The sequence below is a fragment of the Streptomyces sp. NPDC006384 genome (assembly GCF_042870695.1).
Lineage (GTDB): Bacteria > Actinomycetota > Actinomycetes > Streptomycetales > Streptomycetaceae > Streptomyces.
The window spans coordinates 1-115343 of the sequence record NZ_JBIAHR010000005.1; the positions used below are offsets into that span (position 1 = coordinate 1).

Here is a 115343-nt window from a genome sequence, read left to right on the forward strand (position 1 = left end):
TGCGTCTCCGACTCTATCAGATCCTTTTCCGATCCGATTTCCTCGGTGCTTTCCAGGTTCCCGCTTCCGCGTTTCCCTTTCCGGCGGTTCCGACTCTATCAGATCCTTTCGGGCCCTGATTCCCCGTCAGAGGGGGTTGTCTTCCCGGCCCTTGGGCCGTTCCGACGAGTGAGACTCTAGCGGATTCCCGGCTCCCGAGCTAATCGGGGGCCGCGTCCTTTCGAACGTGGATTCCTCATTCCATAAATACGCACACCAAGGAAACGACGACGCCGGCAATGCGACTGTTCGTCGAAAGTGGTGGGTACTTGCGGAATCGCTGTCCGGGGACCGGCCGGGGCCGGGTCTCACGTCGGACAACTCGGAGAACAGTACGGATGAGGACGGGGTGTGTCAACTGTCGGGCGGAGTGACCCTCCGGGGCGTACGGTGGGCCCCGTGATGACGCGTACGTGCAACCAGTCCTGGTGGGCCGCCTGACGGCGGCCGCGCTCACGTACGTACTCGACGGCCGCCGCTTCGGCGGCCGTTCTCGTATCTCCCTCCGGGAGGGGCGGCCGACGGCGGCGGTCCCGACCAAGAGGTGGAGAGATGACGAGGGTCTTCAGTGGGATCAAGCCGACCGGGCACCTGACGCTGGGGAACTACCTGGGCGCCATGCGGCAGTGGGCCGCGGAGGATCAGCACCGGTCCGACGCGCTGTTCTGCGTGGTCGACCTGCACGCGCTGACCGTGGACCACGATCCGGCGCGGGTGCGCAGGCTGAGCCGGCAGTCGGCGACGCTGCTGCTGGCCGCCGGGCTGGACCCCGAGCTGTGCACCGTCTTCGTGCAGAGTCACGTGGACGAGCACGCCCGGCTGTCGTACGTACTGGAGTGTGTGGCGACCGACGGAGAGATGCGCCGGATGATCCAGTACAAGGAGAAGGCCGCGCGGGAGCGGGAGCGGGGCGGGAGTGTGCGGCTGTCGCTGCTGACGTATCCCGTGCTGATGGCGGCCGACATCCTGGCGTACGGGACGGACGAGGTGCCGGTCGGGCACGACCAGACGCAGCACGTGGAGCTGGCGCGGGATCTCGCGGTGCGGTTCAACCAGCGTTACGGGCACACCTTCGTGGTGCCGCGGGCCACGAACCCGGCGGTGGCGGCCCGGGTGATGAACCTGCAGGATCCGACGTCGAAGATGGGGAAGAGCGACGACGCCGGACCGGGGATCGTCTATCTGCTGGACGAGCCGGACGTGGTGCGGAAGAAGGTCATGCGGGCCGTGACCGACAGCGGACGCGAGGTCGTGTACGACCAGGAGGCGCGGCCGGGGCTCGCGAACCTGCTGGAGATCCTCGCCGCGTGCACAGGCGGGAAGCCGGCGGATCTGGCGGAGGCGTACGACTCGTACGGCGCGCTGAAGAAGGACACGGCGGAGGCCGTGGTGGAGGTGCTGCGGCCGTTGCGGAAGCGGCACCAGGAGCTGTGCGCGGATCCCGGGTACGTGGACGGCGTGCTGCGGGTCGGTGCGGAGAAGGCGCGGGCGATGGCCCGGCCGACCGTGGACGCCGCCTACCGGGCGATCGGGCTGCTGCCGCCCGTGGACGCGGCCCGGTAGACGCGGGAGCCGGTGGTGAGGCGCGATGCGGGGAGCGGGCGCGCCGTGTCCTCGCCGCCGGTGGCCCGCCTGCCCGGCGGGCGGTGACGGCGGCGGCGGTGTGAGCCCTCCCCCGGCGGCAGGGCTCACCGGGTCGTCAGTCCTTGGTGCCGGAGGCGAGTTCGCGGCTGCGGTCGCGGGCGGCTTCCAGGGCGGCGATGAGGGCGGCGCGGACGCCGTGGTTCTCCAGCTCCCGGATGGCGTTGATGGTGGTGCCGGCGGGGGAGGTGACGTTCTCGCGGAGCCTGACCGGGTGCTCGCCGCTGTCGCGGAGCATCTTCGCGGCGCCGATCGCGGACTGGACGATCAGGTCGTGGGCCTTGTCGCGGGGCAGGCCCAGGAGGATGCCGGCGTCGGTCATGGCTTCGACCAGGTAGAAGAAGTAGGCCGGGCCGGAGCCGGAGAGGGCGGTGCAGGCGTCCTGCTGGTTCTCGGGGACGCGGAGGGTCTTGCCGACGGCGCCGAAGATCTCCTCGGCGTGGGTGAGGTGGGACTCGGTGGCGTGGGTGCCGGCGGAGATGACGGACATGGCCTCGTCGACGAGGGCCGGGGTGTTCGTCATGACGCGGACGACCGGGGTGCCGGGGGCGAGACGGTCCTCGAAGAAGGAGGTCGGGATGCCCGCGGCGCCGCTGATGACCAGGCGGTCGGCGGGGATGTGCGGGGCGAGCTCGTCGAGGAGTGTGCCCATGTCCTGCGGCTTGACCGTGAGGATGAGGGTGTCGGCGGTCTTGGCGGCCTCGGCGTTGCCGACCGGGGTGACTCCGTGGCGGGTGCGGAGTTCCTCGGCCCGTTCCGGGCGGCGGGCGGTGACCAGGAGGTCGGCGGGTGACCAGCCGGCTCCGATCATTCCGCTGAGCAGGGCTTCGCCGATCTTTCCGGTGCCGAGGACTGCGACTTTCTGGGTCATGGGTTTCGGTGCCCTCCGTGCCCTGTCTGGGGTGCGTTGTCCGTCGTCGTCATCCTCGCACCCAGGAGGGCGGGTGCGGTGTCGCGTCCGGTCCGCGGGACGCCGGTGGGGGTCGCGTCGAGAGTTTTTCGCCCCCGCCGCCCCTTCCTCTCCTGTCCCTGGGGCTGCCGCTCCCTGGGGCTGCCGCCCTCAGACCCCCGCTCCGGCCTGGACGGCCTCGTCCTCACACGCCGGACGGGCTGTCATGCCGTGCGGCGTTTCAAGGTGGCCGCGCCCAGGGTCAGGACCAGGAGGGCGCAGGCCGCCACGATCAGGGTGTCCCGTACGAAGGCGGTCGTCATGTCGGGGTGGCGGAGGACCTCGTTCATGGCGTCGACCGCGTACGACATGGGCAGGGCGTCGGAGACGGCCTCCAGGGCCGGGTGCATGCGGTCGCGCGGGGTGAACAGGCCGCAGAGGAGGAGCTGGGGGAAGATCACTGCCGGCATGAACTGGACCGCCTGGAACTCCGAGGCCGCGAAGGCCGAGACGAAGAGGCCGAGCGCGGTGCCCAGAAGGGCGTCGAGGAGGGCGACCAGGAGGAGCAGCCAGGGACTGCCTGTCACGTCGAGACCGAGGAACCGGACCGCCAGGCCGGTCGCCAGGGCCGACTGGATGATCGCGAGGGCGCCGAAGGCGAGGGCGTAGCCGGCGATGAGGTCGCCCTTGCCCAGCGGCATGGCGAGGAGACGTTCCAGGGTGCCGGAGGTGCGCTCGCGCAGGGTCGCGATCGAGGTGACCAGGAACATCGTGATCAGCGGGAAGATCCCGAGGAGCGAGGCGCCGATGGTGTCGAAGGTACGCGGGCTGCCGTCGAAGACGTAGCGCAGCAGGAACAGCATCAGGCACGGGATCAGGAGCAGCAGCGCGATCGTGCGGGGGTCGTGGGCGAGCTGGCGCAGGACGCGGGCGGCGGTGGCGGCGGTGCGGTGGATGTTCAGAGGGTGCGTGGGGGCCGGGTTCCGGCGCGTGGGGGCGTGGGCGGTGGTCATCGGGTGGGCTCCTCCGTACGGGATGCCGCCACCGCCTCGTCCACCAGGCGCAGGAAGGCCTCCTCGACCGTCCCGGCGTCGGTGCGGGTGCGCAGGGCGTCGGGGGTGTCGTCGGTGAGGAGCGTGCCCTCGCGCATCAGGAGGAGGCGGTGGCAGCGCTCGGCCTCGTCCATGACGTGGGAGGAGACGAGGAGCGTGACGCCCCGGTCGGCGGCGAGGGAGTGGAAGAGGGCCCACAGGTCGCGGCGCAGTACGGGGTCGAGGCCGACCGTCGGTTCGTCGAGGACGAGGAGTTCGGGGGCGCCGAGGAGGGCGACGGCGAGGGAGACGCGGCTGCGCTGGCCGCCGGAGAGGTTGCCGGCCAGGGCGTCGGCGTGAGCGGTGAGGTCGACGTCGGCGAGGGCGCGGTCCACCTCGTGGCGGCGGTCGGGGGAGGCGCGGCCGGGGGCGAGGATCGCGGCGAAGTGGTCGAGGTTCTGGCGGACGGTGAGGTCGTCGAAGACGGACGGGGCCTGGGTGACGTAGCCGATGCGGGTGCGCAGGGCGGGGTGGCCGGCGGGGTGGCCGAGGACGTCGAGGGTGCCGGTGACCTTGGCCTGGGTGCCGGCGATCGCGCGCATGAGGGTGGACTTGCCGCAGCCGGAGGGGCCGAGGAGGCCGGTGATCCGGCCGCGCGGGACGGTGAAGCCGAGACCGTGCAGGACGGTGCGGGGGCCGCGGGTGACGGTGAGGTTCTCGGCGCGGACGGCGGGGGTGGTTCCGGAGGTGGTTCCCCGGCCGGCGGAGGCGGTTTCCCGGTCGTCAGGAGGGCGGGAGAAATAATTCATCATGTGATGAATAGTGCTCGCGCCCTCTCCCGTCGTCAAGCGGTCACGGGGGTGCGGGCGAGCGGCAGGAAGGGCGGTCGGTGAGCCGGCCTTCGGAGTCGTCGTACGGCCATGGTGGCCGCGCGGCCCGGGGACGCGCGGGGCGTTCGCCGGAGGGGCCGACGGGTGGTGCGGTGTCACGTGAGCGGGGGCGCCGCCGCGGGGTCGGTCAGGCGCGGCGGCGGCGTTTCTTCGACGGGTTGCCGGAGCGGCGGGTGGTGCGCTTCTCGTACTCCTCGCGGGCCCTGTCGTACTCGGCGCGGTGGAGTGTCTCGCCCGGGGCCTCGGTGAAGGTGCGGAAGAAGTAGGCGAGGAGCGTGCCGACGAAGCCGATGGCCAGCAGGCCGCGGAGGGAGGCCTGGCGGTCCGGGTCGGGGCGGCTGGTGAAGCCCGCCCAGGTGTGCCGGAAGGCCAGCGCGCTGCAGACCGCGAACATCACGACCATCAGCAGCGAGACGAAGTGCCCGGTGCCGGCGATCTGGAGGCCCTGGTAGGCGACGCGGAGGACGAGGCAGGCGGCGGCCGCCGCGGCGAGGGAGCCGACGGCGAGACCGGCCCGGCGTGCGGCGTAGCCCTGGTCGTGGTCCACCCAGGACGTGCCGAAGAAACGGAGGGGCTCGGGACGGGGGCCGGCCGGGGCCGTGGGGTCCGCGGGGGTGCCCGGGGTGCCGTTCGTGCCGTTCTCTGCGCTCACGCGTCGATTATGGCGCCGGACGTACCGCGGGCTCCGGGCGGGCATCGACTAGGCTCCGGAGCGTCGCGCGCGCGGAGGAACAGCACGGGGGTGGTCCCATGGCGCCACGGGGGTACGACGGGGCGGGCGCGGAAGCGGAACTTCCGGAATACGCCGGTCACTACCGCCTGGAGTCCTGCCTGGGATCGGGTGGCATGGGCGTCGTGCACGTGGCGCGGAGCACCTCCGGGATGAAGCTGGCGGTCAAGGTCGTCCACGCCCGGTACGCCGAGGACCCGGAGTTCCGGGGGCGGTTCCGGCAGGAGGTGGCCGCCGCGCGGCGGGTGAGCGGTGCCTTCACGGCGCCGGTCGTCGACGCCGATCCGGAGGCCGAACGGCCCTGGATGGCCACCCTGTTCATCCCCGGGCCGACCCTTTCCGAGCAGGTGAAGCGGAACGGGCCGATGGATCCGGCCCAGTTGCGGCGGCTGATGGCCGGACTCGCGGAGGGGCTGCGGGACATCCACCGGGTCGGGGTGGTGCACCGTGATCTGAAGCCGAGCAACGTGCTGCTCGCCGAGGACGGTCCGAAGGTCATCGACTTCGGCATCTCCCGGCCGAAGGACAGCGAACTGCACACCGAGACGGGCAAGTTGATAGGGACGCCGCCGTTCATGGCGCCCGAGCAGTTCCGGCGGCCGCGGGAGGTGGGCCCGGCGGCCGACGTCTTCGCGCTCGGGTCGCTGATGGTGCACGCGGCGACCGGGCGCGGGCCCTTCGACTCGGACAGCCCGTACATCGTGGCCTACCAGGTCGTGCACGACGAGCCCGATCTGACGGGCGTGCCGGAGACGCTCGCCCCGCTGGTGCGGCGGTGTCTGGCCAAGGAGCCGGAGGAACGGCCCACACCGGACGAGCTGATGCGGGAGCTGCGGTCGGTGGCGGCGTTGTACGACACGCAGTCGTTCGTGCCTGCGGCGCGGACGGTGACGGACGAACCGCCGCGGTCCCCGGCGGAGGCGGACCCGGCCGGCGCGGGACCGACGGAGACGGACCCGCCGGAGACGGGACCGGACGGCACGGGACCGGACGGCACGGGACCGACGGACACGGGACCGACGGACACGGGACCGACGGACACGGGACCGGACGCGGAGGCCCGCCCGGAGGGATCCCCGTCGCCCGGGCCCGCCGCGCGTACCGAGCGCCGGGTCGGGCGGCGTCCCGGGCGGCGGACGGTGCTGGTCGCCGGGGTGCTGTGTCTCGCCGTGCTCGGCGGGCTCGCCTCGCTCCGGTGGTCCGGCGACCCTGAACCGGCAGGGCGGACCGCCGTCGCGCGGAACGCCTCGGGCTTCACCGCGTGGGAGACGGAGGCGGCCCCGCACGGCGGGGTGCCGCAGTGCTCGTACGGCGCGGGCAAGCTGCTGTGCGGGCGGCCCGGACTGGTCTTCGCCCTCGACCCGGCCGACGGACGCACGCTGTGGCGCCGCGAGGTCACGGAGGCGGTGCGGAGCGAGCCGCCGGTCGTGGCGGGCGGCCTCGTACAGCCGTCCATCGGTCTGATCGGCGACCTGGAGGCGTACGACCCCGCCACCGGCGAGGTGAGGTGGCGCAAGGGGATGCCCGACTACAACGGGCTGCGGTGCGCGGGCGACATGCTCCTGCTCACCGCCGCCGACGGCCGGGTCACCGGCGTGGACGGCGCCACGGGCGAGGTCGCCTGGTCGCGCCGGATCCCCGGGCAGGCCGTGCCGTACTTCACCTCGTTCGCCGGGGAGCCGACGGCGTACGCGGCGGCCGTGTCGGACGACGGGTCCCGCACCCTGGTGACCGCGGTGGACCCGGCGACGGGCGAGGTGCGGTGGGACGCCGGACTGGAGGGGTCGCTGACACCGGCGGGCGCGGCGGACGGCTCCGTGTACTTCCTGGCCGACGACGCGGTCCACGGCGGCGCGACCGCCGTGGTGCGCTACACGCCCGGGACCCGGTCGGTGCGCCGGGTGGAGCTGGACATCCCCGTCGCCGGGGCGCAGGCCGGGGTGCACGGGGACACCGTGTACCTCATGGGCACGGGCGGCTCGCTGGTCGCCGTCGACACGGCCGCGGGCAGGCAGCGGTGGCGGCTGGAGACCGGGGTGAGCCAGGGCTCGGCACCCGCCTCCGACGGACGGCACGTGTACGTCACCGCCCCCGACGGGCGACTCCTCGGGGTCGACGCCGGCACGGGCAGGATCCTGGGGCAGACGCCGACGCGGTTCGGCGCCGACGCCGACCGGGTGCCCGCCACGCTGCACGTGCCGGTGCTCGTGGACGGGCGCGTCTACGCCGGTGCCCCGGACGGGACCGTGTTCGGCGTCGACGGACGGGACCCGGCCGCCTGGTAGCGGCCGGGTCCCGTGCCGGCGGGGTCCGCGCGGCCGGTCAGCCCAGCTTGGTCACGTCGCGGACGGCGCCCTTGTCGGCGCTGGTGGCCATCGCTGCGTACGCCTTGAGCGCCGCGGAGACCTTGCGCTCGCGGTTCTTCGGGGCGTACACGCCGTTCAGGGCCTGCTCGCGGCGGGCCAGCTCGGCGTCGTCGACCAGCAGCTCGATGGAGCGGTTCGGGATGTCGATGCGGATGCGGTCGCCGTCCTCGACGAGGGCGATGGTGCCGCCCGCGGCCGCCTCGGGCGAGGCGTGGCCGATGGACAGGCCCGAGGTGCCGCCGGAGAAGCGGCCGTCGGTGACCAGCGCGCAGGCCTTGCCGAGGCCCCGGCCCTTCAGGTACGAGGTCGGGTAGAGCATCTCCTGCATGCCGGGGCCGCCCTTGGGGCCCTCGTAGCGGATGACGACGACGTCGCCCTCCTTGACCTGCTGGGTGAGGATCTTCTGGACGGCCTCCTCCTGCGACTCGCAGACCACGGCCGGTCCCTCGAAGGTCCAGATCGACTCGTCGACGCCGGCCGTCTTCACGACGCAGCCGTCGACGGCGAGGTTGCCCTTGAGGACCGCGAGGCCGCCGTCCTCGGTGTACGCGTGCTCGGCGGAGCGGATGCAGCCGCCCTCGGCGTCGGTGTCCAGCGCCTCCCAGCGCTCGGACTGGGAGAAGGCCTCGGCGGAGCGGACACAGCCGGGCGCCGCGTGCCACAGCTCGACGGCCTCGGGGGACGGGGAGCCGCCGCGCACGTCCCAGGTCTTGAGCCAGTCGGCCAGGGACGGGCTGTGGACGGCGTGCACGTCCTCGTTGAGCAGGCCCGCGCGGTGCAGCTCGCCCAGCAGGGCGGGGATGCCGCCGGCGCGGTGCACGTCCTCCATGTAGTACGTGCGGTCCTTGGCGACGTTCGGCGCGACCTTCGCCAGGCACGGCACGCGGCGGGAGACGGCGTCGATCTGCTCCAGGCCGAAGGGGACACCGGCCTCCTGGGCGGCGGCCAGCAGGTGCAGGATCGTGTTGGTGGAGCCGCCCATCGCGATGTCGAGGGCCATGGCGTTCTCGAACGCCTGGAAGGTGACGACGGAGCGCGGCAGGACCGAGTCGTCGTCCTGCCCGTAGTAGCGGTGGACCAGGTCCATCACGGTGCGTGCGGCGTCGACGTAGAGCTGCCTGCGCGCGGTGTGGGTGGCGAGGACCGAGCCGTTGCCGGGCAGGGACAGGCCGATGGCCTCGGTGAGGCAGTTCATCGAGTTGGCGGTGAACATGCCGGAACAGGAGCCGCAGGTCGGACAGGCGTTCTCCTCGATGCGGAGCATGTCCTCGTCCGAGATCTTCTCGTTCACGGCGTCGGACATCGCGTCGACCAGGTCGAGCGTGCGGACCGTGCCGTCGACGAGGGTGGCGCGGCCGGACTCCATGGGGCCGCCGGAGACGAAGACCGTCGGGATGTTCAGCCGCAGGGCGGCGTTGAGCATGCCCGGGGTGATCTTGTCGCAGTTGGAGATGCAGATCAGGGCGTCGGCGCAGTGGGCCTCGACCATGTACTCCACGCTGTCCGCGATCAGGTCGCGGGAGGGCAGGGAGTAGAGCATGCCGCCGTGGCCCATGGCGATGCCGTCGTCGACGGCGATCGTGTTGAACTCGCGCGGGATGCCGCCGGCCGCCTTGACGGCCTCGCTGACGATCCGGCCGACCGGCGCGAGGTGCGTGTGGCCCGGCACGAACTCGGTGAAGCTGTTGGCGACCGCGATGATCGGCTTCCGGCCGATGTCCGCACCGGGTACACCGGAGGCGCGCATAAGGGCGCGGGCGCCCGCCATGTTGCGGCCGTGGGTGACTGTGCGGGACCTCAGCTCGGGCATCGTCGCTCGCTCCTTCGGAGAGTTCCGCCGGACGGTGCCGGCGGTGTTCTGACTGTCGACGAGCGTACGCCCGTCATCCAGGGACCGGGACGAGGTGTCCGGAATACGGGATGTCCGTCTCGTCGCCGGAGCACTTCGGATCGGTCAGGGTCGGTCGGTCAGGGGTCGGTCGGAATCCGGTCAGGGGCCGGTGAGATGCCCCTGTACGACCGGTGCCAGCCGCGCGACGATCCGTTCGGGGTCCGCCGACGCCAACGGCTCCACCTTGATCACGTACCGGAGCATCGCGCACCCCACCAGCTGCGCCGCCGCCAGCTCGGCGCGCAGCTCGGCGTCCGGCAGGTCCAGCCGGTCGGCGATGCGGCGCATCAGCTGGGCGGCGACCAGGCGGCGGAAGACGGCGGCGGCGGTGTCGTTGTCCACGGCGGAGCGGACGATGGCCAGCAGCGGCGCGCGGGTGCCGGGGGACTCCCACAGGCCCAGGAAGAAGCGGGTCAGGCGCTCCCCGACCGTGTCGAGCGGGCCGTCGCCGATCGCCTCGGGGGCCTTGAGGGCGGGCGCGAAGGCGACCTCGATCGCGGCCTCGAAGACTTGCTCCTTGGTGCCGAAGTAGTGGTGCACGAGCGCGGGGTCCACGCCCGCCGCCTTGGCGATGCCGCGGACGGAGGTCTTCTCGTAGCCCCGCTCGGAGAACTCCTCGCGGGCCGCGTCGAGGATGCGGTCGCGGGTCCCGGCGGCCTCGGCCCGCGAGGGGCGGCCACGGCGACGGGCGGGGGCGGCGGGCGGGACGGCCGGAGGCGGCACGGGGGCCGGGGAGACGTCGGAGGTGCCCGGGGTCCCGTGGGTGGCGTCGCTCACGGCCGGGAGGGCCTCGTCGCGGAGGAGGCCGAGGAGGCCGAGGCCAGGTGCAGGCGCGTGAAGGCCAGCGCCTCGGCGAGGTCGGCCTCCCGTTCGGCGCTGGACATGGCGCGACGGGTGTTGACCTCGATGACGACATGGCCGTCGAACCCGGTGTGCGCGAGACGCTCCAGCAGCTCGGCGCAGGGCTGGTCGCCGCGGCCGGGGACGAGGTGCTCGTCCTTGGCGGAGCCCTTGCCGTCGGCGAGGTGGACGTGGCCGAGCCGGTCGCCCATGCGGTCGATCATGCCGAGGGTGTCGGTGCGGGCCGTGGCGGTGTGACTGAGGTCGATCGTGAAGTGGCGGTAGTCCTCCTTCGTCACGTCCCAGTCGGGCGCGTAGGCGAGCATCTCGCGGTCCCGGTAGCGCCAGGGGTACATGTTCTCGACCGCGAACCGCACGTCCGTCTCGTCCGCCATCCGCCAGATGCCGCTGACGAAGTCCCGGGCGTACTGGCGCTGCCAGCGGAAGGGCGGGTGCACGACGACGGTGCTCGCGCCCAGCTTCTCGGCGGCGGCCTGCGCGCGCCGGAGCTTGGTCCAGGGGTCGGTGGACCAGACCCGCTGGGTGATGAGCAGGCAGGGCGCGTGGACGGCCAGGACCGGCATCCGGTGGTAGTCGCTGAGCCGGCGCAGGGCCTCGATGTCCTGGCTGACCGGATCGGTCCACACCATGACCTCGACGCCGTCGTAACCGAGGCGCGCGGCGATCTCGAAGGCCGTCGCCGTCGACTCCGGGTAGACGGAAGCCGTCGACAGGGCGACCTTCGCGTCCGGGATGCGGACTACGTCCCTTGGTTCTGCCACGGTGGCCAGGTTACGGGGTGGGGCCGGGCGGATGCGGGGTGCCCGTTCGCCGTTGTGGTGATTGCCATACGGGGCCGGGGCCGGCGCGCCGTCGTCGCCCGCCTCCGCGGCCTCCCGGAGGGCCGCGTCCCGGCGCCGGCCCCTCAGCCCTGCCCCATGTGGTCGAGGCGGCGCAGGATCACGCCCTCCCTGAGGGCCCAGGGGCCGATCTCCAGGCTCTCCACGCGGAAGAGGTCCATCGCGGCCTCGGCCACCAGCGCGCCGGCCACCAGCTGGCCGGCCCGGCCCTCCGAGACACCGGGCAGCTCGGCGCGCTCGGCGGTGGTCATGGCGCACAGGCGGGGCACCCAGGGCTCCAGGGACGCCCGCTTCAGCTCCCGCTGGACGTAGAGGCCCTCGGCGGACCGGGCGGCGCCCGTGAGGCGGGCGAGCTGCCTGAAGGTCTTCGAGGTGGCCACGACGTGGTCGGGAGGGCCGAAGCGGCTGAACTCGCCGACCGTGCGGGCGATCTCCGTCCGGACGTGCCGGCGCAGGGCCCGTACGTCCTCCGGGTCGGGCGGGTCGCCGGGCAGCCGGGCGGCGGTCAGCCGGCCCGCGCCGAGCGGCAGCGACACGGCGGCGTCCGGTTCCTCGTCGATGCCGTAGGCGATCTCCAGGGAGCCGCCGCCGATGTCGAGGACCAGCAGCTTGCCCGCGGACCAGCCGAACCAGCGCCGGACGGCGAGGAAGGTGAGCCGGGCCTCCTCCGCGCCGCTGAGCACGGTCAGCTCGACGCCGGTCGCCTCGCGTACGCGCGCGAGCACGTCGTCGGCGTTGCGGGCCTCGCGCACGGCGGAGGTGGCGAACGGCAGGAGTTCCTCGACGCCCATGTCCTCGGCGGCCCGGAGCGCCTCGTGGACGACCTCGATCAGCCGGTCCACGCCCTCGGGACCGATCGCGCCGTCCTCGTCGAGGAGTTGGGCCAGGCGCAGCTCCGCCTTGTGCGAGTGCGCGGGCAGCGGGCGCGCACCGGGGTGCGCGTCCACCACGAGCAGATGCACCGTGTTCGAACCCACGTCGAGGACACCGAGTCTCATACAGGGAACGCTACTGCCGTCGGGGGCGGCCGGCGGTGCCGTCGTACGTCCTCGGCGACTTACCCTGGAGCCGTGCCAAAGACGAAAAAGGCGAAGGACGACAAGTCGCCCAAGAGGGACAAGAAGAACAAGAAGGACGGCCTGCGCGGGGCGGCCGGGGTCCTCGCGACGGGTCTTCCGGCAGAGGACGAGAAGGGGCTCGACTTCGCGCGCGCGTGGGTGGAGTTCCCGGACCCGGCCGACGACGAGCAGGTCTTCCGTTGCGACCTGACGTGGCTGACCTCTCGCTGGAACTGCATCTTCGGCAGCGGCTGCCAGGGCATCCAGGCGGGCCGCGCGGACGACGGCTGCTGCTCGCTGGGCGCCCACTTCTCCGACGAGGAGGACGAGCAGCGGGTCGCCGGGCACGTGGCGAGGCTCACGCCGGACATCTGGCAGCACCACGCCGAGGGCACGCGGGACGGCTGGGTCTCCGAGGACGAGGAGGGCTCGCGGCAGACCCGCCCCTTCCAGGGCTCGTGCATCTTCCAGAACCGGCCCGGCTTCGCCGGCGGCGCGGGCTGCTCGCTGCACATCCTCGCCCTGAGGGAGGGCCGGGAGCCGCTGGAGACCAAGCCGGACGTGTGCTGGCAGCTTCCGGTGCGGCGGACGTACGAGTGGATCGACCGGCCCGACGACACCCGCGTGCTGCAGGTGTCGATCGGTGAGTACGACCGGCGTGGCTGGGGGCCGGGCGGGCACGACCTGCACTGGTGGTGCACCTCGGCGACCTCGGCGCACGGCGCGGGCGAGCCGGTGTACGTCTCCTACCGGCCGGAGCTGATCGAGCTGATGGGCAAGGCGGGTTACGACCGGCTGGTCGAGCTGTGCGAGGAGCGGCTGGCGTCGCGGCTGCCCCTGCTGGCGCCGCATCCGGCGGATCCCGCCCGCTGAGGCGGCCGCCGCGACGCGGCCGGGCCCCGGCGCCGGCTCCGGGGCCGTTACGACGTGGCCGGACTCGGGCTGTCGCTGTCGCCGGGCGGCGGGGACGAGCCGTCCGTGCCGCCGGTGGGGGACGGGACGTCGGTGGGTGACGGGTCCGGGCCGGGAGAGCCGGGAGACGTGGGTGCGGGCGTGGGGCCGGCGGTGGACGAGGGGTCGGGCGCCGAGGGCGAGGGCGTCGGAGCCGGGCCCGGAGACGTCGGGGGCGGTGAGCTGTCGGGCAGGGTGGGGCGCGGGCCCGGGCGGGAGGGGAGCGGCGCGGTCCCGTAGCCCCGGATGAAGACGACGGCGCCGGCGGGCGCCACGGCCACCGTGGCGCGCCAGTATCCGGACGGTTCGCGCAGGTGGTCGACGTACACCTTGATCGTGAGCGTCTCGCCGGGGCGCAGGGTGCCCGAGGACCGGCTCAGGTAGAGCCAGGGGGCGCCGGCCGACGCGGACCAGCGCACCGGGGCGTCGCCGGTCGCGGTGAGGGTGATCAGCGTGGTGTCGCCGTCGTTCCCCGCCGACACGGTGAGGTGGCCGGTCTCCTCGCCGCTCGTGCCGGAGACGCTGACGACCTCCACGGAGACGTCCGCCTCGCCGTCCTTGCCGAAGTGGGGTCCGGGCCCGGTGCTCGCGTTGCCGGTGTTCTCGTACCCCCGGCCGTCGGCCGCCCACGCGCCGTTCAGCCCGTCGGGGCCGTGCGCCTCGCTGGCGCTGGCCGAGCGGCCGTCCTCGCCCTCGCCGACGGGTGTCCCGCGGTAGGCCGCCCACAGGGCGAGCACCGGGGCCGCGACGACGGTGGCGACGACGGTCGTGGTGACGGCACGCGCGCGCAGACGGTCCCGGCGGGCCGCGCGGTCCTTGGGGTCCATCGGGAAGCCGCGCCGGTCGAAGCGGGGGGCGGCGCCCCGGGTGCGCGGGGCGTGCGCCATGGCGGCCCGGAGCGCCGCGCGGGGGGCCTCCAGGACGGGCAGCTCGGCAGGGGTCACGCTGGTGCCCGGCCAGCGGCCCGGGGTCGCGCGCTCGGCGGCGCGGCGGCAGCGCGGGCAGTCGTCGACGTGCCGGACCAGCTCGTGGCGGAGGGCGGCGCTGAGCACGAGCCGGTTCTCACCGGTGAGACGGGACACACCGGGGCAGGTGCCGGTCTCGACGACGGCGAGCGCGGCGCGGGTGCGTTCGACCTCGCAGGCGGCCGCGGCGAGCAGGTCCCGGGCGGCGGCCGGGTCCATGCCGAGCACGGCGGCGACCTCGTGGGCGGCGAGGTGGTGGCGCACGGCCAGTTCGAGGGCCTCGCGCTGCTCCGGGGTGGTGCCGGCCGCCTCCGGCCAGGCCAGCAGGGACAGTTCGCGACGGCGGCGGTCCTGCTCCTCGCCGGAGGGCTGCGGGGGCGCCGCCGGTGCCGGCCGCCGGGTGCGGCCGGGGCCGCCCGCGCGGACGGGCCGGTCCGAGCGGGCCGGGTGGTCCGGGCCGTCCGGACGGACCGGGTCGCCCGAGCTGTCCGGGTGGGCCGAGCGGACCGGGTCGCCCGAGCTGTCCGGGTGGGCCGAGCGGACCGGGTGGGCCGAGCGGACCGGGTCGCCCGAGCTGTCCGGGTGGGCCGAGCGGGCCGGAAGGCCCGGTGCGGGGCGGCCCGCCGCGTGGCTGCCCTGACGTTTCTGCCTGGCCTGCGCGAGCTTGCGCAGGCACGCCCAGCGGGCCAGCGCGTACAGCCAGGCCCGGCGGTCCGAGGGCTCGGGGACGCGGTGCCCCCGGCGCTCGGCGAGCGCGAGGACGTCACCCAGCGCGGCGGTCGCGGCGTCGTGATCGCACAGGACGGACAGGCAGTAGGTGAACAGGCCGTCCAGATACGCCTCGTGGGGCAGGGGCGGCCGCTGCGCGAGCGTGCGCGCCGCCGCGCGGTCACGCGCCTCCCGGTGCGCCCGGTGTGCGCCGGTCGTGCGGGTCGGGGACTGCGGACTGCTCCTCATCACCCGGCGACCGTAGGCGGCCATGGGTGGCGCGGACTGGCGCGCCGGACACATTTAATCCGTACGGGTGAAACGATCCCTCATAAGGGGACAGGAGCCTGTCGTTCCGTGGATGCGCGGGGTGCCGGCAGCGGTCCGCGCGGGTCCGGCGGGGCCCGGCGGAGGGGGTGCCCGCGGACGGCGGGCACCCGGCCCCGGGGCCGTCTGTCAGTGGTGGCGGTTACCGTTCACGCATGGCTGCCCGTACGAAGACCACCAAGGACCGTCCGTCCTACCGCTGCACCGAGTGCGGCTGGCAGACGGCCAAGTGGCTCGGCCGCTGCCCCGAGTGCCAGGCCTGGGGCACGGTCGAGGAGTACGGCGCGCCCGCCGTCCGTACGACGACACCGGGGCGCGTCACCACCTCCGCCGTGCCCATCGGCCAGGTCGACGGCCGTCAGGCCACCGCCCGCTCCACCGGCGTGCCCGAGCTGGACCGGGTGCTCGGCGGCGGTCTGGTGCCCGGCGCCGTGGTGCTCGTCGCGGGCGAGCCCGGCGTCGGCAAGTCCACGCTGCTGCTCGACGTCGCGGCCAAGTCGGCGAGCGAGGAGCACAAGACCCTCTACGTCACCGGTGAGGAGTCGGCGAGCCAGGTCCGGCTGCGCGCCGACCGCATCCACGCCATCGACGACCATCTCTACCTCGCCGCCGAGACCGACCTCTCGGCGGTGCTGGGGCACCTGGACGCCGTCAAGCCGTCGCTGCTGATCCTCGACTCCGTGCAGACGGTGGCCTCGCCCGAGATCGACGGCGCCCCCGGCGGCATGGCGCAGGTGCGGGAGGTGGCGGGGGCGCTGATCCGCGCCTCCAAGGAACGCGGGATGTCCACCCTGCTGGTCGGGCACGTCACCAAGGACGGCGCCATCGCGGGTCCCCGGCTGCTGGAGCACCTCGTGGACGTCGTGCTGCACTTCGAGGGCGACCGGCACGCGCGGCTGCGGCTGGTGCGCGGCGTCAAGAACCGGTACGGCACGACGGACGAGGTCGGCTGCTTCGAGCTGCACGACGAGGGCATCACGGGCCTGGCCGACCCCAGCGGGCTGTTCCTCACCCGGCGTACCGAGCCGGTGCCCGGCACCTGTCTGACCGTCACCCTGGAGGGCCGCCGGCCGCTGGTGGCCGAGGTGCAGGCGCTCACCGTCGACTCCCAGATCCCGTCCCCGCGGCGCACCACGTCCGGTCTGGAGACGTCCCGCGTGTCGATGATGCTCGCCGTGCTGGAACAGCGCGGCCGGATCAGCGCCCTGGGCAAGAGGGACATCTACACCGCCACGGTCGGCGGGGTGAAGCTCTCCGAGCCGGCCGCCGACCTCGCCGTCGCGCTCGCCCTGGCAAGTGCCGCGAGCGACACACCGCTGCCCAAGAACCTCGTCGCGATCGGCGAGGTCGGTCTCGCCGGCGAGGTGAGACGGGTCACGGGCGTGCAGCGCAGGCTCGCCGAGGCGCACCGCCTGGGGTTCACGCACGCCCTGGTGCCGACCGATCCGGGCAGGGTCCCCGACGGCATGAAGGTCCTGGAGGTCGCGGACATGGGGGACGCGCTGCGGGTCCTTCCGCGCTCGCGTCGGCGAGAGGCCCCACGGGAGGAGGAGGACCGCCGGTAGACTTTGCGCTGGTCCCGCCCGTCCGTACGCCCGAGTGTGCGACACGGGAGCGCCAGAAGAACCTGCGACCGGAGGAGTGCAGTGGCAGCCAACGACCGGGCAGCAGCTCCCGGAAAGTCCGGTGGGAGTGCCGGTGCCGATGGCCTGATGCGCGCCTCGCTGAGCGCGGTGGCGCCCGGCACGCCGCTGCGGGACGGCCTGGAGCGGGTCCTTCGCGGCAACACCGGCGGTCTCATCGTGCTGGGCTCCGACAAGACCGTCGAGTCGATGTGCACCGGCGGTTTCGTGCTGGACGTCGAGTTCACCGCGACCCGGCTGCGCGAGCTGTGCAAGCTCGACGGCGGCATCGTGCTCTCCTCTGACCTGTCGAAGATCCTGCGGGCGGGAGTGCAGCTGCTTCCCGACCCGACGATCCCCACGGAGGAGACCGGCACCCGGCACCGTACGGCGGACCGGGTCAGCAAGCAGGTCGGTTTCCCCGTCGTCTCCGTGTCGCAGTCGATGAGGCTGATCGCGCTGTACGTCGACGGGCAGCGCCGCGTCCTGGAGGACTCCGCGGCGATCCTGTCCCGGGCCAATCAGGCGCTGGCGACCCTGGAGCGGTACAAGCTGCGCCTCGACGAGGTCGCGGGCACGCTGTCGGCGCTGGAGATCGAGGACCTGGTCACCGTCCGCGACGTCTCGGCGGTCTCCCAGCGGCTGGAGATGGTGCGCCGCATCGCGACCGAGATCGCCGAGTACGTGGTGGAGCTGGGCACCGACGGGCGGCTGCTGGCGCTGCAGCTGGACGAGCTGATCGCCGGCGTGGAGCCCGAACGCGAGCTGGTCGTACGGGACTACGTGCCCGAGCCGACCGCGAAGCGGTCCCGCACGGTCGACGAGGCGCTGGCCGAGCTGGACAAGCTCAGCCACGCCGAGCTGCTCGAACTGTCCACGGTGGCCCGCGCGTTGGGATACACCGGCTCCCCCGAGACGCTGGACTCGGCGGTGTCGCCGCGCGGCTTCCGGCTGCTGGCGAAGGTGCCGCGGCTGCCCGGTGCGATCATCGACCGGCTGGTGGAACACTTCGGCGGACTGCAGAAGCTGCTCGCCGCGAGCGTGGACGACCTGCAGACGGTGGACGGCGTCGGCGAGGCGCGGGCGCGCAGTGTGCGGGAGGGCCTGTCCCGGCTGGCCGAGTCGTCGATCCTGGAACGCTACGTCTGACACCGGACGCGTCCGGCACCGGGCGCCTGCCGCCGGGTGCCGGAGCCGGACACCGGGTGCCGGTGCGGTCCGCCCCGGACGGCGCCCCGGACCCCGCCCCCCGAGCCGTCCGGCCCCCGGATCCCCCAGGCCCGCGCCGCCTCAGTCGTTCTTCAGCACGAAGGACGTCTGCACCTTGCCGAAGCCCGCGGCCTCGGCCTCCACCAGGTACGTGCCCGCCTTGGCCGACCCCGCCGGGGGCGTCGCGCACCGGGGGGAGCTCGGCTTGCGGTCCCACTTCACGGTGTAGGTGATGCCGCTGCGGGCGGCCACCCGGTACGAGAGGCTGCCCGAGCCCTTGACACAGTGGTCGGAGGACCAGTAGGCGTCGTCGCTGTCGGCCGGGGTGATGGTCAGCACCACGTGCTTGGGGCCGAGATCGACCTTGCAGTCGCTGCCGGAGGTGTTCCGCGCGGTCAGTTCGAAGGCGGGCGTCTGGCCGGGCGAGTAGGTGTTGCGGACGCTGCGCAGGCTCAGCTTGACCGCGCTGCCGGTGCAGTCGGGCAGGCCCGACCCCGCCGGCAGGGCGTCGCCCGCACCCACTCCGACCGCCTCGCCGCCGCCGAAGCCGCCCGGTCCGCCCGTTCCGTCGCCGCCCTCGCCGGAGCCGCCTGCTCCCGGCCCGTCGGACCCGGACCCGTCACCGGAGCCGCCCGCGCCGCCCGAACCCGCCCCGGCGCCCGAGCCGTTGGAGTCCCCGCCGCCCGACTCGTCCCGGCCGCCCGGCGCCTGACTGATCGCCGGCCCGGAACCCGAGGGGCCCGGTGTGATCGAAGGCACGGGGTTCTTGCCGTCGGCGCTGTCCTCGTGCCCCTTGCCGCCGCCCCCGCCGCCGGAGACCACGACCCACGTGATCAGCAGCGCCAACAGGGCGAACACGGACAGCAGTACGGCCCTCCGTCGCCAGTAGATGGAGGAGGGAAGCGGCCCGACCGGATTGCGCAGAGATCCCACGGCGCAAACTGTACGAGAGATCGGCGCGTTCCCTTGTCCCACCCGCCGTTCGGAGCAGCAACTTTTACGGATCATCATCCCGGAGACCGGCTCCCGCCCCTGCCGATCGTCGGGTGCGGTGCCTGACGATCGCAGGGTGTGAGCGGATCGGGCCGCCAACTACCGTCCGTGACCATGATTTTCGAGGACGACGAGCTCTACCGCGACATCACCGGCTTCGCCCACGACACCCCCACCTGGGTCCAGCACGCGGCGGAGGTGTGGACGGAGGCGGGAATCCTGTTGTTCGGCGCGCTGTTCGTCCTGGCCTGGTGGCGTTCACGGCACGGCAGCATCCAGGCGTTCGCGATCGCGGCCCTTGCACCTGTGGCCACGGCTGTGGCGTACGTCTGCAGCGAGCTGCTCAAGTCGGGCTTCACCGAGGAGCGTCCGTGCCGGGCGGTCGCCGGGGCGGTGCCCTCGCTGGCCGCGTGTCCGCCGGCCGGTGACTGGTCCTTCCCGAGCAATCACGCGACGATAGCGGGCGCCTTTGCCGTCGCGCTGGTCGCGGTGCGGCGGGCCGCCCTCTGGCTGACGGCCCCGCTCGCCCTGCTGATGGCGTTCTCCCGGGTCTTCGTCGGCGTCCACTACCCGCACGACGTCGCCGCGGGCCTGCTGCTCGGCGCCGTCGTCGCCGCCGCGGTCGTACGTCTGGGCAGGCGTCCGGCGACGCGGCTGGCCGGGGCGATGCGGGCGTCGTCGGCACCCGCGGTGCGGTGGCTGACCGGCCCGGGTCCGGCCGCCGCCACCGGCACCGCGTACGTCGCCTCGCACCGGCGGCGCTGAGAGCGCCTCAGGCGTCCGTCCCGACCAGCCCCGCCTCGTACGCCACGATCGCCGCCTGGACCCGGTTGCGTACCTGCAGCCGGTCCAGGACCGCGCTCACGTACGCCTTCACCGTGCCCTCGACGAGGTGGAGCCGGGCGGCGATCTCCGGGTTGGACAGGCCGGAGCCGACGAGGCCGAGGACCTCGCGCTCACGGGGGCTGAGGCGGGCGACGCGGACGCGTGCCTGTTCCTCGCGGGCGAGCCGGCCGCCGCCACCGGCCCGGCCGAGGTCCTCGACGACGTGCCGGGCGGCCTTCGGGGACAGGAAGGCGGCGCCCTCGGCCACGGCCCGCACACCGGCCATCAGTTCGTAGGGGTCGCCGGACTTGAGCAGGAAGCCGGTGGCACCGGCGGTCAGGGCGCGGGCCACGTAGGACTGCTCGGAGAAGGTGGTCAGCATGGCGACCGCGGTGCCGGGGACGGCCCGCACGATCTCCTCGGCCGCCGTGAGGCCGTCCAGGCGGGGCATGCGGATGTCGAGCAGAGCGACGTCGGGGCGGTGGGCGCGGGCCAGTTCGACCGCCTCGCGGCCGTCGCCCGCCTCGGCGACGACCTCGCTCTCGCCGCCGCTCGCCAGGATGGCGCGCACACCGGCCCGCACCATCGCCTCGTCGTCGGCCAGCAGGACGCGGATCACCGTACGGACTCCTCGTGTTCCTCGTGTTCGTCGTGTTCGTCGTGTCCGGCGTGTCCGGCGGCTGTGCCGTTCCCGTCGTGCTCCGCGCGCCGCTCGCCGGGGGTGCCGGCACCGGGGACGACGTCCTTGGTGAGCAGGCGCGCCTCCTCGTCGAAGCAGAGGCGGAAGTGGTCGACGGAGACCAGGAGTTCGCCGCTGGCCCGGTAGTAACGGCAGTCGGCGCCCGCCGGTTCGGGCGCGGGGGCCCGGTCGGTGGGCGGGTCGTGGACCTCGCGGGCCGGCAGCACGGACGCGACCTCGTCGTACGGCATGCCCGGACGCAGCGCCGCGTACGCGCTCGGCGTGAGCACCGCGTGCGTCTCGGTGTACGCGTACCAGCCGAAGGCCGCGCCGACCAGGGCGACGCCCGCGACGGCGGCGGCACCGAGCCCGAGGGCGACCCGGCGGCGGGCGTGGGCGTAGGGCGCCGCCGGGGTGGGAGGGGCGGCCGGGGCGAGCGTCGGCCGGGCCGGGACGTACGCCCGGACACGGAAGCCCTCCCCGTGCGGGCCGGCCCGGAAGTCGCCGCCGACCGAGGCGACGGCGTCGCGCAGACCGAGCAGGCCCGTGCCGCCCGAGGTCGAGGACGCCTCCTGGGTGGCCGGTCCGTTGGTGACGGTGACCGTGACGCCGTGGGCGTGACCGGTGACGGCGACGACGACGGGGGCGCCGGGCGCGTGCCGGGCCGCGTTGGTCAGCGCCTCGCGCACGATCCGGTGCAGCAGCCGCCCGGTGACGCCGTCGGGCTCGGGGACCGGGCCGGCGTTCTCGTCCCGCGATTCCCAGCGGACGGGGAGTCCCGACTCGGCGGCCCGGGCGACGAGGTCCTCGACGCTCTCCCCCGCCGGGGTCAGCGGGGCGGGCTCGTCGTGGACGGACACCTCGTGCAGGACGCCGATGATGCGGTGCAGGCGGTCGGTGGCGTCGGCGGCGGCGGCACGCAGGTCCGCCGCGGCGGCGCGGTGCTCCGCGGCGAGGCCGGGGGCGACCTGGAGGGCGCCGGCGCGCAGCGCGAGCAGGCTCAGTTCGTGACCGAGGGAGTCGTGCATGTCCTGGGCGATCCGGGCGCGTTCGCGCAGCCGGGCCCGTTCCTCGGCGTGCCGCTGCTCGTCCTCCAGCCGGGCCGCCCGGAGCCAGCCGGCCTCGGCGAGCGCCCGGCTCTGCCGCCAGTAGCGCCCGCAGAGCCAGGGAAAGACACAGCCGAAGAGCAGCGTGCCCGTCAGGACCAGCCACTCGGCGGGCGGATCAATCCCGGCCAGCGCGATCCGCGCCGTGCCGACGGCGCCCACACCGGCGAAGACGGCCGCCGCGGGGCGCGGCCGGCCGGCGCGCAGTCCGAGCAGCAGGGCGAGTACGCCGAGGGCGGGACCGTAGGAGACGCTGAACAGGGCCGGGGTCGCGGCCAGGCCCAGGGCCGCCGTCAGCGCGAAGGCGACGAGCGGCTGCCGCCGGGACAGCACGGCGGACAGGGCGAGCACGCCCAGCCCGGCCAGTTGCTGCCAGGCGGGGCGCGGCTCGTTCATCCCGAGCCGGTCCGCGGTGACGGCGGGGAGGGCCAGCCCGGCCCACAGGAGGACGCCCCGGCCGAGCGGAACGAGGCGGGCGGCCCCGCTCCTGCGGCCGGTGCTCCCGGTGCCGGTCCCGGCGTCGTCGGCCGGGCGGGTTCCGTTCATGGCGCCGACGCTACAAGCGGGCGGCGGGGCGGCGCCCCTGCCGATCGTCAGGTGCGACGGTCGTCACCGGGTGGCGGTGCGCCCGCGGAGCGGTCCTCCCGTGGCAGGATCGGAGGGTCATGACTGCGCCCACGAAGCCCCCGCACCACGCCCCCTCCGGCCCCGCCGGAGCCGCAGGCGCCCCGGCCGCCGACCCGGCGGACACCGCGGCCCCCGGCGCCGCAGGCGCCCCGGCCCCCGAAGCCACCGCAGGCGAAGCCACCACCCCCGCCGAAGCCGCCACCGCCGCCGTCGTCGCTGCCGCCGACGCCGGACCGGCAGGCGGGCAGGGCGTGTCCGGTGAGGCACTGCACGCCCCCGTCATCGACTGGTTCGACGAGCACGCCCGCGACCTGCCGTGGCGCCGCCCGGAGGCCGGCGCGTGGGGGGTGATGGTCAGCGAGTTCATGCTCCAGCAGACGCCGGTGAACCGGGTCCTGCCCGTGTACGAGCAGTGGATGGCCCGCTGGCCGCGCCCCGCCGACCTCGCCGCGGAGGCCCCCGGCGAGGCCGTCCGCGCCTGGGGCCGGCTCGGCTACCCGCGCCGCGCCCTGCGCCTGCACGGCGCCGCCGCCGCCATAACGGAACGGCACGGCGGCGACGTACCGGCGGACCACGCCCAGCTGCTGGCGCTGCCCGGCATCGGCGAGTACACGGCCGCCGCGGTCGCCTCCTTCGCCTACGGCCGGCGGCACGCCGTGCTGGACACCAACGTCCGCCGGGTCTTCGCCCGGGCGGTCACCGGCGTGCAGTACCCGCCGAACGCCACCACCGCCGCCGAGCGGAAGCTGGCGCGGGCGCTGCTGCCCCGGGACGAGGCGCGCGCCGCACGCTGGGCCGCCGCCTCGATGGAGCTGGGCGCGCTGGTGTGCACGGCCCGCAACGAGGCGTGCCACCGCTGCCCGATCGCCGCGCAGTGCGCCTGGCGGCTGGCCGGCAAGCCCGCGCACGACGGGCCGCCGCGGCGCGCGCAGACGTACGCGGGCACCGACCGGCAGGTGCGCGGCCGGCTGCTCGCGGTGCTCCGGGAGGCGCACGCCCCCGTGCCGCAGGCGGCGCTGGACCGGGTGTGGCACGAACCGGTCCAGCGGGCGCGCGCCCTGGACGGCCTGGTCGCCGACGGCCTGGTCGAGCCGCTGGCGGGCGGTCTGTACCGGCTGCCGCTGAGCTGATCCCCAGGGGGTGGCGTACGGCGTCCGCCACACCACCCCTACCGGACGAATCGCCCGGCAAGGCGATCGATCCGCCCCGCCCTCACGTCTCCCACCTCGTCCGTTACACAACCGACGGACAGTCGAGGGACAGCCGCGTGCTGCTCCGCACAGTGCCGTGACAACGCTTCCCTACCTTCGTTCCCGTGCCCGAGGGCACGTCACGACCAGGGGCCACAGGCAGTGTGGACCGGCGGATGACCGACCGCCGGTGAAAACGGGGATCGGAAGGCGGTTGACCATGGCGCAGAGCATGGTGCAGGGCATGGCGCAGGGCGAGGTGCTCGAGTTCGAGGAGTACGTCCGCACCCGGCAGGACGCGCTGCTGCGCAGTGCCCGGCGGCTGGTCCCGGACCCCGTCGACGCGCAGGACCTGCTGCAGACCGCGCTGGCCCGGACGTACGGCCGCTGGGAGACCATCGAGGACAAGCGGCTGGCGGACGCCTACCTGCGCCGGGTCATGATCAACACGCGGACCGAGTGGTGGCGGGCGCGGAAGCTGGAGGAGGTGCCGACCGAGCATCTCCCCGAGTCCTGCGTGGACGACTCCACCGAGCAGCACGCGGACCGCGCCCTGCTGATGGACGTCATGAAGGTGCTCGCCCCGAAGCAGCGCAGCGTCGTGGTGCTGCGACACTGGGAGCAGATGTCAACGGAGGAGACCGCCGCCGCCCTCGGCATGTCGGCGGGAACGGTCAAGAGCACGCTGCACCGGGCGCTCGCCCGGCTCCGCGAGGAGCTGGTCGCCCGCGATCTGGATACGCGGGCGTGGGAGCGTGGGGAGCGGGAGCGTTGCGCGGCCTGACCGTCGGTGGGACACCCGGGGGGACCCGGAGGAGCGTGCGGGCGGCGGGCACGGTGGTGGCCGTGCTCGTCGCCGTCGGCGTCTCCCTGTCCGGATGCGGGGGCGGCGGCACCGGTGCCCGCGACGAGGGCCCGGCCCGCGCGGACACGGTCGGCAGCGCCGCGGCCTCCACGCCCGTGGCCTCCCCGTCCAGGCTCCCCACCCGCGTGGACGCGGTCCGGCTCGTCAAGAACGACCCGAAGGTCTCCGCGGAGGTCAAGCGCGAGCTGCAGCCGTGCGTCGCCGACGAGTACCCCGTCGACGTGTCGTACGGGGAGCTGACCGGCAACAACGGCGACGACATCGTCGTCAACGTGCTGACCTGCGGCGACTCGGTCGGTGTGGGCAGTTACGTGTACCGCGAGAAGGACGGCGGGTACGAGAACGTGTTCAAGGCCGAGGAGCCTCCGGTCTACGCGGAGATCGACCGCGGCGACCTGGTGGTCTCCAAGCAGGTGTACGAGAAGGGCGACCCGGTGTCGAGCCCGTCCGACGAGAACGTGATCACCTACCGCTGGGCCGCGGGCCGCTTCACCGAGGTCTACCGCACGCACACCGACTACAGCAACGCCGTCGGGGCCGTGCCGTCACCCGCCCCGGACAGCTGACGCGCCCGGCGGACGCGCGCGGCGGGCGAACCGATCGGGCCGCCCGGAACGATGAGGGAAGGAACGCGGTGCGCGCGCCGTGCGTCTGCCAAGTGTCCGCACTGGCGTACGGCGACCGTTTCCGTGACCGTACGTGACCGCGTTCGCGACCGATCGTGAACGTGAGCGGCCGTGAACGTGACCGTGCCCGCAACCGACCATGACCACGAGGACTGAGAGCACCGGGATGGCAGACCAGACCCACGTCCTGTTCGTCGAGGACGACGACGTCATCCGCGAGGCCACGCAGCTCGCCCTGGAGCGGGACGGCTTCGCGGTCACCGCGATGCCCGACGGGCTGTCGGGCCTGGAGGCGTTCCGCGCCGACCGCCCGGACATCGCGCTGCTGGACGTCATGCTCCCCGGCCTCGACGGGGTGAGCCTGTGCCGCCGGATCCGGGACGCGTCCACCGTGCCCGTGATCATGCTGTCGGCGCGGGCGGACTCCATCGATGTCGTGCTGGGACTGGAGGCGGGCGCCGACGACTACGTCACCAAGCCCTTCGACGGGGCCGTCCTGGTGGCCCGGATCCGCGCGGTGCTGCGCCGTTTCGGCCACGCGGGCGGCGACGGCCGGCCGGACGCGGGTGCCGGGCCCGGCACCGGGGGCGTGCTCACCTTCGGCGAGCTGGTGGTGGACACCGACGGCATGGAGGTGCGGCGGGCCGGGCGGCCGGTGGCGCTCACGCCCACCGAGATGCGGCTGCTGCTGGAGTTCTCCGCCGCGCCGGGCACGGTGCTCTCGCGCGACAGACTCCTGGAGCGCGTGTGGGACTACGGCTGGGGCGGTGACACCCGCGTCGTCGACGTCCATGTGCAGCGGCTGCGCACCAAGATCGGCCAGGACCGTATCGAGACGGTCCGCGGCTTCGGCTACAAGCTGAAGGCCTGAGCGACGTCATGCGGGGGTATCTCCAGGGCCGTGTCCGACGCCTGGCCGTCTCGCTGCGGCGGCGCGCGGGCATCCGTACGGGGCTGCGGTGGAAGCTGAGCGCGGCCATCGCGCTGGTCGGCGCGCTGGTGGCGGTCGCGCTGAGCCTGGTCGTGCACAACGCCGCCCGGGTGTCGATGCTGGACAACGCGCGTGATCTCGCCGACGACCGGGTCGTGATCGCCCAGCGCAACTACGAGCTGTCCGGGCGGCTGAACTTCCCGAACGCCCGGATCGACGACCCCGAGCTGCCGGCCGGGCTGCGGGAGAAGGTCGAGGACGGGCGCAGGGCGACGTACGTCTCCGAGCGGGCGGACGGGGTGACGGACATCTGGGCCGCCGTTCCGCTCAAGGACGGGCACGTGATGTCCCTGCACTCCGGCTTCACCGACCGCAGCGCCGACATCCTCGAGGATCTCGACCAGGCGCTGGTCATCGGCTCCATCGCGGTCGTCGTCGGCGGCAGCGCGCTCGGCGTGCTCATCGGCGGGCAGCTCTCCCGCCGGCTGCGCAAGGCCGCGGCCGCGGCAAACGAGGTGGCCAGGGGCGAGGGCGGCGTCCGCGTCCGGGACGCCATCGGCGGCGTCGTCCGCGACGAGACCGACGACCTCGCGAGCGCCGTGGACGCGATGGCGGACGCCCTGCAGCAGCGCCTGGAGGCGGAGCGCCGGGTCACCGCGGACATCGCGCACGAACTGCGCACCCCGGTGACCGGCCTGCTGACCGCGGCCGAGCTGCTGCCGCCGGGCCGGCCGACGGAGCTGGTGCTGGACCGGGCGAAGGCCATGCGCACGCTGGTGGAGGACGTCCTGGAGGTGGCCCGGCTGGACGGCGCCTCGGAGCGGGCCGAGCTGCAGGACATCATGCTGGGCGACTTCGTGTCCCGGCGGGTGGCGGCCAAGGACCCGGACGTGCGGGTGCGGGTGGTGCACGAGTCGGAGGTCACCACCGACCCGCGCCGCCTGGAACGCGTACTGATCAACCTGCTCGCCAACGCCGCCCGGCACGGCAGGCCGCCCGTCGAGGTCAGCGTCGAGGGCCGGGTGATCCGGGTCCGCGACCACGGCCCCGGCTTCCCCGAGGACCTGCTCGCCGACGGCCCGAGCCGCTTCCGCACCGGCAGCGCCGACCGGGCCGGCCGCGGACACGGCCTCGGCCTGACCATCGCCGCCGGACAGGCCCGGGTGCTGGGCGCCCGGCTCACCTTCCGCAACGTCCGGCCCGCCGGCGCCCCCGCGCACATCCCGGCCGAGGGCGCGGTCGCCGTGCTGTGGCTCCCGGAACACGCCCCCACCAGCACCGGCAGCTACCCGATCCTCCCGGACCGGCCGGGCCCCGGGGTCTGAGGCCCGAGGCCCTGCGGGCGGGGGGCCGGCCCCGGAGGCCTGCCGCCGTCCGTCACGCCCGTACCCCGTCCCGTTCCGGCGGACCGCGCGACGGCCTGCCGGCGGCCCGCTCGTGCGATCATGCGGGCGACTCTCGATCGCCCGGCGCACGGACAACCGTTCGGGCTGCCGGGCGGTCGAACCATCGGGCACTGAGCCATCGGGCGTCGGACCACCGAGCGTCGGGCGTCGGGCCATCGAGCGGGAACGGGAGTGCGGTGTGAGCGGGACCGGGGGGAAGGACGGGTCGTCCGTGCCGGACGAGGAATGGGAGCGGTTCCTCCGTGAATCGATGACGGGGGCGGCCGGGGCCCCCGTGGAGCCGTCGGCGCGCGCCCGTGAGGTGGAGCGGCGGCTGCGGGGGCGTTCCGGGCAGCCGGAGGGCTGGCGTACGTACTCACCGGCCCGGCCCCGCCGCAGGACGGGCCGGTACGTGACCGGGCTGGTGGTGGTCGTGGCCCTCCTGGTCGTGGGGCTCTTCCCGCAGCAGGTCGCCGGCTGGTTCGGCGGTGACGACGGCGGGCAGGGCGGGGCGCCGATGGCGGCGGAGTCGGAAGCCCCGCGGGAGGCGCCCGGTGCCGAGCCGGGTCTGCGCCCCACCCCCGCCGAACCCTTCCGTGGCTCCCCCGCCGCACGCTGGGCCGACGGCGCGGCGGGCATCACGGTGCCACCGGCCAGGGCGACCGGCTGGATGGACGCCGCCCAGGTCGAGCGGGCACTGCGGCAGAGCCGGGACTTCCTGGTGGCCGCGGGCCTCGACCCCGGCGTGCTGCGCGGCGAGCGGCCCGTGAAGGCGATCGCGCTGCTGAACCCGCACCAGAAGGACGTCCAGGAGTACCTCCGTACCGCCCTGTCGTCGAAGACGCCCACCGCGAAGACCGACCCGCTGCTGCTGTTCAGCCGCTTCCGTCCGGAGCAGGCCCGGCTGGTCGGTGACGTGGTCAAGACCCGCGGCCGGCTCACGTACCGGGAGGGGAAGCGGGGAGCGGTCGAGGTGACGGCGGACGTCACCTTCGTGTACCCGGTCTCCCCGGCGGGCGACGACGGGCCGGACGCCGAGGTCGTCCGTACGATCGTGCGGCGCGAAGTGGTGATGAGCTGGGACGACCCGGACAAGGTCATCACCGAACCGGGCACGATGTCTCTCGTCTCGTACGCGCTCGACATGACCAACGGCGGCTGCTCCGCTCCGACCGGCTACTTCGTGCCGCCCTTCGGCACGGCCGGCGAGCAGCCGGCCGACCGGGACCGCCGGATCGATCCGTACGACCGCAGCGAGCCGCTCGACGCGAGCGGCGGCACGGCGGCCACGGACGACGACTGCGCGACCGCCACCCGCTCCTAGCGGTCGCCGCCGGGCGGCGGGGGGCGCTCTCCGGGGGAACGGAACGACCCCGGGAAGCGGCGGGGGGCCGTTCTCGGGGTCGTGGTCCACCGGGTGCCCGGGCGTACCGGGGCCGGAGAGTGCGTGACCGGCCGTGTCCGGCCGGTCACGCAGCAGTCCCGCCGGGCTTCGCCGGCCGGGCCGCGTCCGTCATGCTCAGACGGTCACGCCGTGGGCGCGCAGGAAGGCGACCGGGTCGACGGCGGAGCCGTAGTTCGGGGTCGTGCGGATCTCGAAGTGCAGGTGCGGACCGCTGGAGTTACCGGTGTTGCCGGACTTGGCGATGTGCTGGCCGGTCTTCACGATCTGGCCGATCTTCACGTCGATCCGGGACAGGTGGGCGTACTGGGAGTACGTGCCGTTGCCGTGCTTGATGACGATGGCGTTGCCGTAGGCGGGGCCGTCACCGGCGCCGTTGCCGCCGGCCTTGACGACGGTGCCGCCGTGGGCCGCCACGACGTCGGTGCCGATCGGCACGGCGAAGTCCTGGCCGCTGTGCTTGTGCGCCCACATGCCACCGTTCTGGGCGAACTTCGCGGTGAGCGTGTACTTCTTGACCGGGTCCACCCAGGAGGCGGCCTTCTTCGTGGCGGCGGTCTTCTTGGCGCTCGCCGCGGCCTTCTCGGCCTTCGCCGCCTTGGCCTGGGCGGCCGCCTGGGCCTGCACGGCGTTCGCGACGGTGGTGCTGCCGGTGGCCGCCGTGGTGCCGCTGGCGGCCGCGACCCCTGCTCCCAGCGCGACCGAGGCTCCGAGGCCGGCGGCCATCACGGCGGCGCGGGTACGGACGGTGGTCGTGCGGGAAGAGCGGGACGTGACACGCGAGAACATTCGAACCTCATGGGGACGGGAACACAGGAACGCCCCTCCGGCCGGATGCACAGGCACTCGCCGGGCGGGCTCAACCTTGGTAACCCGCCGGACCCGAATCGCACAAAGGTGTGACCTACGACGCTATGTAGTACTTAAGCGCGAAACCAACCGCTTCTCGACAGACCCCCCATTCCGGACAAAAGCAGCTCAGAAGCCCGGAAACCAGCCCCTTCCTCCGGGCGATACGTCCGTTTTCGTAGTTCTCGCGGCGTCGACTATTCCAGGTAGTACAGGGCAGAACCCCTGTGCGGCACGTCACCGGGAGCCGGTGCCGGGACCCCCGCGAATGTGACCCGGGCTACCCCGCTTCCGGCCAACACGGCACTCGCCGAAGGCGGTTCGACCGCCCCGGAACGTGTCCGGGGCCACACCGACCGGCGCTCCCGAGGCACCACTACCGCCCGGTAACCCCTTCGTCGCCCTCCCGCCACCCGCCGACGCGAACATGCTCGCGTCAACCTGGGTGCCGCCGGGCATCCGCGCAGGCAGGAGAGGACGCCACCCCCATGACCGAACGGAACGGACAGACCAGGCAGGCCGGACAGACCGAGCGGGCCGAGCGGACCGGCCGGGCGGGACGCCCCGGCCCCGTGTGGACCCGGGCCCTCGGTACGGCCACCGTCACCGCGGCGGCGCTCGCCCTGGCCGTCACCCCGGCCGACGCGGCCCCCGCCACGCCCTCCACGACCACCGCCACCGCTGCCGCTGCCCCTGCCGCCGAGGTCGACTACGCCACCTGGCAGCGGGACTGCCGGGCCGTGATGGACCAGGCACTGCCGTACCTGAAGGAGCGGATCGCCGACGCCGCCCCGGGCGAGAAGCAGGCCATCGTCCTCGACGTCGACAACACGTCCCTGGAGACCGACTTCGGCTTCAGCTACCCCCAGCCCGCCAACCGCCCGGTCCTGGAGGCCGCCCGGTACGCCCAGGAACACGGCGTCGCCCTCTTCTTCGTGACCGCCCGCCCGGGCATCATCCAGGCGCCCACCGAGTGGAACCTCGACCACGCCGGCTACGAGTCCTCCGGCCTCTACGTCCGCGGGTTCTTCGACCTGTTCCGCAACGTGGCCGAGTACAAGACCGCGCAGCGCGCCCGCATCGAGTCGATGGGGTACACGATCATCGCCAACATCGGCAACACCCCCACCGACCTGTCGGGCGGCCACGCCGAGAAGACGTTCAAGCTCCCCGACTACGACGGCCAGTTGTCCTGACGCCCGATAGGCTCCCGTGGTCGAACGACCACGGGGGTGGCACATGGAACCGGCGGTACTGGGTGGGAGGTTGGCGTCCGCTCTGGTCGCCTCCCTGGTGAAGAAGCTGTTCGTCACGGACGGCCCGGGCGCCGGACTGGTCGACCGGCCGGTCCGCCTGACCCGCCTGGTCTCCTTCCGCGGCGAACAGCGCACCCTGGGCGACGCGGAGGTCCGGGGGCTCGCCGGGCGGCTGGTCGGGGCGTCCCTGGACTCCCCCGGCGAGCCGCCCTTCCCGCCCGACGAGACCGAGGCCGTCACCGACGCCCTGACGGCCCGTCTGTCCGCCCTCGGCGACCTGGACATGGACGACGTCCAGGCGGTGCGTCTGGGCCACCGCGAACTGGCCCGCCTGCTGCGGCGCCATGCCGCCGGGACCGGTGACGGCCTGTCCGCCGACGCCTGCCATTTCCTGGACTCCGCCACCGAGTGGGCCTGCCTGCACATCCTGGAGTTCTTCACCCGCCGCTCCACCTTCGTCGCCCGCACCCTGGTGGAACAGACCCGCGCCCAGGCCGAACTCATCGCCAAGGTCGACGAGTTGATCGCCCGCACCCCGCGCCCGGACACCCGCGACACCGCCTTCGAACGCCACTACCTGCCCTACGTCGCCGAGCGCCACAACCACCTCACCATCTACGGCCTCGACCTGCGCGACTCCCCCGACCGCTGGCCCCTCGAAGTCGCCTATCTGAGCCTGGAGGCGACCACCGACGGGGAACGGCCCGCCTCCCTGCCGGAGGAACACCTCGCCACCCCCGTGGCCGTCCGTCTCCCCGCCGAGGACGCCCTCACCGCCCACGACCGCGTACTGCTGCGCGGTGACGCCGGCTCCGGCAAGACGACCCTCGTCCAGTGGCTGGCGGTGACCGCCGCGCGCGACGGCGACCGCATCCCGTACGTCCTGCCCCTGCGCACCCTGGTCCGGGCCGGCGCGCTGCCCTCCCCCGCCGCGTTCCTCACCGCCGTGGGCTGCCCGCTCACCCCGCCCGACGGCTGGGCCGAGCGCGTGCTGGCCACCGGGAGGGGCCTGCTCCTCGTCGACGGCCTGGACGAGATCCCCGCCGCCGACCGGCACCGCACCCGCGACTGGCTGCTCGCCCTCGTCCGCGCCTTCCCCGGCAACCGCTGGCTGCTCACCTCCCGCCCCACCGCCGTACGCCCCGACTGGCTGGCCGCCGAGGGCTTCCGGGAACTCGCCCTGACCCCGATGCGGCCGGCCGACGTCGCGACGTTCGTGCGGCGCTGGCACACCGCCGCGCAGGCCCCGGAGTACGAGGCGAAACTGCTCGACGCCCTGCGCACCAAGCGCGACCTGGCCCGCCTCGCCACCAACCCGCTGATGTGCGGCCTGATCTGCGCCCTGCACCGCGAGCGGCGCGGCTACCTCCCCACCGGCCGCAAGGAGTTGTACGACGCCGCCCTCACCATGCTCCTCGCCCGCCGGGACCGGGAACGCGGCATGGAGACGATGGAGCTGGGCGAGGAGGCCCAACTGGAGCTGCTCCAGCGGCTGGCGTACGCGCTCGTGCTGAGCGGGCGCACGGAGATGGAGCTGGAGACGGCCGAGGGCATCGTGGAGCGCGCCCTGCCCTCGGTCGCCTCGGCGGCGGGACAGGGCGACGCGGCGGCCGTGCTGCGGACCCTGCTCCTGCGCAGCGGCCTGCTGCGCCAGCCGGCCGAGGGCGTCCTGCACTTCGTCCACCGCACCTTCCAGGACTACCTGGGCGCCCGGTACGCGGTGGAGGAGGGCCACCTCGACGTCCTGGCCGGCCACGCCCACGACACCCAGTGGGAGGACGTCATCCGCATGGCGGTGGCCCACGCCCGGCCCCGCGAGCGCGCGGTCCTCCTCCGGCGGCTCCTGGCGGAGGACACCCCCCGCCTGACCCTGCTGGCCCTGGCCTGCCTGGAACACGCCACCGCCCTGGACCCGGTGGTACGGACGGAGGTGGAGACGCGGGCGGGGACGCTGATCCCGCCCCGGTCGAAGGAGGACGCGCGGGCGCTGGCGGAGGCGGGACCGCTGGTGCTGGAGCTGCTGCCTGGTCCGGAGGGCCTGACGGACGCGGAGGCGCACGGGGTGGTCGTCGCCGCCTCGCTGCTGGCCTCGCACGAGCCGACCGGGGCGCTGGCCGTGCTGCGCCGCTTCCGCGAGCATCCGGCGCTGGACGTGCGGCGCCAGCTGGTGGGCACCTGGGACCGCTTCGAAGCGCGGCAGTACGCGACGGAGGTGCTGGACCACCTGGACCGGACGGAACTGCTCCTGACCTGTACAACCCCGGCACAGCGCGCCGCTGTCGCGAGCATGCGGCCGTGGAAGCAGCTCTGGTTCCGCGGCGCGCACGCCGGGAACGACATCCTCGCCTGCGTGCCCGACCCAGGCGCGGTAGAGGAACTCGGCTTCTTCAACAACCCGGAACTGACCGACCTGGGCGCCCTGTCCGTTTTCGGCGCGCTGCGCCACCTGGCGCTGTACAGCTGCGGGGCCGCACGGGGCTTGACACGCCTGAACTCCCTCCCGCTGGAAAGCCTCTCCATCGCCGGCAGCACCGATCTCACCGGCCTGAACGAGCTGGGGTCGCTCCGGCATCTGTCGGTACTGAAGCGGCTCCCGGGCACCCGCCTGACCGACTCCCTCCCCACAGGAGCGTCCCTACAGCAGCTCTACCTCGGCCCGGGTGCCACCGAGGGCACCGGCCTTCGCGGCCTGTCCCACTGGTCCTCACTGACAGCACTCAGCCTGCCCGGCCCCCAGGTCACGATCACTGACTGGACGGAGCTGTCCCGGCTGCCGCGGCTGTCCTACCTGACGCTGGGCGCCTCGCTCCTCGACAGCGTCCCGGACACGCTGTCCCCTCTTCCCGGGGTGCGCCACCTCCACCTGATCGGCGCCCGCGACCGCGACACCGCCCGGTTCACCGCCCTCTTCCCCCGGGCCGAGATCACCCGGACCTGACAGGAAAAGAGAAAGGGGCCACCCGGGACCGAAGTCCCGGGCAGCCCCTTTCCAGGCTCACCCCGGAGGGCTACGCCTCCTTGCTCAGGTTCGGGCCCGTGCCGCCCGCCGCCTGCTCGATCGGCGGGACGTCGGGGAGGGCCGACTTCTCCTCACCCCGGAAGGTGAAGGTCTTGGCCTCGCCCTCGCCCTCGGTGTCCACGACCACGATGTGACCGGGACGCAGCTCGCCGAAGAGGATCTTCTCCGACAGCGAGTCCTCGATCTCGCGCTGGATCGTGCGACGCAGCGGACGCGCGCCCAGCACCGGGTCGTAGCCCTTCTTGGACAGCAGCTCCTTGGCGGACTGGGAGAGCTCGATGCCCATGTCCCGGTCCTTCAGGCGCTCGTCGACCTTGCCGATCATCAGGTCGACGATCTGCAGGATGTCGTCCTGGGTCAGCTGCGGGAAGACGACGACGTCGTCGACGCGGTTGAGGAACTCGGGGCGGAAGTGCTGCTTGAGCTCGTCCGACACCTTGTTCTTCATGCGCTCGTAGTTGGTCTTCGTGTCGCCCGCGGCGGCGAAGCCCAGGTTGAAGCCCTTGGAGATGTCCCGGGTGCCGAGGTTGGTCGTCATGATGATGACCGTGTTCTTGAAGTCCACGACCCGGCCCTGGGAGTCGGTCAGGCGACCGTCCTCCAGGATCTGCAGCAGCGAGTTGAAGATGTCCGGGTGGGCCTTCTCGACCTCGTCGAAGAGGACGACGGAGAACGGCTTGCGGCGGACCTTCTCGGTCAGCTGGCCGCCCTCCTCGTAGCCCACGTAACCGGGGGGCGAACCGAAGAGTCGCGACACCGTGTGCTTCTCGCTGAACTCCGACATGTCGAGGGAGATCAGCGCGTCCTCGTCACCGAAGAGGAACTCGGCGAGCGCCTTGGACAGCTCGGTCTTACCGACACCGGACGGACCGGCGAAGATGAACGAGCCACCGGGACGCTTCGGGTCCTTCAGGCCGGCACGGGTGCGGCGGATCGCCTTCGAGAGCGCCTTGACGGCGTCCTTCTGGCCGATGACCCGCTTGTGGAGCTCGTCCTCCATGCGCAGCAGGCGGGACGACTCCTCCTCCGTGAGCTTGAAGACCGGGATGCCGGTCGCGGTCGCGAGGACCTCGGCGATCAGCTCGCCGTCGACCTCGGCGACGACGTCCATGTCGCCGGCCTTCCACTCCTTCTCCCGCTTGGCCTTGGCGGCGAGGAGCTGCTTCTCCTTGTCGCGAAGGGAGGCGGCCTTCTCGAAGTCCTGCGAGTCGATCGCGGACTCCTTGTCGCGGCGGACGCCGGCGATCTTCTCGTCGAACTCGCGCAGGTCCGGCGGCGCGGTCATCCGGCGGATGCGCATCCGGGAACCGGCCTCGTCGATCAGGTCGATCGCCTTGTCCGGCAGGAAGCGGTCCGAGATGTACCGGTCGGCCAGGGTGGCCGCCTGGACCAGCGCCTCGTCCGTGATGGAGACGCGGTGGTGCGCCTCGTAGCGGTCGCGCAGGCCCTTGAGGATCTCGATCGTGTGCGGCAGCGACGGCTCCGCGACCTGGATGGGCTGGAAGCGGCGCTCGAGGGCCGCGTCCTTCTCCAGGTGCTTGCGGTACTCGTCCAGCGTGGTCGCACCGATGGTCTGCAGCTCACCGCGGGCCAGCATCGGCTTCAGGATCGAGGCGGCGTCGATGGCGCCCTCGGCGGCACCCGCACCGACCAGCGTGTGCAGCTCGTCGATGAACAGGATGATGTCGCCGCGGGTGCGGATCTCCTTGAGGACCTTCTTCAGGCGCTCCTCGAAGTCACCGCGGTAGCGGGAGCCGGCGACCAGCGCGCCGAGGTCCAGGGTGTAGAGGTGCTTGTCCTTGAGGGTCTCGGGCACCTCGCCCTTGACGATGGCCTGCGCGAGGCCCTCGACGACGGCGGTCTTGCCGACGCCGGGCTCGCCGATGAGGACCGGGTTGTTCTTGGTGCGGCGGGACAGCACCTGCATGACCCGCTCGATCTCCTTCTCGCGCCCGATGACCGGGTCGAGCTTGGTCTCACGAGCGGCCTGGGTGAGGTTCCGGCCGAACTGGTCGAGGACCAGGGACGTGGAGGGCGTGCCCTCGGCGGGACCACCGGCGGTGGCGGTCTCCTTGCCCTGGTAGCCGGAGAGCAGCTGGATGACCTGCTGCCGCACCCGGTTGAGGTCGGCACCCAGCTTGACCAGGACCTGGGCGGCGACGCCCTCGCCCTCGCGGATCAGGCCGAGCAGGATGTGCTCGGTGCCGATGTAGTTGTGACCGAGCTGAAGGGCCTCGCGGAGCGACAGCTCCAGGACCTTCTTGGCACGGGGGGTGAAGGGGATGTGACCCGACGGGGCCTGCTGGCCCTGCCCGATGATCTCCTCCACCTGCTGGCGGACCGCCTCGAGCGAAATCCCGAGGCTCTCAAGGGCCTTGGCGGCGACACCCTCACCCTCGTGGATCAGGCCCAGGAGGATGTGCTCGGTGCCGATGTAGTTGTGGTTGAGCATCCGGGCTTCTTCCTGAGCCAGGACGACAACCCGCCGCGCGCGGTCGGTGAACCTCTCGAACATCGTTAATCGCTCCTCAGAGCGGTCAGGCAGTAAGGGGAACTTCCCCTCCCTGTCCTTCCGCAGCTTAGTCCCGCGAGCGGGGACCGCTCATTCCAACTGCCGACACCGTCGATGGCCTCCTGACCCGTGACGCCGACATCTGCCACAACCCGATGGTGCGAGACGATGTTCCCGCAGGCCAGGCACTTACCCCACTCGCCAGTACGCCGATGGCGAACGTGAGACGGCCCATTCTGCGTGTCGCCCCCTCCCACTAGGGATGTCTTACCCGCAGGGTCTGACACTCCATGCCGCGCGCACCGATTCCCTCCGCTACGGGCGAACACCCTTGCGCCCCTCCACACCCCTGCGCGCCCCCTCGTGCAGCACGCGGCGAAGTCGACTCCACACCCAGCGTAACCGCAGGGGTTTTCCGGCGGTTTCACCTGGCATGGCCGACGCGCTTCCCGCCACCCCCACCGTGCCGCCTCCCCGCCGGCCGCCCGAACAGAGCGGGGCGTGGGAGCGGGCACGGTGGTGGTACGAGCACGGGCTCGGCTGGCCGACCGCGCCGGGGACGCCCCTGCGGCTGCGCGTGGGGGTCCGTTTCGACGTCCTGGACGTCCCGGCCGAGGCCGGTCGCGCCGCGCTCGGGCGCCTGGCACCCGGCTTTCCGGTCGCGCTGCGGAGCGGGCGGATGCTGCTGCTCGTGGCCGCGGGGGGCGCGGACGAGCTGCCCGGACTGCTGGAGTGGCTGGAGTGGGGTTCGCTGCCGCTCGACCTGCGGGCGATCGGCGCGGGCGGTCTCCTGGACGCGCCCCTGCCGCCGGGCCCCGGTCCGGCCGGCGCGGCGCCGGCGCGGGGGCGCCGCGGTTCCCGGGAAGCCGCCGTGTGGCTGCGGCCCCCCGAGCCGGGCAGTGAGGCCGAGGCCTCGCTGCCGGCTCTGCCCGCCCTGGGGCGTCCCACCGGGGCCGCCCCCGATCTCGCACGGCTGGTGCACACCCTGGCGACGCAGTGTCACCGGGTCCGGCTCTCCCGGACGGCGTGCTGAGGGCGTGCGGGCCCCGGACACCCGTGCTCCGAGCGTGCCGGCTCCGGGGATGCCGGTTCCGGGGTGCGGGCCCGGACGGGAAGGCTCTCCGCGCGCCGGGCGGGCCGGGCCGGGACGTGGCCCGGTGATCAGCCGTTGGCCTCTTCGTACGCCTGGCGGATCGCGGCGGGGACACGGCCGCGGTCGTTGACCTCGTGGCCGTTCGCCTTCGCCCAGGCGCGGATCGCCGCGGTGTCCGGGCTGCCGCCCGAGGAAGCGCGCGCCTTGCCGCGGCCGCCCGAAGCGCGGCCCCCGGTCCGGCGTCCGCCCTTCACATAAGGCTCGAGAAGGCTACGGAGCTTGTCCGCATTGGCGGTGGTGAGATCGATCTCGTACGTCTTGCCGTCCAGCGCGAACGTCACGGTCTCGTCCGCTTCGCCGCCGTCGAGGTCATCGACAAGAAGGACCTGAACCTTCTGTGCCACCGGATTTCCTTTCATCGATAACGTGAGGGCCGGAGGTCCGCCGGCGTCCGCCGTATCGCCGCCCCTTGTTATATGCAGTACTGCAGTACGTCGGAAAGCAAACCGCTTTTGCCGGGAAAACACAAACCCCCGGCGGGAACCCGTAGCTCACCCCGCGCCGAAAGATGCGCGATTCGGACATAGGGCACCCGCGTCCGGGCCGGCGGGCGAATAAACCTGGCGAAGGGCTGCGGATCCGGTCGTGCCCTTCGGGCGTCCGGTGAAGCCGCCGAAGCACAACGCGGCCCGGTTCTCACGGCGGACGATCACAGGTGCAGAAGCATCCGGCTGTTGCCGAGGGTGTTCGGTTTCACTCGTTCGAGACCCAGGAACTCCGCCACGCCCTCGTCATAGGAACGCAGCAGCTCGGCGTAGACATCCGTGTCGACCGGGGTCTCGCCGATCTCCACGAAGCCGTGCTTGCCGAAGAAGTCCACTTCGAAGGTGAGACAGAAAACGCGGCGAACACCCAGCCCGCGCGCGGTCTCCAGCAACTTCTCCAGCAGGCGATGTCCCACACCGGCGCCCTTCAGCCCCGGCTTCACCGCGAGAGTGCGTACTTCCGCGAGGTCTTCCCACATCACATGCAGGGCGCCACAGCCGACGACCTCGCCGTTGTCGTCCCGTTCCGCGACCCAGAACTCCTGGATGCTCTCGTAAAGCGTCACCATCGCTTTGTCGAGCAGGATGCCGTCGCGTACGTACTCGTCGAGGAGCCGGCGTACGGCCGGGACATCGCTGGTGCGTGCCCGCCGGACAGTGATGGCAATTGGCATGGGGGGACGCTATCGCTCGTCGGTGTCCGTCTCCGAGCCGGGTCCCGGCGCGGGGGTTTCCGGGCCCTGTGCGATGCGGATGGCATCCCTGAGCGTCCGGCGCTGTTCCTCGTTCATCATGCCGAAGAAGGCGATGAGAGCGGCCGCGGGGTTGTCGCTCTGCGACCACGCCTCGTTCATCAGCGCGGCGGAGTAGGCGGCCCGGGTGGAGACGGCCTCATATCGATAGGCCCGGCCTTCCGCCTCCCGGCGCACCCAGCCCTTCTGATGAAGATTGTCCAGGACGGTCATGACGGTGGTGTACGCGATGGACCGTTCCTGCTGAAGATCTTCCAGGACTTCCCGGACGGTCACCGGGCGGTTCCACTTCCACACCCGCGTCATGACCGCGTCTTCGAGTTCTCCCAAGGGGCGAGGCACTCTCACGACAATAGTGGCCGATACGGCACATGGCGTGCCGGACGTGCAGAAAAAGGGCGTACGGCCCGGGTGCGGGTGCACGGAAGGGCCGTACGCGAAGAGGGGTGCGGGTGGTGCGGTGGCCGCTGGGGGCGGGAGCCTCTCAGGCTTCCGGGTGCGGGGCCGGGCGGCCCGCGCCCTCGGTCCGGGCGAGGGCCGCGTCGACGGCCGCGTCCTCCTTGGCCATGTTGGCGCCGCCCTGGGTCTTCACGATCACCCTGACGACACCGATGAAGAAGGCCGCCATGACGACCGGGGGCAGGAGCGCGGAGACGTAGTCCATGGAACCAGGGTAGCCAGGGCCCGTCAGCCGGCCGCGAGGTGGTGCCGGGAGCCGGCGGGGGGCGGGACCGGCTTGCGGCGGGGGAAGACCTCGCCGGGGGTGGGGACGGGGCGTTTCGGGGTGGCCGGGGCGGGACGGGGGGACGGCTGCCGCGGGGGCTGTTCGCCGGGCCGGGCGGCCGGGTCCTGGCCGGCCGCGCAGCGGCCGCCGGGGAGGGCGAGCAGACGGGTGCGGGCGGCGGGGAGGGTGACCGTCGCCGTGGTCGCGGCGGTGATCGTGGCCGTGGTCGCCGGGGGCGCGCAGCGGGCCAGGAGGGCGGCCGCGGCGGGGTTGCCGCGCAGGGCCCGGAGCGCGGCGAGGTCGTCCGGGCCGGGGCGGTGGCCCGCGCACAGGGCCTCGTCCAGGAGCGTGAGGTAACCGGTGACGCTGCCGGGGAGGGCGGCGCGGTAGCGGGCGAGGTCGGCCATCAGGAAGTCGTGCAGCCTGGCGCTCTCCCCGGCCACCTCGTCGAGCGACTCGGCCAGGCGGAGACAGTCCTGGACGTCCTCGGCCGAGGCGGGGCTGGGGTTCAGGGCGAGGGCGAGGGCGCGCCGGAGCACACGCAGCTCCTGAGCGCCGAACGCCATGCCGCCTCGGGATCCGTATGGCGTGGGCATGGGGGGACGCTACGCGCTAATCGGACAAACCCCGCACAACGGGTGGGCGTGGCGTGCAAGATCCACACGGATGGCCGTGGGGCGGGGTGGAGGGGTGCCTCCCGCTCGTGGGGAGGCACCCCGGCAGCGCCGGGCCGTCGGGCCCGCCCATGCCTACATGCGGGACATGTTGCGTTCGTAGACCAGGCGCAGGCCCATCAGCGTCAGCCACGGCTCGTGCTCGTCGATGACCGAGGACTCGCCCAGGACCATCGGGGCCAGGCCGCCCGTCGCGATGACCGTCACGTCGTCCGGGTCGGACGCCAGCTCGCGGGCCATGCGCCGGACGACGCCGTCGACCTGGCCGGCGAAGCCGTAGACGATGCCGGACTGCATCGCCTCGACCGTGTTCTTGCCGATCACGCTGCGGGGGCGGGCCACCTCGATCTTGCGGAGCTGGGCGCCCTTGACGCCGAGCGCCTCGACCGAGATCTCGATGCCGGGGGCGATGACCCCGCCGATGTACTCCCCGCGCGCGCTCACCGCGTCGAAGGTCGTCGCCGTGCCGAAGTCCACGACGATCGCCGGGCCGCCGTAGAGCTCGACCGCGGCGACGGCGTTGATGATGCGGTCGGCGCCGACCTCCTTGGGGTGGTCGGTGAGGATGGGGACGCCGGTCTTGACGCCCGGTTCGACGAGGACCGCGGGGACGTCGCCGTAGTAGCGGCGGGTGACCTCGCGCAGTTCGTGCAGGACCGAGGGGACGGTCGCGCAGATGGCGATGCCGTCGATGCCGTCGCCCAGCTCGTCGCCGAGGAGGGGGTGCATGCCCATCAGGCCCTGCAGGAGGACCGCCAGTTCGTCGGCCGTGCGGCGCGGGTCGGTGGAGATGCGCCAGTGCTCGACGATGTCCTCGCCGTCGAAGAGGCCCAGGACGGTGTGCGTGTTGCCCACGTCGATCGTCAGCAGCATGGCTCTACTCCGCTTCCCGCAGGTCCAGGCCGATGTCCAGGATCGGGGAGCTGTGGGTGAGGGCTCCCACGGCCAGGTAGTCGACGCCGGTGTCGGCGTACGCCTTGGCGTTGTCCAGGGTGAGGCGGCCGGAGGCCTCCAGGGCGGCGCGGCCGTCGACGAGGGCCACCGCCTCCTCGCACTCGCCCGGGGTGAAGTTGTCCAGCAGGATCAGGTCGGCGCCGGCGTCCAGGACCTCGCGGAGCTGGTGGAGGGTGTCGACCTCGACCTCGACGGGGACGTCCGGGAACTGTTCGCGGACGGCCCGGAAGGCCTCCGCCACGCCGCCCGCGGCGACCACGTGGTTGTCCTTGACCAGGGCCGCGTCCGAGAGGGACATGCGGTGGTTGACGCCGCCGCCGCAGCGGACCGCGAACTTCTCCAGGGAGCGCAGGCCCGGGGTCGTCTTGCGGGTGTCGCGGACCCGGGCCCCGGTGCCCTCCAGGGCGTCCGCCCAGGCGCGGGTGGCGGTCGCGATGCCCGACAGGCGGCACAGGAGGTTGAGCGCGCTGCGTTCGGCGGTGAGGAGGTCGCGGGTGCGGGTGGTGACCGAGAGGAGCTTCTGGCCGGGTTCCACCCGGTCGCCGTCCGCGACGTGGCGCTCCACCTCGAACTCGTCGGTGGCGACGATCGACAGGACCGCCTCGGCGATCCTGAGGCCCGCCACGACGCCGGCCTCGCGGGCCGTGAAGTCGGCGGTGGCCACGGCGTCCTCGGGGATGGTCGCGACCGTCGTCACGTCCACGCCGTGGGCCAGGTCCTCCTGGAGGGCGACGTTCGCGATGTCCTCGACCTCCACGGGGTCAAGGCCGGAGTCGAGCAGGAGGGCGGCGAGCGCGGGATCGAGGCCGCACTCGAGGTACGTCTCCTCGTCGGTGTCCGCGCCGCAGCCGCAGCCGTCGCCGCAGCCTCCGCCGGAGGCGAGGGGAAGATCGGGGGTGTTCACTGGTGTCACTGCTCCTGGAGGCGGTGCGCCGGCTGGGGAACGGGAGTGGTCGGGGGGAATTCTGGCGTCTTCGTGGTGTGCACGGCGAGAGAGCGGTCCGGATTCAGGCGTACGACGATGTGGCGGCGCCACGCCGTGTCGTCGCGGTCGGCGTGGTCCTCGCGCCAGTGGCAGCCGCGGGTCTCCTCGCGCCGTGCCGCCGCGGCCACCAGGACGCGGGCCACGCACAGGAGGTTCGTCGCCTCCCAGGTGTCGACGCCCGGCTCGGCGGTCTTGCCGTGCTCGCGCAGGGCGTCGCGGGCCTCGCTGTGGAGGCGGTGCAGCCGGTCGGCCGCGCGGGCGAGGGAGTCGGCGGAGCGCAGGACGCCCGCGCCCTCGGTCATGATCCGCTGGAGGACGGGCCGGGCCTCGGGGGGCAGGAGGGGGTGCTCCGGGCGGGCCGTGTGCGGGAGCGGCGCCGGTACGCGCGCGCGGAGCGTGCCGTCCGCGTGGTGCGCCGCGATGTCGGCGGCGATGCGCTCGGCGTAGACCAGGCCTTCGAGCAGGGAGTTGGAGGCCAGGCGGTTGGCGCCGTGCACTCCCGTGCAGGCGACCTCGCCGCACGCGTACAGGCCGGGGACCGTGGTGCGGCCGTGGGAGTCGGTGCGGACGCCGCCGGAGGCGTAGTGGGCGGCCGGGGCGACCGGGACCGGCTCGGTGACCGGGTCGATGCCGTGGGCGCGGCAGGCGGCGAGGATCGTGGGGAAGCGCCGCTCCCACATCTCGGCGCCGAAGTGGCGGGCGTCCAGGTACATGTGCTCGGCGTTCTGCTGCCGCATGCGGCGCGTGATGCCCTTGGCGACGATGTCCCGGGGGGCGAGCTCGGCCAGTTCGTGCTGTCCCTGCATGAAGCGCACGCCGTCGGCGTCCACCAGGTGGGCGCCCTCGCCGCGTACCGCCTCGGAGACCAGGGGCTGCTGGCCCTCGGCGTCCGGGCCGAGGAAGAGGACGGTGGGGTGGAACTGGACGAACTCCAGGTCGCTCACCTCGGCGCCGGCGCGCAGGGCGAGCGCGACACCGTCGCCCGTGGAGACGGACGGGTTGGTCGTCGCGGAGAAGACCTGGCCCATGCCGCCGGTGGCGAGGACGACGGCGGGGGCGTGGACCGCTCCGACGCCGTCGTGCTGCCCCTCGCCCATGACGTGCAGGGTGACACCGGCGGTGCGGCCGTCGGCGTCCGTGAGGAGGTCGAGGACGAGGGCGTTCTCGACCGTGCGGATGCCCCGTGCCCGTACCGCCTCCACCAGGGCGCGGGAGATCTCCGCGCCCGTGGCGTCGCCGCCGGCGTGGGCGATGCGGCGCCGGTGGTGGCCGCCCTCGCGGGTGAGGGCGAGGCCGCCGTCGCCGGCCTCGTCGAAGTGCGCGCCGGTCGCGATGAGCCGGCGTACGGCGTCGGGGCCCTCGGTGACCAGGAGGCGGACGGCCTGCGGGTCGCACAGGCCCGCGCCGGCCACCAGGGTGTCGTCGAGGTGCTGCTCGGGGGTGTCGCCCTCGCCGAGGGCCGCGGCGATGCCGCCCTGGGCCCAGCGGGTGGAGCCGTCGTCGAGGCGGGCCTTGGTGACGACGACCGTGTCCAGGCCGGCGGCCTCGCAGCGCAGGGCGGCGGTGAGACCGGCGACGCCGGAGCCGACGACGACCACGTCTGCGGCGACGGACCAGCCGGGCGCGGGGGCGTGCAGGCGTATGCCCGTGCTGGTCACGAGGCGGCTCCGAAGGCGAGGGGGACGTTGTCGATCAGCCGGGTCGCGCCGACCCGGGCGGCGACGGCGAGGACGGCCTCGCCGGTGTGGTCGTCGCCGATCTCGGTGAAGTCGGACGGGTCGACCAGGGCGAGGTAGTCCAGTTCCAGCGGCGGGTCGAGGCGGGCGGCCTCGTCCAGGACCAGGCGGGCGGCGTCCCGGACGGCCGTGGCGGCGCCCGGCGCGGATGCGGCGACGGCGTGCGCGTCGGCGGCCGCGCGGGACTCGCCGAGGGCGTCGAGCGCCTCGGCACGCGCGCGCGTGGCGGGCACCTCGCGGGCCCGTGCGCGCAGCGCCTCCTGGGCGGCGTGCCGGTCGAGGCCGGCGAACAGGGCCCGGGAGAGCGCGAGGGCGGTGCGGCGCTCGGCGGGCGAGAGGTAGCGGTTGCGGCTGGAGAGGGCCAGGCCGTCGTCCTCGCGCACGGTGGGCACGCCGACGATCTCCACGCCGAAGTTCAGGTCGCGGACCATGCGGCGGATCAGGGCGAGCTGCTGGGCGTCCTTCTGGCCGTACAGGGCCAGGTCGGGGCGGGTGAGGTGGAGCAGCTTGGCGACGACGGTGAGCATGCCGTCGAAGTGGCCGGGGCGAGAGGCGCCCTCCAGGCGTTCGCCCATGGGGCCCGCGGTGACGCGGACCTGGGGCTCGCCGCCGGGGTAGACCTCGTCGACGGAGGGGGCGAAGACGGCGTCGGCGCCCGCCCGGCCGGCGAGCTCCAGGTCGGCGTCCAGGGTGCGCGGGTAGCGGTCGAGGTCCTCGCCGGCGCCGAACTGGAGCGGGTTGACGAAGACGGTGACGACCACCTCGCCGTCCGGGCCGACGGTCCGCCGTGCGGTGCGGATCAGGGTGGCGTGGCCCTCGTGCAGGGCGCCCATGGTCATCACGACGGCCCGGCGACCGTGGCGTGCGCGCGCGTGCAGTTCCTCCGCGGTGCGCAGCAGGGTGGGGGTCATCGGGCGTCTCCTTCGGTGCCTTCGGGGTCGGTGCCGTCGGTGCGGCCGGACGGGGCGGCCCCGTCGGCGAGCACTCCGAGCAGGTCCTCGGCGAGTTCGGGTTTGAGCAGTCCGCGGTCCAGGGCGCGGTCGGCCGTCGCGCGGGCCATCGCCAGGTAGCCGGCGACGGTCTGCGGGGCGTGGGCGCGCAGCTCCGCGATGTGCGCGGCGACCGTGCCCGCGTCCCCGCGGGCGACGGGGCCGGTCAGCGCCGCGTCGCCGGAGCGCAGGGCGTTGTCGAGGGCGGCGCCCAGCAGCGGGCCGAGCATGCGGTCGGGGGCCCCGACGCCGGCGGTGCGCAGCAGCTCCAGGGACTGGGCGACCAGGGTGACCAGGTGGTTGGCGCCGAGGGCGAGGGCCGCGTGGTACAGCGGGCGCCTGTCCTCGGCGATCCACTCCGGTTCGCCGCCCATCTCGATGACCAGGGCCTCGGCGGCCGTCCGGAGTTCCTCGGGCGCGGTGACGCCGAAGGAGCAGCCGGCCAGACGCTGGACGTCCACGGGGGTGCCGGTGAAGGTCATCGCCGGGTGCAGGGCGAGCGGCAGGGCGCCGGCGCGCAGGGCGGGGTCCAGGACCTTCGCGCCGTACCGGCCGGAGGTGTGCACGAGCAGCTGGCCCGGCCGTACCGCGCCGGTCTCGGCGAGGCCGGTCACCAGGCCGGGCAGCGCGTCGTCGGGGACGGTCAGCAGCACCAGTTCGGCGTGCCCGAGGACCTCCGCGGGTGTCATCAGCGGCACGTCGGGGAGCAGGGCCGCGGCACGCCGCCGGGAGGCGTCGGAGACCCCGGAGACGGCCACCGGGCGGTGCCCGGCGAGCTGGAGGGACGCGGCCAGCGCGGGCCCCACGCGTCCGGCGCCGACGACGCCTACGGTGAGCCGCGCGGGGCGGTCCCTGGGATCCGGCTGTGGGTTTGTGTTCACGCGACGGCGGCCTTCCCGTTCCAGTCCGCTCGGGGTACCGGACGATTTCTCGTCATGTTAACGCGATCGGTTCCGCGGACGTCCGGCCGTCCACAGGCTGTGGGTTTCCGCGGATCCGCGCGGCGGACCGGGCGCCCTCCCCCCGCGGCCTGGAACCCAGGTGCCCCGGGCCCCTCCCGCACGGCATGATCCCGGCATGACCGACACAGGGGAAACCGCGGGACGGGCGGACACGGCGGAGCGTCCGGAGGAGCGGGGGAAACATCCGCAGGAGCGGGAGGAACGTCCGCAGGAGCGGGAGGAGCGGTACCGGCGGACGCGCGAGCGGCGCGCGGCCGTGCACCGCGGCGCGAAGCGCCTGCTCGCCCGGCCGGGCTTCACCGACACCCTCCGGGAACGGCTCGCCCTGCTCGACGGCGCCGAGGAGCTCCACGACCTCGACGAGCCGTCGGACGTGTACGGCGACGGCGTCGTGACGGCGCTGGAGGAGCGTACGGCCGCCCTGCTCGGCCACGAGGCCGCCGTCTTCTTCCCGACCGGCACCATGGCCCAGCAGGTGGCGCTGCGCTGCTGGGCGGGCCGCACCGGCGACCCGGCCGTCGCCCTGCACGGGCTCGGTCACCCGGAGGTGCACGAGCGGAACGCCTTCAGCCGGGTCAGCGGTCTGCGCCCGGTGCGGCTGACGAGCGAGCCTCGGCAGCCGTCCGCCGACGAGGTGCGCGGCTTCGAGGAGCCCTTCGGCGCGCTGATGCTGGAGCTGCCGCTCAGGGACGCCGGGTATCTGCTGCCCACGTGGGAGGAGCTGACCGAGGTGGTCGGCGCGGCCCGGGAGCGCGACGCGGTGGTGCACTTCGACGGGGCCCGGCTGTGGGAGTCGACCGTGCATTTCGGCCGTCCCCTGGACGAGATCGCGGGCCTCGCGGACAGCGTGTACGTCTCCTACTACAAGTCCCTCAAGGGCTACGGCGGCGCAGCCCTGGCCGGGCCGCGCACGCTGGTGGAGGAGGCCAGGGCCTGGCGGCACCGGTACGGCGGCAACGTGTTCCAGCAGTTCCCCACCGTCCTGTCGGCGCTGGCCGGACTGGAACGCGAGCTGCCCCGGCTGCCGGAGTACGTGAGGCACGCGCGCGTGGTGGCCGCCGCGCTGCGCGAGGGCTTCGCGGCGGCCGGGCTGCCGTGGGCGCGGGTGCACCCCGAGGTGCCCCACACCCACGAGTTCCAGGTCTGGCTGCCGTACGACGCCGAGGCCGCCGGGGAGGCCGCGCTCCGGCAGGGCGAGGAGACGGGCACCGTGCTCTTCTCGCGGTCCTGGGACGAGGCCGGGCCGGGCATCGCCGTCACCGAGGTCGGGGTGGAGGCGGCCGGCCTGGAGTGGACGGCCGCCGACGTGCGGGCCGCGGTCGCGGACTTCGCCGCGCGGCTGCCCCGCTGACCGGCCGGCTCGCGGCTGCCCCGCTGACCGGCCGGCTCGCGGCTGCCCCGCTGACCGGCCGGCCCGCGGCTGCCCCGCTGCCCCCGGACCGCGGCCGGCCAGGACCCGCCGGAACCGGCGGCGGTCGCGCCACGCGCGCACGGCCTGCCGGTCGTGGGTGCCGGGTGCGGGCGGCACGGGCTCGCCGAGCCGCCGGGCGCGGTAGGTGTCGAGAAGGTACTGCTGCGTGATGCTCATGGCGGATCGCCTCTCAGGGCACGAAGGCTGACGGGTCGGTGTGCGGGCTCCGCGGCTGCCCCGGTGGTCCCAGACTGCTCCGGCCGCACCGGCGGCGTCGTGCCGATTGACGGCGGTGGTCAATCGACGGCGGTGTTGTCGGTGGCGGCGTGCACCATGAGGGCATGAGCGTGCGCATCGACATCGCAGGGCTGCGGCCGGAGAAGGTCGCCGTCGTGCCCTCGCCCCTGGCCGAGCTGTGCATGGCGCTGCACGCGCTGGCCGAGCCGGGGCACCACCCGGGGCTGCAGGGCTGGGTGACCGGGGTGTCCGCCCGGCTCGATCCGCACCTGGCCGACCGGATGTGCGAGGCCGACTTCCTGTGGCGGACGACGTTCTCGGACCTGTTCCTGCCGTTCGCCGGTATCCCCGGCCGCGGCACGCTGCCCGGCGCCACCCTCGCCGAGGACCTGGACCTGCTGGACAAGCTGTCGGACGAACAGTTCGTGGACGCGGCACTGGAGTTCACCTGCGCCATGGACTACAGCACCCGCGACTCCTCCGCGCTGTCGGACGCCGTGGTGCGCCGACGTGCCCTCGACCTGGCCGCCGCGCGCGGGCCGCGGCAACTGCGGTTCAGCGAGCGGCTGCTGGCCGACCCGCCCCGCATCCGGGCCTGGCTGCGCCAGTTCCTGCACGACTGCGACGAGGCGTTCTTCGCCGACGCCTGGTCCCGGCTGCGCCACCAACTGGCCGCCGACGCCCGCCACAAGACGGAGCTGCTGCGCCGCAGGGGCCTGGCGGAGGCGCTGGCCGCGGTGTCCCCGGCGGTGACGCTGGACGAGGCGGCCGGTGTGATCACGGTCGACAAACTGGGCGACGGCCGTACGGCCACCGGGGACGGCGGTCTGCTGCTCCTGCCCACCAGTTTCGGCTGGCCGCACCTGTCGGTCCTGCACCGGTACGGCTGGCAGCCCGTCCTGCACTACCCGGTCGGCGCCGCCGAGCCGGTCTCACCTCCCTCGGTCGAGCAGCTCACGCTGCGGATGACCGCGCTGTCCCACCCGGTCCGGATGCGGATCTGCCGCTTCCTGGCCCGCAGCGCCTACACCACGAGCGAGCTGGCGCAGGCGCAGGGCATGACGCCGCCGGAGATATCCCGGCACCTGGGGGTGCTGAAGAAGGCGGGCCTGATCACCACGCGCCGCCGCGGACGCTACGTCCTGCACCAGCTGGACGTGACGGTGGTGGCCCGGCTGGGCAGCGACTTCCTGGAGGGCATCCTCCGGTAGCCCGGCGCCGTGTCCGTGCCGGGGCGGGGCGGGGTCAGGCGTGTCCGCGCCGGGGCGAGGTCAGCCGTGGCCGCCGCCGGCGCGTACCAGGCCGGTCTCGTAGGCGAGGACCACGACCTGGACCCGGTCGCGCAGGCCGAGCTTGGTCAGGATGCGGCCGACGTGCGTCTTCACGGTCGCCTCGGACAGGACGAGGCGGGACGCGATCTCGCCGTTGGACAGGCCCTGCGCGACCAGCACCATCACCTCGCGCTCGCGGCCGGTCAGCCGCTGGAGCTCCGTGTGCCGGGGCTCCTGGCCGGTGGCCGGCAGCATCGGCGCGAAGCGGTCGAGGAGCCGGCGGGTGGTCGAGGGAGCGACCACCGCGTCACCGCTGTGCACGGAGCGGATCGCGGCGAGCAGCTCGCCGGGCGGCACGTCCTTGAGCATGAAGCCGGAGGCACCCGCCTTCAGCGCGGAGAAGGCGTACTCGTCGAGGTCGAAGGTGGTCAGGATCAGCACCTTCGGCGCGTCCGGGTCCGCGCAGATCCGGCTGGTGGCCTCGACGCCGTCCAGCTTGGGCATGCGGACGTCCATCAGGACGACGTCCACGGCGGTCGAGCGCAGCACCTGCAGGGCCTCGACCCCGTCGCCCGCCTCCGCGACGACCTCCATGTCCGGCTGGGCGGCGAGCACCATCCGGAAACCGGTGCGCAGCAGCACCTGGTCGTCGACGAGCATCACGCGGATCGTCATCGGGCCTCTTCTTCCGTTCTCCGCCGGGGACCCGGCGGGAGGTGACAGGGATGAACGCCGTACGGGCGCGGACGGGTCAGCGGGTCAGTGTGCGGGTTTCAGCGGCAGCAGCGCGCTGATGCGGAAGCCGCCGCCGGGCCGCGGGCCCGCGTCCAGGGTGCCACCGACCATGCCGATCCGTTCCCGCATGCCGATCAGGCCGTGGCCCTGGCCGTCGAGGCCGCCCTCCTCGTACAGCTCGTGCGGGGCGCCCTTGCCGTCGTCCTCGATGAGCAGGCCGAGCCCGTCGTCGAAGTAGACGAGGCGCACGCTGGCGCCCGCGTCGGGGCCGCCGTGCTTACGGGTGTTGGTGAGCGCCTCCTGCACGATGCGGTAGGCGGTCAGCTCCACGCCGCTGGGCAGCGGGCGCGCGGTTCCCTCGATCTTGAAGTCGACGGGCAGCCCGGCGGTGCGGCACTGCTCGACCAGCTCCCCGATCTGCTCGACGTCGGGCTGCGGCACGTACTCGCCGGTCTCCTGGTGCTCGCCGGTGCGCAGCACGCCTAGCAGGCGGCGCATCTCGGCGAGGGCCTGCCTGCCGGTGGTGGAGATGGTCTCCAGGGCCTTCTTCGCCTGGTCGGGCGCCGTGTCCAGGACGTAGGCGGCGCCGTCGGCCTGCACCACCATCACGGAGACGTTGTGCGCGACGACGTCGTGCAGTTCGCGTGCGATCCGGGCCCGTTCCGCGGCCACCGCGACCTTGGCCTGCGCCTCGCGCTCCTTCTCCAGCCGGGCGTTGCGCTCCTCGAGCTGCGCGAAGTAGGCGCGGCGGGTGCGGATGGAGTCGCCGAGCACCCAGGCGAGGGCGAAGGGCACCGTCTGGAAGACCGTTATGGCGATGTTGCTGCCCAGGCCCATGTCCTCCTTGGGCCAGCGCAGCTGCGCGAGAGGCGCGGCGCACAGGCCCATGACGAGCGCGAGCCGGGAGGACCAGCGGGCACCGGTCGCGGCCACCGTGTAGACGATCACCAGCAGGGCGAAGTCGGCGGACATCATGGGGACGTCCAGCGCCAGCTGGCCCACCCCGAGTGCGACGGCCAGCAGCAGCATCTTCTCCGGCATGCGCCGGCGCAGCGCGATCACCGCGGACAGCAGCACCATGAACGGGACGACCAGCACCGTGGCGTCCCTTCCGTGGGCCTCCTGCTGCGTGCTCACGGACATCGCGGAGATCCCCAGCAGGACAAGGGCCCAGAAACAGTCGACCCCGGTCGGGTGTCTGCGGAGGAAATCGTAGAGGCGCTGCACGTGACCCAGCGTAGGCAGGGGGGATAGGTGCAGGGGTCAACCGAAGGGCCGATCCGCGTCCGCCGCGCGTACTCCGCAAGGTGGAGGCCCCGCTCTCCTGTGCCCCTAGCCTGGGACTGTGACGACGAGGACGGCGGGGACGGCAGAGGCCGAGGGGACGGGCGACGACTGGCGGGGCTGGCGGGACGCGATGGCGGACGCCCTGTACGGGCCGACGGGCTTCTACCGCGGTCCCGAGGGGCCCGCCGGGCACTTCCGGACGTCGGTGCACGCGTCGCCGCTGTTCGCCGGCGCCGTGGCGCGGCTGCTGTGCCGGGTCGACGCGGCTCTGGGCCGGCCCGCGGCGCTCGGCTTCGTGGACATGGCCGCCGGGCGGGGCGAGCTGGTCACCGGGGTGCTGGCCGCGCTGCCCGCCGACGTGGCCGCCCGCACCCGCGCGTACGCCGTGGAGGTCGCCGGACGCCCCGAGGGGCTGGACCGGCGGATCGCGTGGCTGGACCGGCCGCCGCGCGGGATCACGGGGCTGCTGTTCGCCAACGAGTGGCTGGACAACGTCCCGGTGGACGTGGCCGAGGTGGACGCCGACGGCGTGGCGCGGCGGGTCCTGGTGCGGAGCGACGGGACGGAACGGCTCGGGGGGCCGGTGACCGGCGCGGACGCCGAGTGGCTGGCGCGGTGGTGGCCGCTGCCGGGCGAGGAGGGGTTGCGGGCCGAGATCGGGCACCCCCGGGACACCGCCTGGGCGGCCGCCGTCTCCGCGCTCGACCGGGGGCTCGCCGTGGCCGCCGACTACGCCCACACGCGAGGCGGCCGCCCGCCGTTCGGGACGCTCACCGGGTTCCGGGAGGGGCGGGAGACGACGCCGGTGCCGGACGGCTCCTGCGACATCACCGCGCACGTCGCGCTGGACGCGTGCGCGGCGGCGCCTCGTGGAGCGGGTGCTGCGGCGCCTCGTGGAGCGGGTGCTGCGGCGCCTCGTGGAGCGGGTGTCCCGGAGCGCACGCCCCGCGACGCGCTGCTGCGCCCCCAGCGGGACGTCCTGCGCGCCCTCGGCGTCACGGGCGCGCGCCCCCCGCTCGCGCTGGCCTCCACCGACCCGGCGGCGTACGTGCGTGCCCTCGCGGGCGCCTCGGAGGCCGCCGAGCTGACCGCGTCCGGCGGGCTCGGCGACTTCGTGTGGCTGCTCCAGCCGGTGGGCCCGGTCGACGCCGCCGCCCTACTTGTCGATGTCCCCGACGACGAAGAACAGTGACCCCAGGATCGCCACCATGTCCGCGACCAGCGTCCCGGGCAGCAGCTCGGCGAGCGCCTGGATGTTGTTGTACGAGGCCGAGCGCAGCTTCAGCCGGTACGGGGTCTTCTCGCCCTTGCTGACCAGGTAGTAGCCGTTGATGCCGAGCGGGTTCTCGGTCCAGGCGTACGTGTGGCCCTCGGGCGCCTTCAGCACCTTGGGGAGCCGCTGGTTGACCGGCCCCGGCTCCAGGCCGGCCAGCCGGTCCAGGCAGGCGTCGGCGAGGTCGAGGGCGTTGTGCGTCTGCTCCAGGAGGCACTCGAAGCGGGCGAGGCAGTCGCCCTCGGTGCGGGTGACGACCTTCAGGGTGTCCTGGAGTTCGCCGTAGGCGAGGTACGGCTCGTCGCGCCGGAGGTCGAAGTCGACGCCACAGGCGCGGGCGATCGGCCCGCTGACGCCGTAGGCGTGCACGGCCTCGGGGCTCAGGACGCCCACGCCCCGGGTCCGGCCCCGGAAGATCTCGTTGCCGAGCACCAGGTCGTCGAAGACGTCCATGCGGGAGCGCACGGCGGCGACGGCGGCGCGCGCGCGTGCGGCCCAGCCGGCCGGCAGGTCCTCCTTGAGGCCGCCGACGCGGTTGAACATGTAGTGCATGCGCCCGCCGGAGACCTCCTCCATGACGTTCTGGAGGATCTCCCGCTCCCGGAAGGCGTAGAAGACCGGGGTGATGCCGCCCAGCTCCAGCGGGTACGAGCCGAGGAACATCAGGTGGTTGAGCACCCGGTTCAGCTCGGCGAGCAGCGTCCGCGTCCACACCGCGCGCGGGGGGACCTCCATGCCGAGCATGCGCTCCACGGCGAGGACGACACCCAGTTCGTTGGAGAACGCGGACAGCCAGTCGTGCCGGTTGGCCAGCACGATGATCTGCCGGTAGTCACGCGCCTCGAACAGCTTCTCCGCGCCGCGGTGCATGTAGCCGATCACGGGCTCCGCGCTCGTGATGCGCTCGCCGTCCAGGACGAGCCGCAGCCGCAGCACGCCGTGCGTGGACGGGTGCTGGGGGCCGATGTTGAGCACCATGTCGGTGCTCTCCGCCGCGCCGCCGATACCGACCATGGTCTCCGTCGTAGGAGTCATGCGCACAGTCTCCCCCACGTGCCGCCCCTCCGTACGCTGGCCCCATGGAGACGGGGAGCCCTGACGACACGGGCACGACGGGGGCGGCGGAGACCGGGGCCGGCGGGACGGCCGGGGCCGGCGGAGCGGCCGGTGCGGTGGTGGACGCCCCGGTGTGGACCGGGCTGCCACCGGGACTGCTGCGGATGCGACGCCTGTTGCTGCTGGTGTGGACGGTGCTGCTCGCCCTGGCCGCCGGGCTCGTGCCCGGACTGCTGGCGGGGCCCGCCTGGGCCGCCTTCGCGCTGCTGCCGCTCGCCGTGCTGGCCTGGGGCTGGGTGATGCTGGAGCACAACTGGCGTTCCTGGCGGTACGCCGAGCGCGCCGACGACCTGCTGATCAGCCGGGGCGTGCTGTGGCGGGAGGAGACCGTGGTGCCGTACGGCCGGATGCAGCTGGTCGAGGTGACCTCCGGGCCGGTCGAGCGGTACTTCGGGCTGGCCGGCGTCCAGCTGCACACGGCCGCCGCCGCGACCGACGCGACCATCCCGGGCCTGGACCCGGCCGAGGCGGAACGGCTCCGCGACCGGCTCACCGAGCTGGGCGAGGCCCGGTCGGCGGGGCTGTGAGCACCGAGGACGCCGGCGCGGTGGTGACCGAGCGCCGGCTGCACCCCGTCACCCCGCTGCGGCGGGCCTGGGCGCCGGTCGCCGTGATAGCAGGGTGGGCGGTGCACGACCCCGACCAGGCGCAGCGCCAGCTGTCGCGGCTGACCACGACCACGCTGCTGGCCGGCCTCGCCGTGCTGATCCCCGCCGCCGCCCTGTACGGCTTCCTGAGCTGGTGGTACACGCACTACGCGGTGACGGAGTCCGAGCTGCGCATCCGCACCGGCCTGCTGTTCCGGCGCACCGCGCACATCCGGCTCGAACGGATCCAGGCCATCGACGTCACCCAGCCGCTGCTGGCCCGCGTCGTGGGGGTGGCCAAGCTGAAACTCGACGTCGTCGGGACGGACAAGAAGGACGAGCTGGCCTTCCTGGGCGCGGCCGAGGCGCGTGCGCTGCGGGCCGAGCTGCTCGCGCGGGCGGCGGGCTTCGCGCCCGAGACGGCCCACGAGGTCGGGGAGGCGCCCGCCCGGCAGCTGCTGCGCGTGCCGCCCGGCGTCCTCGCCGTCTCCCTGCTGCTGACCGGTGCGACCTGGGCCGCCCTCGTCGCCGCCGTCGTCGTGCCGACGCTGCTGTGGCTGGCCACCCACAGCCTGTGGACGGTCCTCGCGACCGCGCTGCCCCTGCTGGGCGCGGCGGGCGCGAGCAGCGCGGGCCGGTTCGTCGGGGAGTACGACTGGACGGTGGCCGAGTCGCCGGACGGGCTGCGCCTCGACCACGGACTGCTGGACCGGAGTCACGAGACGGTGCCGCCGGGCCGGGTGCAGACGGTACGGATCGTGGAGCCGCTGCTGTGGCGGCGGCGCGGCTGGGTCCGGGTCGAGCTGGACGTGGCCGGGTCGTCGAACTCCGTGCTGCTGCCGGTCGCCCCGCGCGAGATCGCCGAGTCCGTCGTGGCGCGGGTGCTGCCCGGGGTGAGCGTGCCGGCGCCGGCGGAGCTGTCGCGTCCGCCGCGGCGCGCCCGCTGGTGTCTGCCGGTGTGGTGGCGCGGCCACGGGCTGGCCGTCACCGGCGCGGTGTTCGCCGCCCGTCGCGGGCTGCTGCGGCGCAGCCTGGCGCTGGTGCCGCACGCCAAGGTGCAGAGCGTCCGTCTGACGCAGGGCCCGTGGCAGCGGGCCCGGGGGGTCGCCGACGTACGGGTGGACACGGGGGCGGACAGGACCGTGACCGCGCGGCTGCGGGACGCCGGGGAGGCGGCGGAGCTGCTGCGCGGCCAGGCGGAACGCTCCCGCACCGGGCGGCGGGACGCGCGCCCGGAGCGCTGGATGGCGTGACGCCCGGCCGCGGGCCCCGGCCGGCGGCCGCCGGTCAGGACGCGGCGCTGCGCAGTCCCTGCACGTCGATCTGCTCGGTCTCGTCGTGGGCGGTCAGGTCGATCACCTGACCCGCTCCCCGGGGCTCCTCGCCGGCCGGTCCGGACGCGGTCTCCGTCTCGGCCCTGTGCAGGGCGAGGGCCTCCTGGCCGACCACGTCGGCGAGGTCCTCGTCCTGGACGGCCTCCAGGGCGGCGGGCGTCGCCGTCGTCTCCTTGGTGTTCTTCGTGCCGAAGAAGTCGAAGCCGCCCTCGGTCACCGGGCGCGGCGCGGGAGCGGCCGGTACGACGGCCACGGCGGCCGGCACCGCGAGGTGCCCGGCGGACTGCTGAGCGGCCTGCTGGGCGGCCCGGCCGGGACGGTCGCCGGGCCGGTCGTCAGGCAGGCCGGACGCGGTGGTGTGTGCCGTTCCGTACCCGTCGGCCGTCCCCGGCCGGTCCTGGGTCCCGCCCTCGCGCACGGGCCCGGTCGCCGCGGCGGCCCCGCCGCCTTTGCCGCCGCCGTTCCCGTTGCCGCCGCCGTTCCCGTCGTCGTCGCCGTGGTCGCCGTCACCGGCCGCGCGGTGGTCCGTGCCGTCGGCCGCCCTGCCGCCGAGCCGGGCCAGCGCGGTGCTCGCCCGCAGGAACAGCAGGGACCCCTCCGGGGAGAAGACGGTGGAGGCCCGGGCCGCCCCGGCGTCCGGCGCGGCGGTCTCCTCAGCCGTCACCGGACGCCGGGCCGCGGGCAGTTCGGGGGTCGTCGGCGCGAAGGCCGCCGGCGCGGCCTCGATCTCCAGCAGCCGGCGGCCCTCCAGCGCGCTGGCGCGCTCGGTCTCCGCGGTGGCGTACCGGCGCAGCAGGGAGGCGTGCTCGTTGCGCAGCCCGGCGAGTTCCGCGCGCTTCTCGCGCAGCCGGTGCTCCAGCTTCCGGCGCAGCTCGCGCGACTCCTCCAGGTCGGACTCCAGTTCGGCGACACGCTCCTCGTGACGCCACTCGTCCCGCGCCCGCGCCCGCGTGAGGTCGGCGACGCGCTTGCCCGCCTGCGCGTCCCAGCGGCGCATGACGACCGCGCCGACGACCGTCGTCACCGCGGCGGCCGCCGCCAGCGCGCGGAGGATCACCGCCTCGCCGGACACCCAGGGGCCGGCGGCGCAGACGGCCGAAACGCCTGCGATCACCGAAGGAGGAAGCAGCCTGTGCAGGGGCGGGGAATGGCGGTGACGTCCACGTGGCATGGCCAGAAACTTACCGCGCGTAGGCGAATCTTGGTGCCCCGGCCCGTAAAAACACGGCCGCCCCCGAGGTGTTCGCACACCGCCGGGATTCCGCCTGTCCGTCGGTGGCCGAATTACTCAAGATCATTTTCGTGAATGGCCGCCCGCGGCAGCGCGGCAGCGGCCGACGGGCCACGGCGCCCGCCCGGCCACCGACCGCTGAATCCCCGTCGGGCGACGCTCAGCCGGCGCTCAACCGCCCGCTGAGCCATTCCAGGGTCGCGGGTATCTCACGCCGCCACGTATTGAAGTTGTGCCCGCCGCTTTCGAGGATGATCGAGGAGATCCGCGTCGGCCTCTTCTTCTTCACCCGCTCTATGAACTCCAGCGTGTCCCTGTAGTTCGTCTCACCGGTCCTGCTGCTGGTGACGAGCAGCGAAGTGGCCGGCGCCGGCATGTGATCGACGTACCAGCCCAGATCGGCCCGCTTCCGCAACTCCTCGTCGCCGTGGAAGAGATCACCCGTGGTCGGGTCGCTGGGGGCGTCGTAGTACGCGGACAGGCCGGCCCCGGCGGCGTAGGTCCCGGGGTGGTGCAGGGCGAGCTTCAGCGCGCAGTACCCCCCGGTCGAGTTGCCGACGACACCCAGGCTGCCGGGTCCTGTGCCCACCCGGTACCGGGCGCGCACGGCCTCGGGGAGATCCTTCGCGAAGAACGACTCCGTCTGCGGCCCGCCCGGCACGTCCACGCACTCCGTGTCCCGCGGCGGAGCCACCGTGGGCCGCAGCATCACCAGCACCATCGGCCGCATACGGCCCTCCCCGGCCAGGTCCAGCGCCGTGCGCGGGTACTTCAGCTTGCTCACCAGCGCCTCGGTGGTCCCCGGATACCCGGTCAGGACGACGGCCGCCGGGAACACGCGGGTGCGGTACCGCGGCTGGAAGTACTCCGGCGGCAGGTACACCTCGGCGGGCGTCGCGATGCGCGTCGTACGGCCGACGATCCTGACGCTCTGGATCTGCCCGCCCGCCTCCGGCCGGGATCCGCCCGCCTTCTTCACCCGCCGGACGTCCACCACCCGCAGCGGCCCGTCGGCGCTCCCCGCCGAGTGGTCCACCACCACGCCCTGCCCGGTCTCCTGCCCGAACAGGTCCGCCCAGCTCGCGTAGAACCCGAAGGACTGGTTGGCGACGAGACCGACCGCGGCGAAGACCGCCGCCTGAGTGGCGGCCAGCAGGCCGATCCTGCCCATGACGGCACGCCAGTTCCGCCCGGCCAGCCGCGGCCACAGCCACACCGTGGCGGCGAACAGCAGCACACCGGACAGCACCGCCAGCGCCAGCACCTTGTCGCTCGTCAGACCCACGCCTCGCCACCTGCCTGTACATGTCCCACGGGATGCCCGGCCCCCCGCCGGATCCGCGAGGGGCGTCCCGCAGCTCTCCCCCGGCCTCCGACGCGGCTCCGGGAAGGGAAGGAAAGAGAGTGAACCTCTCCCTCCGAGACACCGTCCTAGAGGGCGCAATGTCGCCGGATGCCCGAAACGGGCCCGGATCCACGGTCTCTCGCAGAACTACGGGTGCGATGTCTGTCAGGACAGATGAGGAAATGTCGGGTGCGGTTCCGGGAACGGAACGGAAAGCCGCCGCTCCGTCCGGCGTACACCGGATACTCCGGGGTCCGCGTCCGGAGGCCGTCCCCGTCCTCGTCGGCAGAGCCTGCACGCTGGTGGGCCTGCTGGACATCGCCGCGGGCGTCTTCCCGCGCTTCCGGCACAGCCGCATGCACGCCCTCGCCGAGGTGCTGCCCGGCTCCTTCGGCCCCTTCGCCGCCGCGCTCTCGCTCAGCGCCGGCGTCCTGCTCCTGCTCCTCGCCCACGGCCTCAAACGCCGCAAGCGCCGGGCCTGGCGGGCGGCCGTGGCCCTGCTGCCGTTCGGCGCCCTCGCGCAGTTCACGTACCGCCACTCCCTGATCGGCGTGCTGATCTCCCTCGCCCTGCTCGCGCCGCTGCTGCGTCACCGCGACCAGTTCGCGGCGCTGCCCGACCCGCGCAGCCGCTGGAAGGCCCTCGCCAACCTCGTCCTCATGGGCGCCGGCTCCCTCGCCCTCGGCCTGGTCGTCGTCAGCGCGCACCCGCACCGCATGATCGGCGACCCGAGCCTGGCCGACCGCCTCACCCACGTCCTGTACGGCCTGTTCGGCGTCGAGGGCCCGCTCGACTACCGGGGCAACACCTCCTGGACGGTGGCCTTCTCCCTCGGCGCCCTCGGCCTGCTCACCGCCGTCACCACCGTCTACCTGGCCTTCCGTCCCGAGCACCCCGCCGCACGGCTCACCGAGGAGGACGAGATCCGTCTGCGCGCCCTGCTGGCCCGGCACGGCGGCCGCGACTCCCTCGGCCACTTCGCGCTGCGCCGCGACAAGGCCGTCGTCTTCTCCCCCAGCGGCAAGGCCGCCGTCACCTACCGCGTCGTCTCCGGCGTGATGCTCGCCAGCGGCGACCCCATCGGCGACGTCGAGGCCTGGCCGGGCGCCATCGAACGCTTCATGGACGAGGCCCGCGCCCACTCCTGGACCCCCGCCGTCATGGGCTGCTCCGAGACCGGCGGCGAGGTGTGGACCCGCGAGACCGGGCTCGACGCCCTCGAACTGGGCGACGAGGCGGTGGTGGACGTCGCGGATTTCTCCCTGGCCGGCCGCGCGATGCGCAACGTGCGTCAGATGGTCAAGCGCATCGAGCGCGCCGGTTACGAGACCCGCGTACGACGCGTGGCTGACCTCGGCGAGACCGAGCTGGCCCGCGTCCGCCGCGCCGCCGACGACTGGCGCGGCACCGACACCGAGCGGGGCTTCTCGATGGCGCTGGGCCGCATCGGCGACCCCTCCGACGGGGACTGCCTGATCGCCACGGCCCACAAGCGGGAGGCCGAGCCCGGGGAGCACGGCGACCTCAAGGCGATCCTGCACTTCGTGCCGTGGGGCACCGACGGGGTCTCCCTGGACCTGATGCGGCGCGACCGCTCGGCCGACCCCGGCATGAACGAACTGCTGATCGTGGCCGCGCTCCAGGCCGCCCCGAAGCTGGGCGTCGCACGGGTCTCCCTGAACTTCGCCATGTTCCGGGCGGCGCTCGCACGCGGCGAGAAGATCGGCGCCGGACCGGTGCTGCGGGCCTGGCGCGGACTGCTGGTGTTCCTCTCCCGCTGGTTCCAGATCGAGTCGCTCTACAGGTTCAACGCCAAGTTCCGGCCCCGCTGGGAACCCCGCTTCGTGGTCTACCGCAGCCCCGCCGACCTGCCCCGCATCGGCTTCGCCGCCATGCAGGCCGAGGGCTTCGTCACACTCGCACCGCCGCGGCTCCTGCGCTTCCTGCGCCGCGGGACGGCCGCCCCCCGCCCGTGCGCACACCACGTGACGGAACGGGACGCGCGGGCGGCGTGAGCCCCGCCCCCGCCGCGCCCACGGCCCCGGCACCCCGCCAGGCTCCGCACGGCACCCCGCGCTCCCCGGGGCCTACGCTGAACGCATGAGCAAGCAGACCGGCCGCCGCCACCTGGCGGGACTGACCGCATGGGACCGCTGCGCGGTCATGGGGGTCGTCAACGTGACCCCCGACTCCTTCTCCGACGGCGGCCGCTTCTTCGACACGACGGCCGCCGTCAAGCACGGCCTCGACCTCGTCGCCGCGGGCGCCGACCTGGTCGACGTCGGCGGCGAGTCCACCCGCCCCGGCGCCACCCGCGTCGACGAGGACGAGGAGCTGCGCCGCGTCGTCCCCGTCGTGCGCGGCCTGGCCTCCGAGGGCGTCACCGTCTCCGTGGACACGATGCGCGCCTCGGTCGCGGAACAGGCCCTCGCGGCCGGCGCCGCCCTCGTCAACGACGTCAGCGGCGGCCTCGCCGACCCCCGCATGATCCCGGTCGTCGCCGACGCCGGCGCCCCCTTCGTCGTCATGCACTGGCGCGGCTTCCTGGCGGGCGGCAACGTCCGCGGCAGCTACACCGACGTGGTCACCGAGGTCGCGGACGAGCTGCGCGCGCGCGTGGAGGCGGTCATGGACGGCGGCGTCGGCGCCGACCGCATCGTCGTCGACCCCGGCCTCGGCTTCTCCAAGGACGCCGAGCACGACCTCGCCCTCCTCGCCCGCCTCGACCGCCTCCTCGCCCTCGGCCACCCGCTGCTCGTCGCCGCCTCCCGCAAACGCTTCCTCGGCCGGGTCCTGGCCGGCCCGGACGCCGCCCCGCCCCCCGCGCGCGAGCGCGACGCCGCCACCGCCGCCGTCTCCGCGCTCGCGGCGCACGCCGGCGCCTGGGCCGTACGCGTCCACGAGGTGCGCGCCACGGCGGACGCGGTCCGGGTCGCCCGCGCCGTGGAAGGAGCCCGGTGAACGCCCCCCACCTCGACGTCGAACAGGTCGAGGCCGCCAACACCGCCTTCTACGAGGCACTCGAGCAGGGCGACTTCGAGACGGTGTCCGACCTCTGGCTCACCCCGGCCGACCTGGGCATCGACGAGAGCTACCACGACCCGGCCGACGCCGGCGTGGTCTCCTGCGTGCACCCCGGCTGGCCGGTCCTCACCGGCCGCGGCGAGGTCCTCAGGTCCTACGCGCTGATCATGGCGAACACCGACTACATCCAGTTCTTCCTCACCGACGTGCACGTCTCCGTCACCGGCGACACCGCCCTGGTGACCTGCACCGAGAACATCCTCAGCGGCGGCCCCGCCCCCGAGGGCGACGGCGAGCTGGGCCCGCTCGTCGGCCGGCTCGTCGTCGCCACCAACACCTACCGGCGCACCCCCACCGGCTGGAAACTCTGGTCGCACCACGCCTCACCGGTGCTGGCGGAGAGCGACGACGAGAACGGCGCGGACGGCGAGGACGCGCCCGCCTGAGCCGCCCGCGCCCGAGAAGTGGCCGGAATCACGGAACCGGCGGGCGGGAGCGGCCACCGACCCGTGTTCCGACGGGTCCACCGGGTCCGCCGGGGCGTACACGGGATGAAATCTGCGGGTGTCCTCCCGGTCCCGTGGCCCCCGTGGCCCGGCTCTGTCGGCGGTCGCGGGTAGATTCGACCGAGGCCGGTGTGCCGCCCGCACGCGGCACGCACCGGCCGTGACCGACGACTGCAGGAGTGATTCGTGTGGATCGTGTCGCGCTGCGCGGCCTGAAGGCCCGCGGGCACCACGGTGTGTTCCCCAAGGAACGCGAGGAGGGCCAGACCTTCCTCGTGGACATCGTCCTGGGCCTGGACACCCGGCCGGCCGCGGCCGACGACGACCTGGCGAAGACCGTGCACTACGGGATCGTGGCCGAAGAGGTCGTGGCCGTCGTCGAGGGCGAGCCGGTCGACCTGGTCGAGACGCTCGCCGAGCGCATCGCCCAGGTCTGCCTGAAGCACGAGAGGGTCGAGGAGGTCGAGGTCTGCGTCCACAAGCCGGACGCCCCGATCACCGTCCCCTTCGACGACGTGACCGTCACCATCAACCGGAGCCGTGTATGAGTGTCCCCTTCACCAACGGTCCCAGCGACCCGACCGTCCAGCCGGTGCCCGCCTCCGTCGTCGAGCGGGTGGACGCCGCCGACAGCACCCTGTCCAACCCCAAACGCGCCGTGATCGCCCTCGGCTCCAACCTCGGCAACCGCCTGGAGACCCTCCAGGCCGCCGTCGACGCCCTGGAGGAGACCCCCGGGGTCCGCGTCAAGGGCGTGTCGCCGGTGTACGAGACGGAGCCGTGGGGCGTCGAGCCCGGCACCCAGCCGTCCTACTTCAACGCGGTCGTGGTCCTGAAGACCACGCTGCCCCCCTCGTCGCTCCTGGAGCGGGCGCACGCCGTCGAGGAGGCGTTCCGCCGCGTCCGCGACGAACGCTGGGGCCCGCGCACCCTGGACGTCGACATCATCACCTACGCCGGCACGGTCTCCGACGACCCGCACCTCACCCTGCCCCACCCGCGCGCCCACCAGCGCGCCTTCGTCCTCGCCCCCTGGCACGACGTGGACCCCGAGGCCCACCTGCCCGGCCACGGCCCGGTCGCCGCTCTCCTGGACGCGGTGACGCGCGAGGGCGTCACGCTCCGCGCCGACCTGGAACTCCACCTGCCCGGATAGTCGTTAAGGTCGAGACGACCGCAGTCCGCCGCCGGTCACCCGGGGAGCGAAGGGGCACCGTGAAAGAGTTGCGCATCAGGCTGCTGGCCGGCGTGTTCGCCGTCGCCGGAGTCCTGTCCTGGGCGGGCGCCCGCCTGTGGAACTCGATCGGGACCCTCCCGAGCGTCCCCCTCGCCGCCCCGGTCGTGCTCGCGCTGATCGCCGTGGTCCTGCTGGCCACGGCGCTCTCGCTCCGCGCCCGCCTGAAGGCCCAGCGCGACCGCGTCCCGGGCGCCAAGGGCGTCGACCCGCTGATGGCGGCCCGCGCGGTCGTCTTCGGCCAGGCCAGCGCCCTCGTGGCCGCCCTGGTCGCCGGGATGTACGGCGGCACGGGCGTCTTCCTGCTGGAGTACCTCGACATCCCCGCCCGCCGCGACCAGGCCGTCTACGCCGGCTTCTCCGTCGTCACCGGCATCGCCGTCATAGCGTCGGCGCTCTTCCTCGAGCGGGTCTGCAGACTCCCCGATGACGACGACGACAACACGGGCACGGCCACGGCGGCCTGACAGTCACCAAGGCCGGCGGGCCAGATGACCGTTGACCAGAAAGCTGGGATGAGGGTCGAGACGGTAGCTGTGGAGGGTGAACGGCTTGGCTCCGGCGGTACGCACACGGACCGTATGCACCTGTTGCCAGGAAGACTCCCTCAACTGAAGAGGATGCCGCTCGGGGACGAAAGTGCCTCGCGAGGGCCAACTGTCGGCCACGACCAGGTGTGAGGCCCGGCCGTCGGTGCGAGGGGTGAATCTCGCACCGACGATCCGGGCCAGTTCGATGAGGAACGGAACGTTCGCACTGACCAGAAGACGCCCACGCCAGGTCTTGGACCTGAAGCCGTCGCCGTCGGTGCAGCCGTCCAGAAAACCTTCGAAGGTGTCCCTGTCCCGCAGCACCACGCGGGGAAAAAGCTGACGTTGGTGGTGTGCGTCTCCACCCACGTACTGCCTCATCACATCGGCCGGATAGGACGAGACGACACGAACCCGGAAACCTGGCAGGTCCCGCTGCAGATAACCGGACGGGCGTGTCACCGGCTCCAGCCGCGCAGCGAGTCCGACCGCCGTACCGAGACATCGTGCGTATCGCTGGGCGAACGCCTGGCCGTTGACAACCGACGAAACGTAATTCCTGCCTACCGTCCCGTCCGAGCACGTGGCGCCCAGCAGGTAACCGAAGTCGTATCCCGGGGTGACGGTCAATCGCTCACGGCACAGCTTTCGCGCAGGTGTCCAGGCAAGGACGGTGCCCTCGGCTTCCCTCGCGTGCACCCAGCCGTCCGGCGTCCGAGCATCTGGTCCGGCGCAACAGTGAATGTCGCGCGATCAGTGGTGATGTCCACAACCTCGCGGACCTTCGTGGTCACCACATCGGCGACCGTGGTCTCCACCGTCCGGAACTCGTCCAGCGTCCAGATCCGACAGCCCACGTCGATGTCCCGCGCCCGTCGGCGCCCCCCGACCACGTTCACCGTCTGCCTGCTGGGCAGCCCGTACCCCACGGAGGTGCTCCCTTGATCAGGGGCCGAAGCCACTGATCAAGGACGGTACTGGACACCACTGACAATCAAGTCAGCGCGCCAGTATCAGACTCATCGCCTCGGCCCGAGTGGTCGCGTCCCGAAGCTGCCCACGCACAGCCGAAGTGGTGGTCTTGGCCCCAGGCTTGCGAACCCCGCGCACCGACATGCACATGTGCTCGGCCTCGATGACGACAATCGCGCCGCGGGCTTCGAGTATGCGCATCAGCGAGTCGGCGACCTGCGTGGTGAGACGTTCCTGCACCTGCAGGCGGCGGGCGAACACCTCCACGAGGCGTGCCAGCTTCGACAGGCCTGTGATCTTTCCCGTCTCGGCGGGGATGTAGCCGATGTGCGCCACACCGTGGAACGGCAGCAGGTGATGCTCGCACAGGGAAACGATTTCGATGTCCTTCACCAGGACCATCTCGTCGTGACCGAGGTCGAACGTCGTCGTCAATACCTCTTCGGGCTCCTGCCACAGTCCGGCCAAGAGCTCCCGGTACGCCCGCGCCACCCGGGCCGGGGTCTCCCGCAGGCCCTCGCGGTCCGGGTCCTCGCCGACCGCGATCAGCAGTTCTCGTACGGCGTTCTCGGCCCGCTTCTCGTCGAACTCACCGATCGGCCCCAGGCCGTCCAGCGTCACGGGGTCGGTCATGTCGTGCCTCGTTCCTGTCTTCTGGCATGTCGGCATACGGGAATGCCGTGCCCTCCAGGCTAGAACCTGGGGGGCACGGCATACATTCCGGGCCCGGTGGGGCCGCGGGGAGGGCCTGGATCAGCTCTCCGGGCGGTCCTCCGGAGTGCGTTCCGGTGCCGGGGCGGGCTCCGCCGTGGTGCTCTTGGCGGTGGAGACGGCCGCCGTCGCGCCGTTCGCCCCGTTGGTCAGTGCGAGCTCCTTGGGGGAGAGCACCGGCGGACGGGTCGAGGGGGTGCGGCGGGAGGAGCCGGTCCAGGCGGGCCGGGGCGGGCGCTTGACGATCGGGGCGAAGATCTCGGCGATCTCCTCCTTGCCGAGCGTCTCCTTCTCCAGCAGGGCGAGGACGAGGTTGTCGAGGACGTCGCGGTTCTCGACCAGGATCTCCCAGGCCTCGTTGTGCGCCGTCTCGATGAGCTTCTTGACCTCTTCGTCGACCAGCGCGGCGACCTCTTCCGAGTAGTCGCGCTGGTGCGCCATCTCACGGCCGAGGAAGGGTTCGGTGTTGTCGCCGCCGAACTTGATCGCGCCGAGACGCTCGGTCATGCCGTACTGCGTGACCATCGCGCGGGCCACGCTGGTGGCCTTCTCGATGTCGTTGGCGGCACCCGTCGTCGGGTCGTGGAAGACGAGTTCCTCGGCCGCGCGGCCGCCCAGCATGTAGGCGAGCTGGTCGAGCATCTCGTTGCGCGTGGTCGAGTACTTGTCCTCGTCCGGGAGCACCATCGTGTAGCCGAGGGCACGGCCCCGGGACAGGATGGTGATCTTGTGGACCGGGTCGGAGTTCGGTGAGGCCGCCGCGACCAGGGCGTGACCGCCCTCGTGGTACGCGGTGATCTTCTTCTCCTTGTCCGACATGATCCGGGTCCGCTTCTGCGGGCCCGCGACCACCCGGTCGATCGCCTCGTCCAGCATGTGGTTGTCGATCAGCTTCTGGTCGCTGCGGGCCGTCAGCAGGGCGGCTTCGTTCAGCACGTTGGCCAGATCGGCACCGGTCATGCCGGGCGTACGGCGGGCGACGGCGGCCAGGTCGACGTCCGGGGCGACCGGCTTGCCCTTCTGGTGGACCTTGAGGATCTCCAGACGGCCCTGCATGTCCGGCCGGTCGACGGCGATCTGCCGGTCGAAGCGGCCCGGGCGCAGCAGCGCCGGGTCGAGGATGTCGGGCCGGTTCGTCGCGGCGATGAGGATCACGCCGCCCTTGACGTCGAAGCCGTCCATCTCGACGAGCAGCTGGTTCAGGGTCTGCTCGCGCTCGTCGTGACCGCCGCCGAGGCCGGCGCCGCGGTGGCGGCCGACCGCGTCGATCTCGTCGACGAAGACGATGGCCGGGGCGTTCGCCTTGGCCTGCTCGAACAGGTCACGCACTCGGGAGGCACCGACACCGACGAACATCTCGACGAAGTCGGAACCGGAGATCGAGTAGAACGGGACGCCCGCCTCGCCGGCGACGGCGCGCGCGAGCAGGGTCTTGCCGGTGCCGGGCGGGCCGTACAGCAGCACGCCCTTGGGGATCTTGGCGCCGACGGCCTGGAACTTGGCCGGTTCCTGGAGGAACTCCTTGATCTCGTGGAGCTCCTCGACGGCCTCGTCCGACCCGGCGACGTCGGCGAACGTCGTCTTCGGGGTGTCCTTGGTGATGAGCTTCGCCTTGGACTTGCCGAAGTTCATGACCCGGGAGCCGCCGCCCTGCATCTGATTCATCAGGAACAGGAAGACGACCACGATCAGGACGAACGGCAGCAGGGAGAGCAGGATGCCGACGAACGCGTTCTGCTTGGACGGCGACACGGTGTAGCCGTCGGGGATCTGCTTGTCCTGGTACTTGTTCTGCAGCGTGTTGGCGAGGGTCACGCCCTGGTCGCCGATGTAGCTCGCCTGGATCTTCGAGCTGCCCTTGACCTTCACGCCGTCTTTGAGCTGGACCTTGATGATCTGCTCGTCGCCGGTGGTGAGCTTGGCCGACTCGACCTTGTTGTCGTTGATCGCCTGGACGACCTGGCCGGTGTCCACCGTCTTGTAGCCACCGGACGAGCCGACGACCTGCATCAACACGACCACGGCAAGGACGGCCAGCACGATCCACATGACCGGCCCACGGAAGTATCGCTTCACGTCCATCCACACGGAGCGGTGCCGCCCCGTCCCTCCTGCCATAGTGAGTTTGATAAGACAGTTCTTCTGACGGTACCCCAGCCTGATGGCCCGTAGCCGCACGGGACGGCCGGCGTTCCCGTCTGCATGCTCCAACGGCGCGGGAGGCCCTGCGGTTCCCCGTCGCCCTGCCGGGCTGTGCTAGCCGCCGTAGACGTGGGGCGCGAGCGTGCCCACGAACGGCAGGTTGCGGTACTTCTCCGCGTAGTCGAGGCCGTAGCCGACGACGAACTCGTTGGGGATGTCGAAGCCGACCCACTCCACGTCGATGGCGACCTTCGCGGCGTCGGGTTTGCGCAGCAGCGTGCACACCTTCAGCGAGGCGGGCTCGCGCGAGCCGAGGTTGGAGATCAGCCAGGACAGGGTCAGGCCGGAGTCGATGATGTCCTCGACGATCAGGACGTGCCGGCCCTTGATGTCGGTGTCGAGGTCCTTGAGGATCCGCACCACGCCGGAGGACTGGGTGCCCGCGCCGTACGAGGACACCGCCATCCAGTCCATGGTGACGGGGGTGGACAACGTGCGCGCCAGGTCGGCCATGACCATCACGGCGCCCTTGAGGACGCCGACGATGAGCAGGTCCTTGCCCGCGTACTCCGCGTCGATCTTCGCGGCCAGTTCGGCCAGCTTCGCGTCGATCTCTTCCTTGGTGATGAGTACCTTCTCGAGGTCGGCACCCATGTCGTTCGCGTCCACCCGCATCACTTTCGGTCGTCCCACCGGCCACTCCGGAGCGCCCCCGGTGATCCGTGCGCGGATCGGGGGAGGGCCGGATTCAGCCTTGCCGAATCACCAGTCTGCCACCCTGCCGCCGTGCGACGACTTTGCCGGGGAGGTTGATGGCTCCCTGACCGCGCCAGCCGGTGATCAGCCGGTCGACCTCCTCGATGTGCCGGGCGAAGAGCGCACCGGCCGGAGCACCGGCCTCGATGGCCGCCCGGCGCAGGATGCGGCGGCGTACGGCGGGCGGGAGGGCGTAGAGCTTGGCGCACTCGAGCCGGCCGGACGCGTCGCGCACGCCGGTCTCCGCCTGGCGGGCCCAGGTGTCGAGGGCGTCGGCATCGTCCCGGGAGAGCTGGGCCGTACGGGCGAGGGCCTCGACGACGCCCTTGCCGAGGGCCTTCTCCAGGGCGGGCAGCCCCTCGTGGCGCAGCCGCGAGCGGGTGTACGCCGGGTCGGTGTTGTGCGGGTCGTCCCAGACGGGCAGGGACTGGACCATGCAGGCCTTGCGGGCGGTCTGCCGGTCGACGTGGAGGAAGGGGCGCCGGTAACGGCCGCCGGCCCCCGAGACCGCGGCCATGCCCGACAGGGAGCGGATGCCGGAGCCGCGGGCGAGGCCCAGCAGGACGGTCTCGGCCTGGTCGTCGCGGGTGTGGCCGAGCAGGACGGCGGCGGCGCCGTGCCGGGCGGCGGCGTCGTCCAGTGCGGCGTAGCGGGCGTCGCGGGCGGCGGCTTCGGGCCCTCCCGCGCGGCCGACGGTCACGGCGGTGGCCTCGACGGGGTCCAGGCCGAGTTCCCGCAGGCGCAGGACGACCTCTTCGGCGCGCAGGTCGGAGCCGTGCTGCAGGCCGTGGTCGACGGTGACGCCGCCGGCGCGGATGCCGAGCCGGGGCGCCTCGAAGGCGAGGGCTGAGGCGAGCGCCATGGAGTCGGCGCCGCCGGAGCACGCGACGAGCACGAGCGGCGTCGGCGGGCGCTCGGGCGCGTGTTCGGCGGCCGTCGCGGCGTGGACGCCGGCCGGGGTGTTCAGTTCGGTGAGGATGTCGTGGAGGACGCGGCGGACCGCCAGGCGTATCGCCGCGACCGCAGGATGGGGACCCATGTCCGGTGCCCTTCATGAAGTTTCGGGGGTGAGGAGCCCGAAGTCCGGTCACGCAGAGTGTGTAGACGGTGACAGAAACGGGCCGTTCCCCGAGCATCGCACGCCTGCCGAGAGCTCACGGTCCCTCGGACGGGTGATTGGTGGGGCGTTTGCCTGCCGTCGGCCGGTTCCGTTCACGCCCCGTACGCGGGGCTCACGCCTCCGGGGTGCGGTGCACCCGCGCGATCCAGTCCGCCGGTTTGGCGATCTCCGACTTGGTGGGGAGGGTGTTGGGCGAGGTCCAGACGCGGTTGAAGCCGTCCATGCCGCACTCGTCGACGACGGCCCGCACGAAGCGTTCGCCGTCCCGGTACTGCCGCAGCTTGGCGTCCAGGCCGAGCAGCTTGCGCAGGGCCATGTCCAGGCGGGAGGCGCCCTTGGCCCGGCGCTGCTGGAACTTCTCGCGGATCTCGCCGACGCTCGGCACGACGGAGGGGCCGACGCCGTCCATCACGAAGTCGGCGTGGCCCTCCAGCAGGGACATCACGGCCGTCAGCCGGCCGAGGACCTCCCGCTGGGCGGGGGTCTGCACCAGTTCGACGAGCGAGCGGCCGCCGTCGTCCTCCTCGCCCTCGGGGCGGCCCCCGACGAGCGTCTGGACGGCCTCGCGGACACGCTCCAGGACGGTCATGGGGTCGACGTCGGTCTCCGCGAGGAACGCCTGGATCTCGCCCTCGAGGTGGTCGCGCAGCCAGGGCACGGCGGTGAACTGGGTGCGGTGCGTCTCCTCGTGGAGGCACACCCACAGGCGGAAGTCGTGCGGGTCGACGTCGAGTTCGCGTTCCACGTGCACGATGTTCGGCGCGACGAGCAGCAGCCGGCCGCCGCCGTTCGACCCGGCGGGCAGGTCGCGGCCGGCCGGGGCGAAGGTCTCGTACTGGCCGAGGACGCGGGAGGACAGGAACGACAGCAGCATGCCCAGCTCGACGCCGGTGACCTTGCCGCCGACCGCGCCGAGGACGGCGTTGCCCGCGCCGCTGCCGCGGCGCTCCTGCATCTTTTCCAGCAGGGGCTTGAGGATCTCCCGGAACCCGGCGACGTTGGCCCGGACCCAGCCGGGGCGGTCGACGACGAGGACGGGGGTGTCGTGGGACTCCTCGGTGGCCAGACGAGTGAAGGCCCGGACGTGTTCCTCCGAGGTCCTGGCGTGGCGGCGGAGCTCCGCGACGATGGCCCGGGCCTCGTCGCGGCTCACCTCGGGGCCCGGCCGTACGAGCCGGGTCGCGGTCGCCACCGCGAGATTCCAGTCGACCATGCCGGAAGATGCGCCGATGCTCGTCATGCGTCAACCGTACGTGAGCGCTGCCGCTGGGGGCAGGCTGTGCGGGGCGCGGGGGTGGGACGCGTGGCCGGCGCCGGCCGGGTGCCTCCCAGGCTCTCGAGGCACTGGGGGGAGGCACGACTGCCCGCAGCTGGGGCGGTGGGTCATGACGTCAGGGTTGTTGCTGCCCGGTCCAGGGCTTGTTGGGCTGCTCGGGGGTCTGTGGTGCCGTGGGCCAGGAAGGCGAAGGCGAGGAGGCGGCCGTCGGGGGTGGCCACGGTGCCGGCGAGGGTGTTGACGCCGGTCAGCGTGCCGGTCTTGGCGCGCACGAGGCCGGACGCGCCCTCCGCGTACCGGCCGGCCAGGGTGCCGGTGAAGCCGGCGACGGGCAGGCCGGTGAGGACCGGGCGCAGCTCGGGACGGGCCGGGTCGGCCGCCTCGGCGAGCAGGGCGGTGAGCAGGTCGGCGGTGATCCGGTCGGTGCGGTCCAGGCCGCTGCCGTCGTGGAAGACCGCGCCCCGCACGGGCAGGCCGAGCTGCTTCAGCCGGGCGGTGAGGGCGGCGGAGACGCCGTCGAAGTCGGCGGGGTGCCCGGTGGCGAGGGCCGTGTGGCGGGCCAGGGCCTCCGCGATGTCGTTGTCGCTGTCGGTCAGCATCCGTTCGACCAGGTCCGACACCGGGGGCGAGGAGACGGTGGCGAGGGTGGCGGCGCGGCCCGTGGCCTTGGAGGGGCCGGGGGACGACGTCCGGATGCCGTGCTCGCCCAGGAGGCGGGCGAAGGCGCGGGCCGCGTCCGCCGCCGGGTCCGCCGCGCGGGGTGCCGGGCCGCTGGTGGAGTCGTCGGTGCGGGCCTCGTCGGTCATCAGGGCGGTGAGGGGCGCGAGGTTCTCGTTGACCCCGATCGGGTGGGTCTCCGTACCGGTGTAGAGCGTGGTGTCGTACGACAGCGTCACCTGGGTGAGGTTCCGCTTCTTCAGGGCCTCGGCGGTCCTCCCGGCGAGGGTGCGCAGGCTCGCGAGGTCTCTTCCGCCGCCCTCGCGGGCGGTGAGGGTGGGGTCGCCGCCGCCGACGAGGACGAGTTCGCCGGTGTCGGTCTCCAGGGCGGTGCGCGTGGTGAGGCGGTGGTCGGGGCCGAGGGCGGTGAGGGCGGCGACCGCGGTGGCGATCTTGGTGGTGGAGGCGGGGGTGAACGGGGTGCCGGCGTCCAGGCCGTACAGACGCTCGCCGGTGGTGAGGTCGACGACCGAGGCCGCGCGTCCGCTGCCGAGCGCGGGGTCGTCCAGGAGGGGGGCCAGGGCGTCGGCGAGGGCGCGTCCGCGGGGCGCCGCCCTGACTCCGCCGGCGGGGGCGTCGGAGGTGCCGCCGAGGCCCTTCAGGACGGGTCCCGCGCTGGGGGCGGGCCGGGGCGGTCCGGCGGTCGTACCGGAACCGGCGGGTCCGCGGCCGTGATCTGTGCCACCCGGGCGTTCCAGGGCGACTGCCCGGTCCCGCTCGGCCGTACGCTGACCCGTGGAGTCCCAGGGACCGGCGGCGGTCGCCACACCGGCGGCCAGTGCCAGCCCGGCCGTGGCGGCGCCGGCGGTGTACTGCCAGGTCCTCGGCCTCGCGGTCCGTGCCGGTTCGCGCGGCCCGGTGGTCCGCGCGAACCGCGCCAGAGGCGGTCGGGCGGCCCGTGCGACGCGCGCGACGCGCGGACGTACGGCGGCCGCGATCCGCGTCACGTGCGGTCCCGCGGCCCGCCAAGGCCTCAGCTCTGGCACTCCCACCAGCCCCTTTCGCGATCACCCACCTGCGTAGGGGACACTTAACCACCAGAACTGTGTGCTGATCATGGAGGAGCGTCCGGTGGAGTTCGACGTCACGATCGAGATCCCGAAGGGTTCGCGGAACAAGTACGAGGTGGACCACGAGACCGGTCGTATCCGCCTGGACCGCCGCCTGTTCACCTCGACCGCCTACCCGACCGACTACGGCTTCGTCGAGAACACCCTCGGCGAGGACGGCGACCCGCTGGACGCGCTGGTCATCCTGGACGAGCCGACCTTCCCGGGCTGCCTCATCCGCTGCCGCGCGATCGGCATGTTCCGCATGACGGACGAGGCCGGCGGCGACGACAAGCTGCTGTGCGTCCCGTCGACGGACCCGCGCGTGGAGCACCTGCGGGACATCCACCACGTGTCGGAGTTCGACCGCCTGGAGATCCAGCACTTCTTCGAGGTCTACAAGGACCTGGAGCCGGGCAAGTCCGTCGAGGGCGCCAACTGGGTCGGCCGCGTCGACGCGGAGGCCGAGATCGAGCGGTCCTACAAGCGCTTCAAGGAGCAGGGCGGTCACTGACCGGGCGCCCCTTCCGTGACGGGCCGCACGCTTGAGCGTGCGGCCCGTCACGTTTGGGTGCGCATACTGAGGGCTACAGGAGGGTGTGTCGTACGAGGGCTCGAGGAGCGTTGCGCAGGTGACCGAGGCGGAGGACCGCAAACCGCAGTCGGACGAGGCGCACAGCGCCTTCCGGCAGCCCGGTGGGGTCGCGGCGTCCGCCGACGGCGAGTCGTCGACGACGTCCGAGTTCGAGGTGCCGCCGGGGGTCTCCCGCGCGCGGCAGGCCCCTTCGGAGTCCGAGACGACCTCGGAGTTCGCGCTGCCGGAGGGGCTGGACGTGCCGCCGGCCGCGGCCGCGGAGCCGGAGGGGTCGGCGTTCAGCACGCCGAGCACGTACAGCGCGTGGAGCGCGCCGGCCGCGTTCACGCCCGCCGGCGGTTTCCCCGCGGTGAACCTGACCAAGGACGCGCCCTGGCAGGACCGCATGCGCACGATGCTGCGCATGCCGGTCGCCGAGCGGCCCGCGCCCGAGACGGCGCAGCGGCACGACGACGACACCGGCCCCGCCGTGCCGCGCGTGCTCGACCTGACCCTGCGTATCGGGGAGCTGCTGCTGGCGGGCGGTGAGGGCGCGGAGGACGTGGAGGCCGCGATGTTCGCGGTGTGCCGTTCCTACGGCCTGGACCGCTGCGAGCCGAACGTCACCTTCACCCTGCTGTCGATCTCCCACCAGCCGTCCCTGGTCGAGGACCCGGTGACGGCGTCGCGGACGGTCCGCCGCCGCGGCACCGACTACACGCGGCTCGCCGCCGTCTTCCAGCTGGTCGACGACCTCAGCGACCCGGACACGCAGATCTCCCTGGAGGAGGCCTACCGGCGCCTCGCAGAGATCCGCCGCAACCGGCACCCGTATCCGACCTGGGTGCTGACCGCGGCGAGCGGCTCGCTGGCCGGGGCGGCCTCGCTGCTCGTCGGCGGTGACGCGATCGTGTTCTTCGCGGCGCTGTTCGGCGCGATGCTCGGCGACCGCCTGGCGTGGCTGTGCGCGGGGCGCGGGCTGCCGGAGTTCTACCAGTTCGCGGTGGCCGCGATGCCGCCGGCCGCGATCGGCATCGCGCTGACGCTGACGCACGTCGACGTGAAGGCGTCCGCGGTCATCACCGGTGGCCTGTTCGCGCTGCTGCCGGGGCGGGCGCTGGTGGCGGGCGTGCAGGACGGCCTGACCGGCTTCTACATCACGGCCGCCGCGCGCCTGCTGGAGGTCATGTACTTCTTCGTCAGCATCGTCGCCGGGGTGCTGGTGGTGCTGTACTTCGGCGTCCAGCTGGGCGCCGAGCTCAACCCGGACGCCGCGCTGGGCACGGGCGACGAGCCGGTCGTGCAGATCGTCGCGTCGATGCTGCTGTCGCTGGCCTTCGCGATCCTGCTCCAGCAGGAGCGGTCCACCGTGCTGGCGGTGACCCTGAACGGGGGCGTCGCCTGGTGCGTGTACGGCGCCATGCACTACGCCGGCGACATCTCGCCGGTGGCCTCCACGGCCGCCGCGGCGGGGCTGGTGGGGCTGTTCGGGCAGCTGATGTCCCGGTACCGGTACGCGTCGGCGCTGCCGTACACGACCGCCGCGATCGGGCCGCTGCTGCCCGGTTCGGCGACGTACTTCGGGCTGCTGGCGATCTCGCAGGGCGAGGTGGACGCGGGGCTGCTGTCGCTGTCGAAGGCGGTGGCGCTGGCCATGGCCATCGCCATCGGGGTGAACCTCGGCGGGGAGATCTCGCGGCTGTTCCTGCGGGTGCCGGGTGCGGCGAGCGCGGCGGGCCGCCGGGCGGCGAAGCGGACGCGGGGGTTCTAGGACCGGGTGCCCGCGGGCCCGGGGCCGCGGGGCCGTGTGCCGGTACGGCCCCGCGCCTTCGGGGTGTTCAGCGGCCCTGGTCGTACGGGTACTGGCCGCCCTGCTGGTCACCGTGGGGCTGCTGTCCGCCGTAGCCCTGCGGGTACTGCTGGGCGTACGGCTGCTGCCGGCCGTATCCCTGGTCGTACGGCTGCTGGTGCGGCTGCTGGTGCGGGTGCGGCTGCTGGTTCGGGTCGATCCTGCGGAGCTGGGTCGTGGCGTCGTCCATGACCGGGTACGAGGGCTGGGGCTGCCGGAGCTGGGGGGCCGGGGGCCGGGGCGCCGGGGCCTGCTTCTTCTTCCTGCGCTCGCGGAGGTACTCGACGGCGATCGGGACGACCGAGACGACGACGATCAGGACGAGGATGGGCTCGACGTTGGTACGGATGAACTCGATCTGGCCGAGCCAGTAGCCGGCGAGGGTGACGCCCGTGCCCCAGGCCACGCCACCGATGACGTTGTACGTGAGGAAGGTGCGGTACTGCATGCGGCCGGCGCCCGCCACGATGGGGGCGAAGGTGCGCACGATCGGCACGAAGCGGGCCAGGACGATCGCCTTGGGGCCGTACTTCTCCATGAACTCGTGGGCCTTCTCCAGGTTCTCCTGTTTGAAGAGCTTGGAGTTCGGCCGGTTGAAGAGCTTGGGGCCGAGGAACTTGCCGATCATGTAGCCGACCTGGTCGCCGATGACGGCGGCCAGCACGATCAGGGTGCACACCAGCCACAGCGGCTGGCTGATGTACTGGCCCTGGGCGACGAAGAGACCTGCGGTGAACAGCAGCGAGTCGCCGGGCAGGAACGCGAAGAGACCGGACTCGGCGAAGACGATCAGCAGGATGCCGGGAAGGGCGAAGGTCTCGATCAGGTAGTCCGGGCTCAGCCACTCGGGGCCGAGCGCAAGCGTGGTCACGGGATTGTGGCTCCTGCACTGGGGGACGCGGGCTGGGGGCTTGGCTGCCTCAACGTATCAACGCAGCCTCGGAGGTCCAGGTTCCACCTGCGCACCGGGGGTGCGCCGTGCGCCCGCCCGGGGAAGCCTGTGAACCATGGGCATCGAAGAATACGGCGGCGGACAGGGCCCTCGGCCCGACGTACTCGTCGTGACCACGAACGACCTGCCCGGCCACCGCGTGCAGGAGGTGATCGGGGAGGTCTTCGGACTGACCGTGCGCTCCCGGCACCTGGGGAGCCAGATCGGCGCCGGGCTGAAGTCGCTGGTCGGCGGTGAGCTGCGCGGGCTCACCAAGACGCTGGTGGAGACCCGCAACCAGGCCATGGAGCGGCTCGTGGAGCAGGCACGCGCGCGGGGGGCCAACGCGGTGCTGGCGTTCCGCTTCGACGTGACCGAGGCGGCGGACGTGGGCACCGAGGTGTGCGCGTACGGGACGGCGGTGGTGGTGGCCCGGGAGTGATGCGGGAGTGGCCCGGGCCACGGCCGCCGGTCAGGGAGTGTGGCGGACGGCGTTGGCGAGGATCGCGTCGCGCATGTAGGCGGCGAGACCCTGCCCGGCGGCGTCGATGTTCCGCGTGAAACGTTCGTCCGAGACGTACATCTCACCCAGGCAGGTGTGCATCTCGTACCCGCAGTCGTAGTGGTTGCGGGCGATCGCCTGCCGGTGGTCCTCGGCGGCGTCCATGGCCGCCTCGGAGTCGGCGGGCTCACCGGCGTCCATCAGGGCGACGAAGCGCCGGGTGAGCTCGTCGGCCTCGTCCTGGATGCGCTGCCAGTCCTCCTTCGTGTACGAGGCGGCCTTCTGCCTGGACTGGCGGTAGGCGTCGGTGTCGCCCCAGCGTTCCTGGACCTCCTCCTCGTACCGGTCGGGGTCGAAGTCGCCGAAGACCTCGAACTTCTCCTGTGGTGTCAGGTTGATCCCCATCGTGCGTGCCTCCATGGCGTGCTCCACGGCCGCCGCCATCTTCTGCAGCTTCTCGATCCGGGCGGTCAGCAGCTCGTGCCGGCGGCGCAGGTGCGCGCGCGGGTCCGCGGCCGGGTCGTCGAGCAGGGCGGCGACCTCGTCGAGCGGGAAGCCGAGCTCGCGGTAGAACAGGATCTGCTGCAGCCGGTCCAGGTCGGCGTCGTTGTAGCGCCGGTGGCCCGCGCGGCTGCGCTCGCTGGGTACGAGCAGGCCGATGTCGTCGTAGTGGTGCAGGGTGCGCACCGTCACTCCGGCGAAGCCGGCGACCTGTCCCACGGAGTAGCCCACTTCCGCTCCCTTCTGTGTCGCCGTCCACGCTGCCGCCTCACGCGACGTGAGGTGCAAGCCCGGGCGGGCCCGGCCTTGCCGCCTGCCCGGAGAAGGTGTCCCGTCCGCACGCCCGGGCCGGACTCGGTCAGCCGGCGTCCCCGGGATGCCGCTCCCCCGTCGCGTACGGGTTCTCCTCGCCGTCCGCCAGGACGCCGACGAACGGCTCGCCCTCACCGGCGAAGGTGTACGCGCCCTCGCGGATGCGTTCCACGAGCGCGCGGGTCCACTCGGCGCCCGTGTCGGCGGAGTGCACCCAGAAGTTCATGATCTCGCCGATGTGGCCGAGCTGCCCGGGGCCGCTCTCGGGGGTGTAGTACTCCGTCACGCCCCTGCGCCACTCCTGGATGGCCCGGATCCGCTCCTCCAGGAGGGCCAGCACCTCCTCGCGGCGGAGGTCGACCATGAGACCGAGCGCGGCGGAGAGCACGTCCGGCTTCTGGTCGTAGGAGGTCAGGGCCTCCCGGAGGAGGGCGAAGTACTCCTCGGTGCCCTTTCCGGTGATCTCGTACTCCGTGCGCGGCGGACCGCCCGCGGTGGACGGGGCGGTCTCGTGCGCGAGCAGCAGTCCCTGCTTGGCCATCTGCTTGAGCGCGTGGTAGATCGAGCCGGGCTTGGCGTTGGACCACTCGTGCGCGCCCCAGTACTCCAGGTCGTTGCGCACCTGGTAGCCGTGGGCCCGCCCGTGCTGGCGCACCGCGCCGAGCACCAGGAGACGGATCACTGACATGCGGTCCAGGTTAGGCCCGGCGGCCGGCGCGGCCCGCGCCCGGCCCGCCCGGCCGACGTGGGCCGGGCGTGTGCCGGAGGTGCCGGGGTGGTGCTCAGAACGGGAAGCGGCTCCGGCCGTGCTGCACCGATATCCACTTCTGCGTGGTGAAGGCCTCCAGCATCGCGTCGCCGTTCAGCCGGCCGATGCCGGAGTGCTTCTCGCCGCCGAAGGGCACGAGGGGCTCGTCGTGCACGGTGCCGTCGTTCACGTGGAACATGCCGGTGTCGATCTGCCGGGCGAAGTTCACGCCCCGCTCGACGTCCGCCGTGTGCACGGCGCCGCTCAGCCCGTACGGGGTGTCGTTGACCAGGCGCACGGCCTCCTCCTCCCCGTCGAAGGGGACGAGGAAGACGACCGGGCCGAAGACCTCCTGCTTCAGCAGGGCGGAGCCGGCGGGCAGGCCGGTCAGGACCGACGGCGTGACGAGGTTGTCCGTGGTCGTGCCGCGCACCAGGGCGGTCGCTCCCTCGGCGAGGGCCTGCTCGACCACGGCGGAGAGCGCTTCCGCCTGCGAGGAGTTGATCACCGGGCCGATGACCGTCGCCGGGTCGCTCGGGTCGCCGGCCTTGAGGGTCCTCACCTTGGCGACGAACTTCTCGGTGAACTCGTCGGCGACCGAGCGGTCGACCAGGAGGCGGTTGGCGGCCATGCAGGCCTGGCCCTGGTGGACGAAGCGGCTGAAGACCGCGGCGTCGACCGCGTAGTCGATGTCGGCGTCGTCGAGGACCACCAGGGCGCTGTTGCCGCCCAGCTCGAGGACCGAGCGCTTGAAGTGCGCGGCGCAGACGGTGGCGACGTGCCGGCCGACCTTGTCCGAGCCGGTGAAGGAGATCACCTTGGGGACCGGGTGCTCGAGGAAGGCGTCGCCTATCTCGGCGATGTCGGTGACCACGACGTTCAGCAGGCCGGCCGGCAGGCCGGCGTCCTCGAAGAGCTTGGCTATCAGGGTGCCGCCGACGACCGGTGTGTTCTGGTGCGGCTTGAGGACGACGCCGTTGCCGAGGGCGAGCGCCGCGGCGACCGGCTTGAGGGAGAGCAGGAAGGGGAAGTTGAAGGGGCTGATGACGCCCACGACACCGACCGGGATCCGGTAGAGGCGGTTCTCCTTGCCGTCGACCGGCGAGGGGATGATCCGGCCTTCGGGGCGCAGCGCCAGGTGGACCGCGTCGCGCAGGAACTCCTTGGCGAGGTGCACCTCGAAGGCGGCCTTCGCGCGCGTGCCGCCCACCTCGGCGACGATCGCCTCGCTGATCCCGGCCTCGCGCTCCTCGACCAGCCGCAGCACCTTCTCGAACACCGCGCGGCGGGTGTAGGGGCTGGTCGCCGCCCACTCTTTTTGCGCGCGCCCGGCCGCGCGGTAGGCGGCGTCGACCTCGTCGGCGGTGGCCGTCGTGATCGAGGCGAGCTTCTCGTTGTCGTACGGGTTGAAGTCGATGATGTCCCAGGAACCGGTGCCCGGACGCCACTCGCCGTCGATGTACTGCTGGGCGAGGTCGGTGAAGTACGACGACATGTGAACCCTCAATCCCCTGCTGCCGTTTGGCCGTTCGCCTGACAGGGCGTCATCGTACTGATGTTTCAGGAGAGTTGGAGGAGACCTCGGAGGAGATCTCGGCTCTCGTCCGGCCCCGGGCTGTCCCGCTGCAGCTCCTCCAGCGCCGTCTCGTACTGCGCGACGTCCTCGCGCTTGTCCAGGTACAGGGCGCTGGTGAGCTGCTCCAGGTACACGACGTCCGAGAGGTCGGACTCGGGGAAGCTGAGGATCGTGAACGCGCCGCTCTCCCCGGAGTGCCCGCCGAAGCCGAACGGCATCACCTGGAGGCGGATGTTGGGGCGTTCGGACATGTCGATCAGGTGCTGGAGCTGCCCGCGCATCACCGCCCGGTCGCCGTAGGGCCGGCGCAGCGCGGCCTCGTCCAGGACGATGTGGAAGTCGGGGGCGTTCTCGGCGACCAGGCGCTTCTGCCGCTCCAGCCGCAGCGCCACCCTGCGCTCCACGTCCGCCTCGCTCGCGCCCTTCATGCCGCGCCGGACGACCGCGAGGGCGTACTCCTCGGTCTGCAGCAGGCCGTGCACGAACTGCACCTCGTAGACGCGGATCAGCGAGGCCGCGCCCTCCAGGCCCACATAGGTGGGGAACCAGCTGGGCAGCACGTCGGAGTAACTGTGCCACCAGCCCGCGACGTTGGCCTCCTTGACCAGGGACAGCAGGGAGGCGCGCTCCTGCTCGTCCGTGACGCCGTACAGCGTCAGCAGGTCCTCGACGTCCCTGGTCTTGAAGCTCACCCGGCCCAGCTCCATCCGGCTGATCTTCGATTCCGAGGCGCGGATCGAGTAGCCCGCCGCCTCGCGCGTGATCCCCCGTGTCTCACGCAGTCGCCTGAGTTGTGATCCGAGCAGCATGCGCCGCACCACCGATCCGGGCTCTCCCGCGCTCACGTTCGCCAGCCTCCCCAGCCGTCCTCAGGGGCCGAAGTCTGCCACTAAAACACTCCGAGCTGTACTCGTCCGGTTACGGAAACGGAATCGAGCCAACGGCAACGGGAAGGAAAGGAAAGGGAGTTGCTGCTCTCCGGCTTCGAAGTGGCGTGAACGCGAAGCGAAGATGTGGGAAAAATTGGCCAGCAAGCGGTACGGGCAGGTCCATTTCGGTCACGTGCACGTGCATCTGCTCTTGCATCTGCGGAACGCATCCGAAACCATGGTCCCGCACCACCGCGCCGCATCGCTACGACCGCGAATTCCGGGAGTGCCTCGCATGGGGACGAATGGATCGACCATGCTCGAGCCGTCGAGGCAGGGCCTTCCGCCGATCGACCCCGCGGCCGTCTCCGACGCCGCCTCCTGCGCCCTGCCGCCCCGCTACGAGGCGGTGCGCGAGGCCCGGCGGTTCACCCGCGCCACGCTGGACGGCTGGGAGACGGGCGACCGTTTCGACGACGTCTGCCTGGTGGTCTCCGAGCTCGTCACCAACGCCCTGCGGCACGCGCTGCCGACGGACACCCCGCGTCTGGCCGACCGGGAGGGCCCCGTACGGCTGCATCTGATGCGCTGGACGGAACGGCTGGTGTGCGCGGTGCGCGACCCCAGCCACACCGGCCCGGTGGCGCGCGAGGCGGACGACTTCTCGGCGGAGTCGGGCCGCGGCCTGTTCCTCGTCGACTCCTTCAGCGACAGCTGGGGCTGGCACCCGCTCGTCGGCGCGCTGGACGGCAAGGTGGTCTGGGCGCTGTTCCGGCTCCGCCGGCCCGCGGACTGACGGGGGCGGCGGCCGCGGGAGCGGGAGCGGGGGCGGTGTGAGCGGGGGCGGTGTGAGCGGGGGCGGTGTGAGCGTCAGCTCGCGATCAGGTGGTCGAACTCGCCGTCCTTGACGCCCAGCAGCATGGCCTCGATCTCGGCGCGCGTGTAGACCAGCGCGGGCCCGTCGGGAAAGCGTGAGTTGCGCACGGCGACACCGCCGCCGGGCAGGCGCGCGAACTCCACGCAGGACCCCTGCGAATTGCTGTGCCGGCTCTTCTGCCAGGCCACGTCGTGCAACTGCGTGGCGGCCATGCCGTTGTACACGCCGGACGCGTCGTCAACGTCGTACACGTCGTGGTCCACAGGTCGCTCCCCGATGGTGCACTGGCTGATGTGGCCATTGGTGCAGTGGTCAACTGGTCCGGATCATAACGCTGTTCACGTGCAGATGCATGAGCAGATGCACGTGCACGCGCGGTGTTCCCGTGATTACAGCCGCGCCGACCGCTCGGCCCGGTCCCCTGCCTTCTGAGACGCCCGCTCCGGCGGAGTCGTTCCCCGCGTATGCCCCGGGAACAGGAGAACATGCCGTCGACCTGCCCCGCGGTGTCCCCCACGGTGTCCATGCCGGGCGACTCGACAGGGGCCGCGGGGGCGTCCTGGTAGCTTGCGGCTGACTCGGGGCCGACCCGGCCGTCCGGCTACAGCTTGGAGCTTGCGGTGACGTTGGGGACTGCGAAGAGCACGGTGAGCGCGGCCGGCGCGAGGGGCAGGGGCCGCACGGCGGGTACGGCCGTGCGCGCGGCGCTCGCGGCCGTCGGGCTGGTGGGCGCGCTGACGCTGACCGCGTGCACCGACGACGGCGGTGCCGACGACGCCTCCGGAAAGGGGGACGCGTCCTCGGCCGCGCCCGGTGCGTCGGCGAGCGCGGGCGCGGGGGGTGAGGGCGGCGGTTCGTCACCCACCGCTTCCGCCGGTTCCTCGGGTTCCGCCGGTGAGCTGGAGGGCAGCTGGCTGGCGACCACCGACGGCCACGCCGTCGCCCTGGTGGTCACCGGCGACAAGGCCGCCCTCTTCGCCACGGGCGGGACCATGTGCAGCGGCACCGCCGAGGAGGGCTCCGGCACCCGCACGATCCGCCTGAAGTGCAGCGACGGCAACGAGGACCGGGCGGTCGGGACCGTCGAGCCGGTCGGCGGGACGTCCTTGAAGGTGAAGTGGCAGGGCGCCGTCGGCGAGGAGACCTACACCAAGGCCGAGGGCGGGACGATGCCGCCCGGGCTGCCGACGGCCGGTCTCGGCGGCTCCTGACCGGCGCACCCGCGCGCCCGTGACCGCGACGGGGGCGCACCGGTGCGCGCCGCCGGGCTGGGCGTCGCGGCCGTCGCCCCGGCGGTCCCGACGCCGACGCCCGGTGGTTCGTTCCTACGGCAACGGGCGCCGCCGGCCGACCCGGGCCCGGTCGGCCGCGCGGGTGCCCTCCGTCCAGCCCGCCGCGTCGTCGGCGCCGCGCAGCCGGGTCGTGGTCGTCTCGGGGAACATCCGCTCCAGCCGGTCGGTGACCGCGACGTCGCGGGAGGCGAGAACGGGGAGCAGGCCGGCGTCGGCCGTCCCGGTCTCGGCGGCGGTCCGCTCGGCGACGGCCCTCAGCCGGGTGCCCGCGCGGTGGGCGTAGGCCGCCAGGAAGGACTGGCGGAAGGTCTTGGTCCGCTTGCGTCCGCCGGCGCGCTGGGCGGCCTCCGCCTTCGTCATCGCGGTCTCGGCCTGCACCAGCAGGGAGGTGTAGAGGAGCTCGACCGCCTCCAGGTCGGTCTCGAAGCCGACGACGGTGGAGAAGCCGAGGGGCTCGTTCCACACGGCCCGGCAGTGGTTGGCCCCGGCCACCGCGTCCAGCAGCACCGCCTTGGCCTGCTCGTACGGCGGCTCCACCCCGATCCGGCAGGCGCCCGGCGTGTCGGGCGAGGGCGCGTGGGCCGACAGCAGCGCCTCGTCGACGCTGTGCCGGGCCATCAGCTCCTGCGCCTTGGCACTGAGCGCCTCCGCCTCCTCCGGGTACCCGGTCGCCTCCGCCTTGGCGAGCAGCGCGCGGATGCGGGCGAGGGCGCGCGACTCGGACCGGGGCTCGTGACGGGGCGCGCCAGGCGCGTCCGGTGCCTCCAGCGGCTCCAGCACGGGCAGGCGCAGCAGCAGGCGGTACAGCTCCAGTACGGCGGTGGCGTGCGAGAAGCGGTCGGCGCGGGGCGCCGGCCCGTCCGGGAGGCCGTCGAGCTGCGCGGCCCAGCGCGGGCCGCGGGGACGGTCGTGCGCCGCCTGGGCCCGGATCAGCGCGGCCACCAGCCGTACGTGCACGTCGTCCAGCTCGCGCCGCACGATCCGTACGACGTCGGCGGGCTGCCAGCCGCGCCGCCACGCCGTGGCCACGAACTCCTCGCCCCGCCGGGACAGTTCGGCGTCCGCCGCGGGATCGGCCGCGAGCAGCGAGGCGGCGGTGTCGAGGGCGGTGTCGGCGGTGTCGTACAGGGCGGCCCCGAGGGCGCGGTCGACGGTGCTGGACGTACTCACCCGGTGATGGTGCCACGGCCCGCGGACACCGGGCCGCGGCGTGTCCCGCTCCGCGAAATCCGGTCGCCGGCCGCGGTGTGCGCCGTCCAGCATGGCGCGCATGGTGGACACGACTCTCTACGCGGCGTTCCTCGTCGCCGCCTTCGCGCTGTGCGTCACTCCGGGGCCCGACATGATGTTCATCGTGGCGATGGGCGGGCGGGGCGGGCCCGCGGCCGGCGTCATGGCCGCGGCCGGTGTGGCCTGCGCGATGCTGGTGCACGCGGTCGCCGCGGCGCTCGGCCTGTCGGCGCTGTTCACGACGCTGCCGACGCTGTACCACGTGCTGCGCTGGGCAGGCGCGGCCTACCTCCTGTACCTGGCGGTGAAGGCCTTCCGGGACCGCTCGGTGCCGGGCGGGGACGGAGCGGCGCCCCGGGGCACGGGGATGCGGCGGGCCTTCTGGCAGGGCGCGATCACCAATCTGCTCAATCCCAAGGTGATCCTCTTCAACGTGGCGTTCCTGCCGCAGTTCGTCGACCCCTCCCTCGGGCACGTCCCCGGTCAGCTGCTGCTGCTCGGCGCGACGCTCGTGGTGATGGGCTTCCTGTGGGACGGCTGCGTGGGCCTGCTGTCCGGCCGGCTGGCGGGCCTGCTCAGGCGCAGCGCCCGGGTGAACCGCTGGCTGAACATCGTCTCCGGGACGGTGTTCACGGGGCTCGCGGTGAGGCTGGTGGTGGCCTCGCCGAAGTAGACACGCGGGAGACCGCAGGACCGCCCAGGAGGCTGTCAACTGTCGGTTGACAGCCTCCTGGGTGCAACCTACGGTTGACACATGACGACGCATCCGAACCCGAGCATCACGTCATCCGTACGTCTCGACGAACTCATCACCGCGATCAAGAAGGTGCACGCGGAGCCGCTCGAGCAGCTCCAGGACGCCGTCATCGCCGGTGAGCACCTCGGTGAGGTGGCCGACCACCTCATCGGCCACTTCGTGGACCAGGCCCGGCGTTCGGGCGCGTCCTGGACGGACATCGGCAGGAGCATGGGCGTCACCCGGCAGGCGGCGCAGAAGCGCTTCGTGCCCAAGGAGTCCGCCGATCTGGACGCGAGCCAGGGCTTCAGCCGTTTCACGCCCCGCGCGCGCAACGTGGTGATGGCCGCCCACAACGCGGCCAAGACCGCCGGCAACGCCGAGGGCCTGCCCGAGCACCTCGTCCTCGGCCTGCTCACCGAGCACGAGAGCCTCTCCGCCAAGGCGATCGCCGCGCAGGGCGTGACCCTGGACGCGGTCCGCGAGGCGGCCCTCGCCGCGCTCCCGCCCGCCGCCGGGGAGGTCCCGGAGCTGGTGCCGTACGGCCCCGCGGCCAAGAAGGTCCTCGAGCTCACCTTCCGCGAGGCCCTGCGCCTGGGCCACAACTACATCGGCACCGAGCACATCCTGCTCGCCCTGCTGGAGCACGAGCACGGCGAGGGCGTGCTCAGCGGGCTCGGCCTCGGCAAGGAGGCCACCGAGCGGTACGTCACCGAGATGCTGGCGCAGTTCATCGAGGTGACCGGGGAGGCGGAGGAGACGAAGAAGCCGGAGGAGACGGAGGCCGGCGGGCAGGAGGGCTGAGCCGGGGCACCGGTCGCGGCGGGGCGTTGTCAGTCCCCCCTGCGACACTCGCCCCATGGCCGACCGGTGGGCGCTCGCCGTGGCCGAGGACGGTGGCGTGGACGTCGCCCCCCTCGGCCCCGACGGGCTGCCCGCCGGTCCGGTGCGGCGGGAGCCGGACCTCGCCGGAGCCGTACGCGCCCGGCCGGACGTCACCCGGTGGGTGTGGCGGTCCACCGCGGAGATCTACCCGCGCCTGCTCACCGCGGGGGTGCGAGTGGAGCGGTGCTACGACATCGAGGCCGCCGAGACCCTCCTGCTCGGCCACGAGGGCCGGTACGGGCAGCCCCGGTCGGCCGCCGCCGCCCTCGCCCGCCTGCGCGGCGGACCGGTGCCGCCCGACCCGCCCCAGCGGTCCGCCGCACCGGGCGCGCAGTCCCCGCTGTTCGAACCAGAGGGCACCCACCTGCCCCTGGAGGATCTGCTCTCCGTCTACGCCGAGCAGCAGCGCCGCCACGACCGGGCCGCGCACCCGGACCGGATGCGGCTGCTGACGGCGGCCGAGTCGGCCGGGTCGCTGGTGGCCGCCGAGATGAACCGCGCCGGGCTGCCCTGGCGGGCCGACGTGCACCGCGAGGTGCTGCACGACCTGCTCGGCGAGCGGTACGCGGGCGGCGGCGAGCCGCGCCGTCTGGCCGAGCTGGCGGAGGAGGTGTCCGCGGCGTTCGGACGCCGGGTGCGGCCGGACCTGCCCGCGGACGTGGTCAGGGCGTTCGCGCAGGCCGGCGTCAAGGTCTCCTCCACCCGCCGCTGGGAGCTGGAGTCGGTCGACCACCCTGCCGTGCGGCCGCTGCTCGCCTACAAGAAGCTGTACCGGATATGGGTCGCCCACGGCTGGTCCTGGCTGCAGGACTGGGTGCGCGACGGACGTTTCCGCCCCGAGTTCCTCGCCGGCGGCACGGTCACCGGCCGGTGGGTGACCAACGGCGGGGGCGCGCTGCAGATCCCCAAGGTGATCCGGCGGGCCGCCGTCGCCGACCCGGGCTGGGTCCTGGTCGTGGCCGACGCCGACCAGATGGAGCCGCGCGTCCTCGCCGCGATCTCCCGCGACCCCGGGCTGATGGAGGTGGCCGGCCGGGAGACCGACCTCTACCAGTCGGTGTCCGACCACGCCTTCTCCGGCGACCGCGCGCAGGCCAAGCTCGCCGTGCTCGGCGCGGTGTACGGCCAGACCTCCGGTGACGGCCTGAAGAACCTCGCCGCCCTCCGGCGCCGCTTCCCCCGGGCGGTGGCCTACGTCGACGACGCGGCCCGCGCGGGCGAGGAGGGCCGGCTCGTGCGGACCTGGCTGGGCCGCACCTGCCCGCCGGCGGCCGGCACGGGCGGCGACGTCGAGGAGCCGGGCCTGCCGCAGGACGACCCCTCCGACGCCGTGGGCCGCCCGCAGGAGTGGGTGCCGGGCTACGCCTCCACCGACGCCCGCGCCCGGGGCCGTTTCGCCCGCAACTTCGTCGTCCAGGGCAGCGCGGCCGACTGGGCCCTGCTGATGCTGGCCGCGCTGCGGCGGTCCTGCGCGGACATGGCGGCGGAGCTGGTCTTCTTCCAGCACGACGAGGTGATCGTCCACTGTCCGCGGGAGGAGGCCGACACCGTCGTCGCGGCGATCCGTGACGCGGCCGACCTCGCGGGCCGGCTCACCTTCGGCCGTACGCCGGTACGGTTCCCGTTCACGACGGCGGTGGTGGAGTGCTACGCGGACGCGAAGTGAGCCCTGTGAGCCCTGTGAGCACACGAGCCACTGCTCACGGCCCACCGAACGAGAGAACCCCAGGCCGGTATGTTCCGGTCCTGGGGTTCCAGTGGAGCCGCCTTCGGGATTCGAACCCGAGACCTACGCATTACGAGTGCGTTGCTCTGGCCATCTGAGCTAAGGCGGCACGCTGTGCGCACCCATGGTGCGATCAGCAACGTCGGTAAGTCTACACAGTTTCCGGGGGTGCTTCGCACCCGCCCCGGGGCCGGGGCTCCGGGGCGGGTGGAGCAGGTGGGTCGGGTGGGGCCGCCGGTGGTCAGGAGCAGCGTTTGCCGTCCGCGGGCGGGGTGCCGCGCAGGAGGTAGGTGTTGATCGCCGTGTCGACGCAGGTGCTGCCGCGGCCGTAGGCGGTGTGGCCGTCGCCCTCGTAGGTGAGGAGGCGGCCGGAGGAGAGCTGGTCGGCCAGGGCCTGGGCCCAGCGGTAGGGGGTGGCCGGGTCGCGGGTGGTGCCGACCACGACGATCGGCGACGCCCCGGCGGCCTCGATGCGGTGCGGCTCGCCCGTGGGGCGGACCGGCCAGTACGCGCAGTTCAGAGAGGACCAGGCGAGGCCCTCGCCGAAGACCGGGGACGCCTTCTCGAACTCGGGGAGCGCGGCGCGCACCTCGTCCGGGGAGGAGAAGGCCGCCGGGAGGTCCAGGCAGTTCACCGCCGCGTTGGCGAACATCAGGTTGCTGTAGCCGCCGTCGGCATCGCGCTCGTAGTAGCTGTCGGAGAGGGCCAGCAGGCCGGTGCCGTCCTTCTTCTTCATCGCCGAGGCCAGTGCCTCGCGCAGCTGCTGCCAGGCGCCCTCGTCGTACATCGCGGCGATCACGCCCGTGGTGGCGAGGGACTCGGTGAGCTTGCGGCCGTCGGCGTCGCCGGTGGGGACCGGCTCGGCGTCCAGGTCGCCGAAGAACGCCTTCAGGTTCCTGCCGACCTGGCCGGGGGTGGTGTTCCTGTCGCCGAGGGGGCAGTCGGGCTGCTTCACGCAGTCCTTCGCGAAGGACTGGAACGCCGTCTCGAAGCCCGCCGTCTGTTCGAGGTTCAGGCGGCGGGCGGGCAGGGACGGGTCCATCGCGCCGTCCAGGACCAGCCGGCCCGCCCGGTCCGGGAACAGCCCGGCGTACGTCGCCCCGAGGAAGGTGCCGTAGGACGCCCCGACGTAGTTCAGTTTCCCGTCGCCCAGGACCGCGCGCAGGATGTCCATGTCCCGGGCCGCCTCGACGGTCGAGACGTGGCGCAGCAGCTTCGGCGCGTCCGCTCCGCAGCCCTCGGCGAAGCCCTTGTAGGCGTCGACCAGGGCGTCGGTCTCCCGCGCGTCGTCCGGGGTGGTGTCCGTGCGCGTGTACGCGTCCATCTCCCGCCCGTCGAGGCACTCCACGGGCTCGCTGCGGGCCACGCCCCGCGGATCGACCGCCACCATGTCGTACCGGGCACGGACCTCGGCCGGGTAGCCGATGCCCGCGTACTGCTGGAGGTAGCCGATCGCGGAGCCGCCCGGCCCGCCCGGGTTCACCAGCAGCGAGCCCAGCCGCTTGCCGGGGCCGGTGGCCTTCTTGCGGGCCACGGCGAGCCTGACGTCCCCGTCGGCGGGCTTCGCGTAGTCGAGCGGCGCCTTCATCGTGGCGCACTGGAAACCGGGGACGCCGCACTCCCGCCAGCTCAGCTTCTGCCCGTAGTACGGGGCCAGGGCGGAGGGGGTGGCCCCGGGCAGCGCGGTCAGTGTCGCCTTCGCCAGTTCGGTCGCGCCGGCCGCGTCCTGCGCCGCCGTCGCACCGGCCGACGTCGACACGCCTCCGGCCGAACAGGCGGTGGCGAGCAGTGCGGCGGCGAACAGGGTGGCTCCGGTGCGGAGGCCGAGGGTCCTGCGGGTCCTGCGGTGAGTGCGCCTTGAGTACATCCGGCGAGCGTAACCGTCAGCGACGGTGTCGATGCGCTGCGTGCCCGACGCGCCTCGGACGAGTTATGCCGTCAACCGCCGTCCGTGTTCTTCCGCCGGGCGTGTTCTCCCGCCGGGCGCCGGGGCCCCTCGTGCGCGTCGCCCCGGTCAGCCCGCTCTGAGCGCCATCGTCATCGCCTCCACCGCGAGCAGCGGCGGCACATTGCGGTCGAGGGCCTCCCCGCAGGCGGCGATCGCCTCGATGCGGCGGAGGGTGGACTCCGGCGTGCCGGCGCGGGCGACGCGCTCCAGGGCGTCCATGGAGTCGGCGTTGGCGATCGCCACGCGGGAGCCGAGCTGGAGGGCCAGGACGTCGCGGTAGAAGGTGGTGAGATCGCTCAGGGCGACGTCGAGGGTGTTGCGCTGGGTGCGCGAGCTGCGGCGCTTCTGGTTCTTCTCCAGATCGCTCATCACGCCCGCCGTGCCGCGCGGCAGCCGGCCGCCCGGGGCCGCGCCCAGGGCGGCCTTCAGCTCGTCGGCCTCCTTGGTGTCCAGCTCCTCGGCGAGTTCCTTGGCGTCCGCCACCGCCGCGTCCACCAGCTCCTGCGCGGCCTTCAGGGCGCTGCCGACGTCGTCGACCCGCAGGGGCAGCTTCAGCACGGCGGCGCGGCGTTCCCTGGCCGCCGGGTCCGTCGCCAGGCGGCGGGCGCGGTCGATGTGGCCCTGGGTGGCACGGGCGGCCGCGGCGGCGACGTCCGGCTCGACGCCCTCGCGGCGTACGAGCATGTCGGCGACCGCCTCGACCGGGGGGGTGCGCAGATTCAGATGGCGGCAGCGGGAGCGGATCGTGGGCAGGACGTCCTCGACGGACGGGGCGCACAGCAGCCACACCGTGCGGGGGGCGGGCTCCTCGACGGCCTTGAGGACGGCGTTGGCCGACTTCTCGTTCAGCCGCTCGGCGTCCTCGACGAGGATGATCTGCCAGCGGCCGTTCGCCGGTGAGGTGAACGACTTGCGGACGGTGTCGCGCATGTCCTCCACGAGGATCTGCGCGCCGACCGCCGCGACCGTGCTGACGTCCGCATGGGTGCCGATGAGCGCCGTGTGGCAGCCGTCGCAGAAGCCGCAGCCCGGGACGCCGCCGAGGGCGCGGTCGGGGCTCACGCACTGGAGCGCGGCGGCGAAGGCCCGCGCCGTCTGTGTGACGCCGGCGCCGGGCGGGCCGGTGAAGAGCCACGCGTGCGTCATGCTCGACGCCTCGGGGGGCGGTCCGCCGGATGTCACGGCGGTGACGAAGGCGTCGGCGTCACGGGCGGCGGCGGCGAGCTGCTCGCTCACCCGCTCCTGCCCGACGAGGTCGTCCCACACGGTCATGGGTCACGCCGTCCTTCCATCACGCTCACGTCGTACTCCGCCGCGCACTCCGCGCCGCGTCCTCCATTGTGCGGGCCACCGCCGACAACGGACGCCGGAGGCGGGCGGCCCCTGGACGACGGGCCCTGACGGACGGCGGGGAGCCCGGTCAGCGCCGGCCCCGGCCCCTCCCCCGGCCGCCGCCCCTGCCGTCGCGGCCGTCACCGTGGTCGTCGTCCCGCGGGCCCAGCAGCTCGTCCGCCAGGGTCGGCAGGTCGTCCAGCGGCGTCTCCTCGGCCCAGTCGGACCGCCGCCTGCGGGGCGGCGCCTGGTCGGGGTCGATCCGGGGCAGCTCCCGGGTGCGGTCCTCGGGCTCGGCGGGCCGGTCGGCGGACCGCTCCTCACGGAAGTACCCGGGCGGGACCCGGTCGGCCGGGTCGTCCTCGCGGACCGGGGGCAGGACCGCCGTCTCGTCGGCGGCTCCCTGCGGCACGGACGGCAGGACGGCGGTCTCTTCCTCGGCGGGCGGCACGGGCGGCAGGACCGCCGTCTCGTCCGCCGTCTCGTCCGCCGTGCCCGGCGCCACCACCGGCCTGGGCAGCTCGGCCGTCACCTCGGACTCCGACTCGGGAGCCCCGGCGGCGGATCCTCCGTGCCGGGATCCGTGGCCGTCCGTCCCGTCCCGGTCGTCGCGCACGGGCCGCAGGACCGTGGTGTCCTCGGCCGTACCGCCGGAGGCGTCCGACGGCGTGACGACGGGCGTCGGCACGGTCGTCGCCGTGTCCGGGACCTCGGGCGCGCCCTCGGTGCCCGTGGCTGCCGCGGGCAGCCGGGGCGCGCGGGGCGCGTCCGCCGCGGGAGGCGCCGTCGGCTTCGGGCCGGCCGCCGCCGCTGCCGCCGCCTGCTCGGCCGCCCGGCGTGCCGCCTCGGCCCGCATCAGGGCCTCCTCGGCCTTGCGCTGCTTCTCCAGCCGCCGGGCCTCGGCCTCGGCGCGCAGCCGGGCCTCCTCCTCGGCCTGCTTGCGCAGCCGCTCCTGCTCGGCCCGCCGGCGTGCCTCCTCCTCGGCCCGCGCCTTCTCCTCCGCGAGGAGCCGCGCCCGCTCCTCCTCGGCCTTGCGGCGTGCTTCCTCGGCCCGCTGCCGGGCCTCCTCGGCCTGCCGCTCGGCCTCGCGCCGCTGCGCCTCCTCCAGCTCGCGCCGCTTGCGCTCCTCCTCCTCGGCGCGCAGCCGCTCCAGCTGTTCGAGGCGCTCGCGCTCCAGGCGCTCCTCCTCGGCCTTGCGGGCGGCCTCCTCCTCGGCCCTCCGGAGCGCTTCCTCCTCGGCCTTGCGGCGCGCCTCCTCCCGGGCCTTGATCTCGGCCTCGGACAGCGGCAGCATCCGGTCGAGCCGGTGGCGTACGACGGTGGTGACGGCCTCGGGCTCCTGGCCCGCGTCCACGACGAGGTAGCGGCCGGGATCGGCGGCGGCCAGCGTCAGGAAGCCGGCCCGCACCCGCGCGTGGAACTCGGCGGGCTCCGACTCCAGGCGGTCCGGTGCCTCGGTGAACCGCTCGCGGGCGGTCTCCGGCGGGACGTCCAGCAGGACCGTCAGGTGCGGGACGAGCCCGTTGGTCGCCCAGCGGCTGATGCGGGCGATCTCGGTCGGCGACAGGTCGCGGCCGGCGCCCTGGTAGGCCACCGAGGAGTCGATGTACCGGTCGGAGATGACCACGGCGCCGCGCTCCAGTGCGGGCCGGACCACCGTGTCGACGTGCTCCGCGCGGTCGGCGGCGTACAGCAGCGCCTCCGCGCGGTGCGACAGGCCGGCGCTCGACACGTCCAGCAGGATCGACCGCAGGCGCTTGCCCACCGGCGTCGCGCCCGGCTCGCGGGTCAGCACGACCTCGTGCCCCTTGCCGCGGATCCACTCGGCGAGAGCCTCCGCCTGGGTGGACTTCCCGGCGCCGTCGCCGCCCTCCAGAGCGATGAAGAAACCGTTCGCCGCGGGGCTCGGCACCGGGTCGTCGCCACCGAGCAGCGCATCCTTCAGGTCGTGCCGCAGCGGCACCCCGGAGCGGTCGTCGACCTTGGCCAGCACCAGCGCGGCCACCGGCAGCAGCAGCGCGCCGGCCAGCATCAGCACGAACGCGGCGCCGCCGTGGGCGAAGACGAACCTGCCGCTCTCCAGCCGGTGCGGCCCGATCGCCGCCGCCAACACGGGCGCGATCACCGCGCCGAGCGCCACATGGACCCGGACGACGGCGTGCAGATGATCGGTGATCCGCGCGCGGCGGTGCTCCTCGGTCTCCTGGTCGAGCAGCGCGTGCCCGGTGTTGGCGGTCACGCCGGCGCCGGCGCCGGCCAGCACGAGCAGCAGCAGCACGCTGGTGACGTCGGGCACCAGCCCGGCGGCCAGCAGGGTGACGCCGGCGAAGGCGATCGCCAGGGCGAGCAGGCGCCGCCGCGACAGGGAGGGCAGCAGGGCGGGGGCCGTGCGGATGCCGACGACCACGCCGCCGGTCAGTGCGCCGGCCATCAGCCCGTACAGCACCGGGCCGCCGCCCAGGTCCCCGGCGTGCAGCACCGCCACGGCGACCGCGGCGGACACGACCGCGGCGACGGCGGCGCAGGCGAACACCAGCAGCGGCAGGACACCGGTACGGCCCTTGTCGACACCGCCGGCGGTCCTGGGACGGCGCATGCCCTCCAGCGGCGACCGGGCGCGCGGGGTGCGGGTCGCGGGCAGCTCGAGGAAGGTCACCAGGGACAGGGACGCGGCGAACAGTCCGGCCGCGACGTACGAGGCGAGGGCCGCCTGGTGCTGGGCGAACCAGTCGACGCCGGCGCCCAGCAGGTTGTTCAGCAGCCCCGCGACGACGAGCACGATCGCGGCGAGCGGGATCGCCACGAAGCTTGTGCGCAGCGACAGACGGCGAAGCGCGTCCATGTGGTCCGGCAGCGGCCGCACCGTGGCGCCCTCGGGCGGCGGGGCGGGCAGCAGCGCGGGTGCCGCGCTCTCCCGGCACACCGTCCAGAAGCGCTCGGCGGCCCCGGTGACGAAGCCGGTCACCAGGAGGACGGTGAGGGCGTCGTCCGGCGTCCAGTCGATCCACAGCGGCGCCACGATCAGCAGCACCGCCCGCAGACCGTCCGCGCCGACCATGGTCCAGCGCCGGTCGAGCGGCCCCTCCGGCGAGGTGAGCGACGTGAGCGGGCCGAGGAGGACCGCGCCGAAGAGCAGCGTCGCCAGGATGCGCACACCGAAAACGGTCGCCACTGCGAACGCCACGCCCCGGTAGCCCCCGCCGAACGAGCCCGCGCCCGACGCGGCCTGCACGGCGAGAAGGACCAGCACCAGCAGGGCGAGGGTGTCGCCGACACCCCCCACGAGCTGCGCGCTCCACAACCGCCTCAACTGCGGTCGGCGCAGCAGGGCGCGGACGGCGCGCTCGCGGGAGTCCGCGACGAGGGCGTCGTCCGGGGCGGGGTGAGGGCCCGTTGGCTGCTCGGCTCGCGTCATGCGTTCAGCCTATCGGGCGTCGCCGACAGGCCGGGGCACCCGGCCGAACGCGCGAACGCCCGACACCGAATCGATGCCGGGGCGTTCGCTCAGCGAACGTGAGCGTGTGCTGTACGGGCTCCTGAGAGCGTCTCAGTCCTCCGTTGACGGGGAAGAGGACGACCCGGAGGCGGCCGGCTTCGTGGTCTTCTTCGCCGTCGTCTTCCTGGCGGCCGTGCTCTTGGCCGCCGCCCCGGTGGTGGTCTTCTTCGCCGCGGTCTTCTTGGCCGCCGTCTTCTTGGCCGGAGCCTTCTTGGCGGTGGTCTTCTTCGCCGCCGTCTTCTTCGCCGTCTTCTTGGCGGGTCCCTTGGCGCGCTTCTCGGCGAGCAGCTCGTAGCCGCGCTCCGGCGTGATGTCCTCGACACTGTCGCCGGAGCGCAGGGTCGCGTTGGTCTCGCCGTCGGTGACGTACGGGCCGAAACGGCCGTCCTTGACGACGACCGGCCTCTCGCTGACCGGGTCGGTGCCCAGCTCCTTCAGCGGCGGCTTGGCCGCGGCCCGGCCACGCTGCTTGGGCTGGGCGTAGATCGCCAGCGCCTCCTCCAGCGTGATCGTGAAGAGCTGCTCCTCGGAGGTGAGGGACCGCGAGTCCGTGCCCTTCTTGAGGTACGGGCCGTAGCGGCCGTTCTGCGCGGTGATCTCGACGCCCTCGGCGTCGGTGCCGACGACGCGCGGCAGCGACATGAGCTTGAGGGCGTCGTCCAGGGTCACCGTGTCCAGGGACATCGACTTGAACAGCGAGGCCGTCCGCGGCTTCACGGCGTTCTTGCCGGTCTTCGGGGTGCCCTCGGGGAGGATCTCGGTGACGTAGGGGCCGTAGCGGCCGTCCTTGGCGACGATGGTGTGGCCGGTGGCCGGGTCGGTGCCCAGCTCGAAGTCGCCGCTCGGCCTGGCGAGCAGCTCCTCGGCCAGCTCGACGGTCAGCTCGTCGGGTGCGAGGTCGTCGGGGACGTCGGCGCGCTGGTGGTTCTCGGCGTCCTTCTCGCCGCGCTCGACGTAGGGGCCGTAGCGGCCGACGCGGAGCACGATGCCGTTGCCGACGGGGAAGGACGACACCTCGCGGGCGTCGATCGCGCCGAGGTCGGTCACCAGCTCCTTGAGGCCGCCGAGGTGGTCCCCGTCACCGTTGCCGGCGTCGGCGGCGCCGCCCTCGCTCGCGCCCTCGCCGAAGTAGAACCGCTTCAGCCACGGCACGGCCTGCGCCTCGCCCCGCGCGATGCGGTCGAGGTCGTCCTCCATCCTGGCGGTGAAGTCGTAGTCGACGAGCCGCCCGAAGTGCTTCTCCAGGAGGTTGACCACGGCGAAGGAGAGGAAGGACGGGACGAGTGCCGTGCCCTTCTTGAAGACGTAGCCGCGGTCCAGGATCGTGCCGATGATCGACGCGTACGTCGAGGGACGGCCGATCTCGCGCTCCTCCAGCTCCTTGACCAGCGACGCCTCGGTGTAGCGGGCCGGGGGCTTGGTGGCGTGGCCGTCGACCGTGATCTCCTCGGCCGTCAGCGCGTCGCCCTCGGCGACCTGCGGCAGGCGGCGCTCGCGGTCGTCCAGCTCGGCGTTCGGGTCGTCGGCACCCTCGACGTAGGCCTTGAGGAAGCCGTGGAAGGTGATGGTCTTGCCGGAGGCGCTGAACTCGACGTCCCGGCCGTCGGAGGCCGCGCCGCCGATCTTCACGGTGACGCTGTTGCCGGTCGCGTCCTTCATCTGGGAGGCGACGGTCCGCTTCCAGATCAGCTCGTACAGCTTGAACTGGTCGCCGGTCAGTCCGGTCTCGGCGGGCGTGCGGAAGCGGTCGCCGGAGGGACGGATCGCCTCGTGCGCCTCCTGCGCGTTCTTGACCTTGCCGGCGTACGTCCGCGGCTTGTCCGGCAGGTAGTCGGCGCCGTACAGCTGCGTGACCTGGGCGCGGGCGGCGGCGACCGCCGTGTCGCTCAGCGTCGTCGAGTCCGTACGCATGTAGGTGATGTAGCCGTTCTCGTACAGCTTCTGGGCGACCTGCATGGTCGCCTTCGCGCCGAAGCCGAGCTTGCGGCTCGCCTCCTGCTGCAGCGTCGTCGTACGGAAGGGCGCGTACGGCGAGCGGCGGTACGGCTTGGACTCGACGGAGCGGACGGCGAAGCGCGTGTTCTCCAGGGCGGCGGCGAGCGCGCGGGCGTTCGCCTCGTCGAGGTGGAGGGTGTTCGCGCTCTTGAGCTGCCCCAGGGAGTCGAAGTCTCGGCCCTGGGCGACGCGCCGGCCGTCGACCGTCTGCAGGCGGGCGACCAGCGACGACGGGTCGGAGACGTCGCCCGCGCGGCCGGTCGCAAAAGTGCCGGTCAGATCCCAGTACTCGGCGGAGCGGAACGCCATGCGCTCGCGTTCCCGCTCGACGACGAGCCGGGTGGCGACGGACTGGACACGGCCGGCCGACAGGCGCGGCATGACCTTCTTCCACAGGACCGGCGAGACCTCGTAGCCGTAGAGGCGGTCGAGGATGCGGCGGGTCTCCTGGGCGTCGACGAGCTTCTGGTTGAGCTGGCGCGGATTGGCGACGGCGGCCCGGATCGCCTCCTTGGTGATCTCGTGGAACACCATGCGCTTGACCGGGATCTTCGGCTTGAGGACTTCCTGCAGGTGCCAGGCGATGGCCTCGCCCTCGCGGTCCTCATCGGTGGCGAGGAAGAGTTCGTCGGACTCCTTCAGCAAGTCCTTGAGCTTCTTGACCTGCGCCTTCTTGTCAGCGTTGACCACATAGACGGGCTGGAAGTCGTGTTCGACGTCCACACCGAGGCGGCGGACCTCACCGGTGTACTTCTCGGGCACCTCGGCGGCGCCGCTGGGAAGGTCGCGGATGTGCCCGACGCTCGCCTCGACGACGTAGCCAGGGCCGAGATAGCCCTTGATCGTCTTCGCCTTGGCAGGCGACTCGACGATGACGAGTCGGCGGCCGCCGTTCGCGGTCTCGCTGGTCGGGGACAACTTCGCTCTTCTCTCCGGTCGACACTGGGGCCTGACCCAGGCGGTGCTCCCGGGCTCGGGTCGTACTGCGTTTCGGTCGTGACGCTGCGGAGTGTGACGGTACCTCCCGCCCCCGTGTCAAACGGGAAAAGCCCGCAACGGCCACTCGAACGGTAACCCGACGAACCCCGTTCCTGCGTCCGGAGTGTCCACCGGCCCCGGGCCCCGTACGCGGAGCGCGCCCTTCCGGTCACCGGCGCGAAGAGCGCGGACACTGTCCGGATCCGGCCCCTCACACGCGGGTGAGGCACCATGCGCCGAGGGCCAGCGCGGTCACGGCGACGACGCTCGCGAGGGTCGCCGATGCGACGGGCCTCACACCCAGCGCGACGGGCCGGCCGTGCCGGACGCGGGTCACGGTCCACGTCAGCAGGCCGCCACCGAACAGGACGAACACCGTTCCCGCGAAGACCGCCGGCCCGCTCTCCATGGTTCCCGTGCCCCTTTTCACCACCCGTGACTGCCCAGCCCCGGGGAGGCTGACACGCGCGGGCGGCGCGCAGGCGAACCCCGGGTGAACGGGGAGCCGACGGCGCTGTGCCGTGGCTCGTTCCACCGGGTCCGCCACCGGCGCCGGGGCGGCCGTCCCAGGCGTCACGGGGCGCGGGAGATCCCTACGCCGGTTCCAGGAACCCCTGCTCCACCAGGAGCCGGATCTGCGCGGGCGTGCGGTCGCGCAGCGCCACCGGGTCCTCGCCGACCAGCTGGGCGATGGCGTCCAGGATGCGGCCGGCGCTCATGGTGCCGTCGCAGACGCCCGCGAAACCGGCGCCGACGGTGTCGACCCGGGTGGCCCGGCGCATGCCGCGGTTCTGCCGCAGCACGACGTGCTCCGGGTCCTCGGCACCGGGCAGGCCGACCTGCTCCTGGACGACCTCGGCGGCCAGCGTGAAACATGCCTCCAGCAGGGCAGCGTCGTCGTGTTCGCGCAGGTAGTCGAGGCGTTCGAAGTGCGCCCGCACCGTCTCGCCGAGCGGCTGCTCGACCGGGTGCGGCCACTCCTCCACCGTGACCGAGGGCTCGGCGGCGCCCGTCCTGCGCAGCGTGATCCAGCCGAAGCCGACGGCCCTGACCTTGCGCGCCTCGAACTCGTCCAGCCACGCGTCGTACCGCGCCTGGTACTCGGTCTCGTCACCGCGGTGGTCACCGGCGTCCCTGAGCCACAGCTCGGCGTACTGCGTGACGTCCTGCACCTCGCGCTGCACGACCCACGCGTCGCAGCCGCGCGGCACCCAGGAGCGCAGCCGGTCCGTCCAGTCCTCCCCCTCCACGTGCTGCCAGTTGGCCAGGAAGTGCGCGAACCCGCCCTCGTTCAGGCGCTCCCCCGTCTGCTGAACGAGCGTGCGGCACAGATCGTCCCCGCCCATCCCGCCGTCGCGGTAGGTGAGGCGGGCGCCCGGCGAGATGACGAAGGGCGGGTTCGACACGATGAGGTCGTACGTCTCCCCCTCGTCGACCGGCTCGTACAGCGAGCCCTCGCGCAGGTCGGCGGCCGGGACGCCGGACAGGGCGAGGGTCAGCGCGGTGATGTGCAGCGCGCGCGGGTTGACGTCGGTCGCCGTCACGCGGGTGGCGTGCCGGGCGGCGTGCAGCGCCTGGATGCCGGAGCCGGTGCCGAGGTCGAGGGCGGCGGAGACGGGCGTACGCACGGTGAGGCCGGCCAGCGTCGTGGAGGCGCCGCCGACGCCGAGGACGACGCCCTCCGCGCCGTTGCCGACGCCGCCCTCGGCGGGAGCGCTGACGCGCACTCCTCCTGCTCCGCCGACGGCACAGCCCAGGTCGGAGACGATGAACCAGTCCTCGCCGTCGGGTCCGCCGTACGGCCGTACGTCCACGGTGGCCGCCAGCTCGCCGTCGACGGACACGAGCCACCCGCTCTCCAGGCACGCGTCGACGGGCAGGACCTCGGCCACGCGCGCGCGGGGCGCGGGCTGCTGGAGGAGGAAGAGCCGCACGAGCAGCTCCAGCGGCGTGTCGCCACGGGTGGCGCGGAGCGCGGGCACGACCTCGCTGCGCGACAGGGCTGCGTAGGCGGGGGCGCCGAGCAGCTCCAGCAGTCCGTCGGCGGTGAAGGAGGCCCCGAGCAGGGCGTCCCGCAGCCGTGCGGTGACGTCGGGACGGTCGGTGCGGGGCAGGGGGGAGAGGCTGGCGTTACTCACCCCCCCATTGTGGCCCGCGTTCCGTCTCCCGCCCGTGGAGCGGGCACCGGGCCGCTCCCCGCGGGCGGCCCGCGGTCGTGTCCGGCCGTCAGCTCCCGGCCGGCGACGCCGCGGGGCTGGCCGACTTGCAGCTGGCCTGCTTGGCCATGGCCTGGCCGACGTCGCCCTCCTCCAGGGTCTTCAGCGCGTCGCTGCCGGTCCTGCCGAGCTTGGTCAGCTCGGCGGCGACGTCCTTGAGGCCGTCGGCGAACTTCGCCTGGTCCTTGGTGTCGAGGCCCTCGACCTGCTTCTTCAGAGAGGCGTAGGACGCGGAGAGGCTGTTGAGCTCCTTGACTGCGTCCTGCTGCTTCTTCTCGCCCTCTTCGACGTCCGGCGCCCCCGCCCGCTGGACCGCGCCGCCCATCGCCTTGTAGGCGTCGGACATGTCCTGGAAGGCCTTCGCGTCGGTCTTCTGGACCTGTTCCGGGCTGCTGTTGTCCGAGGTTTCCTTCTGGATCGCGGAGTTGGCGGCCTCGATCTTCCTGGCCTGCGGCTGGACCGCGTCGCAGACCTGCTTGGCCCAGGAGTCCAGCTTCTCGTTGCCGTCGTCGTCGCTGCTGCATCCCGCCAGCGCCAGTACCAGTACCGCACCGCCGGACAGTGCGGCCGCGAGCTTCTTGTTCACCGGATTGGTCCCTTCCATGGCTCTCGGCCCCGGAACATACACGCCGGACGGGGGACATCCGCAGGATGAACATCCATGAAGACCGTATTGCAGCCATTTGCACCACGCGAGAGAAGACTCACGGTGAAGGCGCGGACGGCGGAGCGGACGGACGGCGCGGACGGACGGCGCGTCAGTGCGTGCCGTCCGTCCGCGACTTGGGCCGGGCCCCGGACGACCGGGGCTCCCGTGCGGTTACGAGACCACTGCCGGGTCGGCCGGTTCGGGCTTTCCGCCGGTGCTGTCCTCGTCCCCCACGGCGATCCCGCGCCGCTTGGACACGTACACCGCCGCCGCGATGACGGCGAACGCCACGACGGCGATCAGCACCCGCACGCCGACGTTCTCGTCCGCTCCGTAGGAGAACTTGATGACCGCGGGCGCGATGAGCAGCGCCACCAGGTTCATCACCTTCAGCAGCGGGTTGATGGCGGGGCCCGCGGTGTCCTTGAAGGGGTCGCCGACCGTGTCGCCGATGACGGTGGCCGCGTGGGCGTCGCTGCCCTTGCCGCCGTGATGGCCGTCCTCGACGAGTTTCTTGGCGTTGTCCCAGGCGCCGCCGGAGTTGGCGAGGAACACCGCCATCAGCGTGCCCGCGCCGATCGCGCCGGCCAGGAACGCGCCGAGCGCGCCCACGCCGAGCGTGAACCCGATGAAGATGGGCGCCATCACGGCGAGCAGCCCGGGCGTGGCGAGTTCGCGCAGGGCGTCCCTGGTGCAGATGTCGACGACCTTGCCGTACTCCGGTGTCTCCGTGTGGTCCATGATCCCGGGCTTCTCCCGGAACTGACGCCGCACCTCGAAGACCACGGAACCCGCCGACCGGGACACCGCGTTGATCGCCAGTCCCGAGAAGAGGAAGACGACCGCCGCGCCCGCGATCAGCCCGACGAGGTTGTTGGGCTGCGAGATGTCCATCATCAGGGTCATCGGCGCGCCGTCGCCGCTGAGTTTCTCCCCCACGTCCCGCGCGCCGCTGGTGATGGCATCGCGGTACGACCCGAAGAGCGCCGCCGCGGCGAGGACGGCCGTGGCGATGGCGATGCCCTTGGTGATGGCCTTGGTGGTGTTGCCGACGGCGTCCAGGTCGGTGAGCACCTGGGCACCGGCGCCCTCGACGTCGCCGGACATCTCGGCGATGCCCTGGGCGTTGTCGGAGACCGGTCCGAAGGTGTCCATGGCGACGATCACGCCGACGGTGGTGAGCAGTCCGGTGCCGGCCAGCGCCACCGCGAACAGCGCCAGCATGATCGAGGCGCCGCCGAGCAGGAAGGCCCCGTAGACGCCGAGGCCGATCAGCAGGGCGGTGTAGACGGCGGATTCCAGGCCGATGGAGATGCCGGCGAGGACGACGGTGGCGGGGCCGGTGAGGGAGGTCTTGCCGATGTCCCTCACGGGTCGCCGGGTGGTCTCGGTGAAGTAGCCGGTGAGCTGCTGGATCAGGGCGGCGAGCACGATGCCGATCGCCACGGCGACGAGCGCGAGGATCCGCGGGTCGCCGTCCTTGCCGGCGATGGCGGCGTCGGTGACGCCGTCGAGGTCGGCGTACGTGCCGGGGAGGTAGACGAAGACGGCCACCGCCACCAGCACCAGCGAGATCACCGCGGAGATGAAGAAGCCCCGGTTGATCGCGCTCATGCCGCTGCGGTCGGCCCGGCGGGGCGCCACCGCGAAGATGCCGATCATGGCGGTGATCACACCGATCGCCGGCACCAGCAGCGGGAACGCCAGTCCCGCGTCGCCGAAGGCCACCTTGCCGAGGATCAGCGCGGCCACCAGCGTCACGGCGTACGACTCGAAGAGGTCGGCCGCCATGCCGGCGCAGTCGCCCACGTTGTCGCCCACGTTGTCGGCGATGGTCGCGGCGTTGCGCGGGTCGTCCTCCGGGATGCCCTGCTCGACCTTGCCGACCAGGTCGGCGCCGACGTCGGCGGCCTTGGTGAAGATGCCGCCGCCGACCCGCATGAACATAGCGATCAGCGCGGCACCGAGGCCGAAGCCCTCCAGCACCTTCGGCGCGTCGGCCGCGTACACCAGCACCACGCAGGAGGCGCCCAGAAGGCCGAGTCCCACCGTGAACATACCGACGACGCCGCCCGTGCGAAAAGCGATCTTCATCGCCTTGTGGGAGACGAGGGTGAGGTCCTTCTCCGGTTCGCCCGCGGCCGGTGTCGCTTCCCGTGCCGCCGCGGCGACGCGCACATTGCTGCGCACGGCGAGCCACATGCCGATATAGCCGGTCGCCGCCGAGAAGGCCGCGCCGATCAGAAAGAACACCGATCGTCCGGCACGCTGATTCCAGTCGTCCGCGGGCAGCAGCATGAGCAGGAAGAACACGACGACGGCGAATACGCCGAGCGTGCGCAGCTGCCGTGCCAGGTAGGCGTTCGCGCCTTCCTGGACGGCTGCCGCGATCTTCTTCATGCTGTCGGTTCCCTCGCCCTCCGCGAGCACCTGGCGCACCAGAACGCCCGCGAGCACCAGGGCGGCCAGCGCGACGAGCGCGATGACGGCGACCAGGGCGCGGTTTCCGTCGGTCAGCACGGCGGCTGCGAGAGCCGAGGCGTCACCCGGCTGATGAGGGATGGAAAGCTCCGCCATTCGTCCTCCTTGACGCTTGGGCTGAGCTCAAGATGTGGACGGGATCGCAGGTACCGGAACCCGATCAAAACAGTGCACGACAAAGGGAATTGACCTGTCAACCGGGAGGACTCCGGGCGTAGTAATGCCCTTCCGGCATTAATCCCGTGATCCTTTGTCCGGCCATTTTCCCGGATCTTTGTCCAGTCCTCCGCCCGAGCTTTTGAACAGTCCTCCGCCCGGGCCTTTGTCCAGATCTCCGCCCGGGCGATCGATCGTGAATGCATTCACCTGCCGCCCGTACGGCACCACTGTAAGCGCGGCTCTCGTCCTGCGCACATGACGAAGGGCCCTGCGAGGCAGGGCCCTTTCGAAAGCCGGGGGTGTCCGGCCGGGTCGGTGTCAGGCGGGCGGCAGTACCGCCGGAGCCGTCGGCCAGGTCATGCGGATCAGTCCGCCCTCCTCGCCGGCCGTGACCTCCACGTCGTCGACGAGGCCGCTGATGACCGCTAGGCCCATCTCGTCCTCCTCGGCCTCCACATCGACGGCGGCGCCCGGGGTCTGTGCCCCCGGTGCCGCGTGCGGCGCCTCGTCGCCGACCTCGATGGAGAACTGCTTCTCCTCCTCGATCAGCGACACCTTGACCGGCGCCGTGATGCCGACGTGCTGATGCAGGCCCACAGCCCGGGAGCAGGCCTCGCCGACGGCGAGCCTGACCTCGTCGAGGACGGCCTCGTCCACTCCCGCCCTGCGCGCCACCGCGGCCGCCACCAGACGAGCGGTGCGAACGTGCTCGGGCAACGCGCTGAAGCGGAGTTCGACGGTGGCCATGCATCCCCCTCGGACTACGGCGTGCTGGCGAGGGGCCGGGCCATCGACAGCCCGGCCCCTCCATTGTTTCGGTCGTCCCGGGCACACGGCCCGGAACCGGTCGTCAGTCGGTGGCCGCCACCGCTTCCTCGACCGAGGTGTGAATGGGGAACACCTTGGTGAGGCCGGTGATACGGAAGATCTTGAGAATGCGCTCCTGGTTGCAGACCAGGCGCAGCGAGCCCTCGTGGGCACGCACCCGCTTCAGTCCGCCGACCAGCACGCCGAGCCCGGTGGAGTCGAGGAAGTCCACGCCCTCCATGTCGACGACGAGGTGGAAACTCCCGTCGTTCACCAGCTCGACCAGCTGCTCGCGCAGCTTGGGCGCGGTGTATACGTCAATTTCGCCACCGACCTCGACGACCGTGCGATCGCCGACGGTACGGGTCGACAGGGACAGGTCCACGGATCCTCCAGCACCTTGCTATCGAGCGGTCGTCCCTCGGGACACCTCGGCTTGAAGCCCCCAGGACGGTTCGCCAGCCGCGATGGCATTCAATCACTTACCGGCAGGCGTGCACGACGCCTTGGTCCCATTGTCCGTCACACCAGTGACAGACTCGGTGCCGATGGCCAAGAATCACCGATCCGATCGACCCCCGGCGGGACACGGCTCCCGCCCGGATCCGGGCACGGTCCTGGACCGGCTCGCCGCGGGACCGAGCCGGGCTGCGCGCATCACTCATACGGAGCACTTGCCCCCGCGTGCGGGCCGTCATGCCCCCTGGCCGGACCGTATTCGGCCGGAAGTGGTGGCGGCGGTGCGGTCCGCGGGGATCGAACAACCCTGGACCCACCAGGCACAAGTGGCGGAACACGCCCTGAACGGCGACTCGGTGGTGGTCGCCACCGGCACCGCCTCCGGCAAGTCCCTGGCCTACCTCGTGCCGGTCCTGTCGACGCTCCTGGAAGGCTCCGAGGCCCCGAACGGTCGCGGCGCCACCGCCCTGTACCTGGCCCCGACCAAAGCCCTGGCCGCCGATCAGTGCCGCTCGGTGAAGAACCTCGCGCAGCCCCTGGGCACATCCGTGCGAACCGCGGTGTACGACGGCGACACGCCGTTCGAGGAACGCGAGTGGATCCGCCAGTACGCGACCTACGTCCTCACCAATCCGGACATGCTGCACCGCGGCATCCTGCCGTCCCACCAGCGCTGGTCCTCCTTCCTGAAGGCACTGAAATACGTCGTCGTCGACGAGTGCCACACCTATCGCGGCGTCTTCGGCTCGCACGTCGCCCAGGTACTGCGCCGGCTGCGCAGACTGTGCGCCCGCTACGGCGCGTCGCCGGTGTTCCTGCTGGCCTCCGCCACCGCCGCCGAGCCCTCGGTGGCGGCCCGCCGGCTCACCGGGCTGCCGGTGGTCGAGGTCGCCGACGACGCCTCCCCACGTGGTGAACTGGTGTTCGCCCTGTGGGAGCCGCCACTTACCGAACTGGAGGGCGAGAAGGGCGCGCCGGTCCGCCGTACCGCCACCGCCGAGGCCGCCGACCTGCTCACCGGTCTCACCGTGCAGGGCATGCGCTCGATCGCCTTCGTACGCTCCCGGCGCGGTGCCGAGCTGATCTCGGTGATCGCCCAGGAGCGCCTGGCCGAGATCGACCGTTCCCTGACCGGGCGTGTCGCGGCCTACCGGGGCGGTTACCTCCCCGAGGAGCGGCGCGCTCTGGAACGCGCCCTGCACTCCGGCGAGCTCCTCGGTCTCGCGGCGACGAACGCCCTGGAACTCGGCGTCGACATCGCCGGCCTCGACGCCGTGGTCATCGCCGGGTACCCCGGCACCCGGGCGTCGCTGTGGCAGCAGGCGGGGCGGGCGGGCCGGTCCGGGCAGGGCGCGCTGGCGGTGCTGGTCGCCCGGGACGACCCGCTGGACACCTTCCTCGTCCACCACCCAAAGGCGCTGTTCGACCAGCCCGTCGAGTCCACCGTCCTCGATCCCGACAACCCGTACGTCCTCGCCCCCCACCTGTGCGCCGCCGCGGCCGAGCTGCCCCTGACCGAGGACGACCTGGAGCTGTTCGGCCCCGCTTGTGCGGAGCTGCTCCCCCAGCTGGAGGCGGCGAAGCTGCTGCGCCGGCGGGCCCGGGCCTGGCACTGGACCCGCCGGGAACGGGCCGCCGACCTGACCGACATCCGCGGTGAGGGCGGTCAGCCGGTCCAGGTCGTCGAGGCCGGCACGGGCCGGCTGCTGGGCACCGTCGACGCCGGCGCCGCCCACACGACCGTCCACGAGGGCGCCGTCCACCTCCACCAGGGCCGCACCTATCTCGTGCGCTCCCTCGACCTGGAGGACTCCGTCGCCCTGGTCGAGCAGGCCACGCCGTCGTACTCGACGGTGGCCCGCGACACCACGTCGGTCTCCGTCCTCGAGACCGACATCGAGGTCCCGTGGGGCGACGGGCGCCTGTGCCACGGCTCCGTCGAGGTCACCAACCAAGTGGTCTCCTTCCTGCGCCGGCGGCTGATCACCGGCGAGGTCCTGGGCGAGACGAAACTCGACCTCCCGCCCCGGACCCTGCGTACGCGCGCGGTGTGGTGGACGGTCACCGAGGACCAGCTCGACGAGGCCCGGATCGGCCCGGAGATCCTCGGTGGTGCCCTGCACGCCGCCGAGCACGCGTCGATCGGCATGCTGCCCCTGTTCGCGACCTGCGACCGCTGGGACATCGGCGGCGTGTCGGTCCCCCTGCACCCGGACACCCTGCTGCCGACGGTCTTCGTCTACGACGGCCATCCCGGCGGCGCGGGCTTCGCCGAGCGCGCCTTCCGCACAGCCCGGGCATGGCTCGCCGCCACCCGGGAGGCCATCGCCTCCTGCGAGTGCGACGCCGGCTGCCCGTCCTGCATCCAGTCCCCCAAGTGCGGCAACGGCAACGATCCGCTGCACAAGCGGGGGGCCGTTCGTCTGCTCACGGTGCTGCTGCGGGGTGCGGCCGGGGCGGAGGCGGAGGGAGATGAGGCCCTGCCTCCTCTCCCGTCCTCGCAGGAGGAACGCCGGTTCGGACCGGATCGGCCGGCACCGCCGGGCCGGCTCTCGCCCGGACCTCCGACCTGAAGGGGCCCCGGCCCGAGGCAGCCGTCACGTCCGAGATCCGGCCGGCGAGGACGCACCGCACCAGCCGCGTCCCCTGCGCCCGTGCGATCCGGTCCGCGCGGGCGCAGGCGGCCGTGCCTCCCGTCGCCCAGTGGTCGGCCGCCGCGAGCGCCGCGAGATCGGCCCCGCCGGCCGCCCGGTGCCGGGCCACGACGGCCTGTCCCAGTGCCAGCACGATGCCGAACACCAGGCACAGGACCGCGATGGCCCCGACGCTCCAGACGGTGGCCGACCCCCGGTCGGATCCGGGGCCGGCGCCCCGGCCGAACGCACGGAGGAAGTTCCGCCGGGCCATCCGGTGGAACGGCAGAGTGCCCCTCATGGCCCACCCTCCGTCTCGTCCACCGCCGCGTCCGACGACCGTCCCGGCGTCGAACCAGCCGTCGTCCCGCCCGCGGGCTTCGTGGCCGGTTCCGCCGCCTGTTCCGCCACGGCCGGACGCGCCCCCGCAACCACCGGATCCATCGGCTGCTCCACCGCCGCCACGGCCTCCTCCCGCACCTCGAAGGGCAGGCCGTGCAGCACCGGTGGTCCGGCCTCGACCACGACACGGACCCGGTCCCCCTCCCGGCCGACCGTCACCCGCGCTCCGCGCGGCGCCGTCTCCCGGGCGACCTCGACGACCGCGTCGGCCGGATCCCGGCGCGCCGCCGCCCTGGCACCGGCGCGAGCCGCGTCCACGCACTGGATCTGCGCGGCCACGACGAGCAGACCCCACACCAGCGCCATCGCGAACACCATCAGCACCGGCAGCACCACGGCGGTCTCCGCCGTCACGAACCCTCCGTCCGCTCGCCGGCGGCGACGGGCTCCGCCTTCCGCCGGCCGCTCACATCCGCGCATCGAGCGCCTGCTTCACGATCCCCTGCAGCTCGGCGCTGACCGCCCCGCTCGTCACCACCTTGTAGAGCACCACGGCGAAAGCCACCGCCGCGACGATGCCCATCGCGTACTCCGAGGTGACCATTCCCGCGTCCCGTCGCCGCACGGCCTCCCGTCGTGCCGTATCCGCCCTGCGCACCAGGGCACGCATCCGTGCCCGTACCACCTGATTCATCTCTGCCTCCGTGAAGTTGGTTCTCGCTGTTCACCGGCTCGTCCGCCGGTCTCCCGCTCGCCGGCTCCACGCCGGCATGCTCCGTTCCGTCATCCGCCGGTTCCTCCGTCATCCACCTCCTCCGCCTGCCAGCACTCCGCCCGCCAGGCCGATCACCACGGGCAGTACGCCCACCGCGACGAACGCGGGCAGGAAGCACAACCCGACCGGCGCGGTGACCATGACGGCGGCCCGACGGGCGCGGACCGTCGTGACACGCCCCCGGTCGGCGCGGGCCTGGGCGGCGAGCCGGGCGACCGGCCCGGCCGCGGGCAGCCCGGACACGTCGGCGCGTTCCAGCAGCCGCGCCAGGGACCCGGCGTCCGGCAGCACGGCCAGATTCCGCCAGGCATCGGCCGGTTCTCCGCCGAGACGGACTTCCGCGGCACCGCGCGCCAGCGCGTCCCCGACGGGCCCGCCCAGGGCGTCGCCCACGGCCTGCGCCGCGATCACCGGGCCGGCACCCGCGGCGATGCACGCCGCCAGAAGGTCGGCGGCCAGGGGAAGCCGGCGAGCGGCTTCGGCGGCGTCGGACTTCTCGGCGGCCGGCCCGGCGACCGGACGGCGTACGAACCGGTGCCACAGCACCGCCGCGACGGCCAGTCCCGCCACGACACCGGACGCTCCACCGACCAGCGCCCATCCCGCGCCCACCGTGCCCACCAGGGGCAGCCATCCGCGTACAGCGGTCAGCGCCTCGGCGCGCCGCGCGCCCGCGTCCCGCCCCGGCCCCGGCCCCGGCATCAGGAGCGCCGTGAGCCGTCCACGCACCACGCGCTCCCTTCGCACGGCTCCGGCCAGGCCCACCAGCCATCCGACGGCCAGTGCCGCGCCCAGCACCGTCCCCAGCCTGTGGGCGACGTCCCCGTTCACGTCACCGTCTCCGCTCCCCGCACGATCCGGCTCACCCACCACACCCCGACGCCTTCCAGCACCGCGCCGGCCAGCAGGCAGCCCAGGCCCGCCCCGGTGTGCAGCAGCACGTGCAGCGGGTCGGATCCGAGGGCGACACCGAGGAGGAGGCCCAGCACCGGCAGGCCGGCGAGCATCACCGCCGTGGCGCGGGCGCCCGCCAACTGGGCGCGCAGGTCGGCCCGCTGGTCCCGTTCGGCACGCAGTGCGCCCTCCAGCCGGTCGAGCCCCGCAGCCAGCCCCGCCCCCTGGTCGACGGCCACCCGCCAGCAGGCCGCGAGCCCCAGCAGCCCCTCGGCCCCCGGCTGCCGCGCCGCGACCGTGAGAGCGGCCGGAACATCTCCGCCGAACCGGGCCGCCGCCAGCACTCCCGCCTGCGCGTCGCCGATCCCTTCCGACTCGTGGGCCGCGCACAGCAGTGCCTCGCCCGGTTGCCGTCCCGCCCGTACCTCCCCGGCGAGAGCACCGCACAGCGTGATCACCGCGTCCTGCCGGCGTTCCCGCTCCCTCCGGCCCCGGCCGGCCAGCCGCACTCGCCGCAGCACCGGCACACCCGCCGCCCCAGCGACGACCGGCAGTACCGAGGCACCCAGTACCGCCAGCACCAGCCCGCCCGCCAGGGACCACCACTCGGCCCTCAGCCGGCCGCGCAGCCGGCGCAGCCGGTGCACGCCCCGGCCCATCGTGGGCGGTCCGGATCCGGCGGACCCGTCGCCTGCGAGCAGCATCCGCGCACGGCGCGCTCCCGTGTGCCGGCCGGCCGCCAGCCACGCCGCCGTCCCCAGGCACACCAGGGCGGCGCCTGCCGACAGCTCACCGGTCCCGGGCATCCGGCCACCCCCGTCCCGCCGGCGTCCGCTCCGCCGTCCTCGTGCGGACCTCCTCGCCGCGCAGCAGCTCCCGCAGTCGCTCCCATCCGCGTTCGGCCACGAACGCCTCCGCGCCCCACCGCAGTGCCGGCACCGTCCGCACCAGCCCCGACGGGTCCCGTTCCAGTACGTGCACCTCGGCGATCCGGCGTCGTCCGGCCCGGTCCCGCGCCAGGTGCAGGACGACCGACAGCGCGGCCGCCAGCTGGCTGTGCAGTGCCGCCCGGTCGAGCCCGGCGGCGGTGCCGAGCGCCTCCAGCCGGGCGGGCACGTCGGCGGCTGCGTTGGCGTGCACGGTGCCGCAGCCGCCTTCGTGGCCTGTGTTCAGAGCGGCGAGCAGATGGACCACCTCGGGTCCGCGCACCTCGCCGACGACGAGCCGGTCCGGGCGCATCCGCAGCGCCTGGCGCACCAGGTCCTCGAGCGTGACGAGACCCGCGCCCTCCTGGTTGGCGGGTCTGGTCTCCAGCCGGACGACGTGCGGATGCTCCGGTCGCAGCTCCGCCGAGTCCTCGGCCAGTACGACGCGTTCACCAGGGCCGACGAGCCCGAGCAACGCGCTCAGCAGGGTTGTCTTCCCACTGCCGGTGCCGCCGCTGACCAGGAAGGAAAGCCGTGCCCGCACGAGGGCCCGCAGGATCCGGTCGCCACCTGGCGGCACCGTGCCAGCCGCGGCCAGCTCGTCGAGCGTGAAGGCGCGCGGCCGCACCACGCGCAGGGACAGACACGTGCAGTCGACGGCGACCGGGGGGAGTACGGCGTGCAGCCGGGTGCCGTCGGGCAGCCGGGCGTCCACCCAGGGCCGGGCGTCGTCCAGCCGGCGCCCGGCGACGGCGGCGAGCCGTTGCGCGAGCCGCCGCACCGCTCCGGCGTCGGGGAAGACGACCGAGGTGAGCTCGAGACCGCCGCCCCGGTCGACCCAGACCCGGTCCGCGGCGGACACCAGCACGTCGGTCACCGACGGGTCGGCCAGCAGGGGTTCCAGCGGGCCGCTGCCGACGAGTTCCGAGCGCAGCTGCTCGGCGGCACCGAGGATCTCGGCGTCCCCGAGCACCCGGCCCTGTTCGCGCAGCGCCTGCGCCACCCTCGCGGGTGTCGGCTCCGCCCCGCTCTCCGCGAGCCACCGCCGTACTCCGTCGAGCAGCCCGGAGACGGAACCGGCGGCCCTTCCGGAGTCGCCCCGCGGGAGTGCCGCGAGTCCCCTTCCCGGGGCCGCACCGGAGATCGCGCTCGCGGTCACGGCCGGCCTCTTTCCCGAAACCGTCACGGCCCCGGTGCCCACATCCGTCCCCGGCACCCGGCCCGCCGCCGCTGAAACCGGCCCCAGGAGGGCTCCGGGAACCGGCCGCATCGGCCCGGGAGCCGTCGGCGGGCCCTGCGGCGACGCGGGCCCGGAGGCCGCCTGGGAGCCCGCCCTCGCGAACCGCTCCGAAGAGGCTCCCGCGACCTGGGCCGCCGTGCTCACCGGCGTCCTCGCGCACGACCCGACGGCCGTCCCGTCCGGCTGCGCGGACTCCGTTCCCGCGACCACCCGCGCCTTCCGTCCGCGAGCCTCTTCATCTGCCGCCCACGCCGGCCGACCCCGGGCCGCTTCGCCGGCCGACCACGCCTTCCGCGCGTGTCCGGCTTCCGGCCCCGTGCCCCGGCCGGGAACCGCCTTCGCGGGTCCCCCGGCAGCCGCCCCGGAGGGCACCGGTGTCCCGAGGGGCTCCACCGGCCCCGGCTCCGCAGGCCGCCCGAGGGACGCCTCCGGGCCCGTCCCCCCGGCACCCCGCCCGGACGCGGTCCCCAGAGGCACTTCCGCCCACGCTCCGGGGCACGCCCCGGAAAGACTCAGCCGCACGGGAGCCGCCACCACGGCCGCGGACGTGCCCTGCCCGGAAGACTCGCAGGCCCCGCCCGTCGGCGCGGTCGGCGCCGAGAACCACCCGGCCGGACCACGAGCCACCCCGGCGGCCCGCCTCCCCGTGTCCGGCGGCACCCTGTCACCGCCCACGGCCTTGCCCCCGCACTCCGGCGTCCTCATGCCGCACCGCCCGTCTGCGCCATGAGCGCCCGCTCCCAGAACTCCCCGCAGAAGCGCGCCAACGGCCCGCGTCCGGCGGCACCAGGTGGCCGCTTCCCCTCGGCCGCGCGCAGCAGCCCGGACTCGACGGGCACCTCACCGGCCAGAGGCAGTCCGAGCAGCCGGGCCACCTCGCGGTCGTCGAGCCCCGGCGCGTAGGGACCCCGTACGGCGATCCGCAGGTCGCCCAGGACCATGCCGACCGCGGAGGCCACCCGCCCGGCCGCCGCGACGGCGCGCAGTTCGGCCGGTACGACGAGGAGCCCGACGTCGATCTGGGCGAGGATCTCGGCGACGCCGTCGTCGATCCGCCGTGGCAGGTCGACGACGACCGTGCCGCCCCTGCGCCGCGCTGCGGCGAGCACCGCGCGTACGGCCTGGGGCGGCACGGTGACGCAGTCCCCGCGGTCCCAGCTGAGCACGCGCAGCGAGTGCAGCTCGGGCAGTGACTCCTCCAGGGCGCTCCCCGCGACCCGTCCGCGCGAGGCCGCGAACGCGGGCCACCTCAGCCCGTCGGTCGTCTCCCCTCCGAGCAGGACGTCGAGGCCGCCGCCCAGCGGGTCGGCGTCCACCAGCAGACTGCGCAGTCCCCGGCGCGCGGAGGTGACGGCGAGCGCGCAGGCCAGTGTCGACGCTCCGGCCCCGCCCCGGCCGCCGATGACGCCCACGGTGAGGGCGGGCGGGCCGACGCCCTCCGCGACGTCGGCGATGCGGTCGACCAGCCACTGTTCGCCGTCGGGCAGCATCAGGACGTGGTCGGCGCCGATCTCGACGGCCCTCTGCCAGATCCCGGAGTCGTCCTGGTCACGGCCGACCAGCACCACTCCGCGCCGACGCGCCGCCCCCCGTACGCGTCTCGCGACGTCGTCGCCCACCAGGACGAGCGGCGCCGCCTCCCAGCCCCCGTGTCCGGGCGCCGTGGGCTCCCGGGGCACGGAGTGGTGCACCACGGGTGTGGCGCCCGCGGCCGCGCACAGGCGCAGCAGGTCGTCGAGGAGTTCGGTGTCCTCGGTGACGATCAGTGGTCCGCTCTGCCGCCCTCCCGCCGCGGGCGGCGGGTCGTGCGTGACGGTTCCGGTCATGGGAGATCCCCTTCATCGCTTGTCCGGGCTTCTTCCGGTGCTTTCGCGTCCGCCCTGCTCGCGGCCGCCGGGGTCCCGCGATTTCCCTCTGTGTGAAGAAGCGGAAACAGAACCGGCCGTCGGCCGGCGAGGTGGCCGGACGCTTGTGCAATGACGATGGGGCGATCTGTGAAATCTTGTGGATCTTGGTTGATAACTGTGGACAACAAGGCGGTTGTGAATATCGCCGTCGCCCATACCGGTGCATCCCGAACGCTCTCGGCCCGCCCCCGCGCGACTCCCGCAGCGCATTCCGGGCGTTACCCACAGTTACAGGTCATGCCCATGACATCCCCACCCGCGCGTCGGCGCGCGCGTGGCGCCCGCATCACCATCAGGAGAGGAAAACCCACCCGGACATGCGACGACCCCCGCCGGGGGGGAGAGCGGGGGTCGTCTCCACGGCCGACTCGGGGGGGGAGGAGTCGGACCGGGTTAGCACGGTCGCGAACGATCCGTGACTTCCATGGTGTACCCGAGAGGCCTCTCAGGCAAACCCACACGCCCCACCTTACGCCGAATGGGCTGCGCCTATGCTCGGGGTCGTGGAAAACCACTCACGGCCCCGTACCGCGGCCTTCTTCGACCTGGACAAGACGGTCATTGCGAAGTCGAGCACGCTCACCTTCAGCAAGTCGTTCTACCAAGGCGGACTGATCAACCGCAGGGCCGTCCTGCGTACCGCATACGCCCAGTTCGTCTTCCTCGCGGGCGGCGCCGACCACGATCAGATGGAGCGGATGCGCGAGTACCTGTCCGCGCTGTGCCGCGGCTGGAACGTCCAGCTGGTCAAGGAGCTCGTCGCCGAGACACTGCACGACCTGATCGACCCGATCATCTACGACGAGGCCGCTTCCCTGATCGAGGAGCACCACACCGCCGGCCGCGACGTCGTGATCGTCTCCACGTCGGGCGCCGAAGTCGTCGAACCGATCGGCGACCTGCTCGGCGCGGACCGCGTGGTGGCCACCCGCATGGTCGTGGGCGACGACGGCTGCTTCACCGGCGAGGTGGAGTACTACGCGTACGGGCCGACCAAGGCGGAGGCGATCCGGGAGCTGGCCGCGTCCGAGGGCTACGACCTCGGACGCTGCTACGCGTACAGCGACTCGGCGACCGATCTGCCGATGCTGGAGGCGGTCGGTCATCCGCACGCCGTGAACCCGGACCGGGCGCTGCGCCGTGAAGCGCTCGCACGCGATTGGCCGATTCTCGACTTCCACCGGCCCGTGCGGCTCAAGCAGCGGGTCCCCGGCTTCTCCGTACCGCCGCGCCCCACCCTCGTCGCCGCCGCCGCGATAGGCGCCGCGGCGGCGGCCGCGGGGCTCGTCTGGTACGCGAGCCGCCGTCGGACGGCAGTGGCCTGACCCGGTCCCTTTCACCCGTGTTCGACCGCAGAAGCAAAGAAGTGCGGCGAGGACTTCCGCTTGCCGCCGGTCAGGAGTACAAAGGAATCAACGGCCCGCGAGACCAAGGACATCCGAAAGGATCGCCTTTTCCACGCATTTGGCCCCACGGACCGAGCATGAACACCGGGCACCCACGCGACGTCGACCCGTCGATTACGGGCCAGCCGCACCAGGTGGCGGGCAAAGTCCCGGCCTGATGGGCATATATCGAGGACGCTTGGTAACCCGGTGAGCATGCCAGCGGCGGTACGAGAACTCGTACCGCCGCATTTCGTCGTGGTGTGCGTGCCGCTGCCGGGCTTCGGCGGCGATCACGCCGCTCCGCGCTGGAGCGCCTCGCACACCGCCGTCGACTCGCGCGCACCCAGCTCCACCGCCCTGCCGCAGTGGGCGATCCAGGCGGCCATGCCCTCGGGCGTGCCGGAGACGTATCCGTCCAGGGCCGCCAGGTAGGCCGCTCGCCCCAGCTCGGCGTGTCCGACCTCCGCCGGGCAGACCGACTTCGGGTCCAGGCCGCTGCCGACCAGGACGATCCGCTCGGCCGCGCGCGCGACCAGGCCGTTGTGGGAGGTGAAGGGGCGCAGCGCCAGCAGCTCACCGTGCACGACGGCGGCCGTGACCAGGGCGGGGGCGGAGCCCCCGGCGATGACCAGCCCGGCCAGGCCGTCCAGGCGTCCGTGCGTCTCCGCGGCGTCCGGCAGCGGCAGCTCGACGAGGGGCTCGTCCACCGGTTCGCCCCCCTGGCGCGGCCGCCCCACCTGATCGGCCTTGTCGGCGGCCGCCACCAGGTGCAGGCGGGCCAGCACCCGCAGCGGGGACTGGCGCCAGATGGACAGCAGCTGTCCCGCCTCGGCGGTCAGCCGCAGGGCCGCCCCCACCGCGCGCGCCTCCTCGTCGCCACTGAAGTCGGTCCGTCGGCGCACCTCTTCCAGCGCCCAGTCCGCGCCGGACAGCGCCGCCGAACCCCGGGCACCGCGCAGCGCCGCCTCGGAGGTGATCTCGTTGCTGCGTCGCCGCATGATCCGGTGGCCGTAGACCCGGTCCACGGCCTTGCGTACGGACTCCACGGACTCGGCCACGCCGGGCAACGAGCCCAGCGCCGCGAGCGGATCGGCGGTCGCGCCTGTCGTACTCATGGGTACGACCCTACGCATCCCGGCGGCACACCCCACGAATGAGTGGTCTTCTTCACGTGCTCCAGCACTCGATGGACACACACCGCCATTGAGTCACTACGCTTGGTGAACATGAAAATTGCTTTCGTCGGGAAGGGCGGCAGCGGCAAGACCACCCTGTCCTCCCTCTTCGTCCGCCACCTCGCCGCCGCAGGTGCCCCCGTCATCGCGATCGACGCCGACATCAACCAGCACCTGGGAGCCGCGCTGGGTCTCGACGAGGCGGAGGCGGCCGCCCTGCCCGCCATGGGCGACCACCTGCCGCTGATCAAGGAACATCTGCGCGGCACCAATCCGCGCATCGCCTCCGCCGACCAGATGATCAAGACGACGCCGCCCGGTGAGGGCTCGCGTCTGCTGCGGGTGCGCGAGGACAACCCGGTCTACGAGGCCTGCGCCAGGCCGGTGGAGCTCGACGGCGGCACCGTGCGTCTGATGGTCACCGGACCCTTCACGGACGCCGACCTGGGGGTCGCCTGCTACCACTCCAAGACGGGCGCGGTCGAGCTGTGCCTGAACCACCTGGTCGACGGCCGTGACGAGTACGTCGTGGTCGACATGACGGCCGGCTCGGACTCGTTCGCCTCCGGCATGTTCACCCGCTTCGACATGACGTTCCTCGTCGCCGAACCGACCCGCAAGGGAGTCTCCGTCTACCGCCAGTACAAGGAGTACGCCCGCGACTTCGGCGTCGCGCTGAAGGTCGTCGGCAACAAGGTGCAGGGGCCGGACGACCTCGACTTCCTGCGCGAGCAGGTCGGGGACGATCTGCTGATGACCGTCGGGCATTCGGACTGGGTACGCGCCATGGAGAAGGGCCGCCCCCCGCGGTTCGAGCTCCTGGAGGACGCCAACCGCCAGGCGCTGCGGGCCCTGCACACGGCCGCGGACGCGACGTACGAGCGGCGGGACTGGGAGCGCTACACGCAGCAGATGGTGCACTTCCACCTGAGGAACGCGCGGAGCTGGGCCAACGAGCGGACCGGGGCGGACCTGGCGGCGCAGATCGATCCCGGGTTCGTCCTGGGCGAAGGGATCGTCGCCCCGGCCTGACGGCCGTCCGGGGCATCCGCGGCCGGCCGCGGCACCGTCGCGGCCCGCGGGTACGGCCGGACACCGAGCACCGGGCCGTACCGCCCGGCGCTCGGTGTCCGCAGGCGGCCCGGCCGTCGGCTCGGCGGGCGGGCCGACGGCCTACTGCCTGGCCGCCGGCGCTCCGGGCACGCCCTTGGGAGCCGGAGCGGGGGCGGCCGACAGGAAGGACGCCCACCCCTTCTCGGGCGCCTGACCGACGCCCAGGGTGCGCAGCTTCTTCAGAACCTTCGGGTCCTGGGCGTCCAGCCAGTCCGCGAGCTGCCGGAAGGAGACGCAGCGCACCTCCTTCTTCGTGCACACC

At 73.3% G+C, this 115343-nt stretch carries 98 protein-coding genes, 1 tRNA gene and 1 pseudogene (1 of these 100 running past the window's edge); 37 read left to right on the forward strand and 63 right to left on the reverse strand.

Annotated features, from left to right (window positions below):
- Positions 1–591: 591 nt before the first annotated feature.
- Positions 592–1602, forward strand: coding sequence for a tryptophan--tRNA ligase (gene trpS, locus ACFYOJ_RS07595; protein ID WP_356551220.1), 1011 nt, complete (start codon positions 592–594; stop codon positions 1600–1602).
- A 136-nt stretch (positions 1603–1738) separates the two neighbouring features.
- Here trpS and proC read toward each other — a convergent pair whose 3' ends face one another.
- The 4 genes from proC to ACFYOJ_RS07615 form a co-directional block, all read right to left on the reverse strand.
- Complete coding sequence (gene proC / locus ACFYOJ_RS07600; protein WP_356551222.1) at positions 1739–2551, reverse strand: pyrroline-5-carboxylate reductase; 813 nt, start codon at positions 2549–2551, stop codon at positions 1739–1741.
- 242 nt (positions 2552–2793) lie between these two features.
- The gene (locus ACFYOJ_RS07605; protein ID WP_356551224.1) at positions 2794–3582 is read right to left on the reverse strand and encodes an ABC transporter permease; all 789 of its coding nucleotides are present in this window, start codon (positions 3580–3582) and stop codon (positions 2794–2796) included.
- A complete protein-coding gene (locus ACFYOJ_RS07610; RefSeq protein WP_356551226.1) occupies positions 3579–4412 on the reverse strand; it encodes an ABC transporter ATP-binding protein in 834 nt (277 codons plus the stop codon). The genes ACFYOJ_RS07605 and ACFYOJ_RS07610 overlap by 4 nt, the downstream gene beginning before the upstream one ends.
- 205 nt (positions 4413–4617) lie before the next feature.
- The gene (locus ACFYOJ_RS07615) at positions 4618–5142 is read right to left on the reverse strand and encodes an EamA/RhaT family transporter (protein ID WP_356551228.1); all 525 of its coding nucleotides are present in this window, start codon (positions 5140–5142) and stop codon (positions 4618–4620) included.
- 98 nt (positions 5143–5240) lie between these two features.
- Between ACFYOJ_RS07615 and ACFYOJ_RS07620 the strand changes: the two genes are divergently transcribed.
- Positions 5241–7505, forward strand: coding sequence for a PQQ-binding-like beta-propeller repeat protein (locus ACFYOJ_RS07620; RefSeq protein ID WP_356551230.1), 2265 nt, complete (start codon positions 5241–5243; stop codon positions 7503–7505).
- A gap of 37 nt (positions 7506–7542) precedes the next feature.
- Here ACFYOJ_RS07620 and ilvD read toward each other — a convergent pair whose 3' ends face one another.
- The 4 genes from ilvD to ACFYOJ_RS07640 all read right to left on the reverse strand — a co-directional run bounded on the left by ilvD (position 7543) and on the right by ACFYOJ_RS07640 (position 12175).
- Positions 7543–9396 (reverse strand): dihydroxy-acid dehydratase, encoded by a 1854-nt coding sequence (gene ilvD, locus ACFYOJ_RS07625; RefSeq protein ID WP_356551232.1) that lies wholly within the window; start codon positions 9394–9396, stop codon positions 7543–7545.
- Positions 9397–9576: 180 nt separating this feature from the next.
- On the reverse strand, positions 9577–10200 hold the full coding sequence (locus ACFYOJ_RS07630; RefSeq protein WP_356551544.1) for a TetR family transcriptional regulator: 624 nt from the start codon (positions 10198–10200) through the stop codon (positions 9577–9579).
- 50 nt (positions 10201–10250) lie between these two features.
- Positions 10251–11099 (reverse strand): sugar phosphate isomerase/epimerase, encoded by an 849-nt coding sequence (locus ACFYOJ_RS07635; RefSeq protein ID WP_356551233.1) that lies wholly within the window; start codon positions 11097–11099, stop codon positions 10251–10253.
- Positions 11100–11242: 143 nt separating this feature from the next.
- Positions 11243–12175 carry a Ppx/GppA phosphatase family protein gene (locus ACFYOJ_RS07640; protein WP_356551235.1) on the reverse strand — a complete coding sequence of 311 codons (933 nt, stop codon included), beginning with the start codon at positions 12173–12175 and terminating at the stop codon, positions 11243–11245.
- 72 nt (positions 12176–12247) lie between these two features.
- Between ACFYOJ_RS07640 and ACFYOJ_RS07645 the strand changes: the two genes are divergently transcribed.
- Entirely contained in the window at positions 12248–13108 is an 861-nt protein-coding gene (locus tag ACFYOJ_RS07645) for a hypothetical protein (protein WP_356551236.1), read from the forward strand.
- Between the two features lie 47 nt (positions 13109–13155).
- Here ACFYOJ_RS07645 and ACFYOJ_RS07650 read toward each other — a convergent pair whose 3' ends face one another.
- Complete coding sequence (locus ACFYOJ_RS07650) at positions 13156–15108, reverse strand: hypothetical protein (RefSeq protein ID WP_356551545.1); 1953 nt, start codon at positions 15106–15108, stop codon at positions 13156–13158.
- Positions 15109–15341: 233 nt separating this feature from the next.
- Between ACFYOJ_RS07650 and radA the strand changes: the two genes are divergently transcribed.
- Together radA and disA are read left to right on the forward strand one after the other, a co-directional pair.
- Complete coding sequence (radA, locus tag ACFYOJ_RS07655) at positions 15342–16751, forward strand: DNA repair protein RadA (RefSeq protein WP_356551238.1); 1410 nt, start codon at positions 15342–15344, stop codon at positions 16749–16751.
- Positions 16752–16832: 81 nt separating this feature from the next.
- Positions 16833–17957 carry a DNA integrity scanning diadenylate cyclase DisA gene (gene disA / locus ACFYOJ_RS07660; RefSeq protein WP_356551239.1) on the forward strand — a complete coding sequence of 375 codons (1125 nt, stop codon included), beginning with the start codon at positions 16833–16835 and terminating at the stop codon, positions 17955–17957.
- A gap of 141 nt (positions 17958–18098) precedes the next feature.
- Here the strand turns inward: disA and ACFYOJ_RS07665 are convergent, their stop codons facing one another.
- On the reverse strand, positions 18099–18950 hold the full coding sequence (locus tag ACFYOJ_RS07665; RefSeq protein ID WP_356551241.1) for a hypothetical protein: 852 nt from the start codon (positions 18948–18950) through the stop codon (positions 18099–18101).
- Between the two features lie 174 nt (positions 18951–19124).
- Here ACFYOJ_RS07665 and ACFYOJ_RS07670 point away from each other — a divergent pair, with 174 nt between their 5' ends.
- The gene (locus ACFYOJ_RS07670; RefSeq protein WP_356551243.1) at positions 19125–19775 is read left to right on the forward strand and encodes a phosphatase PAP2 family protein; all 651 of its coding nucleotides are present in this window, start codon (positions 19125–19127) and stop codon (positions 19773–19775) included.
- Between the two features lie 7 nt (positions 19776–19782).
- Here the strand turns inward: ACFYOJ_RS07670 and ACFYOJ_RS07675 are convergent, their stop codons facing one another.
- On the reverse strand, positions 19783–20454 hold the full coding sequence (locus ACFYOJ_RS07675; RefSeq protein WP_356551245.1) for a response regulator transcription factor: 672 nt from the start codon (positions 20452–20454) through the stop codon (positions 19783–19785).
- A complete protein-coding gene (locus ACFYOJ_RS07680; RefSeq protein ID WP_356551247.1) occupies positions 20451–22166 on the reverse strand; it encodes a histidine kinase in 1716 nt (571 codons plus the stop codon). Before ACFYOJ_RS07680 ends, ACFYOJ_RS07675 begins: the two co-directional genes overlap by 4 nt.
- 119 nt (positions 22167–22285) lie before the next feature.
- Here ACFYOJ_RS07680 and ACFYOJ_RS07685 point away from each other — a divergent pair, with 119 nt between their 5' ends.
- The 6 genes from ACFYOJ_RS07685 (at position 22286) to ACFYOJ_RS07710 (ending at position 28568) form a co-directional block, all read left to right on the forward strand.
- Positions 22286–23377, forward strand: coding sequence for an A/G-specific adenine glycosylase (locus tag ACFYOJ_RS07685; RefSeq protein WP_356551249.1), 1092 nt, complete (start codon positions 22286–22288; stop codon positions 23375–23377).
- A gap of 304 nt (positions 23378–23681) precedes the next feature.
- On the forward strand, positions 23682–24221 hold the full coding sequence (locus ACFYOJ_RS07690; protein WP_356551546.1) for a SigE family RNA polymerase sigma factor: 540 nt from the start codon (positions 23682–23684) through the stop codon (positions 24219–24221).
- On the forward strand, positions 24209–24868 hold the full coding sequence (locus ACFYOJ_RS07695) for a hypothetical protein (RefSeq protein ID WP_356551251.1): 660 nt from the start codon (positions 24209–24211) through the stop codon (positions 24866–24868). The genes ACFYOJ_RS07690 and ACFYOJ_RS07695 overlap by 13 nt, the downstream gene beginning before the upstream one ends.
- A 226-nt stretch (positions 24869–25094) precedes the next feature.
- Entirely contained in the window at positions 25095–25799 is a 705-nt protein-coding gene (gene cseB / locus ACFYOJ_RS07700) for a two-component system response regulator CseB (protein ID WP_356551252.1), read from the forward strand.
- An 8-nt stretch (positions 25800–25807) separates the two neighbouring features.
- Positions 25808–27184, forward strand: a complete 1377-nt coding sequence (gene cseC, locus ACFYOJ_RS07705; protein WP_356551254.1) for a two-component system sensor histidine kinase CseC — start codon at positions 25808–25810, stop codon at positions 27182–27184.
- A gap of 292 nt (positions 27185–27476) precedes the next feature.
- The gene (locus ACFYOJ_RS07710) at positions 27477–28568 is read left to right on the forward strand and encodes a hypothetical protein (protein WP_356551255.1); all 1092 of its coding nucleotides are present in this window, start codon (positions 27477–27479) and stop codon (positions 28566–28568) included.
- Positions 28569–28763: 195 nt separating this feature from the next.
- Here ACFYOJ_RS07710 and ACFYOJ_RS07715 read toward each other — a convergent pair whose 3' ends face one another.
- On the reverse strand, positions 28764–29435 hold the full coding sequence (locus tag ACFYOJ_RS07715) for a M23 family metallopeptidase (RefSeq protein ID WP_356551256.1): 672 nt from the start codon (positions 29433–29435) through the stop codon (positions 28764–28766).
- Positions 29436–29983: 548 nt separating this feature from the next.
- On the opposite strand from ACFYOJ_RS07715, the gene ACFYOJ_RS07720 reads away from it, so the two are divergent.
- Both ACFYOJ_RS07720 and ACFYOJ_RS07725 read left to right on the forward strand, forming a co-directional pair.
- Positions 29984–30691, forward strand: a complete 708-nt coding sequence (locus ACFYOJ_RS07720; protein WP_356551258.1) for an HAD family acid phosphatase — start codon at positions 29984–29986, stop codon at positions 30689–30691.
- A 43-nt stretch (positions 30692–30734) separates the two neighbouring features.
- Positions 30735–33689, forward strand: coding sequence for an NACHT domain-containing protein (locus tag ACFYOJ_RS07725; RefSeq protein WP_356551259.1), 2955 nt, complete (start codon positions 30735–30737; stop codon positions 33687–33689).
- A 70-nt stretch (positions 33690–33759) separates the two neighbouring features.
- Here the strand turns inward: ACFYOJ_RS07725 and ACFYOJ_RS07730 are convergent, their stop codons facing one another.
- A complete protein-coding gene (locus ACFYOJ_RS07730) occupies positions 33760–36285 on the reverse strand; it encodes an ATP-dependent Clp protease ATP-binding subunit (protein ID WP_356551261.1) in 2526 nt (841 codons plus the stop codon).
- A 430-nt stretch (positions 36286–36715) separates the two neighbouring features.
- Here ACFYOJ_RS07730 and ACFYOJ_RS07735 point away from each other — a divergent pair, with 430 nt between their 5' ends.
- Entirely contained in the window at positions 36716–37315 is a 600-nt protein-coding gene (locus ACFYOJ_RS07735; RefSeq protein WP_356551263.1) for an SCO3374 family protein, read from the forward strand.
- A 128-nt stretch (positions 37316–37443) separates the two neighbouring features.
- Here ACFYOJ_RS07735 and ACFYOJ_RS07740 read toward each other — a convergent pair whose 3' ends face one another.
- The 10 genes from ACFYOJ_RS07740 to ACFYOJ_RS07785 form a co-directional block, all read right to left on the reverse strand.
- Positions 37444–37779 carry an Lsr2 family protein gene (locus tag ACFYOJ_RS07740; protein WP_356551264.1) on the reverse strand — a complete coding sequence of 112 codons (336 nt, stop codon included), beginning with the start codon at positions 37777–37779 and terminating at the stop codon, positions 37444–37446.
- A gap of 305 nt (positions 37780–38084) precedes the next feature.
- A complete protein-coding gene (locus tag ACFYOJ_RS07745; protein ID WP_356551266.1) occupies positions 38085–38594 on the reverse strand; it encodes an amino-acid N-acetyltransferase in 510 nt (169 codons plus the stop codon).
- 9 nt (positions 38595–38603) lie between these two features.
- On the reverse strand, positions 38604–39002 hold the full coding sequence (locus ACFYOJ_RS07750) for a BlaI/MecI/CopY family transcriptional regulator (protein ID WP_388596310.1): 399 nt from the start codon (positions 39000–39002) through the stop codon (positions 38604–38606).
- Between the two features lie 154 nt (positions 39003–39156).
- Entirely contained in the window at positions 39157–39336 is a 180-nt protein-coding gene (locus tag ACFYOJ_RS07755; protein WP_356551268.1) for a hypothetical protein, read from the reverse strand.
- Positions 39337–39359: 23 nt separating this feature from the next.
- Positions 39360–39992, reverse strand: a complete 633-nt coding sequence (locus ACFYOJ_RS07760; protein ID WP_356551269.1) for a hypothetical protein — start codon at positions 39990–39992, stop codon at positions 39360–39362.
- Positions 39993–40145: 153 nt separating this feature from the next.
- Positions 40146–40943 (reverse strand): type III pantothenate kinase, encoded by a 798-nt coding sequence (locus tag ACFYOJ_RS07765; RefSeq protein ID WP_356551270.1) that lies wholly within the window; start codon positions 40941–40943, stop codon positions 40146–40148.
- Positions 40944–40947: 4 nt separating this feature from the next.
- Positions 40948–41928 (reverse strand): carboxylating nicotinate-nucleotide diphosphorylase, encoded by a 981-nt coding sequence (nadC, locus tag ACFYOJ_RS07770; RefSeq protein WP_356551272.1) that lies wholly within the window; start codon positions 41926–41928, stop codon positions 40948–40950.
- 5 nt (positions 41929–41933) lie between these two features.
- A complete protein-coding gene (locus ACFYOJ_RS07775; protein WP_356551274.1) occupies positions 41934–43667 on the reverse strand; it encodes an L-aspartate oxidase in 1734 nt (577 codons plus the stop codon).
- Positions 43664–44656, reverse strand: a complete 993-nt coding sequence (gene panC, locus ACFYOJ_RS07780) for a pantoate--beta-alanine ligase (protein WP_356551276.1) — start codon at positions 44654–44656, stop codon at positions 43664–43666. Before panC ends, ACFYOJ_RS07775 begins: the two co-directional genes overlap by 4 nt.
- Entirely contained in the window at positions 44653–45615 is a 963-nt protein-coding gene (locus ACFYOJ_RS07785) for a DUF2520 domain-containing protein (RefSeq protein WP_356551278.1), read from the reverse strand. The genes panC and ACFYOJ_RS07785 overlap by 4 nt, the downstream gene beginning before the upstream one ends.
- Before the next feature lie 196 nt (positions 45616–45811).
- Between ACFYOJ_RS07785 and ACFYOJ_RS07790 the strand changes: the two genes are divergently transcribed.
- Complete coding sequence (locus ACFYOJ_RS07790; RefSeq protein WP_356551280.1) at positions 45812–47047, forward strand: beta-eliminating lyase-related protein; 1236 nt, start codon at positions 45812–45814, stop codon at positions 47045–47047.
- Between the two features lie 401 nt (positions 47048–47448).
- Positions 47449–48555 (forward strand): DUF5937 family protein, encoded by a 1107-nt coding sequence (locus tag ACFYOJ_RS07795; RefSeq protein ID WP_356551282.1) that lies wholly within the window; start codon positions 47449–47451, stop codon positions 48553–48555.
- 60 nt (positions 48556–48615) lie between these two features.
- Here ACFYOJ_RS07795 and ACFYOJ_RS07800 read toward each other — a convergent pair whose 3' ends face one another.
- Positions 48616–49290, reverse strand: a complete 675-nt coding sequence (locus ACFYOJ_RS07800) for a response regulator transcription factor (protein WP_356551283.1) — start codon at positions 49288–49290, stop codon at positions 48616–48618.
- 84 nt (positions 49291–49374) lie between these two features.
- Positions 49375–50577: a sensor histidine kinase gene (locus ACFYOJ_RS07805; RefSeq protein ID WP_356551285.1), complete on the reverse strand. Its 1203-nt coding sequence runs from the start codon at positions 50575–50577 to the stop codon at positions 49375–49377.
- A 190-nt stretch (positions 50578–50767) separates the two neighbouring features.
- On the opposite strand from ACFYOJ_RS07805, the gene ACFYOJ_RS07810 reads away from it, so the two are divergent.
- On the forward strand, positions 50768–51829 hold the full coding sequence (locus ACFYOJ_RS07810; RefSeq protein WP_356551549.1) for an SAM-dependent methyltransferase: 1062 nt from the start codon (positions 50768–50770) through the stop codon (positions 51827–51829).
- Here ACFYOJ_RS07810 and ACFYOJ_RS07815 read toward each other — a convergent pair.
- A complete protein-coding gene (locus tag ACFYOJ_RS07815) occupies positions 51794–52945 on the reverse strand; it encodes an NADH-quinone oxidoreductase subunit D (RefSeq protein ID WP_356551286.1) in 1152 nt (383 codons plus the stop codon). The two genes, ACFYOJ_RS07810 and ACFYOJ_RS07815, sit on opposite strands and share 36 nt — an antisense overlap.
- 44 nt (positions 52946–52989) lie before the next feature.
- Between ACFYOJ_RS07815 and ACFYOJ_RS07820 the strand changes: the two genes are divergently transcribed.
- Positions 52990–53553 (forward strand): PH domain-containing protein, encoded by a 564-nt coding sequence (locus ACFYOJ_RS07820; RefSeq protein ID WP_356551288.1) that lies wholly within the window; start codon positions 52990–52992, stop codon positions 53551–53553.
- A complete protein-coding gene (locus ACFYOJ_RS07825) occupies positions 53550–54866 on the forward strand; it encodes a PH domain-containing protein (protein ID WP_356551290.1) in 1317 nt (438 codons plus the stop codon). Before ACFYOJ_RS07820 ends, ACFYOJ_RS07825 begins: the two co-directional genes overlap by 4 nt.
- Positions 54867–54900: 34 nt before the next feature.
- On the opposite strand, the gene ACFYOJ_RS07830 is transcribed toward ACFYOJ_RS07825, so the two are convergent.
- Together ACFYOJ_RS07830 and ACFYOJ_RS07835 are read right to left on the reverse strand one after the other, a co-directional pair.
- The gene (locus ACFYOJ_RS07830) at positions 54901–56085 is read right to left on the reverse strand and encodes a hypothetical protein (RefSeq protein WP_388596430.1); all 1185 of its coding nucleotides are present in this window, start codon (positions 56083–56085) and stop codon (positions 54901–54903) included.
- 253 nt (positions 56086–56338) lie between these two features.
- On the reverse strand, positions 56339–57463 hold the full coding sequence (locus ACFYOJ_RS07835) for an alpha/beta hydrolase-fold protein (protein ID WP_356551293.1): 1125 nt from the start codon (positions 57461–57463) through the stop codon (positions 56339–56341).
- A 242-nt stretch (positions 57464–57705) separates the two neighbouring features.
- On the opposite strand from ACFYOJ_RS07835, the gene ACFYOJ_RS07840 reads away from it, so the two are divergent.
- The 6 genes from ACFYOJ_RS07840 (at position 57706) to ACFYOJ_RS07865 (ending at position 62754) form a co-directional block, all read left to right on the forward strand.
- The gene (locus ACFYOJ_RS07840) at positions 57706–59538 is read left to right on the forward strand and encodes a phosphatidylglycerol lysyltransferase domain-containing protein (RefSeq protein ID WP_356551294.1); all 1833 of its coding nucleotides are present in this window, start codon (positions 57706–57708) and stop codon (positions 59536–59538) included.
- A gap of 85 nt (positions 59539–59623) precedes the next feature.
- Entirely contained in the window at positions 59624–60484 is an 861-nt protein-coding gene (folP, locus tag ACFYOJ_RS07845; protein WP_356551296.1) for a dihydropteroate synthase, read from the forward strand.
- Positions 60481–60993: a nuclear transport factor 2 family protein gene (locus tag ACFYOJ_RS07850; RefSeq protein WP_356551298.1), complete on the forward strand. Its 513-nt coding sequence runs from the start codon at positions 60481–60483 to the stop codon at positions 60991–60993. Before folP ends, ACFYOJ_RS07850 begins: the two co-directional genes overlap by 4 nt.
- Before the next feature lie 248 nt (positions 60994–61241).
- Positions 61242–61601 (forward strand): dihydroneopterin aldolase, encoded by a 360-nt coding sequence (gene folB / locus ACFYOJ_RS07855; RefSeq protein ID WP_356551300.1) that lies wholly within the window; start codon positions 61242–61244, stop codon positions 61599–61601.
- On the forward strand, positions 61598–62209 hold the full coding sequence (gene folK, locus ACFYOJ_RS07860) for a 2-amino-4-hydroxy-6-hydroxymethyldihydropteridine diphosphokinase (protein WP_356551302.1): 612 nt from the start codon (positions 61598–61600) through the stop codon (positions 62207–62209). The genes folB and folK overlap by 4 nt, the downstream gene beginning before the upstream one ends.
- Positions 62210–62268: 59 nt before the next feature.
- Positions 62269–62754, forward strand: a complete 486-nt coding sequence (locus ACFYOJ_RS07865; RefSeq protein WP_356551304.1) for a DUF3180 domain-containing protein — start codon at positions 62269–62271, stop codon at positions 62752–62754.
- 3 nt (positions 62755–62757) lie between these two features.
- Here ACFYOJ_RS07865 and ACFYOJ_RS07870 read toward each other — a convergent pair whose 3' ends face one another.
- From ACFYOJ_RS07870 to dacB, 7 genes are all read right to left on the reverse strand, one after another.
- The gene (locus ACFYOJ_RS07870) at positions 62758–63447 is read right to left on the reverse strand and encodes a hypothetical protein (protein ID WP_356551305.1); all 690 of its coding nucleotides are present in this window, start codon (positions 63445–63447) and stop codon (positions 62758–62760) included.
- 369 nt (positions 63448–63816) lie between these two features.
- Positions 63817–64422 (reverse strand): GTP cyclohydrolase I FolE, encoded by a 606-nt coding sequence (gene folE / locus ACFYOJ_RS07875; protein ID WP_356551307.1) that lies wholly within the window; start codon positions 64420–64422, stop codon positions 63817–63819.
- 120 nt (positions 64423–64542) lie between these two features.
- Positions 64543–66582 carry an ATP-dependent zinc metalloprotease FtsH gene (gene ftsH, locus ACFYOJ_RS07880; RefSeq protein ID WP_356551551.1) on the reverse strand — a complete coding sequence of 680 codons (2040 nt, stop codon included), beginning with the start codon at positions 66580–66582 and terminating at the stop codon, positions 64543–64545.
- A gap of 174 nt (positions 66583–66756) precedes the next feature.
- Complete coding sequence (gene hpt, locus ACFYOJ_RS07885) at positions 66757–67296, reverse strand: hypoxanthine phosphoribosyltransferase (protein ID WP_226027733.1); 540 nt, start codon at positions 67294–67296, stop codon at positions 66757–66759.
- 94 nt (positions 67297–67390) lie between these two features.
- A complete protein-coding gene (gene tilS / locus ACFYOJ_RS07890) occupies positions 67391–68437 on the reverse strand; it encodes a tRNA lysidine(34) synthetase TilS (protein ID WP_356551308.1) in 1047 nt (348 codons plus the stop codon).
- Positions 68438–68630: 193 nt separating this feature from the next.
- The gene (locus ACFYOJ_RS07895) at positions 68631–69758 is read right to left on the reverse strand and encodes a zinc-dependent metalloprotease (RefSeq protein ID WP_356551309.1); all 1128 of its coding nucleotides are present in this window, start codon (positions 69756–69758) and stop codon (positions 68631–68633) included.
- Between the two features lie 143 nt (positions 69759–69901).
- Positions 69902–71458: a D-alanyl-D-alanine carboxypeptidase/D-alanyl-D-alanine-endopeptidase gene (gene dacB, locus ACFYOJ_RS07900; protein ID WP_356551310.1), complete on the reverse strand. Its 1557-nt coding sequence runs from the start codon at positions 71456–71458 to the stop codon at positions 69902–69904.
- 124 nt (positions 71459–71582) lie between these two features.
- Between dacB and ACFYOJ_RS07905 the strand changes: the two genes are divergently transcribed.
- Together ACFYOJ_RS07905 and ACFYOJ_RS07910 are read left to right on the forward strand one after the other, a co-directional pair.
- Positions 71583–72074: an inorganic diphosphatase gene (locus tag ACFYOJ_RS07905; protein WP_006132604.1), complete on the forward strand. Its 492-nt coding sequence runs from the start codon at positions 71583–71585 to the stop codon at positions 72072–72074.
- Positions 72075–72192: 118 nt separating this feature from the next.
- The gene (locus tag ACFYOJ_RS07910; RefSeq protein WP_356551312.1) at positions 72193–73905 is read left to right on the forward strand and encodes a threonine/serine exporter family protein; all 1713 of its coding nucleotides are present in this window, start codon (positions 72193–72195) and stop codon (positions 73903–73905) included.
- 67 nt (positions 73906–73972) lie between these two features.
- Here ACFYOJ_RS07910 and ACFYOJ_RS07915 read toward each other — a convergent pair whose 3' ends face one another.
- Positions 73973–74854: a VTT domain-containing protein gene (locus ACFYOJ_RS07915; protein WP_356551313.1), complete on the reverse strand. Its 882-nt coding sequence runs from the start codon at positions 74852–74854 to the stop codon at positions 73973–73975.
- Positions 74855–74990: 136 nt separating this feature from the next.
- Here ACFYOJ_RS07915 and ACFYOJ_RS07920 point away from each other — a divergent pair, with 136 nt between their 5' ends.
- Positions 74991–75356 carry a YbjQ family protein gene (locus tag ACFYOJ_RS07920; RefSeq protein WP_356551314.1) on the forward strand — a complete coding sequence of 122 codons (366 nt, stop codon included), beginning with the start codon at positions 74991–74993 and terminating at the stop codon, positions 75354–75356.
- A 30-nt stretch (positions 75357–75386) separates the two neighbouring features.
- Here the strand turns inward: ACFYOJ_RS07920 and ACFYOJ_RS07925 are convergent, their stop codons facing one another.
- The 4 genes from ACFYOJ_RS07925 to ACFYOJ_RS07940 form a co-directional block, all read right to left on the reverse strand.
- A complete protein-coding gene (locus ACFYOJ_RS07925) occupies positions 75387–76148 on the reverse strand; it encodes a MerR family transcriptional regulator (RefSeq protein WP_356551316.1) in 762 nt (253 codons plus the stop codon).
- A 127-nt stretch (positions 76149–76275) separates the two neighbouring features.
- Positions 76276–76917, reverse strand: a complete 642-nt coding sequence (locus ACFYOJ_RS07930; RefSeq protein ID WP_356551317.1) for a PadR family transcriptional regulator — start codon at positions 76915–76917, stop codon at positions 76276–76278.
- Positions 76918–77011: 94 nt separating this feature from the next.
- Complete coding sequence (locus ACFYOJ_RS07935; RefSeq protein WP_356551319.1) at positions 77012–78472, reverse strand: aldehyde dehydrogenase family protein; 1461 nt, start codon at positions 78470–78472, stop codon at positions 77012–77014.
- 65 nt (positions 78473–78537) lie between these two features.
- Positions 78538–79362 (reverse strand): helix-turn-helix transcriptional regulator, encoded by an 825-nt coding sequence (locus tag ACFYOJ_RS07940; protein WP_356551552.1) that lies wholly within the window; start codon positions 79360–79362, stop codon positions 78538–78540.
- 376 nt (positions 79363–79738) lie between these two features.
- On the opposite strand from ACFYOJ_RS07940, the gene ACFYOJ_RS07945 reads away from it, so the two are divergent.
- Positions 79739–80218: an ATP-binding protein gene (locus ACFYOJ_RS07945; protein ID WP_356551320.1), complete on the forward strand. Its 480-nt coding sequence runs from the start codon at positions 79739–79741 to the stop codon at positions 80216–80218.
- A gap of 74 nt (positions 80219–80292) precedes the next feature.
- Here ACFYOJ_RS07945 and ACFYOJ_RS07950 read toward each other — a convergent pair whose 3' ends face one another.
- Complete coding sequence (locus ACFYOJ_RS07950; protein WP_356551321.1) at positions 80293–80562, reverse strand: DUF397 domain-containing protein; 270 nt, start codon at positions 80560–80562, stop codon at positions 80293–80295.
- Between the two features lie 432 nt (positions 80563–80994).
- Here ACFYOJ_RS07950 and ACFYOJ_RS07955 point away from each other — a divergent pair, with 432 nt between their 5' ends.
- On the forward strand, positions 80995–81510 hold the full coding sequence (locus ACFYOJ_RS07955) for a hypothetical protein (RefSeq protein ID WP_356551554.1): 516 nt from the start codon (positions 80995–80997) through the stop codon (positions 81508–81510).
- Positions 81511–81624: 114 nt separating this feature from the next.
- On the opposite strand, the gene ACFYOJ_RS07960 is transcribed toward ACFYOJ_RS07955, so the two are convergent.
- Positions 81625–82761: a DUF2786 domain-containing protein gene (locus ACFYOJ_RS07960; protein WP_356551323.1), complete on the reverse strand. Its 1137-nt coding sequence runs from the start codon at positions 82759–82761 to the stop codon at positions 81625–81627.
- 100 nt (positions 82762–82861) lie between these two features.
- On the opposite strand from ACFYOJ_RS07960, the gene ACFYOJ_RS07965 reads away from it, so the two are divergent.
- The 3 genes from ACFYOJ_RS07965 (at position 82862) to ACFYOJ_RS07975 (ending at position 86108) form a co-directional block, all read left to right on the forward strand.
- The gene (locus ACFYOJ_RS07965; protein ID WP_356551324.1) at positions 82862–83494 is read left to right on the forward strand and encodes a LysE family translocator; all 633 of its coding nucleotides are present in this window, start codon (positions 82862–82864) and stop codon (positions 83492–83494) included.
- An 81-nt stretch (positions 83495–83575) separates the two neighbouring features.
- Positions 83576–84361, forward strand: coding sequence for a Clp protease N-terminal domain-containing protein (locus ACFYOJ_RS07970; RefSeq protein ID WP_356551326.1), 786 nt, complete (start codon positions 83576–83578; stop codon positions 84359–84361).
- A gap of 55 nt (positions 84362–84416) precedes the next feature.
- Complete coding sequence (locus ACFYOJ_RS07975; RefSeq protein WP_356551328.1) at positions 84417–86108, forward strand: bifunctional 3'-5' exonuclease/DNA polymerase; 1692 nt, start codon at positions 84417–84419, stop codon at positions 86106–86108.
- Positions 86109–86200: 92 nt separating this feature from the next.
- On the opposite strand, the gene ACFYOJ_RS07980 is transcribed toward ACFYOJ_RS07975, so the two are convergent.
- The 11 genes from ACFYOJ_RS07980 to bldG form a co-directional block, all read right to left on the reverse strand.
- A tRNA-Thr gene (locus ACFYOJ_RS07980) sits at positions 86201–86277 on the reverse strand.
- A gap of 132 nt (positions 86278–86409) precedes the next feature.
- Positions 86410–88035, reverse strand: coding sequence for an alpha/beta hydrolase (locus ACFYOJ_RS07985; RefSeq protein WP_356551329.1), 1626 nt, complete (start codon positions 88033–88035; stop codon positions 86410–86412).
- 147 nt (positions 88036–88182) lie between these two features.
- Positions 88183–89388, reverse strand: coding sequence for a DNA polymerase III subunit delta' (locus ACFYOJ_RS07990; RefSeq protein ID WP_356551331.1), 1206 nt, complete (start codon positions 89386–89388; stop codon positions 88183–88185).
- 148 nt (positions 89389–89536) lie between these two features.
- On the reverse strand, positions 89537–92863 hold the full coding sequence (gene tmk / locus ACFYOJ_RS07995; protein ID WP_356551333.1) for a dTMP kinase: 3327 nt from the start codon (positions 92861–92863) through the stop codon (positions 89537–89539).
- A 132-nt stretch (positions 92864–92995) separates the two neighbouring features.
- Positions 92996–95857, reverse strand: coding sequence for a type I DNA topoisomerase (gene topA / locus ACFYOJ_RS08000; protein WP_356551335.1), 2862 nt, complete (start codon positions 95855–95857; stop codon positions 92996–92998).
- Between the two features lie 271 nt (positions 95858–96128).
- Positions 96129–96326: a hypothetical protein gene (locus ACFYOJ_RS08005; protein WP_356551337.1), complete on the reverse strand. Its 198-nt coding sequence runs from the start codon at positions 96324–96326 to the stop codon at positions 96129–96131.
- Between the two features lie 184 nt (positions 96327–96510).
- Complete coding sequence (locus ACFYOJ_RS08010) at positions 96511–98055, reverse strand: class I SAM-dependent methyltransferase (protein WP_356551339.1); 1545 nt, start codon at positions 98053–98055, stop codon at positions 96511–96513.
- A gap of 88 nt (positions 98056–98143) precedes the next feature.
- The gene (locus ACFYOJ_RS08015; RefSeq protein ID WP_356551341.1) at positions 98144–98737 is read right to left on the reverse strand and encodes a small secreted protein; all 594 of its coding nucleotides are present in this window, start codon (positions 98735–98737) and stop codon (positions 98144–98146) included.
- Between the two features lie 216 nt (positions 98738–98953).
- The gene (locus ACFYOJ_RS08020; protein WP_356551342.1) at positions 98954–101359 is read right to left on the reverse strand and encodes a sodium-translocating pyrophosphatase; all 2406 of its coding nucleotides are present in this window, start codon (positions 101357–101359) and stop codon (positions 98954–98956) included.
- 381 nt (positions 101360–101740) lie between these two features.
- Positions 101741–102169, reverse strand: coding sequence for an ATP-binding protein (locus ACFYOJ_RS08025; protein ID WP_356551344.1), 429 nt, complete (start codon positions 102167–102169; stop codon positions 101741–101743).
- A gap of 103 nt (positions 102170–102272) precedes the next feature.
- Positions 102273–102614, reverse strand: a complete 342-nt coding sequence (gene bldG, locus ACFYOJ_RS08030; RefSeq protein ID WP_003975386.1) for an anti-sigma factor antagonist BldG — start codon at positions 102612–102614, stop codon at positions 102273–102275.
- Between the two features lie 82 nt (positions 102615–102696).
- On the opposite strand from bldG, the gene ACFYOJ_RS08035 reads away from it, so the two are divergent.
- The gene (locus ACFYOJ_RS08035; RefSeq protein WP_356551346.1) at positions 102697–105261 is read left to right on the forward strand and encodes a DEAD/DEAH box helicase; all 2565 of its coding nucleotides are present in this window, start codon (positions 102697–102699) and stop codon (positions 105259–105261) included.
- A 28-nt stretch (positions 105262–105289) separates the two neighbouring features.
- Here the strand turns inward: ACFYOJ_RS08035 and ACFYOJ_RS08040 are convergent.
- The 7 genes and pseudogenes from ACFYOJ_RS08040 to ssd form a co-directional block, all read right to left on the reverse strand.
- A pseudogene (locus tag ACFYOJ_RS08040) lies at positions 105290–105622 on the reverse strand (Rv3654c family TadE-like protein); the annotation flags it as partial.
- Positions 105619–106077: a TadE family type IV pilus minor pilin gene (locus tag ACFYOJ_RS08045; protein WP_388596324.1), complete on the reverse strand. Its 459-nt coding sequence runs from the start codon at positions 106075–106077 to the stop codon at positions 105619–105621. The gene ACFYOJ_RS08045 and the pseudogene ACFYOJ_RS08040, both read right to left, overlap by 4 nt.
- Before the next feature lie 52 nt (positions 106078–106129).
- Positions 106130–106357 (reverse strand): DUF4244 domain-containing protein, encoded by a 228-nt coding sequence (locus tag ACFYOJ_RS08050; RefSeq protein WP_356551350.1) that lies wholly within the window; start codon positions 106355–106357, stop codon positions 106130–106132.
- 108 nt (positions 106358–106465) lie between these two features.
- Positions 106466–107269: a type II secretion system F family protein gene (locus tag ACFYOJ_RS08055; protein ID WP_356551352.1), complete on the reverse strand. Its 804-nt coding sequence runs from the start codon at positions 107267–107269 to the stop codon at positions 106466–106468.
- On the reverse strand, positions 107266–108138 hold the full coding sequence (locus ACFYOJ_RS08060; protein WP_356551354.1) for a type II secretion system F family protein: 873 nt from the start codon (positions 108136–108138) through the stop codon (positions 107266–107268). Before ACFYOJ_RS08060 ends, ACFYOJ_RS08055 begins: the two co-directional genes overlap by 4 nt.
- Complete coding sequence (locus tag ACFYOJ_RS08065; protein WP_388596435.1) at positions 108122–109528, reverse strand: TadA family conjugal transfer-associated ATPase; 1407 nt, start codon at positions 109526–109528, stop codon at positions 108122–108124. Before ACFYOJ_RS08065 ends, ACFYOJ_RS08060 begins: the two co-directional genes overlap by 17 nt.
- 671 nt (positions 109529–110199) lie before the next feature.
- Positions 110200–111324, reverse strand: a complete 1125-nt coding sequence (gene ssd, locus ACFYOJ_RS08070; RefSeq protein ID WP_356551356.1) for a septum site-determining protein Ssd — start codon at positions 111322–111324, stop codon at positions 110200–110202.
- 572 nt (positions 111325–111896) lie between these two features.
- Between ssd and ACFYOJ_RS08075 the strand changes: the two genes are divergently transcribed.
- On the forward strand, positions 111897–112730 hold the full coding sequence (locus ACFYOJ_RS08075) for an HAD-IB family hydrolase (protein ID WP_356551357.1): 834 nt from the start codon (positions 111897–111899) through the stop codon (positions 112728–112730).
- Positions 112731–113083: 353 nt separating this feature from the next.
- On the opposite strand, the gene ACFYOJ_RS08080 is transcribed toward ACFYOJ_RS08075, so the two are convergent.
- Positions 113084–113908 (reverse strand): oxidoreductase, encoded by an 825-nt coding sequence (locus ACFYOJ_RS08080; protein WP_356551359.1) that lies wholly within the window; start codon positions 113906–113908, stop codon positions 113084–113086.
- A gap of 111 nt (positions 113909–114019) precedes the next feature.
- Here ACFYOJ_RS08080 and ACFYOJ_RS08085 point away from each other — a divergent pair, with 111 nt between their 5' ends.
- Complete coding sequence (locus tag ACFYOJ_RS08085; RefSeq protein WP_356551361.1) at positions 114020–115000, forward strand: ATP-binding protein; 981 nt, start codon at positions 114020–114022, stop codon at positions 114998–115000.
- 141 nt (positions 115001–115141) lie between these two features.
- Here ACFYOJ_RS08085 and ACFYOJ_RS08090 read toward each other — a convergent pair whose 3' ends face one another.
- A protein-coding gene (locus ACFYOJ_RS08090) for a hypothetical protein (RefSeq protein ID WP_356551363.1) crosses the window boundary here: on the reverse strand, positions 115142–115343 show its 3' portion. Its footprint extends 1082 nt past the window's final position; the window shows 202 of its 1284 coding nt (coding positions 1083–1284); the start codon falls outside the window, past its right edge — the gene reads right to left on this strand; its stop codon occupies positions 115142–115144.

Coding starts and splice junctions, on each gene's coding strand:
- trpS (WP_356551220.1), top strand. CDS start 592: ATGACGAGGGTCTTCAGTGGGATCAAGCCGACCGGGCACCTGACGCTG.
- proC (WP_356551222.1), bottom strand. CDS start 2,551: ATGACCCAGAAAGTCGCAGTCCTCGGCACCGGAAAGATCGGCGAAGCC.
- ACFYOJ_RS07605 (WP_356551224.1), bottom strand. CDS start 3,582: ATGACCACCGCCCACGCCCCCACGCGCCGGAACCCGGCCCCCACGCAC.
- ACFYOJ_RS07610 (WP_356551226.1), bottom strand. CDS start 4,412: ATGATGAATTATTTCTCCCGCCCTCCTGACGACCGGGAAACCGCCTCC.
- ACFYOJ_RS07620 (WP_356551230.1), top strand. CDS start 5,241: ATGGCGCCACGGGGGTACGACGGGGCGGGCGCGGAAGCGGAACTTCCG.
- ilvD (WP_356551232.1), bottom strand. CDS start 9,396: ATGCCCGAGCTGAGGTCCCGCACAGTCACCCACGGCCGCAACATGGCG.
- ACFYOJ_RS07640 (WP_356551235.1), bottom strand. CDS start 12,175: ATGAGACTCGGTGTCCTCGACGTGGGTTCGAACACGGTGCATCTGCTC.
- ACFYOJ_RS07650 (WP_356551545.1), bottom strand. CDS start 15,108: ATGAGGAGCAGTCCGCAGTCCCCGACCCGCACGACCGGCGCACACCGG.
- radA (WP_356551238.1), top strand. CDS start 15,342: ATGGCTGCCCGTACGAAGACCACCAAGGACCGTCCGTCCTACCGCTGC.
- ACFYOJ_RS07670 (WP_356551243.1), top strand. CDS start 19,125: ATGATTTTCGAGGACGACGAGCTCTACCGCGACATCACCGGCTTCGCC.
- ACFYOJ_RS07680 (WP_356551247.1), bottom strand. CDS start 22,166: ATGAACGGAACCCGCCCGGCCGACGACGCCGGGACCGGCACCGGGAGC.
- ACFYOJ_RS07685 (WP_356551249.1), top strand. CDS start 22,286: ATGACTGCGCCCACGAAGCCCCCGCACCACGCCCCCTCCGGCCCCGCC.
- ACFYOJ_RS07690 (WP_356551546.1), top strand. CDS start 23,682: ATGGCGCAGGGCGAGGTGCTCGAGTTCGAGGAGTACGTCCGCACCCGG.
- cseB (WP_356551252.1), top strand. CDS start 25,095: ATGGCAGACCAGACCCACGTCCTGTTCGTCGAGGACGACGACGTCATC.
- cseC (WP_356551254.1), top strand. CDS start 25,808: ATGCGGGGGTATCTCCAGGGCCGTGTCCGACGCCTGGCCGTCTCGCTG.
- ACFYOJ_RS07715 (WP_356551256.1), bottom strand. CDS start 29,435: ATGTTCTCGCGTGTCACGTCCCGCTCTTCCCGCACGACCACCGTCCGT.
- ACFYOJ_RS07720 (WP_356551258.1), top strand. CDS start 29,984: ATGACCGAACGGAACGGACAGACCAGGCAGGCCGGACAGACCGAGCGG.
- ACFYOJ_RS07725 (WP_356551259.1), top strand. CDS start 30,735: ATGGAACCGGCGGTACTGGGTGGGAGGTTGGCGTCCGCTCTGGTCGCC.
- ACFYOJ_RS07730 (WP_356551261.1), bottom strand. CDS start 36,285: ATGTTCGAGAGGTTCACCGACCGCGCGCGGCGGGTTGTCGTCCTGGCT.
- ACFYOJ_RS07735 (WP_356551263.1), top strand. CDS start 36,716: ATGGCCGACGCGCTTCCCGCCACCCCCACCGTGCCGCCTCCCCGCCGG.
- ACFYOJ_RS07745 (WP_356551266.1), bottom strand. CDS start 38,594: ATGCCAATTGCCATCACTGTCCGGCGGGCACGCACCAGCGATGTCCCG.
- ACFYOJ_RS07755 (WP_356551268.1), bottom strand. CDS start 39,336: ATGGACTACGTCTCCGCGCTCCTGCCCCCGGTCGTCATGGCGGCCTTC.
- ACFYOJ_RS07760 (WP_356551269.1), bottom strand. CDS start 39,992: ATGCCCACGCCATACGGATCCCGAGGCGGCATGGCGTTCGGCGCTCAG.
- ACFYOJ_RS07765 (WP_356551270.1), bottom strand. CDS start 40,943: ATGCTGCTGACGATCGACGTGGGCAACACGCACACCGTCCTGGGCCTC.
- panC (WP_356551276.1), bottom strand. CDS start 44,656: ATGACCCCCACCCTGCTGCGCACCGCGGAGGAACTGCACGCGCGCGCA.
- ACFYOJ_RS07790 (WP_356551280.1), top strand. CDS start 45,812: ATGACCGACACAGGGGAAACCGCGGGACGGGCGGACACGGCGGAGCGT.
- ACFYOJ_RS07795 (WP_356551282.1), top strand. CDS start 47,449: ATGAGCGTGCGCATCGACATCGCAGGGCTGCGGCCGGAGAAGGTCGCC.
- ACFYOJ_RS07800 (WP_356551283.1), bottom strand. CDS start 49,290: ATGACGATCCGCGTGATGCTCGTCGACGACCAGGTGCTGCTGCGCACC.
- ACFYOJ_RS07810 (WP_356551549.1), top strand. CDS start 50,768: ATGGCGGACGCCCTGTACGGGCCGACGGGCTTCTACCGCGGTCCCGAG.
- ACFYOJ_RS07815 (WP_356551286.1), bottom strand. CDS start 52,945: ATGACTCCTACGACGGAGACCATGGTCGGTATCGGCGGCGCGGCGGAG.
- ACFYOJ_RS07820 (WP_356551288.1), top strand. CDS start 52,990: ATGGAGACGGGGAGCCCTGACGACACGGGCACGACGGGGGCGGCGGAG.
- ACFYOJ_RS07840 (WP_356551294.1), top strand. CDS start 57,706: ATGTCGGGTGCGGTTCCGGGAACGGAACGGAAAGCCGCCGCTCCGTCC.
- folP (WP_356551296.1), top strand. CDS start 59,624: ATGAGCAAGCAGACCGGCCGCCGCCACCTGGCGGGACTGACCGCATGG.
- folK (WP_356551302.1), top strand. CDS start 61,598: ATGAGTGTCCCCTTCACCAACGGTCCCAGCGACCCGACCGTCCAGCCG.
- folE (WP_356551307.1), bottom strand. CDS start 64,422: ATGACCGACCCCGTGACGCTGGACGGCCTGGGGCCGATCGGTGAGTTC.
- ftsH (WP_356551551.1), bottom strand. CDS start 66,582: ATGGACGTGAAGCGATACTTCCGTGGGCCGGTCATGTGGATCGTGCTG.
- hpt (WP_226027733.1), bottom strand. CDS start 67,296: ATGGGTGCCGACCTCGAGAAGGTACTCATCACCAAGGAAGAGATCGAC.
- tilS (WP_356551308.1), bottom strand. CDS start 68,437: ATGGGTCCCCATCCTGCGGTCGCGGCGATACGCCTGGCGGTCCGCCGC.
- ACFYOJ_RS07895 (WP_356551309.1), bottom strand. CDS start 69,758: ATGACGAGCATCGGCGCATCTTCCGGCATGGTCGACTGGAATCTCGCG.
- ACFYOJ_RS07920 (WP_356551314.1), top strand. CDS start 74,991: ATGGGCATCGAAGAATACGGCGGCGGACAGGGCCCTCGGCCCGACGTA.
- ACFYOJ_RS07930 (WP_356551317.1), bottom strand. CDS start 76,917: ATGTCAGTGATCCGTCTCCTGGTGCTCGGCGCGGTGCGCCAGCACGGG.
- ACFYOJ_RS07935 (WP_356551319.1), bottom strand. CDS start 78,472: ATGTCGTCGTACTTCACCGACCTCGCCCAGCAGTACATCGACGGCGAG.
- ACFYOJ_RS07940 (WP_356551552.1), bottom strand. CDS start 79,362: ATGCTGCTCGGATCACAACTCAGGCGACTGCGTGAGACACGGGGGATC.
- ACFYOJ_RS07945 (WP_356551320.1), top strand. CDS start 79,739: ATGCTCGAGCCGTCGAGGCAGGGCCTTCCGCCGATCGACCCCGCGGCC.
- ACFYOJ_RS07965 (WP_356551324.1), top strand. CDS start 82,862: ATGGTGGACACGACTCTCTACGCGGCGTTCCTCGTCGCCGCCTTCGCG.
- ACFYOJ_RS07970 (WP_356551326.1), top strand. CDS start 83,576: ATGACGACGCATCCGAACCCGAGCATCACGTCATCCGTACGTCTCGAC.
- ACFYOJ_RS07975 (WP_356551328.1), top strand. CDS start 84,417: ATGGCCGACCGGTGGGCGCTCGCCGTGGCCGAGGACGGTGGCGTGGAC.
- ACFYOJ_RS07985 (WP_356551329.1), bottom strand. CDS start 88,035: ATGTACTCAAGGCGCACTCACCGCAGGACCCGCAGGACCCTCGGCCTC.
- ACFYOJ_RS07990 (WP_356551331.1), bottom strand. CDS start 89,388: ATGACCGTGTGGGACGACCTCGTCGGGCAGGAGCGGGTGAGCGAGCAG.
- tmk (WP_356551333.1), bottom strand. CDS start 92,863: ATGACGCGAGCCGAGCAGCCAACGGGCCCTCACCCCGCCCCGGACGAC.
- ACFYOJ_RS08005 (WP_356551337.1), bottom strand. CDS start 96,326: ATGGAGAGCGGGCCGGCGGTCTTCGCGGGAACGGTGTTCGTCCTGTTC.
- ACFYOJ_RS08015 (WP_356551341.1), bottom strand. CDS start 98,737: ATGGAAGGGACCAATCCGGTGAACAAGAAGCTCGCGGCCGCACTGTCC.
- ACFYOJ_RS08020 (WP_356551342.1), bottom strand. CDS start 101,359: ATGGCGGAGCTTTCCATCCCTCATCAGCCGGGTGACGCCTCGGCTCTC.
- ACFYOJ_RS08025 (WP_356551344.1), bottom strand. CDS start 102,169: ATGGCCACCGTCGAACTCCGCTTCAGCGCGTTGCCCGAGCACGTTCGC.
- ACFYOJ_RS08035 (WP_356551346.1), top strand. CDS start 102,697: ATGGCATTCAATCACTTACCGGCAGGCGTGCACGACGCCTTGGTCCCA.
- ACFYOJ_RS08050 (WP_356551350.1), bottom strand. CDS start 106,357: ATGAATCAGGTGGTACGGGCACGGATGCGTGCCCTGGTGCGCAGGGCG.
- ACFYOJ_RS08060 (WP_356551354.1), bottom strand. CDS start 108,138: ATGCCCGGGACCGGTGAGCTGTCGGCAGGCGCCGCCCTGGTGTGCCTG.
- ACFYOJ_RS08065 (WP_388596435.1), bottom strand. CDS start 109,528: ATGCGGCCGGTTCCCGGAGCCCTCCTGGGGCCGGTTTCAGCGGCGGCG.
- ssd (WP_356551356.1), bottom strand. CDS start 111,324: ATGACCGGAACCGTCACGCACGACCCGCCGCCCGCGGCGGGAGGGCGG.
- ACFYOJ_RS08075 (WP_356551357.1), top strand. CDS start 111,897: ATGCTCGGGGTCGTGGAAAACCACTCACGGCCCCGTACCGCGGCCTTC.
- ACFYOJ_RS08080 (WP_356551359.1), bottom strand. CDS start 113,908: ATGAGTACGACAGGCGCGACCGCCGATCCGCTCGCGGCGCTGGGCTCG.
- ACFYOJ_RS08085 (WP_356551361.1), top strand. CDS start 114,020: ATGAAAATTGCTTTCGTCGGGAAGGGCGGCAGCGGCAAGACCACCCTG.